Origin of the sequence: Mesorhizobium sp. M0751 (assembly GCF_040320265.1) — a bacterium.
Classification (GTDB): Bacteria; Pseudomonadota; Alphaproteobacteria; order Rhizobiales; family Rhizobiaceae; genus Mesorhizobium.
In genome coordinates, this window is record NZ_JAMYPH010000006.1 from 169320 (window position 1) to 282670 (window position 113351).

The window sequence follows — 113351 nt, forward strand, 5'->3', positions numbered from 1 at the left end:
AAAGAAATCACCACCGCCATTGTGGGTCACGACACCGCCGGCTCGCGCAGGCGGAAAAATCTTGACGGCTTCAACAGGCGTCAAGCTCATGTCGCTTGAAAGGCGGAAAGGCCGTCCACTCGGCAGCAGGAAGCAGTCTCCCGTCTCAAGGCGCACTGCGTCGGCAACGCCCTCCACAGATAGCCAGCACCGGCCGGAGACCACCGCTCCGGTCTTGATGCTTTGCTGCTGGTCGGGGAACTGGATCGACCATTCACCACCAGCATCGAAACCGGCCGACATATAGTTTCGCGGCTTCAGCAGCGAGAGCACATCTGAAAGGGGATCCACGGGTCATTCCGGACGATTGCGAAGATAATACGGACTTTACCGCATAGATCGTATTTTCTCAAGCGCCTATCACGACACAACTGGGCCGCGAGCATGGTCGCGGTCAGAAATGAACAGGGAGAAGTCGTGATGCGTGTTTTCGTTACCGGCGCGACCGGATTCGTCGGTTCTGCCGTCGTTCAAGAACTCATCGGCGCCGGCCATCGTGTGCTCGGCCTCGCCCGCTCTCAGGCGTCGGCCAAGTCGCTTGCAGCCACCGGAGCCGAGGTGCATCGAGGTGACCTCGAAGACCTCGAAAGCCTGCGCAGGGGCGCGGCAGCCGCCGACGCGGTAATCCATACCGGCTTCAACCATGACTTCTCGAAATTCGCGCAAAACTGCGAAATGGACCGGCGCGCCATCGAGGCGATGGGCGGAGCACTCAAAGGCTCCGAGCGGCCCCTGCTCGTCACCTCCGGAACCGCGCTCCAGGCCCGGGGCCGTATCGCGACCGAAGAAGATGCGCCTGTTCCCGCTTCCGCCTCGTATCCCCGCGCCTCCGAAGCGACAGCCGCCGCGCTGGCGGCACGCGGGGTGCGCGCGTCGGTTGTTCGCCTTCCTCCGTCGGTCCATGGCCAGGGCGATCACGCCTTTGTTCCTATTCTCATCGACCTTGCTCGGATGAAGGGGGTGTCGGCCTATGTCGGCGGAGGGCTCAATCGCTGGCCTGCCGTGCATCGGTTCGATGCCGCCCGCGTCTACCGGCTTGCGCTCGAGCATGGAGCCGGTGGCGGGCGATATCACGCGATCGCCGAAGAAGGCGTGCCGTTCAAGGACATCGCCGGCGTGATCGGCCGTCGCCTGAACGTGCCGGTCATCGCCAAGTCCGGGGAAGAAGCCGCCGATCATTTTGGCTGGTTCGCGATGTTCGCGGCGATGGATGTCCCGACCTCGAGCGAACGGACTCGCGCGTTGCTGGGGTGGGCGCCGAGCGGACCCGGGCTCATCGCCGATATCGACCAGCCGGACTATTTCGAAGGTTGAACGGACCACGTAGCTACTGTGCCTCGCGCCGCAGCTACGGCCTCGCGCTTCGGCCGGGCGGCAACCTATCCCAATTGCCCCAGCACCGGAAAATTCTCGAGCAGCCAGTATGACACGGTCTGCACGCCGCCGGTCAGGAAAAACACGCCGGCGACCACCAACAGCGCACCGATGGCTTTTTCGACGCGGCCGAGATGGACGCGGAATTTCCCGAGAAAGCGCATGAAGGCGCCTGAAAACAGCGCCGCAACGAGGAAGGGAATACCGAGGCCGAGCGAATAGGCGGCAAGCAGCAGCGCGCCCTCGCCCACCGTCTCGCGGCCGCCGGCAAGCGTCAGGATCGGCCCCAGCACCGGGCCGATACAGGGCGTCCAGCCAAAGGCGAAGGCCAAGCCCATGACATAAGCGGCGATCAGGCTGGCCGGCTTGCCTTGTGACTGGAAGCGCGCCTCGCGTGAAAGCAGCGGGATGCGCAGTACGCCGAGGAAATTCAGCCCCATCAGGATGATCAGCACGCCAGCCGCCATTGCCAGCGGCTCCTGCCAGACCCGCAGCAGATGGCCGATGGTCGAGGCGCCGGCGCCGAGCGCGACGAAGACGGTCGAAAAGCCGAGCACGAAGGCGATGGAGGAATTAACCAGCGCGCCGCGTGCACCGGCCTTTGCCGTAATGCCGGCCTCGCCGCGGAAATCGTCGACCGACACGCCGGCCATATAGCACAGGTAAGGCGGCACCAGCGGCAGCACGCAGGGTGACAGGAACGAAATCGCTCCCGCCCCGATCGCGCTGACATAGCCGACGTCCAATGCCATTTCCGTCTCCCGATGACTGCGCAGCCATATAGCTACGACAACGGCCGTCCGCCAATCACCATCGCGTGGCCCCATCACGTTGGATAGCAAGTCGTCGCCCTCGCCTGGATCGATGGAAAACAACTCGGGAAGAAAGGGCGGCCAGGCAGCGTTGATCAAACGAAGCTGCGTTGTTCCGCGCGCTTTTCGAATGATCCAGGGAGAAGTCCATGAAAACGATCCCAATTGGCATGGTCGCGCTTTTGCTCGGCACCACGGCGTCCTTCGCCGCCGAGGCGTGGAAGGAAGCGGAGGTCGGCGGCACCAAGATCTACACCGACGCCGGCGGCATGACGCTCTACACCTACGACAAGGACGAGGCCGGCAAGTCGAACTGCTACGACAAATGCGCCGCCAATTGGCCGCCGCTGAAGGCTGACGCCAACGCCAAGGCCGAGGGCGAATGGACGATCGTCGACCGCACCGACGGCACCAGGATGTGGGCCTACGAAGGCAAGCCGCTCTACACGTTCATCAAGGACAAGAAGGCCGGCGACGTCACCGGCGAGGGTGTCGGCGGCGTTTGGCATATCGCCAAGGCCGACTAAGCCTTGAGCTTCTGATCCGCTGTAACAGGCGGTAACACGGCTGGTCGCTGGGAACTCGACCCAACCGCCCCGGCGGCCAGCTTTTCAGCACGGTAATTCCTTGCGACTGTCCGAGCAAAATGCCGGGCTACCGATCACGCGCTTCACAGCATCTGTTCAAGCAGGGCTGGCGCGTGCTCGATGTTTCTCTTATATCCGCGGGAGAGTTTGTCCCGTTCTCCAGGATCAATTGCCGGGTTTGTCCAGCGATAGGCTGCCCATTTCCCTTGTCCAGGATTGCGGAAATCGCATGGCGCGCCGTTGGGTAGCGCATTCGGTACAGGGCCGCATTTTGACTGCTTGGCCTTGACCGGATGCAAAAGCGCGGCCATGTGAGCGACACATTGAACGAGATTTCGTCGCGCGCAGCGGAATTCTTCTGCCGCATCACAACTGATATGAGACCGTATGGACGTCGTCGTCGTCGAATCGCCGGCCAAGGCGAAGACAATCAACAAATACCTCGGCAAGAACTACAAGGTTCTGGCCTCGTTCGGCCATGTCCGCGATCTGCCGGCCAAGGATGGCTCGGTGCGTCCGGATGAAGACTTTGCCATGTCCTGGGCCGTCGACACCGCGTCTGGAAAGCGTCTCGCCGATATCGCCAAGGCGGTCAAGGACGCCGACGGGCTGATCCTCGCCACCGATCCGGACCGCGAGGGCGAAGCGATCTCCTGGCATGTCCTGGAAGTGTTGAAGCAAAAGCGCGCGTTGAAGGACAAGCCGGTCAGCCGCGTCGTCTTCAACGCCATTACCAAGGCGTCCGTGCTGGAGGCGATGGCCAATCCGCGCCAGATCGATGCGCCGCTGGTCGATGCCTATCTCGCCCGCCGCGCGCTCGACTATCTGGTCGGCTTCACGCTGTCGCCCGTGCTGTGGCGCAAGCTGCCCGGCGCCCGCTCCGCCGGCCGCGTCCAGTCGGTGGCGCTGCGTCTGGTCTGCGACCGCGAATCCGAGATCGAGCGCTTCATCCGCGAGGAATACTGGCAGGTCGCTGCCATTCTCGGTACGCCGCGCAAGGAAAATTTCGAGGCGCGGCTGACCGCCTTCGAGCGCAAGAAGCTGCAAAAGCTCGACATTTCCAACAAGGCGCAGGCCGACGACATCAAGGCGATGCTCGAAGGCGCCAGCTTCAAGGCGGCGTCGGTCGAAGCCAAGCCGACCAAGCGCAATCCCGGGCCGCCCTTCACCACCTCGACGCTGCAGCAGGCAGCCTCATCGGGTCTCGGCTTTTCGGCCAACCGCACCATGCAGGTGGCGCAGCGGCTCTATGAGGGCATGGAGATCGGCGGTGAGACCACCGGCCTGATCACCTATATGCGAACCGATGGCGTGCAGATGGCACCGGAGGCGATCTCTGCCGCACGCGATGCGATCGCCAAGGAATTCGGTGCCAAGTACCTGCCTGAAAAGCCGCGCGTCTATTCCGCCAAGGCCAAGAATGCCCAGGAGGCGCACGAAGCGATCCGTCCGACCGATTTCATGCGCACGCCGGCTTCCGTCAGGCAGTATCTCGACGCCGACCAGGCGCGGCTTTACGAGATGATCTGGAAACGCGCCATCGCCAGCCAGATGCAGCCGGCCGAGATCGAGCGCACCACGGTCGAGATCGAGGCCATCAACGGCCCGCGCACCGCCGAGCTTCGCGCTGTCGGCTCGGTTGTTCGCTTCGACGGCTTCCTTGCCGCTTACATCGAGCAGAAGGAAGAAGATTCGGAAGACGAGGAAAGCCGCCGCCTGCCCGAGATCCGTGCCGGCGAGCAGCTCACACGCGAGGCGATCAACGCTACCCAGCACACCACCGAGCCGCCGCCGCGTTATTCGGAAGCTTCGCTGATCAAGAAGCTGGAAGAGCTGGGCATCGGCCGGCCGTCGACCTATACGGCGATCCTGAAGACGCTCGAGGATCGCGATTACGTCACCATCGACAAGCGCAAGCTGGTGCCGCAGGCCAAGGGCCGGCTATTGTCAGCCTTCCTCGAAAGCTTCTTCGAGCGTTATGTCGAGTACGACTTCACCGCTTCGCTCGAGGAGAAACTCGACGAAATCTCCGACGGCAAGCTCGCCTGGAAGGACGTGCTGCGCGATTTCTGGAAGGATTTTTCCGGCGCCGTCGCCGACATCAAGGAGTTGCGCGTCACCGACGTTCTCGATGCGTTGAACGAGGAACTGGCGCCGCTGGTGTTTCCCGCGCGCGAAGACGGTTCGAACCCGCGCATCTGTCCGAAATGCGGCACCGGCAACCTGTCGCTGAAGCTCGGCAAGTTCGGCGCCTTCGTCGGCTGCTCGAACTATCCCGAATGCTCCTTCACCCGCCAGCTCGGCGACGCCGCCAATTCCAATGGCGAGAACGGCAATGGCGAAGACGGCACCAAAGTGCTCGGCAAGGACCCCTATACCGCCGAGGAGATCACGCTGCGCAACGGCCGGTTCGGCCCCTATATCCAGCGCGGCGACGGCAAGGATGCCAAGCGCTCCAGCCTGCCCAAGGGCTGGACTGTCGATTCGATCGATCATGAAAAGGCGCTCGCCCTGTTGTCGCTGCCGCGCGACGTCGGCAAGCATCCGGAATCCGGCAAGATGATTTCGGCCGGGCTGGGGCGTTACGGGCCGTTCGTGCTGCATGACGGCACCTACGCCAATCTCGACAGCATCGAGGACGTGTTCTCGATCGGCCTCAATCGCGCCGTCTCGGTGATCGCCGAGAAGCAATTGAAGGGCAAAGGCGGCCGCAATGGCGGCACAGCCGCTGCTCTGAAGGAGCTTGGCGAGCATCCTGCCGGCGGCGGCAAGATCGTCGTGCGCGACGGCAAATACGGGCCTTATGTGAATTTCGGCAAGGTCAATGCGACGCTGCCGAAGGGCAAGGATCCGCAATCGGTGACGGTCGAGGATGCGGTGGCGCTGATTGCGGAAAAGGAAGCCAAGGGCGGCAATGGCGGCAGAAAGCCGTTCCGCAAAGCGGCCGCGCCTGCGAAGAAACCGGCTGCGGCAAAAAAACCGGCGGCCAGGAAAAAGGGATAGGACGGGTTGGCGCGCAAAATCTCCGGAAGAAGCCACGGCGATCTGCGCACCGCCGATACCCGCGCCAAGGTCAGGGATAATTACCGGCCTTCGCGTGACGAGATACTGCGTTACATCGCCGAAAATCCGGACCGCGCCGGAAAACGCGACATCGCCAAGGCGTTTGCGCTGCGCGGCGAAGACCGTATCTGGCTGAAGGACGTCTTGCGCGACCTGCAGGATGAAGGCCTGCTGACCAAGGAGCGCAAGCGGCTTGCCCGTGTCGGCGCCCTGCCCCACGTCGCGGTGCTCGACATCTTCGGTCGTGACGCCGACGGTGTGCTGCTGGCGCACCCGACCGAAGCGATCGGCAATGGCGAACCTCCGGTCATAGCGATCCGCGTGTCGCGCGGCGGCAATGGCCCGACGCCGGGCATCGGCGACCGGGTGCTGGCCAAGACCTTTCCGACCGACGATCCGGCAGGCCCGGCCTATACCGGCCGGGTGATGAAGGTATTCGAGAAGCGCACCGATGCGGTTCTCGGCGTTTTCCGTGTGCTGAAGGACGGCACGTTCCGCATCGAGCCGGTTGAAAGGCGCCAGCCGGAGCTGGTCGTCGACAAGGAATTCCAGAACGGCGCCAAGAACGGCGACCTGGTCGAGGTCGAGCCGGCGCGGGCCTCGCGCTACGGGCTGCCGCGAGCCAAGGTTCTGGCGGTGTTGGGGTCGCTGACCAGCGAAAAGGCGGTCTCGATGATCGCCATCCATGCACACGACATTCCGCATATTTTCCCGGCCGACGTCATCGCCGAGGCGGAGGCGGTCAAGCCAGCGACGCTTGCCAGTCGCGAGGATTGGCGCGAGCTGCCACTGCTCACCATCGATCCGGCCGACGCCAAGGATCATGACGACGCGGTGTTCGCCATGCCCGACACCGACGAGAAGAACGCCGGTGGCGTGGTTGTCACCGTCGCCATTGCCGATGTCGCTGCATACGTGCGTTACGGCACGGCGCTCGATCGCGAAGCGCTAAAGCGCGGCAATTCGGTCTATTTCCCCGACCGCGTCGTGCCGATGCTGCCGGAGCGCATCTCGAACGACCTCTGTTCACTGCGCGAGGGCCAGGATCGTCCGGCGATAGCGGCGCGTATGACTTTCTCGGCCGATGGCCACAAACTCAGACACTCGTTCCATCGCGTCATGATGAAGTCTGCGGCGAAACTCGCCTATCAGCAGGCGCAAGCGGCGATCGACGGTGCACCGGACGACACGACTGGCCCGATCCTCGATGCGGTGCTGAAGCCGCTATGGGACGCCTACGCGATCCTGAAGCGCGGCCGCGACACGCGCCAGCCGCTCGAGCTCGATCTGCCGGAGCGCAAGATCCTGCTCAAGCAGGACGGCACCGTCGACAAGGTCGTCGTCCCGGAACGACTCGACGCGCACAAGCTGATCGAAGAGTTCATGATCCAGGCCAATGTCGCCGCCGCCGAGACACTCGAGGCGAAGCGGCAGGCGCTGGTCTACCGCATCCACGATGCGCCCTCGCTCGCCAAGCAGGAATCGCTGCGTGAATTCCTGCAGACGCTAGGCCTGTCGCTGGCGCGCGGCGCGCAGATGCGGCCGAACCAGTTCAACGGCATCCTCGCTCGCGTGCGCGGCGCCGACAATGAGGGGCTGGTCAACGAAGTGGTGCTGCGCTCGCAGAGCCAGGCCGAATATTCGCCCGCCAATATCGGCCATTTCGGCCTCAATCTTAAGCGCTATGCGCATTTCACCTCGCCGATCCGCAGATATGCCGACCTGATCGTGCATCGCGGGCTGATTGCCGCACTCGGCCTTGGTCCGGGGGGCCTGACGCAGGACGAGGCGGAGCGGCTGGAAGAGGTCTCGGCACTGATTTCCGCGACCGAGCGGCGCGCGATGGCCGCCGAGCGCGACACGGTCGACCGGCTGATCGCCGCCTATCTCGCCGAGCGCATCGACGACCGTTTCGACGCCCGCATCTCGGGCGTGACCAAATCGGGCCTGTTTGTCCAATTGCCGCAGTATGGCGCGGATGGCTTCATTCCGGTTTCAACCCTGGGCGGCGACTACTATATATACGACGAAACTGCTCGATCGCTTTTCGGAGAACGCACAGGCAAGGGGTATCAGCTTGCTGATCGCGTTGAGGTTCGCCTGATCGAGGTGGCGCCGATGGCCGGCGCGATGCGTTTCGAGATGCTGACCGAGCCAAAGCCGCTGCCCGGCTCCAAACGGTCATTCCACAAGGCCAAAGGCCGCGCCCGGGCGTCGCAATCGCGTCCAGGCTCGCGCGGCAGGAGACGGTAATGCCAACAGAACTGCAGGTGGAAGAACGGGTTTTCGGCGGCGAACATCACTCGGGCCGGACCGCCCGGCCGCTATGGGCGGCAATGAAGCGCGGCATGCTCGGCCGCTGCCCGCACTGTGGCGAGGGCAAGCTGTTTCGCGCCTTCGTCAAGACCGTCGACAAATGCGATCATTGCGGCGAGGAGCTCCACCACCATCGTGCCGACGACCTGCCGGCCTATCTCGTGGTGGTCATTGTCGGCCACATCGTGCTCGGCGCTTTCATGGGTGTCGAGGCGACCTCGACGCTGTCTACCTGGCAGCACATCGCCATCTGGGTGCCATTGACCATCATTCTCGCCATCGTCCTGCTGCAGCCGGTCAAGGGCGCTGTCATCGGCCTGCAATGGGCGTTTTATATGCACGGCTTTGGCGGTGAAGAAGATCTGATCGAGTCGCATCCCGAGGCTTGAAACCGAGGCTGGCGCAAATCGGCATGGCTGGACGCCACTTCCGCATCGGCGAAGATTCCGCTAGGTCGAGCGCATGGACGTTATGACCAAGGCGGAAATCGACAAGGTTGAGCGGATCGCGCTCGATGCCAAGCCTATACGCCCGCGCGACGCCGCGACGCTGATCCTGCTCGACCGCAAGGGCGACGAGTTCCTGGTGCTGATGGGCCGGCGCCACGCCCGTCATGCCTTCATGCCGGGAAAATTCGTGTTTCCGGGCGGCCGCACCGATCCGGCCGACAGCCGCATCCCGACAGCCACCGCACTTCATCCAGAGGAAGAAGCGAGATTGACCGCTGGCATCGGCCGCACCAGCCCGGCCCGCGCCCGCGCCATTGCCCTGTCGGCAATCCGCGAAACCTATGAGGAGGCCGGCTTGCTGATCGGCCAAAAAGGCGCCTTCGCGACCGCCAAGAGCGACTGGCAAGGCTTTGTCGAGCACGGCGTCATCCCATCACTGCAAGCGCTGCGCTTCGTCGCACGCGCCATCACCCCGCCCAACCGGGTGCGCCGCTTCGATACGCGCTTTCTCGCGGCATGGCGCGACGATGTCGCGGTGCAACTGCCGGATGGCGGTCCGACCGATGAGTTGGAAGACGTCGATTGGTTGCCATTGGCCAAGGCCAGGCAAGCCGATATTCCAGATATCACGCGCACGGTCCTGGAGGAGCTGGAAAAGCGGCTCGCCCGGGATCCGCTGCTGAGCCCCGGCGGTCCCGTGCCGTTCTACCGGCTTGTCCGCAATCGCTTCGTCCGCGAAATTCTCTAGAGCAGCCAGGCATTTCATGACAGTGGATACCCAGCGAGAGGTCGAGGAACGCGTACACTGGCTGCCGATGGTCGCGGCGATCTCGTCGATCAGCGTCGTCGGCATCGCCATCGGACTTGGTATGCCGCTGCTCAGCGTGATCCTGGAAACGCGTGGCCATTCCGCGTCGATGATCGGGCTCAACACCGCGGTCGCCGGTCTCGCCTCGATCGCCGGCGCGCCGCTCGCCACCCCGCTCGCCATGCGCTTCGGGGTCGCCTGGACGATGCTTGCCATGATCGCCGCCGGGGCGCTGGCCTTTGTCGGTTTCCATTTCGCGCCAGCTTTCTGGATGTGGTTTCCGCTGCGCGTGCTGCTGCATATCGCGCTGACGGTACTGTTCATCCTGTCGGAATTCTGGATCAGCACCTCGGCGCCGCCACACCGGCGCGGACTGGTCCTCGGCATCTATGCCACCGTGCTGTCTCTCGGCTTTGCCGCCGGGCCATGGCTGTTCGCCCATCTCGGCAGCAGTGGTTTTCTGCCCTTCGGCGTCACCATCGCGCTGGTAACGCTGGCTGCCATACCGGTCCTGGCGGCACGCAACGAGAGCCCGACGATCGTCTCGGACGGCGAAACCAGCAATTTTCTACGCTATATCTGGCTGGTGCCGACGGCGACCGCGGCCGTGTTGGTGTTCGGCGCGGTCGAGACCGGCGGCTTTGCCCTGTTCCCGGTCTACGGTAACCGCATCGGCTACTCGGAGGCGGACGCCGCCCTTTTGCTCACCATGATCGGGCTCGGCAACGTGCTGTTGCAGATCCCGATCGGCATGATCAGCGACCGCGTCAGCGACCGCCGCTATCTGCTGATGGCCTGTGCCACCGTCGGACTTGCCGGCACAATCTTCATGCCGTTCTTCGCGCAGAACTGGCATTTGATGGCAGCGCTTCTGTTCGTCTGGGGGGGTGTGGTCGCTGCCATGTACACAATCGGTCTGGCGCATCTCGGCTCGCAGCTTTCCGGCCACGAACTGGCCTCCGCCAACGCCGCCTTCGTGCTTTGCTACGGCGTCGGCATGGTGCTTGGCCCGCAGGCAATCGGCATCGGCATGGACGCTTTCGGGCCGTCGGGCTTCGGTTGGGCGCTCGGCCTGTTCTTCGCCTGCTATATCGTGCTGGTCGGCACCAGGCTGCTCCGTAAAATTCTCTGAGTCGGCCCCGCTGCCGACATCGCTCCCACTGCTGACCAACTCCTGACACAACCATGTCAGGAGGGCTCGAGTATATGCTCCCTCAAAGTGCATAAGCAGGGAGACCTCGGATGATCGACAGTGGCTTTGAAACGAAATCGCTGCGGATGGAATTGCTGCTGCTGGTGACCTTTCAGGCACCGGCAGCCGATGTCGACCGCATCATGGAGGCGGTGGTCGCGATTGCACCGCTCAGAATGGGCAAATATGACAGCAATGCCTTTCAGTCGGCGGACGGCATCGAACGTTACCGGCCGCTTGAAGGTGCCGCCGCCGGCGCCGAGACGGAATTGCGCAGGCGGCCTGGGACTGTCGAGGTGTCTTTCGAACTGCCCGATGACCAGAAACTCGCCGCTCGCGTCGTCGAAGCGATTTACCAGCTTCACAGCTATCAGGAGCCGGTGATCCGCATTCAGCCGCTGCTTGCCAGCCGCTCCAAGGGTCTCGACGACTGCGCCAATCCGAACCGCTGGTGGAACACGACGGGAGATTGGAAGAAGGTTGAGCTGGCCACAGCGGACGCATGAGTGTTGCGGTCAGCTCCTTTCTCCCCGTTTCCAGGGAAATCGGCAGCCTCATCGAGAACGCTCCGTCGCGACGCTGGTGATTGGCGAAATCCGAGGCGACGGCCAATCTCCCCCCAAGTGGGGGAGATGTCCGGCAGGACAGAGGGGGGCACTGTCCCGCCAGCCTTGCCGTGATGTCCGGCCTACGCGTGGCGCAGGTCGGTAAGGATTTACGATGCGCCAGCCAGACCAGCCTCGATGACGATGTGCTGGCAGACATTGCTAATATCGCGAATGACATCGTCGTTCCAGAAGCGCAGGATAATCCAGCCATCCTGTTGCAGACGTTTCGTCCTTACTTCGTCACCTGTGGCCGCATTCACGTCGGCATGCTGCGAGCCATCCACTTCGACTACCAGTTTCCTTTCCGGGCAAGCGAAGTCGACGATGTAGCCGGCGATCGGAAATTGTCTGCGGAACCCAAGCCCCATCAGCCGATGCGCGCGAATCTCGTTCCAAAGCTTCAGTTCCGCACCGGTCATGACTTTTCGCATCGACTTGGCGTTTGCGCGGTGTCGCGGAGGCAATGGCGTGTGCGGCATCGTCACTTCTCCGGAATGTTGAGAAACTCCCAAGCTGGAAGACTATAGAGGTAGGCACTCTACGTCGCCCCCCTCTGCCCTGCCGGGCATCTCCCCCAACAAGGGGGGAGATTAGCGGCTTCGCCGACGGCGCCTACACAGGCTGTCGGTAGCTGGGCTTGACTTTCCGGGCGCGTTCTTTATGTGTCGCGGCAAGTTTCCCGCGTCCGGGTGTTTCCCCGTGCTTCAGCGGCCAAAACTCCACGAACATTAACGGACGAACATCATGGCCAAAGCCGCAAACATCAAGATCAAGCTTCTGTCGACCGCCGACACCGGTTTCTTCTACGTGACCAGCAAGAACAGCCGCACCAAGACGGACAAGCTGTCGTTCCGCAAATACGATCCGGTCGCGAAGAAGCACGTCGAATTCAAGGAAACCAAGATCAAGTAATCGGGTTTTCTCTCGCAGTACCGAATCGCCGCCCTCCGGGCGGCGTTTTTCGTTTCGGGAATACAGGACTAGCCGATGCGACCGCTGCTAGCCGGATCGAACAGATGCAGCGATGCCGGATCAACCGACAGGCGCACGGCCTCACCCGGCTTCACGCTTACCCGGCCCATGGCAAACACGCAGACCTGCTGGCCGGCAAGCCTGGCATAGAACTGGGTCGACAGGCCGAGCGGCTCCACGACACCCACCTCGCCCTTCAGCGCGCCATTGTCGGCGAGCCGGATATGCTCGGGTCGCAAGCCGACGGTGATCGCATCACCATCCCTGAGCGGCAGGCCGTCCGGCAGCCTCAGCTTCTGGCCGTCGGCCAGGATGGCATCCGGCTTGGCGCCCTTTTCAACCACGGCAGGCAGAAAATTCATGCCGGGCGAGCCGATGAAACCGGCAACGAACGTGTTGACCGGCCGGTCATACAGATCGAGCGGCGCACCGACCTGCTGGACGAGGCCGTCATGCATGACGACGATGCGGTCGGCCATTGTCATCGCTTCGGTCTGGTCGTGGGTGACGTAGACCGAAGTGGTCTTCAGTTGCTGATGCAGTGCCTTGATCTCGGCGCGCATGTGGACGCGCAGCTTGGCGTCGAGGTTCGAAAGCGGCTCGTCGAAGAGAAAGACCTTCGGGTCGCGCACGATGGCCCGTCCCATGGCGACGCGCTGACGCTGGCCGCCAGACAATTGCCGCGGCAGGCGCTGCAGAAGCGCATCGAGCCCGAGCCGCTTGGCGGCACTGTCCACCCTTGCATCGATCGCCGGCTTGCCGGCCTTTCTCAGCATCAGGCTGAAACCCATGTTCTTCGACACGTCCATGTGCGGATAGAGCGCGTAGGACTGGAACACCATGGCAATGTCGCGGTCCTTTGGCGCAATGTCGTTGACCAGGCGCTCACCAATATGGATTTCACCGTCGGAGACCTCCTCCAGCCCGGCGATCATGCGCAGCAGGGTCGATTTCCCACAGCCGGACGGGCCGACCAGGACGACGAACTCGCCGTCGGCGATTTCGAGATCGACCGCGTGCAGGACGCGCACGGCTCCATAGTCTTTGCGAACTTTGTCGAGTGTGACGGAGGCCATCGATCTATCCCTTGACGGCACCGGCGGTAAGGCCGGTGACGAGGTAGCGTTGCAGGAAGGCAAAGAAGACGCAGACCGGGATCAGCGCCAGGATGGAAGCCGCCATCATCTGTCCCCAGTCGACCGCGAATTTGCCGATATAGGTGAGCAAGCCGACCGCGAAAGTCTTCTGGTCGTCGCTGGAAATCAACATCAGCGCAAACAGCAACTCGCTCCAGGCGGCGGTAAAGACGAAACCGAGCGTCGCCCCCATGCCGGGCAGCGTCAGCGGCACGATCACCTTGCGCATCGCCTGCAGGCGCGTGCAGCCGTCGATCATGGCCGCTTCTTCCAGGTCTCGCGGGATGCCGTCGAAGAAGGATTGCATCAGGAAGGTCGCGAAGGCCGTATTGAAGGCGGTGTAGATGACGACGAGGCCGGTCAGGCTGTTGATGAGGCCGATCTGTCCCATGATGCGGTAGATCGGCGGAATGACCATCACCAGCGGAAAAGTCTGGGTGAGCAAAAGCAGGATGGCCAAGGTCGCCTTGCCGCGGAAGGAAAAACGCGACATGGCGTAGCCGGCAAGCGTGGCAATGACCGTTACGAAGGCTGCCGTCGATACCGAAACGATAACGCTGTTCAGGAAGTAGCGCGGAAAATCGGTGGCTTCGAGCACGGTGATGAAGTTCTGCAGCGTCGTTTGCGACGGCCAGAAAGTGATGCCTTCGGAATAGAGCAGCCGCTCCGGCGTGACCGAGATCTTCAGCGTCCAGAAGATCGGGAACAGCGCGAAGGCCATGTAGGCGCCGATGGCGCCGTAAAGGCCGATACCGCCGAGAATGCGCGAGGAGACGGAGCGTCCGGCAATCATCAGACGTGCCTTACCAGCGAACGGCGGATGCCGATCAGCGCAATCGCATAGACGATGAGCAGCACAAGCAGCAGTACCGCCACCGCCGAGGCATAGCCCTTGTCCAGCGACTTGAACGCGCTGACATAGATGTAGACCGGCACTGTGGCCGTCGAACCGGCGGGCCCGCCTTCGGTCATGACGAAGATCAGGTCGGCGAAGGTGGCGATCCATATCGTGCGCAGCATGACGGTAATGACGATGGTCGGCGCCAGGAAGGGCAGCGTCACCTTGGTAAAGCGTTGCCACGGCGAGGCGCCGTCGATGGCCGCCGCCTCATGCAATTCCGACGGGATCGACTTCAGCGCCGCCAAAAGCGTAATGGCAAAAAAGGGAATGCCGAACCAGACATTGGCGACGATCGGTCCCCACATGGCTGTCGAGGGATCGGAGAGCACGTTGGTTGGCTCGGCTTTCAGCCCCACTGCGTAGAGCCAGTGCGGCAGCGGCCCGATGATCGGGTTGAACAGCCAGGCCCAGGTCAGGCCGGAGAGGAAGGACGGCACCGCCCAGGGCAGGAACACCATCGCCTGCACGATCTTTCTGCCCCGGAACGGCGTGTCGAGCAGCAGCGCCAGGCCAAGTCCAAGGAAGAATTGGAAGAACAGGCTGGCCGCCGTCCACCACAGCGTGTTGACGAGCGCCTGCCCCAGCACCGGATCCGACAGCATCGCCTGATACTGCCCAAGCCCGACATATTCGGATTTGAAAGCGGAGAATTTGCGGAAGGAGTAGCCGATGCCGATGATCAGCGGCACCAGCAGCACGACGACCAGCAGCACGATCGCCGGGCTGAGATAGAGCCAGGGCTCGATCGCGGCATGGGATAGCCGCTTCTTTCGCGGTCTGCCGGCGGATCGTATTTCGGACACGGCGTAGGTCATTGGTGCTGGATTGTCTCCTGGAGCAAGCATGGGCTGGCGACAGCGCCTTCCCCGTTTACGGGGAGATGCCGGCAAGCAGATGAGAAGCAGCGCGAGCCAAGTCGGGTTGCGCCGCCCCTCATCCGTCACTTCGCGACACCTTCTCCGCGTGAACGGGGAGAGGGGGGGAAGTTATTTCTTGTTCTTGGCCATCCAGTCCTGCTGTTCCTTGGTCAGGAACTTGGCCCATTCGTCAGCCACGTCCTTGGCCGCTTTCTGGCCAAGCAGCACTTCCTGAAAATTCTTGATCGCCACCTGGTCGACGAAATTGCCGAGATTTTCCAGATGCGTCGGCGGCGTCACCATCTCGTATTTGTCGCCGTTGTTCAGTTCCTCGAACCAGCCTTTGAACTGCTCGGTCCTGAAGTGGGCGTCCTGGTCGGCGCCGTTGTGAATCGGAATGACGCCGACTTCCTTTGCCCACTCCAGATTGTCCTTGGGCGACAACAGCGTCGCCATCAGCTTCCAGGCATCGTCCTTGTGCTGGGAATTGGCGAACATCGCCCAGCCGGCATAACCGAGCGTCGGATAGGATCTGCCGCTCGGCCCGACCGGCATCGGCGCCACGGCGAAGTCGTCGGCGCTCATCTTATCGGCGATGCCGAGGAGCGCGTCAGGATCCTGGTTCAGCATGGCGCAGGTGCCGCTGTAGAAGCCGGTGACGGTCTCGTTAAAGCCCCAGCTCACCGCATCTTTCGGCGCCAGGCCGTTCTTGTACATGTCGGCGAGCATCTGCAGGCCCTTGACCGAGCCTTCCTCGTTGATCGTCGAGGTGCCGTCCTCGTTGAAATAGCCGCCCTTGCCGGCGGCGATGTTCATGAACATATGCATGCCGTTGAAGGCGCCCGGGCCGCCGCGCAGGCAATAGCCATATTTGCCCGGTATCGCCGAGATCTTCTTGGAGTCCTCGACGAATTCATCGAGCGTCGCCGGCGGACCGTCCAAGCCGGCCTCCTTGAACAGCTTCTTGTTCCAGAACAGCGCGTTCAGGTAATAGCCGTAAGGGATCATGTACTGCTTGTTATCGACCGTCGAGCCGAACTGCTTGGCACGCTCGCCAAGGGTTTTGGCATCGTCCCATTTGGCCATGTATGGCCCGAGATCCTCGAGCTGGCCGTTGGTCGCATAGAGACCCATCCAACGTTCCGGCATCTCGACGATGTCGGGCGTGTCGCCGGCCTGCACCATGGTGAGGAACTTCTCGAACGCCTGACCCCAGGGCAGCGATACCAGCTCGACCTTGACACCCGGATTGGCCGCCTCGAATTCGGCGATCTGCTTCTTGAGGAATTCGGTACGTGGTGGACTGGTGATGACCTCGACCATCTTGATCGTGGAATCGGCCAGCACGCTGCCGGCGGAAATCGCCAGACCCGCGACGGCACCAAGAAGGATGCTCAGTTTCTTCATGTTCAGCACTCCCATTTTGAACGGCTCCTTTTATCTTTTTGCTCTGTCGAAGGCCTGGGCGACATCCGCCCACAGGTCTTCGACACTCTCCAATCCGACACTGAAGCGGATGGTTCGCGGGCTGACGCCGAAGCGCGCCATCGAATTCAGGCCCGGCGTCTGCTCGAGCGAGGCCTTTGCCGGAACGACCAGGCTCTCATGGCCGCCCCAGCTGACACCGATGCGAAAGAGTTTGAGCGCATCGACGAAAGCCGGGATGTCGACGTCTTTCGTCACTTCGAACGAGAACAGCCCGGCATAGCCGGCAAGCGTCGCCTTGCCTGGATGGTTGGAATAGGCCGGGTGGTTGACCCGCTCGACATGGTCATGCGCCTTCAGCCGTTCGGCGATGGTCAGCCCGCTCTTCATGTGATGCGGCAACCGCAGCGGCAATGTGCGCAGGCCACGCAGCAACAGCCAGGCCTCGAAAGGCGAAAGTTTGCCGCCGAGATAGGAATAGGTCTGCTCGTTGATGTGTCGGATATGGGCCGCCGAACCGGCCACCACACCGGCGACGGTATCGCTGTGGCCGCCGAGATATTTCGAGGCCGAATGCAGCACCAGGTCGACACCGTGCGAAATCGGTTTCTGGAACACCGGCGTCGCCCAGGAGTTGTCGATCGAGGTGATGATGCCCTGCTCTTTGGCCAGCCGCGCCAGATGGGTTATGTCCTGGAGCTCGAACATCATCGACGTCGGGCTTTCCAGGTAGAGCAGCTTGGCGCCGGGAAGTGCCCCGGCGACCGCGTCCGGATCGGACCCATCGACATAGTCGACCTTGATGTTGAGCCGTGGCAAAAGCCGCTCGAACAGCCGGTAGGCATCGCCGTAGCAATTGCGCACGACAACCATGCGCTCGCCGGCGCCGACGAAAGCAAGCACCGTGGCGCTGATCGCCGCCATGCCGCTGGAAAAGCCACGCGCGGCCTCTGCCCCTTCGAGAGCGGCGACACGCGCCTCGAACTCCATCACCGTCGGGTTGTCGCCGCGCGAATAGATCGGCTGGCGTCGCCTGCCGGCGAATGTGTCGGCCATCTCGGCATAGTTGGCGAAGGTGAAAAGTGAGGTCTGGTAGATCGGCGGCACCACCGCACCGCCGGGAAAAGGCCCGTCATGGGCGAGAAGCGTCGCCGCCTCGGCGAGATAATCGTTTTCGAAATCGGCGGAATGGTCGCTCATTTCTGGCCTGAAAGTTTGAGTTTGGCCGCGCCGCGCTTCAGATCGTCCTCGACGGTGGCGATCAGCTTGAGCGCCTCGGCCCGGGCCCCCTCCGGATCGTGCGCGGCGATGCGTTCGTAGATGCTGCGGTGGTAAGGGAAGCTGGCGTGGCCGAAGTCGCGCACGCCGAGCGGATGTTCCCAGAAACGATGGAACAGTTCGTGCATTGCGGCGATGATCTGCTCGAACAGCGGATTGCCGGAACTGCGGTAGATCGACTGGTGGAATTCCCAGTCCTCCTCCGCCGACATGCCGGCGCGCGTGTGAAAGGCCTGCTCCATAATGTCGAGCTTGCGTGCGATCTCGGCGATCTCGGCCTGGTCCGCGCGAACGGCGCACAGGGCGGCGGCCTCCGCTTCCAGTGCCCGGCGGATTTCCAGCGTCTGCATCAAGCTGGTGAAATCATTGCCGCCGGCCAGCGTCAGCGGCATGTGCAGCATGTCCAGCGAGACGACTCCCTTGAGATAGGTGCCGCTGCCTTGCCGCCGTTCGACCAGGCCGAGCCCTTCCCAGCGCGTCAGCGCCTCGCGCACGGTGTTGCGGCTCACCTTGAGGCGCTCGGCAAGGATACGTTCGGTCGGCAGTTTCTGGCCGGGCCCGAGAGCTTCCCGCATTACAAAGCCGGCCAGGGCCTTAAGCACCGCGTCGTCGCGAGCAGTTGCCTGTATGGGGGAAAGGCCGAGTTCGGTCATGCCAAGGTCACCAAATGGCTCAATGGTCCAACCAATTTCTGCTAGAAGACAGGCCCTGTCAACCGACTGCAGGCCGCATACGCTCTGCCCAGCCGGCTATTTCAAAGGACGCTGTCGCTGCCGCGGCAAAAACCCAGCGTCTTCCGGACCTTGGCGTAGAATCCTGCTGTGATTTGAAAATTGGGGGCCGGCCGGCGTTTGGCAGCGGTACGAGGAGGCCACTATGTGCCAGCGCCGGCCAGCCGACCCCACGGACCCAGGAGATGCGGCGGACCTGAGCATCATGGGGTATTCTTCGGGTCGAACCGGCGATCTAGCCTCGTGCCGGTTACGTCTAAGGGCTGCACATTTGCGCAACAACTTATGAAAATCAACAGTTTCTTAACCAAGCCTCGCAACTCGCTTGGATTAAGGTAAATTCGTAACCTTGTCGGGTTGACTGGCTAATTGGTGTCCGGGCTATGCCGCCTTGGCGACGACGCGATTGCGGCCGCCGCTCTTGGCCTCGTAGAGCGCGAGGTCGGCGCGTTTCATCAGCGCCGCGACCGTGTCCACGCCTTTCAGCACCGACGACACGCCGACGCTGACGGTGACTTCGATCGCTTTGCCCTCGCTGCCGACGGCAAACGGCAGTTGGGCGATTTCGGCGCGAATGCGCTCAGCGACCTTTTCGGCTACCGCGCCGTCGGTGTCCGGCATCACCACGACGAACTCCTCACCGCCGAAGCGGCAGGCCAGGTCGATGCCGCGCACATTCTTGCGCAGCCGCCGGGCGAATTCGCGCAGCACGTCGTCGCCTCCGTCATGTCCATGCGCGTCGTTGATGCTCTTGAAGCGGTCCAGATCGGTGATCATCACCGACAGCGGCCGGCGCCGTGCCACGGCGCGGTCGAACAGCGTCTGTAGATGGCTGTCGAGATAGCGCCGGTTGTGCAGGCCGGTCAGGGCATCGGTCACCGCCATCTCGATGGTCTGGGTGACGCTGGCGCGAAGCTGGTCGTTGTAGCGCTTGCGGCGCACCTGCGTACGCAGCCGCGCGGTCAGTTCCTGCTGGTCGATCGGCCGCATCAGATAGTCGTTGATGCCGAGTTCGAGGCCGCGGATGATGCGCCCCTCCTCGCCTTCGTCCGCCAGAAGGATGATCGGCAGGAAACGGGTGCGATCGAGCGAGCGCAATTGCGAGCAGAGCCTCAGCGGGTCGAAATCGGCGAAGGCCGTCGAGATCAGCACGCATTCATACGGCTGCTCGGCGGCCTGGAAGAAGCCGGCATGCGGATCGGTGGCGACGTCGAGATCGGCACTGACACGCAGCATCTTCTGGATGCGCTCGAAGGAGGATTTGCGCTCGTCGACCAGCAGCACCTTGGGCACCGCATCGTCGGTAGCGAAGTTGCGGCTCAAAAGCTCCTCGATGCCGATATTGCGTGTCGTCGAGGCGCGCAGCCGCAGCTCGTCGGTCAGCGATTTCAGCCTGACCAAGCTCTTGACGCGCGTCATCAATTGCAGATCGTTGACCGGCTTGGTCAAAAAATCGTCGGCGCCGGCCTCGAGGCCGCGCACCCGGTCCGAAACCTGGTCGAGCGCGGTGATCATCACGACCGGGATGTGCGATGTCGCCGGGTCGCCCTTCAGTCGCCGGCAAACCTCGAACCCGTCCATATCGGGCATCATCACGTCGAGCAGCACGACGTCGACCTTGCCGTTCTCGCAGATCTCGATCGCATCCGGGCCGTTGGTGGCGGTCAGGACCTCGAAATATTCGGCGAGCAGCCGAACCTCCAGCAGCCTGACATTTGCTGGGATGTCGTCGACGACGAGGATCCGCGCGGTCATTTTCACAAAGCTCCGGCTCGGCTGGAAAGATACATCAGGCATCGCCCAGGTAGGATTTGATGGTTTCGATGAAACGCGGCACCGAGATCGGCTTGGAGATATACGCTTCGCAGCCGCCCTGGCGGATGCGCTCCTCGTCACCCTTCATCGCGAAGGCGGTGACGGCAATGACCGGGATGACGTGGAGATCATCGTCCTCCTTCAGCCATTTGGTGACCTCGAGGCCCGACACTTCGGGCAGCTGGATGTCCATCAGGATGAGGTCCGGCCTGTGCTTCCGCGCCAGATCCAGCGCTTCCAGGCCGTTGCGTGTGCGCACCGTCTCGTAGCCGCTCGCTTCGATAAGGTCGCGAAAGAGCTTCATGTTGAGCTCGTTGTCTTCGACGATCATAACCTTCTTTGGCATCGATTTCCCGTCCCGGCTGACCTTCCACTCGAAGGGTGCCGTCATGCGCCCTTGTCGGCACGCACCAAACCTGTTCCCACTATACGGCAATATGATTGACGAAACGGAAACCGGCCGCCCGAAAAGCGTTCGGATTCCAGGTCGGCGAGCTTGCTGCCGGCGACACTTGCCACTACTGCGAAAACAGAACGATTCCGCCCATGAAGGAAGGTAGCGATGGCAAACGCAGCGTCAATGCGCGAGGAAGCGGAAACCATTGCCATAAAGGCGTTGGGCTTCGTCGCCGCCGATCCGGAACTCCTGCCCCGCTTCCTGGCGATCACCGGCATCGAAGCCCATTCCATCCGCCAGGCGGCGGGCGAGCCGGGATTCCTGGCCGGCGTGCTGCAGTTCATCCTTGCCCACGAGCCGACGCTGATGCGTTTTTCCGAGGAGACCGGAACGCCGCCCGCCGCAGTCGGCAAGGCATTGCGGGCGCTGCCGCTCGGCGACGACAATCATGAGCATTCGATATAAGGGGCGATCCCGAGACAGCGGACAGATCGAAGAACTTGCCGCCGACAACGGGCCAGTGCTGATGCTTTATGGCGTTGCCTCATCCCCACTGTCGTCCGTCCCAACGCGGTCGGCCGGTTTCAGCATGGCGCCGTTGACCGTGACCGAACCGTCGGCTTTGGTGTTGATCACCCATTCAAGCCGGCCGTCCGGCAGTGCCTTGCCGAATCCTTTGACGGCGAGTGCGAACGGAAAATACTGTGCCGCTTCCGGTTCGGTCTTGGCCGCCGTCTGCAGGGCCTCCACGATCTTGTCATAGCCCGCGACATCGATGGTCATGCTCGCCTCGGGCTTCTTGCCGGGGAACGTCATTTCACCTTCCATCGCGACTTCGACATTGCCGTTCTTCACGGTGCTGTGCCCTAGGACCAGCTTGGGGGTCTTGGCCAGGAAATCAGCGGAAATCTGGTCGCCGAAATCGCCCGGCAGCGGCGGATTCTTATTAAGATCAAGGGTTTCGATGGTCTTTTTCGCCATGCTGTCGAGATCGATGTTGGCGCCGCCGAAATTGAGGTCGATATCCGTCGGCAACAACGCGACGCTCCAGCTGGGCAGCATCTGCTGCGGCAGGGTCAGGCCGGCGGCCTTGATCGCATAGGTTATCTGACCGTTCTGCAAGATACCGTCCATCCCGACCGCCGTGCTCAACTGTGTCGCACCGAAATTGCCGAGCTGGGTCTCCACCACGAAATCCTTGAAGCTGTAGGTGCCGTCTATTCTTTCCCACAGCGGCAATGCGGCGAGCAGACGCGACTTGAACTCCGCTTGGTTCGCCTTGAGCTTGGCCTCATCCTCGTTGGCTACGGCGAAGGCAAGTAAATCGAGCAGCGGCTTTGTCCGCATGCCCTTGCCCGTCGCATCCACCGCCGCGTGCGGCGACTTGACATTGTATGAGAATTTCAGACCGCTCTTGGGATCGTCCAGTCTGACGGTTTCGGCAAACGCGGTCATTGTCTGTGAATACGCGAAATCTATGCCGCCATTCGCTGATTTCGTCGCGCTCATGCTGCCAGCGCCGCCATCCGCAGAGACTTCCACATTCTGCAGCGGGCTTTTTACACTCATCGTGACGCCCGAAGTGGAACCCGAGGCGTTCACAAAGGCCGCTAGATCAGGGTCATAGATACCGGCGAACTTGTTGTCCGACACGGAGAAGTCGATGTGCTGCGCCCCCTCCGGACCGACGAAATCAACAGATCCCTTCGGAGACACGTCCACCGAAACGTCCCACTGACCATCTCTGCGCGGCTTCGCCAGAACGAAGTAAGGCGTGGAGTCCAACTTGAAGGATTGCTGCTTTGCCAGCAAATCCGTGACCGGCTTGAAGTCGAAAGCGATCTTGTAGGCATCGCCCTCGACTGAAACTTTCACGAACCCAATGTCGAACGGCTTCTTGCCGAAATAGTGCGCCAGATCGTCGGAAAGCCGTTTTGCGCCTTGATTGTCGACGGTCTGGGCGAAGGCGGGCGCGCTGAGCGCGAGAGCGAAAACAACTGTCAAAACACGCTTCACGTTTGTTCTCCGTTGATCTCGGAAGGCGAAATTGCTTCATGCTTCTGGTAGGGAAATACCATCACAACCGCAAGACGAAGACGGTACGCCAGGCAATTGTCTTGCTAAAGCACCAATCGCATCAGCGGCCGGCCTGGTTTACGCTCGACCAGCCGCTGGAACCCGGCCTTTTCGAAGACCCGCGACGAGCCGACGAACAGCCCGATCGAGCGCGAATCCTTTGACAGGTCGATCGGGCAGGCCTCGAGCAGCCGCGCGCCATTTTCTCGTGCGAAGTCGATGCCGCCTTCGACCAGGCGGTGCGACAGGCCCCTGCCGCGTGCCTTGGCGCGGATGAAAAAGCAGGAGATCGCCCAGACGCCTGGATCGGTGGCATCGGCGGGGTCGAGCGGCGCCGACCCCCTGCCCTGGTTGTTCCATTCGGGCACGTCGGCGCGCGGGCCGATCTGCATCCAGCCGACCGCCTTGCCGTCCTCGAAGGCCAGCAGGCCAGGTGGTGGTCCGGCCTCGATCCGGGCTTTGATGTGGTCCTTGTTGCGCTCCCGGTTGCTCGCGCGGCGCGCTGCCGGCGACAGCCGGAAATGTGTGCACCAGCAGCCGTAGCAGGCGCCTTGCTTACCGAAAAGATCTTCGAAATCCGCCCAAAGCTCGGGCACTAGCGGCGCTATGGTCGTATTCATGAGCTCTCTCCCGGCCCACCGCCTTGTCGTGGCGTCCGTCCTGACGTACCATTGCATTTGTTCTCTTTATGTTCGCAGCGATGGCGGCCCCTGTCAACAATCCCGAACACGGTTTTTGCCGCGACTGCCTGAGTTTTCAGCGCAGCGAGGCACGCCGTTGCGAGCGCTGCGGCAGTCCACGGCTTGCCCGCCATCCGGAGCTCTACCGGCTGCATCTTGCCCATGTCGATTGCGACGCGTTCTACGCGGCGGTCGAAAAGCGCGACAACCCGGCGTTGAAGGATCGGCCGTTGATCATCGGAGGCGGCAAGCGTGGCGTCGTCTCCACGGCCTGCTACATCGCCCGCATCCATGGCGTGCGCTCGGCGATGCCGATGTTCAAGGCGCTCGAAGCCTGCCCGGAAGCGGTGGTCATCCCGCCGGACATGGAAAAATACGTCCGCGTCGGCCGCGAGGTGCGCGCCATGATGCAGGCACTGACGCCGCTGGTCGAGCCGCTCTCGATCGACGAGGCTTTTCTCGACCTCGCCGGCACCGAGCGCCTGCATGGCCTGCCGCCCGCGGTGGTGCTGGCGCGCTTCGCTCTCAGCGTCGAAAAAGAAATCGGCATCAGCGTTTCGGCCGGCCTTTCCTACTGCAAGTTCCTGGCCAAGGTGGCGTCGGACTTCCGCAAGCCGCGCGGCTTTTCGGTGATCGGCGAGGCCGAGGCTATCGGCTTCCTGGCCGTGCAGCCGGTGACGCTGATCTGGGGCGTCGGCAAGGCCTTTGCCGCCACGCTCGAGCGCGACGGCATCCGCACCATCGGCCAGCTGCAGCGCATGGAACGCGGCGACCTGATGCGCCGCTATGGCGTGATGGGCGACCGGCTCTACCGGCTTTCGCGCGGTGAGGACGACCGTCGCGTCGTTCCCGACCAGGACGCGAAAAGCGTCTCGGCGGAGACCACTTTCGACACCGACATCGCCTCCGTCGACGAACTGGTTTCGGTGCTGAGGGCGCTGTCGGAAAAGGTCTCGGCCCGGCTGAAAAAATCCGGCATTGCCGGACGCACCGTCGTCCTCAAGCTGAAGACCCAGGATTTCAAGATCCGCACGCGCAATCGCCAGCTCGGCGATCCGACCCGGCTGGCCGACCGCATTTTCTCGACCGGGCTCGAGCTGCTGCACAAGGAAGCGGATGGCACGAAATACCGGCTGCTCGGCATTGGCGTCAGCGATCTCTCCGACGATGACAGGGCGGACCCGCCCGACCTGGTCGACGTCCAGTCACGCAAGCGCGCCATGGCCGAAGGCGCTATCGACACGCTGCGCGGCAAGTTCGGCCGCAGGGCGGTGGAAACTGGCTATACCTTCGGCAAGGGCCGCGATGCGCACCCGCCCGAACCGATCGAGGACTAGTGGTCTGACGCTGCCGATATCAATACGCCGTCGTCATCCTGGGGCGAAGCAAGGAGCGAAGCGACGCGCAGACCCCAGGATCCATGCCGTGACATCAGCCGAAGAATGCAGCGGTCCAGGACGGCGCTTGTCTCCGCGACGGCGCCGGCTAAGGTTCAATGACCGGCTATGACCGCAAACCGAGACCGGGCTGATGGCATTCGGTCCGCCGGAGCACTGCCGCGAGGCAACGGCATGGATCCTGGGGTCTTCGCGACGGAGCTTCGCTCCTGCTCCGCCCCAGGATGACGAAGGGAGGGAGGAGAAGATCACGTGCGCCGCAGATCGATCCGGGTGGTCACCACACTCTTGCCGGTTTTCGGATCGGTATCGACGACGATCAGCCGCATGCCGTCCTCGCCGGTCTTCTCGACCGTCATTTGCGCCTTGCGATCGCCATTGACCTCCTTGGCCCAGCGGATGCCGAGATTGATCGCGTTGCCGGAGCGGCTGCCGCTCAATTGCGCCGGCCCGGTGCGCGATCCGACATAGGTGCCGCTGTATTTCGTCCCGCTGGACCTGAGATCCGCGCTGATGGCGCGCGTTACCACGATAAGACCGCGGCAACTGCCGTCGAGCGACAACGAGCTCGACGTCGCGTCGGAATTGAAGCGGCATGAGACATTCACCGTCGGCGCATCGGTGGTCACCTTGACGATGCCTTTACCGGCGAAATTCCCCTGGAATGAGCGAAGAAAATCCGGATCGTCGGCATGCGCTGCGCCAGCCCCGGTCGTCAGGCAGCCGGCAAGTACAAATCGTGCAAGTGATTTCATCGGACCGCTCCTCGTTGGTATCCAAAACACAGCACGCAAACACTGACGGACCAACGCTTCCAACAGCGGCGGGTTCCGGCTTCAACATCACCGCATGCAACGCTTCGCGGCTGGCCCAGCCGAATGCGCCGGCTAGCGGTTGCGGTGAGCGCTCCGGCTTGCGACATAGCCGCATGGCACCCGCACCTTCGATCCCCAAAGCCGCGTTCTGGATGGCGCTGTCGATCGCCTCGTTCCTGGCAATGTCGGTGGCCGGCCGGGCCACGACGGCCGAACTCAACGTCTTCCAGGTGCTCGAGCTGCGCTCGGTGATCGGCTTTTTCATCCTGCTGCCGCTGGTCATGATGTCAGGCGGGTTTGCGGCGATGCGCACCGGGCGCCCGCTCGCACATATCGCCCGCAACGTCGTCCACTATACCGGCCAGGCTGCCTGGCTCTACGCCTTGACGCTGATTCCGCTTGCGGTGCTGATCTCAATTGAATTCACGACGCCGATCTGGACCGCTTTGCTGGCCGTCGGTTTCCTCGGCGAAAGGCTCTCCCGGCCACGGCTCGCGGCGATCGTGCTGGGGCTGATCGGCGTTGTGATCATCGTGCGTCCGGGCGTCGGCGCGGTCAATCCGGGGCATGTCATGGTGCTGGGAGCCGCGGTCTGCTTCGGCGTCTCGGTGGTCCTCGTCAAGTCGCTGACGCGGACGGACAGCGTCGTGCGCATCATCTTCTGGATGCTGATCATCCAGTCGCTGCTTGGCCTCGTCCCGGCGCTGTACGAATGGCGCAACCCGCCGCTCGAGCTCTGGCCGTGGATCCTGCTCATCGCCTTCACCGGCATGTCGTCGCATTTCTGCATGGCCCGTGCACTTGTCTATGCCGATGCGACCGTCATCTCGCCAATGGACTTTTTGCGCGTGCCGCTGTCGGCGGTGATCGGATGGCTGCTCTATCACGAGCAGATCGACGCCTTCACCGCTGGTGGCGCCCTGCTGATCCTCATGGGCAATCTGCTCAACCTGCAGCGGAGAGCACCGCAACCGGCGGAGATCGCCGCGTCATAAGCGTGCGCTAACTCTTAGACCAGTTCCACTTCAACCACGCCCGGCACCGCGCGCATGGCCGACGCGATCTGCGGCGATATGCGGTAGCGGTTGGGCAACTCGATCTCGACCTCGCCCTCGCCGCCTTCCTTGATGACGATGATGCTCACCTGACTGTCGCCACGCTGGCCAAGCTGCGATTGGATTGTCGATGCCGGTGCGTCATTTCTGACGAAGATGCGCAACGCTTTCTGGATGCGGCTTGCCTCTTCCTCCAACGACTGCACGGTCTGGATGCGCAGATTGACGCCCTCAGGCCTGTCCTCGGCCGAAACGGTGATCACCACCGAGCGGCCGGGTTCGAGCAGGTCGCGGTATTGCGCCAGCCCCTCGGAAAACAGCACCGCTTCATACTGGCCTGACGTGTCGGAAAACTGCACGACGCCCATCTTGTTGCCGGTGCGCGTCTTGCGCTCCTGCTTGGTGGTGACGGTACCGGCGAGCCGGCCGGCGGCAGCACCGCGTTTGACGGCCGCCGAAAACTCGCCCCAGGTCTGCACCCGCATTTTCTGCAGCGCCGCCTTGTATTCGTCGAGCGGATGCGCCGAGAGATAGAACCCGACCACCTGGAATTCGCGGTGCAGGCGGTCGGCGGCCAGCCAGGGATCGGTCGCCGGCAGGTTGAGCGCCTGCGACTGTGCGCCGAGCGAGGCGCCAAAGATATCGTGCTGGCCGGTGACGGCATTCTGCTGCGCCAGCGAGGCCAGCCCCATCATCCGCTCGACGCCGGCCATCATCGCCGCGCGGTCATGACCGAAGCAGTCGAGCGCGCCGGCCATGATCAGGCTTTCGAAGACGCGCTTGCCGACGATCTTCGGATCGACCCTCTCGCAGAAATCGGCGAGGCTCTTGAACGGTTTTTCGCCGCGCGTGGCGACGATGTGCTCGACCGCCGCGTCGCCGACGCCCTTGAGCGCGGCCAGCGAATAGAAGATGCGGTTCTCGCCGACCTCGAAATCCCGGAACGACGTCATCACCGACGGCGCCACCACCTCGATGCCGAGGCGCAGCGCATCCTGGCGGAAATCGGCGAGCTTGTCTGTATTGCCCATGTCGAGCGTCATCGATGCGGCCAGGAATTCGACCGGGTAATGCGCCTTCAGATAGGCCGTCTGGTAGGAGACGACGGCATAGGCGGCGGCATGCGATTTGTTGAAACCGTAGTCGGCAAACTTTGCCAGAAGGTCGAAGATGAAGTCGGCTTGCGGCTTGCCGACGCCGCGCTCGACCGCACCCGAGACAAAGCGCTCGCGCTGCTTGTCCATCTCGGCGCGGATCTTCTTGCCCATGGCGCGGCGCAGCAGATCGGCTTCGCCCAGCGAATAGCCGGAGAGCTCCTGCGCAATCTGCATCACCTGTTCCTGGTAGACGATGACGCCTTGCGTCTCCTTGACGAGATGGTCGATCTTCGGGTGGATCGACGCCATCTCCTCCTCGCCGTGCTTTCTGGCGTTGTAGGTCGGGATGTTCTCCATCGGCCCCGGCCGGTAGAGCGCGACCAGCGCGATGATGTCCTCGATGCAGTCGGGCCGCATGCCGATCAGCGCCTTGCGCATGCCGGCGCTTTCCACCTGGAACACGCCGACGACCTCGCCGCGCGACAGCATGGCGTAGGTTTCCGGGTCGTCGAGCGGAATGTGGGCGAGATCGATCTCGATGCCGCGGCGGCGGATCAGCTTGACCGCCCTGTCCAGCACCGTCAGCGTCTTCAGGCCAAGGAAGTCGAATTTCACCAGCCCGGCCTGCTCGACATACTTCATGTTGAACTGCGTGACCGGCATGTCCGAGCGCGGATCGCGGTACATCGGCACCAGCTCCGACAGCGGCCGATCGCCGATGACGATGCCGGCGGCGTGCGTCGAGGCGTGGCGGTAGAGACCTTCCAGCTTCTGTGCCGTGTCGAGCAGCGTCTGCACGATCGGCTCGCGCTCCGCCTCTTCGGCAAAGCGCGGCTCGTTGGCGATGGCGTCGGCGAGCTTGACCGGATTGGCCGGGTTCGACGGCACCATCTTGCTCAGCTTGTCGACCTGCCCGTAAGGCATCTGCAGCACGCGGCCGACGTCGCGCAGCACCGCGCGCGCCTGCAGCGTGCCGAAGGTGATGATCTGGCCGACCTGGTCGCGGCCGTATTTCTGCTGGACGTAGCGGATGACCTCCTCGCGCCGGTCCTGGCAGAAGTCGATGTCGAAGTCGGGCATCGACACGCGGTCGGGATTGAGGAAGCGCTCGAACAGCAGCGAAAAGCGCAGCGGATCGATGTCGGTGATCGTCGTGGCATAGGCAACCAGCGAGCCGGCGCCCGAACCGCGGCCCGGGCCGACCGGAATGCCTTGGGCCTTTGCCCATTTGATGAAGTCGGCAACGATCAGGAAATAGCCGGGATATTTCATCTTCTCGATGACGCCGAGCTCGAAATCCAGCCTCTCGCGATATTGCTCGACGGTATAGCCGGGCGTCGGCCCGTGCGCCGCCAGCCGCGCCTCCAGCCCTTCATGCGCCTGCCTGGCAAGCTCCTGCGCCTCCGCCTTGACCGCAGCATCGGCGTCGGCGACATCGCGGCCGGCAAAGCGCGGCAGGATCGGATTGCGCGTCTTCGGGTAATACGAGCAGCGCAGCGCGATCTCGACGGTGTTGTCGATTGCTTCCGGCAGGTCGGCGAACAGCCTCGCCATGTCGGCCTGGCTTCTCAGGAAGTGGTCGGGCGAAAGGCGGCGGCGATTGTCGGCTGCAACCACGGAGCCTTCGGCGATGGCGATCAACGCATCATGCGCGTCATAGTCTTCACGAGAGAAGAAAAACGCCTCGTTGGTGGCAACCAACGGCAGATCATGGCGGTAGGCGAGATCGACCGACGACTGCTCGATCGCGCGGTCGTAGCCGGACACCCGCTCAAGCTCGACATAGAGCCGGTCGCCGAACAGGCCCTTGAGCGCCAGGAGCCGGGTCTCGGCGAGTTCGCGGCGATCCTCTTTCAAGGCAGTGCCGATCGGACCGCGCGGCCCGCCCGTAAGGCAGATCAGACCGTCGGCGTGGCCCTGCAGCATCTCGGTCGTCAGATGCACCGCTTCGCCGGGCGGTGTCTCGAGGTAGACGCGGCTGACCAGCCTGACCAGATTGCCGTAGCCGGCCTCGGTGGCGGCGATCAGGACGACCGGCCGCATCTCTGGCCCTTGCCGCCTGCGGTCGCGCTGGCTGTCGCTCGCCTCGCCGGAAAAGGCGAGGTCGATCTGGCAGCCGATGATCGGCTGGATGCCGTCCTTTACCGCCTTCTGGGCGAATTCCAGTGCGCCGAACAGATTGTTGGTGTCGGTGACGGCGATTGCCGGGCACTCGTCCTGCACCGCATGGCCGACGATCTTGCCGAGCTGCAAGGCGCCTTCGAGCAGCGAATAGGCCGAATGCACGCGCAGATGAATGAACCGACGCGCCGCCGCCTCCGCCCGCGACGCCTTTGCATAGGCCTCGCGCAGCAAGGGATCGCGTGGAAGTCTCTCATCCGCCATGGTTTTTTCGCGCCGCCTCACAAGGACTCAGTCGATGAAGATGTATTGTCCGGTACCGGGTAACACGAGTCCAGCGGTAGCGATCGGAACCTAGCGAGCTTGGAGCAATCGCTTTCGTCGGCAGAAAAGTGCTGCCGCCGAGCTGCCAATCTCCCCACTAGAGGGGGAGATGTCCGGCAGGACAGAGAGGGGCGCTGTCCCGCCAACCTCCGGCCAGGAAACACAAAACCCGCCTCAAAGGCGGGTCGTTGGAGCCAATTAGCACCATACCCAAATTAGTAGCATAGCTGCCGGCACAAAGCAAGAACAAAATACGTTGCATCGGCAAAAAAATGCGAACTCTGTCTCGTTGCCCAACGAATTGTCTGGTCGCGTTTCTTCGCGCCCCTCTCTGTCCTGCCGGACATCTCCCCCACGAGGGGGGAGATTGGCCGTCACCTCGGCTTTCGCTAATCTCCAACATCCCAGGCCAGCGTCGAAGCGGATTTTCCAGCCTCACGCGAATTCCATTATCACCGCGTCGACGGCAAGGCTGTCGCCGGGCTTGGCGTTGAGCTTCGAGACGATGAGGTCGCGCTCGGCGCGCAGCACGTTTTCCATCTTCATCGCTTCCACCACGGCAAGCGTCTCGCCGGCCTTGACCTCCTGCCCCTCGACAACGGCGATCGACACGACGAGCCCGGGCATTGGGCAGAGCAGCATCTTCGAAGTGTCCGGCGCGATTTTTTCAGGCATCAGCCTTTCGAGTTCGGCAGTGCGCGGCAGCATGGCGCGCGCCGTCACCGACATGCCTTTCCAGGCAATACGAAATCCGTTCAGCACCGGCCTGACCTGCGCCGCGACCTTGCGACCGCCGACCGTGCCGCGCCAGATGAGATCGCCCGGCCGCCAGTCGGATGCCACGGTCAGCGGTTTGCCGCCGTCGATTGTGAGATCGAGCTCCATCGGAACGGAAATCATGCCTTCGACGATGGCGAGCGAAAGATAATCCCGGCCGATCTTCACCACCCAATCGCGTTTCAAGGCGCCCGAATGCGGCGCCAGCCGCCCGCCCAGCCGGTCGAGCCGGTCGCGGCGAAGAAGTTCGACCGCTGTGGCAATCGCGGCCAGCACCGCTTTCTCATCGGCGTCTGGCACGATCGGCGCGAAGCCGTCGGGGTATTCCTCGGCGATGAAGCCGGTCGATATCAGCCCTTCGCGCCAGCGCGGATGCTGCATCAGCGCCGCCAGGAACGGGATGTTGTGCTCGATGCCGTCGACGACGAAACTGTCCAGCGCTTCCGACATCGCATCGATCGCTGCCAGCCGTGTCGGCGCCCAGGTGCACAGCTTGGCGACCATCGGGTCGTAGAATATCGAGATTTCCGAGCCTTCGGTGACGCCGGTATCGTTGCGGATGACGATTTCGCCGAATTTTCCCTCTTCCGGCGGCCGGTATTTCGTCAGCCTGCCGATCGAAGGCAGAAAGTTGCGATACGGGTCTTCGGCGTAGAGGCGGCTTTCCACCGCCCAGCCGTTCAGCTTGACGTCGCTCTGCTTGATGGCGAGCTTTTCGCCGGCTGCCACGCGGACCATCTGCTCGACCAGGTCGATGCCGGTGACGAGTTCGGTCACCGGATGCTCGACCTGCAGCCGCGTGTTCATTTCCAGGAAATAGAAGTTCTTGTCGCTGTCGACGATGAACTCGACCGTGCCGGCGCTCTGGTAATCGACGGCCTTGGCCAACGCCACCGACTGCTCGCCCATGGCTTTGCGGGTCTTGGCATCGAGGAACGGCGACGGCGCCTCCTCTACGACCTTCTGGTTGCGGCGCTGGATCGAGCATTCGCGCTCGCCGAGATAGAGCGTGTTGCCATGCGCGTCGGCGAGCACCTGGATTTCGATATGGCGCGGATCGACGATGAATTTTTCGATGAAGACGCGGTCATCGCCGAACGAGCTTTTGGCCTCCGAGCGCGCCCGGTCGAAGCCGCCGCGCACCTCGGCCTTGCTCCAGGCGATGCGCATGCCCTTGCCGCCGCCGCCGGCCGAGGCCTTGATCATCACGGGATAGCCGATTTCGCCGGCTATCCTCTCGGCATGGGCGGCGTTTTCGACGACGCCGAGCCAGCCGGGCACCGTCGACACCTTGGCCGCATTGGCGAACTTCTTCGATTCGATCTTGTCGCCCATCGCCTTGATGGCCTTGGGCTTCGGGCCGATGAAGACGATGCCTTCCTGCTCCAGCGCTTCGCAGAAGGATGCCCGCTCCGACAGGAAGCCATAGCCGGGATGCACGGCTTCGGCCCCTGTCGTCTTGCAGGCGGCGATGATCTTTTCCGGGACCAGATAGCTTTGCGCAGCAGGCGAAGGCCCGATATGCACCGCCTCGTCGGCCATTTCGACATGCACGGCGTCGCGGTCGGCATCGGAATAGACCGCGACGGTGGCGATGCCCATCTTGCGCGCCGTCTTGATCACGCGGCAGGCGATCTCGCCACGGTTGGCGACCAGGATCTTTGAAAACATGCAGGCCTCGTCCCTCGACTGCCCGTCTTTTACGGGCTTCCCGTTTTATGGGCTTCAGGGGGCCGGTCAAGGCAAGTCGGAGCCTATCCCGGATGCAAATCGGCCGGCGCTGACGAAAATCCGGAGTCAGAACGTCGCTTCGTGCATAGCGCAGAGCTGAATGGTAAGTTAAATCTAACCTGGATTGCAGACTGTCTTGGGAGGATTGCCTGATGAAAACGCGCGCCGCTGTCGCCGTTGCCGCCGGAAAGCCGCTGGAGATCATGGAGGTCGACCTCCAGGGCCCTCGCGATGGCGAGGTGCTGGTCGAGATCAAGGCAACCGGCATCTGCCACACCGACGAGTTCACGCTGTCGGGCGCCGACCCGGAAGGTCTGTTTCCGGCGATCCTCGGCCATGAGGGCGCCGGCATCGTCGTCGACGTCGGCAAGGGCGTCACCTCGGTCAAGAAGGGCGACCATGTCATCCCGCTCTATACGCCGGAATGCCGGCAGTGCCCGTCCTGCCTGTCGCGCAAGACCAATCTGTGCACCGCCATCCGCGCCACGCAGGGACAGGGTCTGATGCCCGACGGCACCTCGCGCTTCTCGATCGGCAAGGACAAGCTGTTCCACTATATGGGCTGCTCGACCTTTTCCAACTTCACCGTGCTGCCCGAGATCGCGGTGGCCAAGGTCAATGCCGACGCCCCGTTCGACAAGATCTGCTACATCGGCTGCGGCGTCACCACCGGCATCGGTGCTGTCATCAACACGGCCAAGGTCGAGCAAGGCGCGACCGCGGTCGTCTTCGGCCTCGGCGGCATCGGCCTCAACGTCATCCAGGGCCTGCGCCTTGCCGGCGCCGACATGATCATCGGCGTCGACCTGAACAACGACAAGAAGGAATGGGGCGAGAAATTCGGCATGACGCATTTCGTCAATCCGAAGGAGATCGACGGCGATGTCGTGGCGCATCTGGTCAACATGACCAAGCGCGGTGCCGACCAGATCGGCGGCGCCGACTACACGTTCGACTGCACCGGCAACACCAAAGTCATGCGGCAGGCGCTTGAATCGTCGCATCGCGGCTGGGGCAAGTCGGTCATCATCGGCGTTGCCGGCGCCGGCCAGGAGATCTCGACGCGGCCGTTCCAGCTGGTCACCGGCCGCACCTGGATGGGCACCGCCTTCGGCGGCGCGCGCGGCCGCACCGACGTGCCGAAGATCGTCGACTGGTACATGGCCGGCAAGATCGAGATCGATCCGATGATCACCCACACGCTGAAGCTCGAGGACATCAACAAGGGCTTTGACCTGATGCATGAAGGCAAGTCGATCAGGAGCGTGGTAATCTATTGAAGGAGGTACTGATCCGGGTTCGGATCCGATATCCGAATTTCAGCGAGTCGCTCAGTATGCAGAGCTGGCAATTCGGCGAACATCTTTGGGTAGCGCTTAGGAATAACAACCGCGTTCGCATCGACCTCGATGAGATCGACCGCGGCAGAGAAGAAATATCGTTTCTCGTGCGCGATACATATCTGAGTAAGGCGCTCAAGGTGGTAGAGCGCGTCAAGCAAGAACACCGTATGGAGAATGAAGCGGTAATCGAAACGGAACCAGCATAGAACCAAGGGAGGAGACAAAAATGCCGGAAAAACTGCATCCTAAAATCGACAATGGACTGCCACGGGAAAAGGCCGATTTTGCCGGCGGGACGCTGGTCTGCGCCTGCACCAGCAACCCGGTCAAGGTGAAGGTCAAGGGCCAGATCGCCCACAACCATGCCTGCGGCTGCACCAAATGCTGGAAGCCGGAAGGCGCGCTGTTCTCGGTCGTGGCGGTTGCCGCTACAAACGACGTGACGGTGACCGAAAACGGCGACAAGCTGAAGGTGGTCGATCCGGGCGCGCTGATCCTGCGCCATGCCTGCACGGGCTGCGGCGTCCACATGCACGGCCCGGTCGAGCGCGACCATGCGTTCAAGGGGCTGTCCTTCATTCATCCGGAACGCTTCCAGGAAGACGGCTGGTCGCCGCCGGGCTTCACCGCCTTTGTCTCGTCGATCATTGAATCCGGTGTCGATCCGAGCCGCATGGACGGTATCCGGTCACAGCTGAAGTCGATCGGGCTCGAACCTTATGATTGCCTCAATCCCGGCCTGATGGACTATATCGCCACCTGGACGGCCAAGAGATCCGGCGCGTTGCCGGCCTAGTAGCCGCTCGACTATCATCGATCGAGCCGGGCGACATCGCCCGGCTCTTTCACATTTGGAACAACGATGCCCGCACCCGCTATTCTCGTAGATGCCGACGCCTGCCCGGTGAAGGCCGAGGTCGAAAAAGTCGCCGAGCGGCACGGCATCGTCGTCACCTTCGTCTCCAATGGCGGTCTGCGTCCGTCGCGCGATCCGATGATCCGCAACGTCGTCGTCTCCAAGGGCGCCGACGCCGCCGACGACTGGATCGTCGACAATGCCCGGCCCAACGATATCGTGGTGACCGCCGACATCCCGCTTGCCGCCCGCGCCGTGGCGCTTGGCGCCCATGTACTCGGCCCGACGGGACGCCCGTTTACGCCGGAAACGATCGGCATGGCGGTGGCGATGCGCGACCTCAAGCAGCATCTGCGCGAAACCGGCGAAAGCAAGGGCTACAATTCGAGCTTCGCGCCGCAGGACCGCTCGCGGTTCCTTGGCGAGCTTGACCGCATCTTGCGGCGGGCGCTGAAATCCGCGTCAGCGGACTGAGAACCATGGCGACCGGTACCCCGACCAAGATGCCCATGCGACGCCATACACTGTTCGCGGTGTCGGCATGCGTCGGCGTGGCAGCCTTTGGCGCGGCGCTGATCTGGCGTGCGCCGCTTGCCTATTCGATCGGTGCCAATGTGTTCTTTGCCGCCTATCTCTGTCTTGTCGTCGCCCACATGCCGCGGCTTACCGGCAGCTATCTGCGCAAGAATGCAGGCGAGACGGACCTGCCGGTGCTGGCGATCTTCGCGGTCACGCTGGTTGTCGTCGCTATTGCCATCATCTCGTTGTTTCAATTGATCAACAGGGAGCAGAGCGCGGATCCCGTCGAGCTTACGGTCGCGTTATTGTCTATCCCGCTTGGCTGGTTGACCATCCATGCGATGGCGGCGCTTCACTACGCGCATCTCTATTGGTTGGACGGCGATGCGATGGATGGCGACACCAAAAAGAAAATTCCGGTCGGCGGCCTCGACTTCCCGGGCGGCAAACGGCCGGAAGGCTCGGATTTCCTCTATTTTGCGACAGTGATCGGCATGACGGCGCAAACCGCCGACACCAACATCACGACCTCGCAAATGCGCCGTGTCGTGCTTGTGCATTCGATCCTGTCGTTCTTCTTCAACACGGTCATCGTGGCAGCCGCGGTCAATCTCGCCGTCAGCCTCGGCAGTCCGTAATAAATCCGTGATCGGGTGAAACATCGCTTAAGCTGGCGACGTATTGGGAGGAGAAGAGATCTGACAGGCCGCGGCGAACACGCGGCCGGAGGGAACAACAGATGGAATCGCTTGCCAGAAACCAAGCCGCCGGAGCAGATACCGCCGCGCCGAGCGATGCGACGCTGATCTATCGCCAGTCGCGCTGGACGCGGCTGACGCATTGGCTGTGGGCGATCGCGCTGTTCTTCATGCTGCTTTCCGGCCTGCAGATCTTCAACGCCCGTCCGCAGCTCTATATCGGCAAGGAGTCGGGTTTTGGCTACAACAACACCATCTTCGCCATCGGCGCCGAGAACACCGCAAGCGGCCCGCGCGGCTATACCGAGATCTTCGGCAAGCGCTTCGATACCACCGGCGTGCTCGGCTGGTCGGGTCCGGCCGGCCAGGAGACCTCCCGCGCCTTCCCGTCCTGGGCGACGATCCCTTCCTACTACGATCTCGGCACCGCGCGCGTCGTTCATTTCTTCTTTGCCTGGGTGCTGACCACCACGCTGCTGGTCTGGCTGGTCGCCAGCCTGATCAACGGCCATTTGCGCCGCGATCTTGCTCCGCGCCTCGATGATTTCAGGCGCCTGCCGCGAGACATTGCCGAGCACGCCAAGCTCAGGTTCCATCACACGCGCGACTACAACACGTTGCAGAAGATGGCCTATGGCGGCGTGCTGTTCGTGCTGCTGCCGCTGATGATCATCACCGGCCTTGCCATGTCGCCGAGCATGGATTCGGTGCTGCCGTTCCTCAACGACCTGCTCGGCGGCCGGCAGACGGCGCGCACCATCCACTTCACGGTGATGCTGCTGCTCGTCGCCTTCTTCATTATCCACATCCTGATGATCCTGGCCGCCGGCCCGATCAACGAGCTGCGCTCCATCATCACCGGCTGGTACCGAACCGACCCGCCGGCTCATGGCGACAATGCGCCAGAGAGGAGTGCCTGACATGGCGAAATTCGAGATCAGCCCCGAGCTACAGATAAGCCGAAGGAAATTCCTGACTTCGGCCAGCCTCGGCCTTTCCGGCATCATGCTGTCGGGCTGCGACGCCTTCGACAGCCAGATTGGCGTCGGCGACGGCCTGCGCAGCTTCCTCGAAAGCGCCAATGGCCTGACCTGGCGGGCGCAGCGGCTGCTTGCCGGCCGTGATGCGCTGGCGCCGGAGTTCACCGAGGCCGACATTCGCCAGCCGCAGCGGCCGAACGGTGTCACCGCACCGGACGACGACTTCTACAAGGGCCTGCTCGCCAGCGATTTCGCCGACTGGCGGCTGGAGGTTTCAGGCCTCGTCGAAAAACCGCTGTCGCTGAGCCGCGAGCAGCTGATGAACATGCCGAGCCGCACCCAGATCACCCGCCACGACTGCGTCGAAGGCTGGAGCTGCATTGCCAAATGGACCGGCACGCCGCTGTCGCTGGTGCTCGACCAGGCCGTGGTCAAGCCGCAGGCGCGCTACGTCATGTTCCACTGCCTCGATACGATCGACCGCAGCCTTGCCGGCGATATCAAATATTACGGCTCGATCGACCTGGTCGATGCCCGTCATCCGCAGACGATCCTTGCCTATGGCCTCAACGGCAAGCCGTTGCCGGTCGAAAACGGCGCGCCGCTGCGCGTCCGCGTCGAGCGCCAACTCGGCTACAAGATGCCGAAATATCTCTACAAGATCGAGCTGGTCGACGGCTTCGCCAATATCGGCGGCGGCAGAGGCGGCTATTGGGAGGACAATGGCTACGACTGGTACGGCGGTATCTGACGACCGACGATTTAGTGCCTTTTGTTCAGGCGACCTTGTCGATCAGCGGTTTGAGCGCCGGATGGATTTCCGGCGAGGCATGCTTGATCAGCGTCAGCAACGCGCGCTCGTTCTCATGCAGCGGCCGGTCGCCGATGTGTTCAGCAAGCCATTTGGCCTCGCCGGCATCGACCGTCTCGGCGCGGCGGGCCAGAGCCTCGGCTGCCTTGTTCCTCGATTCCCATTCGGCCTCGACGTCGCCCGGTGAGCGATAGGCCTCCATAATGCCGGACAGGCCACCCGACACCATACGGCTGAAGAAACCGCCGATCTCCGGATCGGCCTGCTCGAAGAACGAATCCCGGCGCAGCGCCACGTCGCGCACCGGCGGTTCGTAGCCGGCCGAACACATGACGAAATTGGCGATCGCCTTTACAAACAGATCGTTCCAGGACGGATCGTTGTCGCCCGCCGCTGTCCGCTCGTTGATCTCGAACAGTACCTCGGCCTCGGCGCGGCTGATGGCGATGTTGCCATCGCCGCCATAGGCGTAAAGAATGCGGCGCGACAGCTCGACCTCAGCCTTGGCAATCGACCCAGGGATAAGCCTGCCGCCGGCCATTAGCGGCCCCTTGCCGCCCACGACCGCATGAGCGACCTGCTCCAGCGCATAGCCGGAAAGCCTGCTCGGCGATGATTTGGCAACTTCCAGCACATGCACCAGCAGCTCGAGTTCGGTCTGGCTGTCGACCATGCCGTCGCGCGAAATCGTCCGGATCAGCCAGTCGGCATTGTCCTGCGAAACATAGCCCGCCGGCTTTTCCTGGTGGACGATGAAGTCGGTGACGGCCTCGACGAAAAACTCGAGCCATTCCGCGCATTTGTCCCTCGCCGTTGCATCGAGCGCAAACAGCGCCTCGGCCTCGCCGCGCGTTACCACGCCGTCGCCGAACACTTCGCGGCGCAGCATGATCACGTCTTCCGCCGTGATCCGATTTTTCGAAGTCAGCCCGGCCACCGGCGCGCTCATGATCAATTCGCCCATTTTCTTCCCCGCCCCGCCGCCGGTAATTGCCGGCCCTTATCCGGTATATCGGCAAGGTCTTGAGAAACCGGCAAGCGGCGTGGTTAGCGAAGGCTTGCCTGTCTTGCCTGTAAAGAAGGCCCGCAGAAGACTGGCCAGTAAAAACGTCGCTGGCAGGTGACAAGGTGTCGTCCACGGGCTATGGATGACGAGTCGAGGGCTCCTGACCGAGTCCTACCTGTTTGCGGGAGAGAGCAGCGAGAGCTGCCGCCGAAGGGGAAATCGCCCGAAATCTCTCAGGCAAAAGAACCGTAGACGGGAAAGACACTCTGGAAAGTCGGGGCTTGCCCCCGCGCCGAAGGTGTAAGCGCTGCCGACAGAGTTACGGGGCGCGAGTCTCTCAGGCTTCAGACAGAGGGGCACGGACTGGTCGCCATTCGCGGCCGCTTGCGTGCGACTCTGGAGATGACATGACGGGCGACGACACCAAACACCTTCCCCTCGAGGATCTGCATGTGGCAGCCGGTGCGCGCTTTGGCGCCTTCGCCGGCTGGTCGATGCCGCTGACCTATCCGGCCGGCGTGATGAAAGAGCATCTGCACAGCCGCGAGCATGCCGGCCTGTTCGACATCTCGCATATGAAGCTGTTCGAAATCAGCGGTCCGGGGGCAGCAGCACTTCTGAACCGCGCCTGCCCGTTCGACGCCGGCGCGCTTGAGATTTCCCAGTCCAAATACACGTTCTTCCTCAATGAGGCCGCCGGAATACTCGACGATCTGATCGTCACCAGGCTCGGCGCCGAGCGCTTCATGATGGTCGCCAATGCCGGCAACGCCGCCACCGACGAAAAGCATCTGCGCGCACTGGCCGGGGATTTCGACGTGAAGGTGGACGCGCTCGACCGCGTCTTCCTGGCCATCCAGGGCCCCGAGGCGTGGGCCGCCCTCTCCCGCGCCGGCATCGAGACCGGTTCGCTGGTGTTCATGCACGGTATCGAGCCGCGCGAAAAATGGTTCATGAGCCGGTCTGGCTATACCGGTGAAGACGGCTTCGAGATCGGCCTGCCGGAAACGGATGCAAGAAACCTCGTCGCCAGGCTGCTCGAGGACGAGCGGGTGATGTGGATCGGCCTTGCCGCCCGCGACAGCCTGCGGCTCGAAGCCGGACTGTGCCTGCACGGGCTGGACATCACGCCGGAGATCGATCCGGCCAGCGCCGGGCTGATGTGGGCCATCCCCAAGGAGGTTCGCGCCTCTGGCGCCTTCATCGGCGCCGATGCGCTGCGCGCCATCCTGGAGCGCGGCCCGGCGCAAAAACGCGTCGGCCTGAAGCCGGAAGGCCGCCAGCCGGTGCGCGCCGGTGCTGCCCTTTTCGATGCCGACGGCAACCCTGCCGGCCACGTCACCTCCGGCGGCTTCGGCCCCTCGGCCGGTCATCCGGTCGCCATGGGCTACGTCCAGACGCCGCTTGCCAAATCCGGCGCAAAACTGTTCGCCGATGTCCGCGGGACGAAAATCCCGGTCGACATCCACCCCTTGCCCTTCACGCCCCATCGCTACCGCAAAGGATGATTTCAATGGCAAAGACCTATTTCACCGAAGATCACGAGTGGCTGCGCGTCGAGGGCGGCATCGCCACCGTCGGCATCACCGATTACGCACAGCAGCAGCTCGGCGATCTCGTCTTCGTCGAACTGCCGGAGCCGGGGAAAAAGCTGGCCAAGGGCGATACGGCCGTGGTGGTCGAATCGGTCAAGGCGGCATCGGACGTCTACGCACCGGTCGACGGCGAGATCACCGAGGCCAACACCTCGCTGTCATCGGATCCTTCGCTCGTCAATTCGGCGGCAACCGGCGACGGCTGGTTGTGGAAGATGAAGCTGGCCAATGAGAGCCAGCTCGACGGGCTCCTCGATGAAGCCGCCTACAAAGCCCATATTGGTTGATAGCAGGACCAGCAAGATGACCGCAGCACCCTACCCCTTCTCGGCTCGCCATATCGGCCCGGGCCTCCATGACGTCAGAGCCATGCTGGCGACGATCGGCGTTCCTTCGGTCGAGACGCTGATCAGCCAGGCAGTGCCGAAGTCGATCCGGCTCGACCGGCCGCTGGCCCTGCCCGCCCCCGCAAGCGAAGCGGAAGCGCTGACCGAGCTCGCGGCGACGATGGCAAAGAACACGGTGCTGAAGAGCTTCATCGGTGCCGGCTATCATGGCGTCCATGTGCCGCCGGTGATCCAGCGCAACCTGTTCGAGAACCCGGCCTGGTATACCGCTTACACGCCCTACCAAGCCGAGATCAGCCAGGGCCGGCTGGAAATGCTGTTCAACTTCCAGACGCTGGTGACAGAACTGACCGGCCTGCCGGTTGCATCGGCCTCGCTGCTCGACGAGGCGACGGCAGTGGCCGAAGCTGTCGGCATTGCGCTCCGCCATCATCGCGACAGGCGCACCAAGGTGGCACTGGCTGGCACGCCGCACCCGCAGACGCTGGACGTCGTGCGCACGCGCGCCGAGCCGCTTGACATCGAGGTCGACGGCGAGGTGATCGACGACAACACCGCCGCCCTGCTGGTCTCCTGGCCCGATACGTTCGGCGTCTACGGCAATCACAAGGCAGCAATCGACAAGGCCCGCGCGGCCGGCGCGCTGGTCGTCTTCATCGCCGACCCGCTCGGCCTGACGCTGACCGATGCGCCGGCCAGGCTTGGCGCCGACATCGCCGTCGGCCCGATGCAGCGTTTTGGCGTGCCGATGGGCTTTGGCGGGCCGCACGCCGCCTATTGCGCCGTCTCCGACAGGCTGACGCGGCTGATGCCCGGCCGGCTCGTTGGCCAGTCGACGGATAGCAAGGGCCGTCCCGGTTATCGCCTCGCTTTGCAGACACGCGAGCAGCATATCCGCCGCGACAAGGCGACCTCCAACATCTGCACCGCACAGGCGCTGCTCGCCAATATGGCGACGGCCTATGCGATCTGGCACGGCCCTGCCGGGCTGCAGGCGATTGCCGGCCGCGTCCACACGCTGGCCAACCGCCTGGCCGCCGGCCTCAAGGCAGCGGGCGTTTCGGTGGTCGGCGAAAGCCGCTTCGACACGGTGACCGTGGATGTGAGGGGCAGAGCCGGCGCGATTGCCGCCGCCGCAGAAAAGACCGGCCGGCTGCTGCGCGTCATCGACGCCGATCATGTCGGCATCAGCTTCGACGAGACCTCCACCGAAGCCGATCTGGAGGCAATCGCAACACTTTTCGGCGCCAAGGCCGGCGTTGCCGCCGGCAGTTCCATGCCAGGAAAACCGCGCGGCAAGGAGTTCCTCACCCAGCCCGTCTTCCGCGAAAACCACTCGGAAACCGACATGATGCGCTTCCTGCGCCGGCTGGCCGACAAGGACCTGGCGCTTGACCGCGCCATGATCCCGCTCGGCTCCTGCACCATGAAGCTCAACGCCGCCGCCGAAATGATGCCGGTGAGCTGGCCTGATGTCGCCAACCTGCATCCCTTCGCGCCGGCAAATCATTCGATAGGCTATCGCGCCATAATCGACGAGCTGGAAGGCTGGCTGGCTGAGATCACCGGCTTCGACGCGGTGACCCTGCAGCCCAATGCCGGCAGCCAGGGCGAATATGCCGGGCTGCTCGCCATTCGCGGCTATCATCTGTCACGCGGCGAAGCCCATCGCACCGTCTGCCTGATCCCGTCCTCGGCGCATGGCACCAATCCCGCAAGTGCGGCCATGGCCGGCATGAGCGTCGTCGTCGTGCGCTGCACCGAGGACGGCAATATCGACATGGACGACCTGCAGGCCAAGGCGGCCGAGCATGCGCATAATCTCGCGGCGCTGATGTTCACCTATCCTTCGACGCATGGCGTCTTCGAGGAAGGCGCGCGCGACCTCTGCGCCCTCGTCCACAGCCATGGCGGCCAGGTCTATTTCGACGGCGCCAATCTCAACGCGCTGGTCGGCCTCGCCCGTCCCGGCGATATCGGCGCCGATGTCTGCCACATGAACCTGCACAAGACCTTCTGCATCCCGCATGGCGGCGGCGGCCCCGGTGTCGGGCCGATTGGCGTCAAGGCGCACCTGAAGCCATATCTGCCCGGCCACGTCACCGAAGGCTCGGCCCATGCCGTGGCGGCGGCACCGTTCGGCAGTGCGTCCATTCTGCCGATCACCTGGATGTATATTCGCATGATGGGCGCTTCCGGCCTGAAGCAGGCGACCGAGACGGCGATCATCTCCGCCAACTATGTGGCGACGCGGCTTGGCGAGCATTTCCCCCTGCTTTACAAGGGGCGCAACGGACGCGTTGCGCATGAATGCATCCTCGACACCCGCGTGCTCAAGGACAGCGCCGGCATCAGCGTCGACGACATCGCCAAGCGGCTGATCGACTATGGCTTCCACGCGCCGACCATGTCGTTCCCCGTGGCCGGCACGCTGATGGTCGAGCCGACCGAATCCGAGCCCAAGCGCGAGCTGGATCGCTTCTGCGAAGCCATGATTGCCATAGCCGGCGAGGCAGCCAAGGTGGCCAGGGGTGAATGGCCGTTGGCCGACAATCCTCTGGTCAACGCGCCGCACACCGCCGCCGAGGCATTGGCCGGCCAGTGGACCCATCCCTATTCGCGTCTGGAGGCGGCCTACCCCGCCGGCGATGCCGATACGGCGGCAAAATACTGGCCGCCGGTGTCACGCATCGACAACGTCGCCGGCGACCGCAACCTTGTCTGCTCCTGTCCGCCGCTATCGGAATATCTTGGCGCGGCGGAGTAGACCAGATCCCGAAAAGCGGAACCCGGTTTTCGGACAAGATCGTGGTCTAACAAGAAGATAGAAATCTCATCAGGCAGAACGCAAGGCCGGCCCGTCGGCCTTGCTCGCCCGGTCCCGGACGACGACGCGATTTCGCCCGGCGCGCTTTGCCGCATAGAGTGCTGCGTCGGCTTCGGCCAGCACATCGTCGAGACCGGTGCCGCTTGTTCCGCCAAAGCCGATGCCGCCGCTGACTGTGCTTCGCAACGGACCAAGTTGGGTGGCTACGACTTCCGTGCCGAAGGCGACGCTGATCTTGCTCGCAACGTCATAGGCCTTCTCTTCCGTCATCCGCGACATGACGAGCACGAATTCCTCTCCGCCCAACCGGAAGGCGTCGACGCCGGTCCGGGCGTATTTCCTGATGACGGCGGCAAAGCGGCGCAGAACCTGGTCGCCGACCGGGTGACCGAATACGTCGTTCGTCCTCTTGAAATGGTCAAGGTCGAACATGGCGACGGACATGAACGGACCGAAGACCCGCTCGCCGTAGAGTGCCGTCAACGCCCGCCGGTTCATCAGCCCGGTCAGTGGATCGGTCATCGTCTCGGCCTTCAATTCGATCTGCGCCTGCAAATGGTGCAGGGAGAGCGTCAATGCGCCGAGCCCGGTCATGCAGGCGACGGCCACGACGGAATTCACCCGCTCGGCCCAATTGTCGGGCGCAACACCGAGCACCCATTGGCCCTTGACCAGCAGGACCGCGCCGCAAAGTCCGAACGACAGGGCACAGACGCCGCTCAGGAACGAGACGACCAGCAATATCCGGCGATCGTGACCACCCTCAATCCAGAACATCGCCCCGATGAGCGAGAGCAGCGCCGTTACCGTCGCGTAGGTGACGATAAAGCCGACACCATCAAACCCGAGATACGTCGCGCCCGCGCAAACAGCCATCGCAACCAAAGTCGGCAAGATGGCGCGCCTGTAATCGCGCATGCTGAGATATTGCATGGCCGACAGGCAGATAATCAGGAAGCCGAGGCTGAGAAGCACAAGCACGATCTGGCAAAGCCAGGCGCTTGGATCCCTGGTGTAATGCCAGAACAACACTACATGTGCGACAAGCACGAGAATGCCGCACGCCACCGTCAGCACAAAGCGTGCCTGTGGCGCGGTGAACCAGATCGCAAACATGGTGATGCTAAGGCACGTGCCCGACAGCGCCGCCGCGAGCAGGAGCGAACTGTAATCCAACATGCTTAAGCGACAGCCTCTTGAGGGTTCCGCTGCAATTCTAGGTCAGCGACAGTCCGCAAATACCGTTTTTTCAGCCAATCTTCCGGCGTAACGTTCGGACAGGGTTTACAAAACGTGGATGCTCCAGGCTCATTTCCGCCGCTTGGCTGTCGAATGGTTTTGCAGTAAGAGGCTCCATCCTCGAACGTAACAGGAACCTCCGTCGCCTGCCCGCGAAAAGCGTGGCAGTATCGGGTGGTGATTCGTAGCATCGGAATCCAGGATCGGCATGGACGACAATAACGATCTTTTCGCCAAATTGGACAAGCAGCCGCAACCGGCTCGCGCCGCCGCGCGCCCAGCCGACCCGCTGGTGCAGGCGGCGAAGCGGCCGGCGCCCCGTGACGCCAGCGAGAGCTACAGTGCCGCCGACATCGAGGTGCTGGAGGGCCTGGAGCCGGTGCGCCGCCGCCCGGGCATGTACATTGGCGGCACCGACGACAAGGCGATGCACCATCTGTTTGCCGAGGTCATCGACAATTCGATGGACGAGGCGGTCGCCGGCCATGCGACCTTCATCGATGTCGAGCTTTCCGCCGACGGATACCTGTCCGTCACCGACAATGGCCGCGGCATTCCGGTCGATCCGCACCCGAAATTCAAGAAGCCGGCGCTCGAACTCATCATGACGACGCTGCATTCAGGCGGCAAGTTCGACAGCAAGGTCTACGAAACTTCGGGAGGTCTGCACGGTGTCGGCGTTTCCGTGGTCAACGCGCTGTCCGACCATCTCGAGGTCGAGGTCGCGATCGGGCGCAAGCTCTATCGCCAGCGCTTCTCGCGAGGCGTTCCGGTGACCGGCCTTGAGCAGCTCGGCGAGGTGCACAATCGCCGCGGCACGAAGATCCGCTTCCATCCAGACGAGCAGATTTTCGGCAAGGGTGCTGCGTTCGAGCCGGCCCGGCTCTACCGCATGGCGCGGTCAAAGGCCTACCTGTTCGGCGGTGTCGAAATCCGCTGGACCTGCGATCCCTCGCTGATCAAGGAAAAGGACACGACGCCGGCCAAGGCAGAATTCCATTTTCCGGGCGGCCTCAAGGACTATCTGAAAGCCTCGCTCGGCGACGAATTCCAGGTCACCCGTGAAATGTTTGCCGGCAAGAGCGAGAAGCAGGGCGGCCATGGTTCGCTTGAATGGGCGGTGACCTGGTTCGGCGGCGACGGTTTTATCAATTCCTATTGCAACACCATTCCGACCGCCGAAGGCGGCACGCATGAGGCCGGCTTCCGCAACGTCCTGACGCGCGGCTTGCGCGCTTATGCCGACCTGGTCGGCAACAAGCGCGCTTCGATCGTCACATCCGAGGATGTGATGATCTCGGCGGCGGGCATGCTGTCGGTGTTCATCCGCGAACCGGAATTCGTCGGCCAGACCAAGGACAGGCTGGCGACGATCGAGGCGATCCGCATCGTCGAAAGTGCTATCCGCGACCCATTCGACCACTGGCTGGCCGACAATCCGCAGGAAGCGTCGAAACTGCTCGAATGGGTGATCGCGCGCGCCGACGAGCGGGTGCGCCGCCGCCAAGAAAAGGAAGTGTCGCGCAAGAGTGCGGTGCGCAAGCTGCGCCTGCCCGGAAAGCTCGCCGATTGCACGCAGAATGCTGCCGCCGGTGCCGAGCTCTTCATCGTCGAGGGCGATTCGGCCGGCGGTTCGGCAAAGCAGGCGCGCGACCGCGCCAGCCAGGCGGTGCTGCCGCTGCGCGGCAAGATCCTCAACGTCGCCAGCGCCGGCAGCGACAAGCTGGCCGGCAACCAGCAGATATCCGACCTCATCCAGGCGCTTGGCTGCGGTACGCGCTCGAGATACCGCGACGAGGACCTGCGTTACGACCGGGTCATCATCATGACCGATGCCGACGTCGACGGCGCCCATATCGCCTCGCTGCTGATCACCTTTTTCTACCAGGAGATGCCAAGCCTGGTCCGCGGCGGCCATCTCTATCTGGCGGTGCCGCCGCTTTATTCGATCCGGCAGGGCGGCAAGGTCGCCTATGCCCGCGACGACGCGCACAAGGACGAACTTTTGCGCACCGAATTCACCGGGCGCGGCAAGGTCGAAATCGGCCGCTTCAAGGGGCTGGGCGAAATGATGGCTGCTCAGCTCAAGGAAACCACCATGGACCCGAAAAAGCGCACGCTGCTCAGGGTCGATGTGATCGACGCCGAGGCGGCGACCAAGGATGCGGTCGACGCATTGATGGGGACCAAACCTGAGGCTCGCTTCCGCTTCATCCAGGAACGCGCGGAATTCGCCGAGACGGAAGTGCTGGATATCTGAGCTCCCGCCGCTAGCTTGGCCTTCTGAGCTGGAGACGAGCACTTGATCTGGGCGCGGCTGAAGGACGATATCGGCACGCGGATCGCTGGCCTGACGCGGCCGACGCGCTCGGACTGGATTTTTGCCCCGCGCACCGTTTCGGCCGGCCTCATCGCGCTTTTGGCCGCCTATGCGCTGAAGCTCGACCACCCGCAATGGGCGATGATGACGGTGTTCATCGTCGCACAGCCGGTCGCCGGCATGGTGCTGGCGAAGGGGTTTTATCGTCTCCTCGGCACGCTTGCCGGCGCGCTGGCGGCGATCGGCATTACCACTGTCTTCGGTGCCAACTCGTGGTTGCTGGTTGCACTTCTTGCCGTCTGGATCGGCATCTGCACGCTGGTCTCGTCGCTGCTACGCAATCCGGAGGCCTATGGCGCGGCGCTTGCCGGCTACACCGCGATGATCATCGGCCTGCCGGCTTTCGGCCAGCCGCACCTCGTCATCGATCTCGCCATGGCGCGCTGCGCGGAAATCGTGCTGGGTATCGCCTGCGCTGCGCTGACCAGCCGGCTGATCCTGCCGAAACTGGCCGCCGATGCCATCATCTCAAGACTGAAACGCAGCATTCTCGACCTGGCGGCCTATGCGGACGGCGCTTTTTCCGGCGGCGATACGGAAAAGCTTGCCGGGCTGCACAGCAAGCTGATCGGCGATGTCCAAACGCTCGGCGAGATGCGCACCTACGCAAGGCTGGAGGGGCCGAGCCTCGCCACCCGCGCCTATCCGGTCCGGCGTACCATCGGTCAGCTTCTGTCGGCCCTGTCAGCGGCGCGTGCGCTGCATGCCCATGCCGCTCCGAAGAACGCAGCCCTCATCCCCGCTCGAGCCGAGTTGCAGGCCGTTGTCAGCGAACTGGTAGCCAAGCCGGGCGCGCTGGACGATACGGCGCCCTGGGTGGCGCGGCTCGACGCAATCGCCGGCAACGCGCGGCAGATGCCTGACATCGCGGCCGGGCAAGACATTGACTGGGCTGGCACTGTCACCCGCCTAACCATTGCCGCCGACTTCGCCGAGGCCATGCGGCAAGTGCTGCGCGGCCTGGATGCGCTCCGCTCTCCCCCGTCGCGTGCCAGTCGCGAACGGCGGCAGCCGGCGCTGGTGGTGCACCGCGATTACCGTGCGGCATCGCGCAATGCCGTGCGTGCAGCAATCGCCACGCTCCTGGTCGCCGGCCTCTGGCTGGCGACGAAATGGTCGGACGCGACGGGCACGGTCATTCTGGTCGCCGTCGTCTCCAGCCTGTTCGCCGCTCGCCCCGATCCAATCCGGTCGGCATGGAACTTCTTCGAGGGCACGTTGCTCGCCCTGCCCTTTGCGTTTCTCATCGGCCAGTTGGCGCTTCCGGTTTTGCCAGGCTTCGGATGGTTCATGGTCTTTGTCGTCCCGATCCTGGTACCAGCGGCACTGGGCATGGCCAATCCGCGCTATGTCGGCGTGGCAACGGCCTTTGCCATCAATTTCCTCGCCTTCCTCAGCCCACATCAGGCGATGACCTACGATCCGTTTCCGTTCTTCGCCAATTCGGCATCGGTCCTGGTCGGCATTCTTCTGGCGATCGGCGTCTTCGCCATCGTGCTGCCCGCCGACCCCTGGGTCACCGTCAACCGCATCCTGCAAGCCATGCGCGAAGATCCTTGCCCGCCTCTGTCTACATGAGCGTATGCCGCGGCGGCTGGCTTTCGAGAGCCTTGCCTATGATCGGGTCAATCAGTTGATGCCGCTGCTGCAGAACGCCGGCGAGAAAGGCGACGCCGTTCTCGCCGGCGGCATTGCTGCCGTTACTGTCGGCCTCGAAATCCTGCGGCTGCGCAACGCGCAACAGAGTTCCGCGATCCGCCTGAAACAGCACTTTCCATCGCCAATTTCCTGCGCGGTCTGGCGCGCGAACTGCTGTTCAGGCGGCCCGGCGAGCCGCCGACGGCGACCGTCGCCGTCGCCAGGCAATATGCAGCAGGCATCGCGGAGCGAAGCGAAGCAGCCGAAATGCTGCAGATCGCCGCCTCGCTGCGCATCATTGCCGCCGCGATCGAGGATTTTCCGGATTTTTTCGCGAAGGACCGGGTTTAAGCAGCGGCGATCGCCAGCGCGTGCCCGCGTGCGTTCTCGCGCAGCGCGTCGAGGTGGATCGATTTGACCAGCCCGACGAGATCGCCTTCGGCGGACTGCCCGCCCAATTCCTTCAGCATCAGCCAGCTGACTTCCTGGACGCCGGCGAGGCGTTTGCCATTGGCGACCTCGCGCCAGACCTTCAGCGCGCGCAGGATGATGGCGTGGGTGGCGGCGGCAAGCCCGGCGCTGCGGAACAGTGCCTGCAACGCTATGTCATGCCCCCCGGCCAGCAGTGCGCTCACCCGTTGTTCGGACTGCTGGCTGAGCGCGACCAGGGCCGAACCAAAGAAGTCGACCTTGCCATGCGCGATAGTGCGGATGACGAAGCTTGCGGTCAGGTCGCCGCGCAGGCGCAGATGTTCGACCAGCGCTGTATGTTCCTCGGCACGCGTGCCTTCGATCAATGTCACGGAAGCTTTGACGCAGGCATCGCGGGTGACGCGCTCGGCCCTGGCGGCGCCCATCAGCGCCAGCACCAGCGGCGAACCTTTGAGCGTCTCGCCCACTTTGACCAGCAGCAAATGCCGGCAATCGGCGGGCAGGCGTGCGTCGGCAATCAGCGCCTCGCGCACCAGAGGCAGATGGCCGTGCCGCTCGGCCATGCGGCGAAAGCTGATCGATGCGATGTCGGCGCCGCTGTTGGCGAGCAGCGTGGCGCAGGCTTCCGGCTCGCCGATCTCGGCGATCGCCGCCGCAACGGACATCGAGACGCGTGGCCGGTTGGCGATCACCTTCTGCGTCGCCTTCTGGCCGCCGGCAACCCGGTCGATCAGGTCGGCGTCGGTAAGCAGCGGCGAGCGCGCCAGTACCAAAGCGGCCACCTCGGGCTGGTCCGAGGCCAGCGCGCTGACGATCTGCGGCGGCGCGTGGTGGCTCATGGAAAGCGCGTCGGCGATTGCCAGCCGCACCTTCGACGATGCGTCATCGAGCAGCAATGTCAGCGCCGCCTCGGCAGCGCAGCGGTCCTCGAAAGGCAAGTCCGAGTCGACATAGGCGCGAGCCAGCGCGCTTGCCGCCGCAGCGCGCTCCGACACCTTCGCCGTGTGGATCCATTTCAGGAAATGCGAAACGACCATGTCGCCTGCTTACGCCCTTTGCCAGAACGCTTCTGGCCCCTGTCGAGACCGTAGGCACAAATGGTTTACGAACGGTTCACCATGTTTGTTAACTGGCTTGCGAGCCCGGTATGCAACGCCTATCAACCCTTAAGCAGCGGAGGAGATCGACAATGGCCGGACTTTACCTTGAGGAGTTCGTTGTCGGCCATGTGTTCAAGCACACGCTGCGCAAAACCGTGACCGAAAGCGACAACATGCTGTTTTCGGTGATGACGCTGAACCCGCAGCCGCTGCACATTGACTTCGACTTCGCCGCCAAGAGCGAATGGGGCAAGCCCTTGGTCAATTCGCTGTTCACGCTTGGCCTGATGATCGGCATCTCGGTCAACGACATTACCGTCGGCACCACTATCGCCAATCTCGGCATGAGGGAGACGGTGTTTCCGCACCCCGTCTTCCATGGCGACACCATTCGCGTCGAGACCACGGTGGTTTCGGTACGCGATTCCAGGTCGAAACCGGACCGCGGCATCGTCGAGTTCGAGCATCGCGCCTATAACCAGAACGACGTGCTGGTTGCCAAATGCACGAGGCAAGCCATGATGATGAAAAAGGCATAGCCGATGCGTTCTCTGCTCTTCGTTCCCGGCGATTCGGAAAAGAAGCTGGAGAAGGGCTTTGACGTGGGCGCCGACGTGGTCATCGTCGACCTCGAGGATTCGATTGCCGCGCAGAACAAGGGTCTGGCGCGCGATACAGCGGCGCGTTTCATCGCCGCACCCAGGCACCGAACCAGCTCCTTGATTTATGTGCGCGTCAATGACCTTTCGACCGGACTGACCGACGACGATCTGGCGGCACTCGTGCCAGCAAAACCAGACGGCATCATGCTGCCTAAGTCGAACGGCGGACCGGATGTCCAGCATCTCTCGGCCAAGCTGAGGGTGCACGAAGCCGAAAGCGGCCTGCCGGATGGAGCGATAAGTATCCTGCCGATCATCACAGAAACGGCCGCCGGCGTTCTTGCCGCCGCGACCTATGCTAAGACAAGCGCCCGGCTTGTCGGCCTCACCTGGGGCGCGGAAGATCTGTCGGCGGCAATCGGCGCGCGCGCGACACGCGACGCGAATGGCCGCTACACGGATGTGTTCCGCGTCGCCCGCACCATGACCCTGCTTGCTGCAAGTGCGGCGGAAGTCGCGGCAATCGACACTGTCTTTCCGGACTTTCGCGACATGGCCGGCTTCGAGGCCGAATGCGCCGAGGCCGAGCGCGACGGTTTCACCGGCAAGATGGCGATCCATCCGGCGCAGGTGCCGGTCATCAACGCCACCTTCACGCCTTCGGCGCAAGCGGTGAAAAATTCGCTGGCGATCGTCGAGGCGTTCAAGGCGGCAGGAAACCCAGGCGTCGTCGGCATCGACGGCAAGATGTATGACCGGCCGCATCTCAAGCTCGCCGAGCGGCTCCTGGCGCGGGCCAGGGCAGCTGGGCTTGGCGCTTAGGATCTGTTCCGCGCGAGTTCATCCCACCCACGGCCCCGAGTAATCGGCATAGAGCTTTGCCGGATCGGGCCGCGGTCGTTCCGGCGCCGGCCCTTGATAGAAGCCGATATGGACGAAGCCGACGACCCGCTCATGCGGCGCCAGGCCGAGGATCGCCCTGCCCTCCGGCACGTCGGAATACCAGTTGCTGATCATGTTGGTGCCGTAGCCCAGCGCATTGGCGGCAAGCATCAGGTTCATCGCCGCCATGCCGCCGGACAGGAACATCTCCCATTGTGGGATCTTTGGATTTTCCCTGGGGATCGAGATCACGCCGATGACCAGCGGGGCGCGCGAAAAGCGCGCCAATTCCTGGTTGCGCCGGCCTTCCGGCAACGGCCCTTCGCGCTGTTCGGCAAGTTTTGCCAGCTTCTTGCCGATCTCGATGCGAGCCTCGCCGCGATAGACGATAAAACGCCAAGGCTCCAGCCGGCCGTGGTCCGGCACACGCGAGGCGGCGGCGATCATCGTCGCGATCTCCGCATCGCTCGGTGCCGGTTCTTTCAAATCCGGGATCGGCGCGGAATTTCGGGTCAGCAGAAAATCGATGATCGGCGACGTCATGGGCGCAGTCTCCTGGAATTTGAGCTGAAGCGCACCATCGGGACATCGGGCGGCTCGGGCATTGGCGCGGCGCGCCGGACAAAGAGCCCCTGTAGCAGAAGCCGACCGGACTCTTAAGCCTTGAAATTGCCACTGCCTTGGGCTTCAACGCAAGGCATGTTTGAGGGGACATTGCGTCTTTTCCTGATATCGCTCGCTGCCGCACTGTTGATGGTGCCGGTTTCGCTTGCCGTCGCCCAGGATGTGGACGGCCTCGGTGAGCTGAAACTTCCCGGAATTTCGGGCTATGCGCCTCCGAAAAGCGAGACATCGCTGGCATTGGGCAGCAGCGGGGCGATCACGCTGTCGGCGCAATTGACCGACAAGGGCGCCGACATTACGCGCGGCATCGTCTGGCGCGTCTTCAAGCCCGAATCGGCCAGCGACGGCAAGCTGCCGATGGTCGCCTCCGCTCATGGCGGTACCGCCGTGTTCCAGCTCGAGCCGGGTTCCTATCTGGTCCACGCCTCCTACGGGCGGGCCGGCGCCACCAAGCGCATCACCGTCGGCAAGGAAGCCAAGCGCGAGAGCCTCGTGCTCGATGCCGGCGGCCTCAAGCTTGATGCCGTGCTGTCGGGAGGGGTGCGCATACCGCCGACAAAGCTGCGCTTCTCGATTTATGAGAGCCACGCCGCGGCCGATGGCGACCGCGCCCTGATCATACCCGATGTCGAGCCGAACAGCGTCGTGCGGCTCAATGCCGGCACCTATCATGTCGTCTCGACCTACGGCGCGGTGAACGCGGTCATCCGCTCCGACATCCGCGTCGAGGCTGGCAAGCTCACCGAAGCGACCGTCGAGCACCGTGCGGCCGAGATGACCATGAAGCTGGTGCGCGAACCGGGCGGCGAGGCGATCGCCGACACCTCCTGGTCGCTGCTGAACGAATCCGGCGATCCGATCAAGGAAACCGTCGGCGCCTTTGCCTCGATGGTGCTGGCCGAGGGCGACTACACCATCATCGCCAAAAACCGCGACCGCATCTACCAGAAGGATTTTACCGTGGTGGCCGGGCACAACCAGGACATCGAAGTTCTGGCCACCGAGGCTTCCGCCATCGATTCCGAGGAAGGCGCCGACTGAGGCTCTGCCCCTCTAAGCTGCCTTGCGCATGCGTCGCGCCAGCAACTGCACGCGGCCACGCGGTACGGCCGGAGCCAGATCGACGACGCCACGCTGAAGGCGGTCGAGCAAGGCCTTGCGGTCGCGCAGCGGCTCCAGTTCGGCCCATTCCAGCACGCCACCGACGTGCACATCGATCGATTTGCCGGAGAGCCGCGCAAATTCACGGATGAGCAGCGATGTGCGCAGGGTCAGCGAAGCCTTGCCGACAAACTTCGCGACACGCCCGTCACGCGCGGCCATGTTCATCGGCCCGCTGACCAGATGGAACAGCCGACCGTTCTGGCCGGAAAAATGCATCGGGATGACCGATGCCTTGGCATCCTGAACGAGACGAGCCGGAAATATCTTCCACGGCAGATCGCGCGCCCGGCCAAATCCATTCGGCGCAGTGGCGACACCGCCCGCCGGGAAGACGACGATGATGACGCCCTCCTTGAGCAGGCGCACTGCCTCATGACGCACTTCCATGTTGTTCTTCAGCGCGTCCTTAGTCTCGGAAAAGTCGATCGGCAGCGAATAGGGTTCCATCTCGCGGATCTTGAGCAGGTCCTTATGGATCATGACGCGGAACGGCCGGCCGAGTTGCTCTGCCAGCGACAGCACGGCAATACCGTCGCCGATGCCGAACGGGTGGTTGGCAACGATCACCAGCGGCGTGTCGGGCAGGTTTGCCGGCGGCCATTGACCGGCTGTCCGCACCCGGACGTCGATCAGTTCCAGCATACGGCTGAACACGCACTATGAGCCGGCGCCAGAAATCATAGAGTGCCGCGAAGCGATCACGTCCCGACAGGCCTTCGACCGAATGGATGAACCAGCGCGTCAGCGCCGGCTGGTGCGGGCTGGCATAGGAAAGCTCGGGAATCGGTCCTTCGCGCATCTTCAGCTTGAGCATGAGGGCTCGTTACAAGCTGGCGTGACAGGCACATGAAAAATGGCGGTGGATTGCTCCACCGCCATTCATTGCAGGTCGGCAGGCTCAGGCTGCGCGGCGCTTGCGGTCGGGTGTCACCGCCTCGTCGGCAAGCAGCTTCACGGCGGCTGCGAGGCCGAGCGATTCCTGGTCGCGCGACCCGAGACGGCGGACATTGACCGTTTCTTCCTCGGCCTCGCGCTTGCCACAGACGAGGATGACCGGGACCTTGGCCAGCGAATGCTCGCGGACCTTGTAGTTGATCTTCTCGTTGCGCAGATCGGCTTCGGCGATCAGCCCGGCCGCCTTCAGCTGCGCAACGACCTTTCGCGCGTAATCGTCGGCATCGGAAGTGATCGTCGCCACCACCACCTGCAGCGGCGCAAACCAGAGCGGGAAATGGCCGGAATAATTCTCGATCAGGATGCCGAGAAAACGCTCCATCGAACCGCAGATGGCGCGATGCACCATCACCGGCTGCTTCTTTTCCGAATCCGAGCCGATATAAAAGGCGCCGAACCGTTCCGGCAGGTTGAAATCAACCTGCGTCGTGCCGCATTGCCAGTCGCGGCCGATGGCGTCCTTCAGCACATATTCGAACTTCGGCCCGTAGAACGTGCCCTCACCCGGATTGACGCCCGTCTTGATCCGGTTGCCCGACCGCGCCGCGATCTTGTCGAGCACGTCCTGCAGCACGCCCTCGGCATGATCCCACATCGCGTCGGTGCCGACCCGTTTTTCGGGACGGGTCGCCAGCTTGACGGTGATTTCGTCGAAGCCGAAATCGGCATAGGTCGACAGGATCAGGTCGTTGATCTTGATGCACTCGTCGGCGAGCTGTTCCTCGGTGCAGAAGATGTGGGCATCGTCCTGGGTAAAGCCGCGCACGCGCATCAGCCCGTGCAGTGCGCCGGACGGCTCATAGCGATGCACATTGCCGAATTCCGCAAGTTTTACCGGGAGATCGCGGTAGGACTTCAGCCCGTGCTTGAAGATTTGGACGTGGCCGGGGCAGTTCATCGGCTTCAGCGCAAACACCCGGTCGTCGTCGGTGTCGTCGCCGGCCACCGTCACCTTGAACATGTTGTCCCGGTACCAGCCCCAGTGGCCTGACGTCTCCCACAGGCTCTTGTCGAGCACCTGCGGCGCGTTGACCTCCTGATAGCCCTGCTCGTCGAGGCGGCGACGCATGTAATTGACCAGGTTCTGGAACATCCTCCAGCCCTTGGCGTGCCAGAACACGACCCCGGGGCCTTCCTCCTGGAAATGGAACAGGTCCATCTCACGGCCGAGCTTCCTGTGGTCGCGCTTCTCGGCTTCCTCCAGCATCGTCTGGTAGGCTTCGAGCTGCGCCTGATCGGCCCAGGCCGTGCCGTAGATGCGGGTCAGCATCGGGTTGTTGCTGTCGCCGCGCCAATAGGCGCCGGCGACCTTCATCAGCTTGAAGGCGTTGCCGATCTGGCCGGTCGAGGCCATATGCGGGCCGCGGCAAAGATCGAACCAGTCGCCCTGCGCATAGATCTTGAGGTCCTGATCTTCGGCGATGGCGTCGATCAGCTCGAGCTTGTAGCGTTCGCCCTTGTCGGCAAAGATCCTTTTCGCCTTCTCACGCGACCAGACCTCTTTGGTGAACGGCTTGTTGCGCGCAATGATCTCGCGCATCTTCTTCTCGATCACCGGGAAATCGTCGGGCGTGAACGGCTCGTTGCGGGCAAAATCGTAGTAGAATCCGTTCTCGATCACCGGTCCGATGGTCACCTGCGTTCCCGGCCAAAGTTCCTGCACGGCTTCGGCCAACACATGCGCCGCATCGTGGCGGATGAGCTCCAGCGCGCGCGGGTCCTCACGAGTGATGATCTCGACTTTGCCCGATCTGCCGATCGGGTCGGAAAGGTCGCGCAGCGTGCCGTCGATCGAATAGGCAACGGCCTTCTTGGCCAGCGACTTCGAGATCGATTCCGCCAGGCCAGCGCCGGTCATCGCCGCGTCGTAATCGCGGACGGAGCCATCGGGAAATGTCAGGGAAACGGAATTCAGCATAAATTCTCCTATCCAGTCCCGCAAACGAGCGCGGGTGGTGAAATGCATGTCGCCCAAAACTGCCTAGCGGTTTTGGGGCTACGACATGCATCAGTAAGAGCCGGATGCGTCCGGCGGCGAGCGGTCTTTTATGGACAGTTTTCGGCGCCGTAAAGCCGGATGTAGGTCACCTGAGGAGATTCGGCAGCTCTTTCAGGAACATCGTCCGCGTCTTGAGCCCCTTTGGCGTGTCGGAACGTTTCGTATCGACTACCAGGCGGGCAAAGACGATCTTGCGGGCGTCCGTCTGCGCCCAGCCGACAAACCAGCCAAGCGAGCGCTTGTCGGCGCTGTCGCCAAGCCTGGTCGTTCCAGTCTTGCCCTGCACCGTCCAGCCGCCTGCCCGGAAGGTCGGGACAATCGCACTGGTCATCGCATGGGCCTTGTCCGAGACCGGCAGTTTCCGCGCCAGCAGCTTGCGCAGGAAATCGACCTGCTCGATCGGCGATATCTCAAGCGAAGAGTTCACCCAGGAATGGGTGAGTCCGTCATTCCTGCCGGCAGTGCCGGAGACGTCGGTGTTGCCATAGTCCAATCTGGACACATAGCCGGCAAACTGTTTGCTGCCGAGCTGTTGCGTAATCTCGCGTGAGAACCAAAGGACCGAATCCCTTTCCCAAATCGTCGGGTCGACGGTCTTGTGGTCCCGTTTCGGCGCGTTGAACTCCGCCTTGTACTCCCAGCTCGGCGTGTGCTCGTCGCTCAGGATTCCGGCGTCATAGCCGATCAGCGCCAGCGGAACCTTGAATGTCGAGGCGGGGCTGAAGCGCTGGTTGCAGGTCCCTTGGCGATACAGCGTCTCGCCGCTTGCGGCGTCGACGATCAGCGTGCATTCGACGTCCGCGAGCGGCGCCGATTGCGCACGGATCGGAAAACCCAACAGCCACGCCAGGACATAGAGAACCACGGCGAAAACGAAGGGAAGACGATCTATCCGGCGCATTTGGTAATCTCTCCTGAAGGGGTGTCAGGAGCGGCTTAGCGAGGCGTCTTGTCTCGATTTTGTCTTAAATGCGCTATGTCCGCGCAAGCTTCGGTTAACCCTACCAGATCGTAAAGGCGGTCCGGTTGTGTACCGAACAGTTGCGTTCAGCTGTCCAGGTCGCCACTTTTTTTCCCGATCAGCCAGTACCGCCATGGCGTGAACCAGAGGTAGCGATCGCCCAGCACATCAGGCACGCGGTCGATGCCGTGCGTGCCAAACGGCCCGCAGCGCAGCACCCGGAAAAACCCCATCCAGCCACCGGCCCACAGCCCATGCCGGGCGATCGCCTCGTGCGTATATTCGGAACAGGTCGGCAGATGCCGGCAGGAATTGCCGACGAAGCCGGACAGCGTCAGCTGGTAGAGCCGGACGAGCGACGTGCCGAGGAGGCGGCCCGGCGTCTTGCGCCACGGGCCGGGCCAATTGCGTCCTTGTCGAATCGGCCCGGCGCCGTGCGCTTGCCGATGTTGGCCGACCACTGCAGTCTCCACATCGCGTTTCCCTACACGATAGATGTGCGCATCGGGCCAGGAACGCAATGCCGTCCGGCAATCCCATCATGGCCTGGTACGGCGAACCGGGCAGCGGTCGGGCGTCGGCTTCCGGCATACGGCGACGCCAGTCGGTGGCCTCTCCTCGCACCGATCCCTACGCGGTTTCTCGTCGTACCGTTGAAACGTCGCGATCCGCACGACATCGCCCAGAATATTGAGAAACTGGATCATAGCGGCACTCCTTGAGCACCGATTAGAGCGCCGCTGGCCTTGCTGTTCAAACGAGTATAACGTCCACGTCAGATAACTCTGAGTTATGCGAATGAAGCGCGGACACCTCCCCCTGACGGCTCTCAGAAGCTTCGAAGCAGCCGGTCGTCACCTGAGCTTCAGCCGTGCGGCCGAGGAGCTTTATGTTTCGCAGGCGGCGATCAGCCGCCAGATCCGCGAGCTCGAAGCCTTCCTGCGCCAACCTCTGTTCTTCCGCCATCATCGCCGCGTCGAGTTGACCGACACCGGCCGGCGGCTGCTCGACCAGTTGGTCAGAAGTTTCGAGGGCATCGACAGGCTGCTTTCGGAATTGACGGCGGCCCCGACGCAGTCCGTGGTCCGTGTCAGCGTCGAGCCGTCGCTTGCATCCGTATGGCTGGTGCCGCGGCTCAACCGCTTTCGCGAGTTGCGACCCGATATCGACGTTTCCCTTGAGGTCGACCCGAGGTTGATAGAGTTTCGCAGCGATCAGCCCGAACTTGCCCTACGCTTCAGTGCGCACGCCACCTCATGGCCACGCAGCGAAGCCGAACAGCTTGCCGCGGTCGTCGATTCACCAGTTCTGTCGCCGGCGCTTCTTGCATCCGGCCCAGCTCTGGAAAAGCCGATCGACCTTGGTCGCTATACATTGCTGCACGAAGAAAACCGTCAGGCTTGGGCGCGCTGGTTCGAAGCGGCGGGCGTCACGGCTGATACCGTGCCTGCGCGTGGTCCGATGCTGGCGGATGCTTCGCTTTCGAAGCAGGCAGCCTTGCTTGGACATGGTGTCGCGCTGGGCGATCTTTTGCAGATCGGCGAAGAACTTGCGTCCGGCGCGCTGGTCAAGCCTTTCGACATCGACGTCGCGTCCGGCGCCTATTGGCTGGTGGCCAGAAGGCTGAATGACCTTTCCGAGCCGGCCAGGGCTTTTGCCGACTGGGTCCGGGCGGAATTCGCCGAAAGCCGGCGTTTCCTTGCCGAGATCTAAGCCGCCTCTTCCGCCCGCTTCTTTTCGATCTGGCCGATCGCATCGACCACTGCGTCGAACGTCAGCATGGTCGAGGCGTGGCGCGCCTTGTAGTCGCGCACCGGTTCCAGGTATTTCAGGTCGGCGAAGCGGCCTTCGGGCGGCGGGCCATTTTCCTTCAGCATCTTCAGCATCGTCTCGCGCACGCTGCGCAATTCTTCGGCGCTGGCGCCGACGACATGCTGCGCCATGATCGAAGACGACGCCTGGCCAAGCGCACAGGCCTTCACGTCATGCGCGAAATCGCTGACGACGCCATCATCCATCTTCAGATCGACGGTCACCGTCGAGCCGCACAGCTTGGAATGTGCTCGTGCGGTTGCGTCGGGCCGCTCGAGCCGGCCGATCCGTGCGATGTTTCCGGCAAAACCCAGAATTTTCGCATTGTAGACATCGTCGATCATATTTTTCCAATCCGTCGCCGCCCAGCGAACAGTCATTGCCGCTCTGGCGTCTTCCTTTCGCTCGGCACGAACATATATAATGGCGGTAGTCGGGTATCGACAAGGCGACCACAAACCTCGTCGTGCCCAATTCTGTTCACGCCACTTACGGGCTGGAAACCGGGCGAGTTTCTGACACCCGAAAGGTCGTGGTCCGTTCAACTCGTTCCTCCTGAGAGAGGAACTACGGGAGACGCCTTTATGGACGCCGTTATCAAGAAACTCATGCCACGGTCCGCCTATATGGAAAAGCCGGTCACCGACCGGCCGAGCGAAGCCGAAGTCGAAGCCGCTGTGCGCACCTTGTTGCGCTGGACCGGCGACAATCCTGACCGCGAAGGCCTGATCGACACGCCGAAGCGCGTCACCAAGGCGTTCCGCGAAATGTTCAACGGCTATGATATGTGTCCAGCCGAGGAACTTGGCCGCACCTTCGAGGAAGTCGCCGGCTACGACGATCTCGTCCTCGTCAAGGACATATCTTTCCACTCGCATTGCGAGCATCACATGGTGCCGATCATCGGCAAGGCGCATGTCGGCTATCTGCCTGACGGCAAGGTTGTCGGCCTGTCCAAGATAGCCCGCGTCGTCGACATCTTCGCCCATCGCCTGCAGACCCAGGAAGCGATGACCGCGCAGATTGCCGGCGTCATCCAGGATGTGCTCAATCCGCGCGGCGTGGCCGTTATGCTTGAGGCAGAGCATATGTGCATGGCCATGCGCGGCATCCGCAAGCAGGGCTCCACCACGCTGACCTCGACCTTCACCGGCGTCTTCAAGGACACACCCGAAGAGCAGGTCCGCTTCGTCACCATGGTGCGCGGCGGCAGGATCTGATCGGCCTGCCGGCTTCGCTAGATAAGGACCGGCGAATGTCGGCATTGGAATTCCCGAAAGCTCCAACAGACAAGAAGGCACTCGAGGAAGGCACGGTCCTTTCACCGCGCTTCGATGCTGCCGGCCTCGTCACTGTCGTGGTCACCGATGCCGAAGACGGCATGCTGCTGATGGTCGCGCATATGAATGCCGAGGCGCTGGCGCTGACGCTCGAGACCGGCGTCGCGCACTACTGGTCGCGTTCGCGCAACGGGCTGTGGAAGAAGGGCGAAACCTCTGGCAATGTCCAGCAGGTCGTCGAGATGCTCACGGATTGTGACCAGGACGCGATATGGTTGCGCGTCAAAGTGCTGGGTCACGAAGCAACTTGTCACACCGGCCGACGTTCATGCTTTTATCGGACGGTGGGGCTGAGCGATGGCAAAGGGACGCTTGCCAGCGACGGCAGCAAGCCGCTGTTCGATGCGGAAAAAACCTATCGAAAGCCCAATACACCATCAATATGAACCATTCGCAGCACTCCAGCCACGTATATTCATGATTTCGATACGGCCCGCCAGTAGGATGACCGTGGGACAAGGGAGATTGTGATGCTCGACTGGGCGTCATTGCGCAACAGACCTGACGTTCGGGAGGCCAATGGCCTCTCCTCGGCCGTGGGCGCATCCGAAACCAAATCCCCGGGCAAAACAGGGATTTCGCTGGCATTGGGTGGCGGCTGTGCGCGCGGCTGGGCGCATATCGGCGTGCTGCGCGCGCTTGACGAAGCCGGCATCGAAGTGTCGATGATCGCCGGCACCTCGATCGGCGCACTGGTCGGCGGCTGCTATGTTGCCGGCAAGCTCGACGAGCTGGAAGAATTCGCGCGCAGCCTGACCAGGCGGCGCATTTTTGGCCTTCTCGACCTCAATCTACGCGGCAGCGGCCTGTTCGGTGGCATGAAGCTCGATGCGCGGCTGCGCGAGCACATAGCCGGCATCCGCTTCGAGGATCTGCCAAAACCATTCGTCTGCGTCGCTTCGGAAATCCGCACCGGCCATGAGATCTGGCTGTCGAGCGGCTCGTTGAGCACCGCCATGCGCGCCTCCTACGCGCTGCCCGGCGTGTTCGAGCCGGTCGCCTGCAATGGGCGTGTGCTGGTTGACGGCGCCCTGGTCAATCCGGTGCCGGTCTCGGTCTGCCGTGCCTACGAGCAGCCGCTCGTGGTTGCGGTGAACCTTCACTACGATCTGTTCGGCCGCGCCGCGGTGGTCAAGCACAGCGCTGGCGAGCTCGTCATCGAGAAAGACGCGCCGAGGGCGGGCCACGCCGACCCCGAACGCCAGTCGCGCGAGACGCGGCTCGGCATTACCGGCGTCATGGTCGAAGCCTTCAACATCATCCAGGACCGTATTTCGCGCGCCAGGCTGGCCGGCGACCCGCCGGACATATCGCTGCAGCCGAAGCTCAGCCATATCGGCCTGACCGAATTCCACCGCGCCGACGAAGCGATCCGTATCGGCTACCAGGCAACGATGGCGCAGATCGGCGACCTGACCCGGCTGCAGACCGTCCTCGCTTAGGCAGGGCGGTCCGCGAGCTCTCAGGCAAGCGCCGCGTCGACGATACGAAATTGCACCGTGCGGTTGCCGTTCCAGTGGTTGCCCGACAGCGAACCGGCGACATGTACCGGCTTGCCCCTGTTCTTGAACAGGAATTCGCCGAGCGCCGTGTCGACGGCGCGAAAGGCGATCGCCTGGATGCGGCCGCCGCTCTCCGACTGCAGGTCGGCGCGGATGTGGTTGCTGCCGACCGCCCGCGCATCGACAAGCCGGTGGCGCGGCAGCGCGAACACCGGCGCGACGTGCCCGGCGCCGAACGGCCCTGCCCTCTCAAGCGCATCGAGCAGCGCAAGCGTCGCGCCCTCGGCGGCAAGGGCGCCGTCGATCGCCAGGCTCTCCTCGCCTTGCAGCCGGAATACATCCACCGCCGCGCGCTCTTCGAAAAAAGCCCTGAGTTCGCCGAGCTTCGCCCGCTCGACGGTGATTCCTGCCGCCATTCCATGGCCGCCGCCCTTGACGATCAGCCCGGCATCGGCAGCCTCGCGCACCAGCCGGCCGAGGTCGAAGCCCGACACTGAACGGCCTGACCCCGTACCGACACCATTGGCGTTGAAGGCGATGGCAAAGGCCGGCCGTCTTGCATGGTCCTTGAGCCGCGAGGCAAGCAGGCCGACAATGCCCGGATGCCAGTTGCTGCTGGCTGTGACCACGATGGCCGGTCCATTGCCGCCGGCAAGCTCGGCGTCGGCCTCTGAGCGCGCCGCGGCCAGCATCTCCTGCTCCATCGACTGCCGCTCCTGGTTGAGCCGGTCCAGTGTCTCGGCGATGGTGCGCGCCTCGACCGGGTCGTCGGTTGCAAGCAGGCGGCTGCCAAGTGCTGCGTCGCCGATGCGCCCGCCGGCGTTGATGCGCGGACCGATCAGAAAGGCGAGATGGAATGTGCTGATCGGCTCGCCGATACGTGAGATCCGCGCCAGCGCCGCCAGCCCTTCGTTTCTCTGCTGCCGCGCCACCTGCAGCCCCTTGACCACGAAGGCGCGGTTGACGCCGGTGAGCGGCACCACGTCGCAGACTGTGCCCAGCGCCACCAGGTCGAGCAGAGCAAGCAGGTCCGGCGGTGCGGCATCCGGCAGGCGGCTGCGCAGGATCTTCGCCGTCTGCACCAGGCAAAGGAAGACGACGCCGGCGGCACAGAGATGGCCTTGCCCGGAAAGGTCATCCTCGCGATTTGGGTTGACGACCGCAGCAGCCGCCGGCAACGGCCCGCCGACCTGATGGTGATCGAGCACCACGACGTCGGCGCCGGCGGCCTTCGCGGCGTCGATGGAAGCAGCACTATTGGTGCCGCAATCAACGGTGACGATCAGCGTCGCGCCGCGCGAGACGAGTTCGCGCATCGCTTCCGGATTGGGGCCGTAACCCTCGAAGATGCGGTTCGGTATATAGATCTCCGACGGCACCGAGAAATGTGCCAGGAAGCGCTTGAGCAGCGCCGACGAGGCGGCGCCATCGACATCGTAGTCGCCAAAGATCGCCACCTTTTCCTTGGCAGTCACCGCCTGGGCGATGCGAGAGGCGGCCTTGTCCATGTCGGTCAGCGATGCCGGGTCGGGCAGCAGGTTGCGGATGGTCGGATCCAGGAACCGCTCAGTCTGCTCGGCGGTCACGCCGCGCCCGGCCAGCACGCGCGCCACGATGTCGGGCACGCCATAACCTTGCGCGATGGCGAGCGCGGCCATGTCCTGGCGCTCGGTCAGCCGGTGTTCCCAGGAAACGCCGGTGGCCGATTGCCTGACATCGAGGAAAAAGCGCCTTTCCCCCGTCACGTGACGCGCCGTCTGCAATTTGTCATTGCGCACAATATGCAACGGCTAACTGAGTCGAAATCAAAACTTTTCCAGATCCTGGTGCCTGGCCTTGATCTCGCGCACGGTTCGCGACGACGAGCGCAGCACGATCGTATGCGTGGTGATGAAATTGCGGCCGAACTTGACGCCGGCCAGCATGTTGCCGTCGGTGACGCCGGTCGCGGCAAACAGCACGTCGCCGCGTGCCATGTCTTGCGTGTGGTAGATCCGTTTAGGGTCGGAGATGCCCATCTTGGCGGCGCGCGCCAGCTTTTCCGGCGTATCGAGGATCAACCTACCCTGCATCTGGCCACCGGTGCAGCGCAAGGCGGCGGCTGCGAGTACGCCTTCGGGCGCGCCTCCGGTGCCGAGATAGATGTCGATGCCGGTCTCGTCCGGGTCGGTGGTATGGATGACGCCGGCGACATCACCGTCGCCGATCAGACGGATTGCGGCTCCGGTCGCCCGCACAGCTTCGATCAACGCGCCATGGCGTGGCCGGTCGAGAATACAGGCGGTGATCTCCGCCACCGGCACGCCTTTGGCCCTGGCGAGGCTGGCGATGTTTTCGGCCGGCGAGGTGTCGATGTCGATGATGCCGTCGGCATAGCCCGGGCCGATCGCGATCTTGTCCATATAGACGTCGGGCGCGAACAGAAGGCTGCCTTTTTCGGCAATGGCGATAACGGCCAATGCGTTGGGCAGGTTCTTGGCGCAGATCGTCGTGCCTTCGAGCGGATCGAGCGCTATGTCGACAGCCGGGCCTCTGCCGGTACCGACCTCCTCGCCGATATAGAGCATCGGCGCCTCGTCGCGCTCGCCTTCTCCGATCACCACCGTGCCGTTGATGGCAAGACGGTTGAGCTCCTGCCGCATGGCATCGACCGCGACCTGGTCGGCGGCTTTCTCGTCGCCGCGACCGCGCAATCGGGCGGCCGCGACCGCGGCGCGTTCGGTAACGCGCACCAATTCCATGGTCAGTATCCGGTCGAGGCCGGCGACAATGTTCTGGGCCACATTCATCTATGGACAATCCTCGTTGGCACTTTGTTTTTATGCATGTCGTTGTTCCAAAACCGCCGCACACTTTTGGGCGACATGCATTAGCCTCCCGCCGGAGGCGCGCTTCTTGTGTCAAAGCCTCGTGACAACAGCAAGACCTGCGCTGGGCCTTTTTGAAAGCGCAGCAATATCAATCGATTAAACGAAAAATATGAGACTACTATCCGGCCCGCTCGATGCGGATGACTTGCGGCTTATCGGTCAGAAGGCTGTCCCTGGTGATGCCGTCGACGGCCTTGCGCACCGCCGCCTCGGTCGTCTCGTGGGTCACCAGGATGACGGTCTTCTGTGCCTCGGTTTCCGGCCCGGCGGCATGCTGGACGATCGATTCCAGCGAAATGTCGTTGTCGGCCATGCGCTTGGCAATCGCGGCGAAGACGCCGAGGCGGTCGTGCACGGTCAGCCGGATGAAATATCCGCCGGCATGGCTGCGCATCTGCGCTTTCTTGTAAGGCTTCAATTCCTTCGTCGGCCGGCCGAAGACCGGACCGTGCTGGAAGCCAGGCCGGCTCTTGGCGATGTCGGCAATGTCGCCGATCACCGCCGACGCGGTGGCGTTGCCGCCGGCGCCAGGGCCGGAAAGCAGCAATTCGCCGAGGATATCGGTTTCTATCGCGACTGCGTTGGTGACGCCGTGCACCTGCGCGATGACCGAGGCCGTCGGCACCATGGTCGGGTGGACGCGCTGCTCGATGCCGCTTTCGGTGCGTTGGGCGACGCCAAGCAGCTTGATTCGGTAGCCGAGATCGCCGGCCGCGCGGATGTCGGCCTGGCTGATGTTGGAGATGCCTTCCATGTAGATATCATTGGCGGCGATCCGCGTGCCGAAGGCAAGGCTGGTCAGGATCGACAGCTTGTGGGCGGTGTCGTGGCCCTCGATGTCGAAGGTCGGGTCGGCTTCGGCATAGCCCAGCCGTTGCGCATCCTTCAGGCAGGCATCAAAGGACAGGCCCTCGGCTTCCATGCGCGTCAGAATATAGTTGCAGGTACCGTTGAGGATACCGAAAACGCGGGTCACCGAATTGCCGGCCATCGCCTCGCGCATTGTCTTTATAACCGGAATGCCGCCGGCCACTGCCGCCTCGTAATTGAGCAGCACGCCTTTCCTCTCGGCGATCTCGGCCAATGCCACCCCGTGCTTGGCAAGCAACGCCTTGTTTGCGGTGACGACATGTCGGCCGGCCTCGAGCGCCGCTTTGACGGATGACCATGCCGGCCCTTCGTCGCCGCCGATCAGCTCGACGAAGACGTCGATCTCGGCGGTCTGCGCCATCTTGACGGCGTCGTCGAACCACTGTGCTGTGCCAAGATCAACGCCGCGGTCGCGTTTGGGATCGCGGGCCGAAACCGCCGACACGACGATGTCGCGTCCGCACTGCCGCGTCAGTTCGGCCGCCTTGTCGCGCAGCACGCGGGCCACCGACGCACCGACGGTGCCGAGGCCGGCAATTCCAACACGCAACGCTTCAGCCATGTCCGGCGACGCCCCTCAACAATTCGGTCGATTGATGTGTAAGAAACTCAGCGATGCGCTGCGAGCGGTACGACGTTATTCGGCTGCTTGGCGCTGGATGCGAGGAAGCGCTTGATGTTGCGCGCCGCTTGCCGGATCCGGTGCTCGTTTTCGACCAGCGCGATGCGCACATGATCGTCGCCATGCTCGCCGAAGCCGACGCCCGGCGCTACCGCGACGTCGGCGTGCTCGATCAGGAGCTTGGAGAATTCAAGCGAGCCCAGGTGCTTGAACGGCTCCGGGATCGGCGCCCAGGCGAACATCGATGCCGCCGGTGCGGGAATGGTCCAGCCGGCACGGCTGAAGGCGTCGACCATGACATCGCGGCGTTTGCGGTAAACGTCGCGCACTTCGGCGATGTCGGCGCCGTCGCCGTTAAGTGCATGCGCCGCCGCCACCTGGATCGGCGTGAAGGCGCCGTAGTCGAGATAGGACTTCACCCGCGTCAGCGCGGAGATCAGCCGTTCATTGCCGACCGCAAAACCCATGCGCCAGCCCGGCATCGAAAAGGTCTTCGACATCGAGGTGAACTCGACCGCGACGTCTATGGCGCCCGGCACCTGCAGCACCGAAGGCGGCGGATTGCCGTCGAAATAGATCTCGGAATAGGCAAGGTCCGACAGGATGATGATGTCGTTCTTCCTGGCGAAGGCCACCACCTCCTTGTAGAAATCGAGCGAAGCGACCAGTGCCGTCGGGTTGGACGGATAATTGAGGATCAGTGCCAGCGGCTTCGGGATCGAATGGCGGATGCCGCGCTCCAGGGCCGGGATAAAGCCGTCGTCCGGCTCGACCTGCAGCGAGCGGATGACGCCGCCCGACATGATGAAGCCGAAGGCGTGGATCGGATAGGTCGGGTTGGGGCAGAGGATCACGTCGCCGGGGGCGGTGATCGCCTGCGCCATATTGGCAAAGCCCTCCTTCGAGCCGAGCGTCGCCACCACCTGGCTGTCCGGGTCGAGCTTCACGCCGAAGCGGCGGGCATAGTAGTTGGCCTGGGCACGGCGCAGACCCGGAATGCCGCGCGACGACGAATATCGGTGCGTGCGCGGATCGCGCACCACCTCGCATAATTTGTCGACGATGGCCTTGGGCGTCGGCAGGTCCGGATTGCCCATGCCAAGGTCGATGATGTCGGCGCCGCGCGAACGCGCGCTGGCCTTCAGCCTGTTGACCTGTTCGAAGACATAGGGCGGAAGCCGGCGGACCTTGTGAAATTCTTCCATGGCAGTTCCAGACAGTGAGGTTGCGGTCGCGCGTATAAGCTTATTTGCAATTAGGGTCGAGAGCGGGGTCGCATTTGCCTTCGATCTGCTTCAGCGTCTCGGCGCCGTGTTTTTTTGCCAGCTGGTCCAGCGCTGCCTGGTCCGCGACCTTGACGCCGCCGCCTTTGGCGGCCTGGCTCTGCTCCTCGGCCTTCAGTTGAGCGAGCTTGGCGTTCTTTTCCTCGTCGGTGAATTGCTCGGCCGCCACCTGCGGCCGGATGTTCAGGTTCGGGTAGGAACCGGTGTCCTTCGCGCCGACAAGGCCGGTGGCGGGCGCCGCACCTTCTATGTTGCTGCTCGTGCAGCCGGCCATCGCCAACAGGACGAGCGCCATGCGGCAAAAACGACCAGTGCCGGAAAAAACGTTCTTGCCAATATTAATCGTCATATTGTTTTCCTGGAGGCCGGGTTAGAGCACATTGGACCCTGTCCGATATCCCATGGTAATATGTCAACAAAACGCTTCGGGAGGAACCCCGCGAACCATGTCCAAAACACCCGATTCGGGCAAAGCGGAAGATGACCAACCTTCGACCGTCGAGCAATATCTGGTGAAGGACCCGGAACGCTTCGCTCTGAACATGGCCCGCATGATCGAGCAGGCCGGCAAGGCCGCCTCGGCATGGGCCGAGCCGCGGGAAAAAGGCGAGGTACGCGATCATGTCGCCGAGCCGTTCGTCGACATGGTGAAAACCTTCTCCAAGCTCAGCGAATACTGGCTTTCCGACCCGCAGCGCGCGCTGGAGGCGCAGACGCGGCTGTTTTCCGGCTACATGACCGTCTGGGCCAATGCCGTCCAGCGCATCGGCGCCGGCGCCGAGGACGCCGAGGACGCGGTCAAGCCCGAGCGCGGCGACAAGCGTTTCCAGGACCCGGAATGGGGCCGCAACGCCTTCTTCGATTTCCTCAAACAGGCCTATCTGGTCACCTCGCGCTGGGCGGCCGAACTGGTCGAGCACGCCGACGGCCTGGACGAGCACACCCGCCACAAGGCCGGCTTTTATGTCAAGCAGGTGTCCAATGCCATCTCGCCGTCGAATTTCATCCTGACCAATCCGGAATTGTTTCGCGAGACCGTCGCCTCGAACGGCGAAAACCTGGTGCGCGGCATGAAAATGCTGGCCGAGGACATTGCTGCCGGCAAGGGCGACCTGAAGCTGCGGCAGGCCGATTATTCACCCTTCGAGATCGGCAAGAATCTCGCCAACACGCCCGGCAAGGTGGTCGGCCGCAGCGACGTCGCCGAAATCCTGCAATATGAGCCGGCGACCGAGACCGTGCTCAAGCGGCCGCTGCTGATCTGCCCGCCATGGATCAACAAATACTACATCCTCGACCTCAACCCGCAAAAATCCTTCATTCGTTGGGCAGTCGAGCAAGGCCACACCGTCTTCGTCATCTCCTGGATCAACCCGGACGAGCGGCACGGCGCCAAGAGCTGGGAGGCCTATATCAGGGAGGGCCTGCAATACGGCCTCGACACAATCGAAAAGGCCACCGGCGAAAGGCAAGTCAACGCCATCGGCTATTGCGTCGGCGGCACGCTTCTGGCGGCGGCCCTGGCGCTGATGGCGCAGGAACGCGACCACCGCATCAAATCCGCCACCTTCTTCACCACCCAGGTCGATTTCACCTATGCCGGCGATCTAAAAGTGTTCGTCGACGAGGAGCAGGTTGCGGCCGTCGAAAAGGCGATGAACGAAAAAGGCTATCTCGACGGCACCAAGATGGCGACCGCCTTCAACATGCTGCGCTCGGGCGACCTGATCTGGCCCTATGTCGTCAACAACTACATGCGCGGCAAGGATCCCCTGCCCTTCGACCTGCTCTACTGGAATGCCGATTCGACCCGAATGGGCGCTGCCAATCATTCTTTCTACTTGCGCAATTGCTACCTCGAGAACAGGCTTTCGCAAGGCATGATGGAACTGGCGGGCCGCACGGTTTCGCTGAAGGACGTTACCATTCCGGTCTACAACCTCGCCTCTAAGGAGGACCATATCGCGCCGGCGCTGTCGGTATTCCTCGGCTCGAAATATTTCGGCGGCGAGGTCGATTACGTCATGGCCGGCTCCGGCCATATCGCCGGGGTCGTCAATCCGCCGGCGGCGCAGAAATATCACTACTGGACCGGCGGCAAGCCGGCCGGCGACTTCGACCAATGGCTCGCCGAAGCCACCGACCATCCCGGTTCCTGGTGGCCGCACTGGCAACGCTGGATCGAAGCCAAGGACAATACCCGCGTACCGGCCCGCAAACCGGGCGAGCATATGCAAGTTCTAGGCGAAGCCCCCGGCACCTATGTCAAGGTGCGCGTGTAACCATCTGTAATGTGTGGTGAGTTGACGCGCCGCCAAAAGCGGGCGAAATGGTGCCGTCAACCCTGAGCAGCCTTGATTCATCCTCTAGCCGCCAAATTACTTTGAGGCTTGCAGATTTGACACAGGTCTCGTTTCCGGTTCGGGGAACAAGAGTCATTTCGACGAGACGTTTCGACGCCGCGCCAATGACGAACCGGTCGGATATCGAGGGGGAATTTTGTTTTGAGATCAGCAGGATCGCGCCTCGCGAAGGGAGAAAGCCGCGCCATTGTGGCGGCGCTTTTCTCGGTGCTCCTGGCGTCCTGCACCTCGGCCGGCGACCCGACCATGTCGGTCGGCATGCCAGGCTATAATACCTCGGCTACCGAAATCAGCACGGCCGCCGGTGCGCCCCAGGCCAGCACGGCCGCATCATCGTCGCAGATGACAAGCGCACAAATGACGATGAATGCCGACGGCGACGCCAACCTTCCCGAGCAGGTGGCCTATGTGCCAATGGCCAAGCCAGGGGCCAAGTCCGATGCCGGCTTCCCCATTGGCATTCCCACGGCAGCCGAGACGATCGCGGGACAGACGCCGCAGCCGCTGCAACCAAACGCCCAGACGGCCGAACAGGCCGTGGCACAGAACAGTGCTGATGCATCGAAGCCCGACGCCAAGGCCGTCGCGCCGGCGATGAACAACCCGGTCTATGTGACCGCCGGCGAGATGCCGCAGCCACAGGCCTACGCACCGAAGAAAAACTTCCTGGCCTCACTGTTCAGCGCCACGCCCGCTTCGGCGGCACCTTCTTCGCCGGCCAACAGCAGATCGGGCGGGCAGGCAACCGTCGTGCAGGCCAAGGCGACGCCTGCGGCAAAACCCACCGTTATCCTGGCCTCGGCCAACCCGGCCGAAAGGCCGGTGCAGTTGGCGTCGACAGGCGATACCAGCCACTTCACGGCCGATGCGCTGCCCGGCGTGCGTCAGACGGCGCTGTTCGAGATCAAGCGCAAATCCGGCCTCGACGATGAGAGCGACGTCGATCTCAACGAAGACGAAGGTTCGGGTGGCGCCTACCAGGTCGCCTCCGCCGCCGGCCTCGCCCGGCTGGCGCCCAACGGCCTCCTGAAACAGAACGAAAGCGTCGATGTCGCCTGCTTGAAGCCGTCGCTGGTTCGCGTGCTGAAGACGATCGAAGGCCACTACGGCCGCAAGATGACGGTCACCTCCGGCTATCGCGATCCGGCCCGCAACCGCCGCGCCAACGGCGCCAAGAATTCGCTGCATATGTACTGCGCCGCCGCCGACATTCAGGTCCCCGGCGTCTCGAAATGGGAACTGGCGAGCTACATCCGCACCATGCCGGGCCGCGGCGGCGTCGGCACCTACTGCCACACCGAATCCGTTCACGTCGATGTCGGCCCGGAGCGCGACTGGAACTGGCGTTGCCGCAGGCGCGGCTAGGGCGAAGTTTCTTCCGCCACTGCGAAGGCCCTTCGGCGGCGTTGCATCATGCCGAAAAAACCAGCTTGGCTGTCGGAAAGACGCGGTTTGGAGCCAAAGGAAAAAAGTTGTCGCAGCCGACGGCAGACGGGTTGCCGGTTTGTCGCGACGCAACTATAAGCGCTCACATCTGAGCGCGCCCATCGTCTAGCGGTCAGGACACCGCCCTTTCACGGCGGTAACAGGGGTTCGATTCCCCTTGGGCGTACCAGCACACAATCAACACTTACGGTCTTTGTGTTCGGATACGTCAAATATCCGTCGAATATACGCCCGCGAACAGCAGCGAACAAAGATAGGCTGATTCTGGGCCTTTGCAGCGCCACCCCTCCTCGAAACCGTTCCATCGAAAGGACCGTCACATTGTCTTGGGCGATCTTCTGCTTTTCGCCCCTGGCATCATTGGCGTCGGCGCGCCGTGATCTTGGGCAAGGTGCCGACATTCTCGATGTTATCACCGGGGACGATCAGGCATCGTTCGGTCGCTTCTATTCAGATGCCAGGAAGCGCGGTCTCGACTACGCCGGCAAGAATGGGATGTCCCCACGGTCTTTGCCCAGACGCGCAAGGTCTCGTGCATGGTCATGTCGTAAGCGCGTCCCACTCTTTAGATACCCATTGACACATGTGTAGAAGCTGCGAAGCGCGGCTTTGGGATCGCTCACGAACCTCGTGACGTCACCGATCAGGCCTTCTCTCCACCTCGCCAGCATTTCCCGTGATGGGCGATGGCGGCCTCGATCTCTTCATCGGTGCCACCACGCAATGCGACCAGCTTGGCGGCCAGTTCGATGGCACGTTCGACGTGTGCATCGGCAAGCTGTTCGGCGGCCGAGATGGCCTGTTCCCGGGTTCATCTTCATGACTGCACCTTCGATCCAACTGGCACTCTGACATGCGGCTTCTGGGCCTTGGTCAGACCCGCCTCCGGTCAAGCCGGGCTGATCGGCCGCGTGAAAGCACCTGCGCGGCGAGGAAGATTTAAGGCATGCATCATTACAGGACTTCAAACAGGATTGAGCTTGTCCACAAAAGAACTGTTCGTCCGTCGGTTTGAGGGGGCCGCAACTGACCTTTGGTAGCAACGCCCGCTGGCACCGGCTGGCGGCCCTTTTGAACCTCAGGCTAAGCTATGATAACGGGTGATGGTAAGATGAGCTGGGAAGAGGGGAAAACGTTTGAGCCGCATTTTGGTAACGGTCATCGCAGGAATCTGCTTCACAATATCGACCGCTTCGGCCGGGCAAGGAGAACAGCAAAACATCAATTACTTGGCACGTATGGCAGATGGCAAATTGCATCGGGCTGCAGCAATTTCAGGTAACATCTATGGCGTATTGAAAAGGTGCCCGGCGCTGAGACCGAGCGAAAGCGGAAAAGCTATGATGGCTGTCTCCATCCTTTTGTACGACGGGCTAGATAAACACTTGGCGCCCAATCCGGCTAAATTCAAGAGGGCTATCAGCGTGTTTGAAGGCGCTTACCGTAAAGCTGTTCTGAGTAAGGTTAATTGCCAGACCGAGAAGGCCAAGGACCCAGATAGTTACCGGTAGATGTCCGCTTGGGGCCAATCCATTCGCGGGAAGTATTATGGCCGTAGCCAAGCGGGATCAGCAGCGATCGCCCAAGGCGGCCAGTGTCGACGGCATGGAGCGCCTGGTCAACTTCAGGGCGGAACGCCGCAGAAATCGGCCTGGCCGGACTACGCCCTCAACCCCCTCGCCTCGCCGCCGCGTTTGCGCGGAACCATCATGTCCCTGGCAAGCAGGCCGCTCACCCGGCAAAACGCCATGAAGGCCCGCCATGCGTCTTCGGTCTCGACGATGTCCACCGTGGCGCCAAAACAGGCATTGAACGCGGCCTGGTAGGTTGGTCCCTTCCGGCGAACCGGCCACGTTTGCAGGAAATCGAGCGCCTGCTCGACACTGTAGATTTCCTCGACCGGCTGGCCGGGCACAGGCGCGATCCGCACCGGCACCTCGAATTGCAGTCTGTCCATTCGATCTCTCCCGAACCGACGCCCCCGCAGCAACGCCGTTCGTCGCAAAAAATTGCCGTGGCGGCTTAATGCTTGGGCCGCTTCTCGCCTAGAAATGTGTCGTCACTACGGTAGCCAATGAACCCGGCGAAGCGTGGGCCGCAACAGGCAAGGAGAATGCCTCACGCGTGAATATCGCCGGTCTTCGGCTGTCGCCGGCAGTTCGTCCTTGAACCTTGCGCTTTCCAGTGCCAAATCTGAGGGGATTTCTCTCGCGGGGCCCATCCAGGCCTCGCATCCCTGCAAGACGGATAAAAATGGTCACCTATCTCGACGCCGCCACGGCACCGCTCAGAAACACCGGCCAGATCCGTCTTTACGACGAGGAAGGCTTTGTCGGCATGCGCAAAGCTTGCGATCTCACCGCGCGCTGCCTAGACGAACTGGTGACGATGGTGGCGCCCGGCGTCACCACCGAAGCGATCGATCGCTTCGTCTTCGAGTTCGGCATGGACCATGGCGCGCTTCCGGCAACGCTCAACTACCGTGGCTACACGAAATCATCCTGCACCTCGATAAACCACGTCGTCTGTCACGGCATACCCGACAGCAAGCCGTTGAAGGATGGCGACATCGTCAATATCGACGTCACCTATATCCTCGACGGCTGGCATGGCGACTCTTCGCGCATGTATCCGGTGGGCACGATCAAGCGTGCCGCGGAGCGGCTGCTCGAAGTCACGTATGAGTGCCTGATGCGCGGCATCGCGGCAATCAAGCCGGGCGCCCGCACCGGCGCCATCGGCGCCGCCATCCAGACCTACGCCGAAGCCGAGCGTTGCTCGGTGGTGCGCGATTTCTGCGGCCATGGGGTCGGCCGGCTGTTTCACGACGCGCCGAATATCCTGCATTACGGTAGCGCCAGCGAAGGCGTCGAGATGCGGCCGGGCATGATCTTCACCGTCGAGCCGATGATCAATCTCGGCCGGCCGCATGTGAAAGTGCTGTCGGACGGCTGGACCGCGGTGACGCGCGACCGTTCGCTGTCGGCGCAGTACGAGCACACGATCGGCGTCATCGAAACCGGCTGCGAGATCTTCACGCTGTCGCCAAAAAACCTCGACCGCCCCGGCCTGCGGGCCTAGTGTCTGGCAGATCGGGCGTTACCTTGCCCGGCAAATGCTGGGTGGGGCAGCCATGAACGGTGACGACGACGAGCGGGCCTTCTTTCCCGAAAGGCCGGTGCGATCGCCCGCCAAGGCGGTGGCCGCCGACAAGCCGCATTATCTCGGCCATCGCGACCGCTTGCGCGAGCGCTTCGCCGCCGGTCCCAACACCCTCCCCGACTATGAACTGCTCGAGCTTTTATTGTTTCGGCTGATCCCGCGCGCCGACACCAAGCCGGTCGCCAAGGCATTGCTGGCACGCTTCGGTACATTGGCCGAGGTCCTCGGCGCGCCCGTCGAGCGCCTGCAGGAGGTGAAGGGCATCGGCCCGGCGGTGGCGCTCGACCTTAAGGTGGTTGCGGCAACGGCGCAGCGCATCGCGCGCGGCGAGATCGCCGGCCGCGAGCTGTTGTCGACCTGGACGCAGGTTCTCGAATACTGCCGGTCGGTGATGGCCTTCGAGGAGCGCGAGCAGTTCCGCATCCTGTTCCTCGACAAGAAAAACGCGCTGATCGCCGACGAAGTGCAGCAGGTCGGCACCGTCGACCACACACCGGTCTATCCGCGCGAGGTGGTCAGGCGCGCCTTGGAGCTCTCTGCCACGGCGATCATTCTGGCGCACAACCATCCATTTTGGCTTCTAAACGTCACGAATAATCCCGCTCAATCATTTTGAATCATTGATCTTTTTGGCCTTGCGTATTGGGGGCGATATTTGGCATATTGAAGGCGGTCTTCGGCGAGTGAACGCCTTACCGTCACCAATTAACGAGCCCATACCGCCCCCAAATCTGCAAGAGTTCAACTATGCCCAGCCTCACTGATGGAGCCATTCGGCGAGCGATCAAACAGGTCGAGAAATCAGGAAAGCAGGCAGACCTCGCCGATGGTGAAGGTCGCGGCACGGGTCGGCTGGTGCTGGTTCTGAAGGCGATGCCGACGCGGGTGACAGCCGAGTGGATGGCTCAGCAGTGGCGCGATGGGAAACGGACGAAAAAGAAGATCGGTTCCTATCCGTCGACCTCACTGGCCGGAGCGCGTGATCTCTTTCAGCGCGACTTCGCCAATCTGATCCAGAAGGGCCGCAGCATCAAGATCGCCACGGATACCCGGCCAGGAACCGTCGGCGATCTGTTCGAGGCCTATGTCGAGAACCTCAAGGAGAACGGCAAGTCCTCCTGGAAGGAAGCCGAGAAGGGGCTGGACAAGGTTGCCGACATCCTCGGGCGCAATCGATTAGCGCGTGAGATCGAACCCGATGAAGTCGCCAACGTCATCCGCCCTATCTACGAGCGCGGGTCCCGGGCCATGGCGGATCATGTCCGCAGCTACGTCCGTTCCGCCTATAGTTGGGGCATGAAGTCCGAGCATGACTATCGGAACAGTTCCCCTCGCCGCTTCCGGCTTGCTTACAATCCGGCGGCGGGCATCCCGACCGAGCCAAAGAAAGTCGGCACTCGCTGGCTGGATGAGGATGAGTATGTGCGGCTATATCGCTGGCTCGAATGCCCCGATACTCCCGTGCATCCGCCCTACCCGCGCGCCATCCGCATCCTGATGCTGACGGGACAACGCGTCGAGGAGATTGCCCGACTACACATCGATCAGTGGGACGCAGCCGAAGCAATCATCGACTGGTCAAAGACGAAGAACAGCCGGCCGCACGCCATACCGGTTCCCGCGCTGGCCGCCGAGTTGATCAATTCCATCAAGCCCAACAAATATGGATGGTTCTTTCCATCAGCGAACGACCCGTCCGTACCGGTCAGCCACAACACCCTTTACAGCTTTATCTGGAGGCAGCGGGAGCGTGGCGTCATCCCGGCGGTCACCAATCGCGATCTGCGGCGCACCTGGAAGACACTCGCTGGCAAAGCCGGGGTGACAAAGGAAATCCGCGACCGCATCCAGAACCATGCCCTGCATGATGTGAGCTCGAAGAACTACGACAGGTGGAACTACATGCCGGAAAAGCGAGCCGGCATGAAAAAGTGGGACAAGTTCGTCACCGCATTACTGGGCAAGGGGCAGAACCGCAAAGCCGCATGATCCCATTTGTGCAACAGCCCGTTGCATCAAATGGCTGCTTCGCGCCTCAATGTCGGCCATTGAGATCAACTTTGTCGGTGCCCGATAGCAGACACAGTGTCAAACGGCGACGGGCCTCATCCAAGTGGGGTTGGAAGCGGTCGCGCTGTCAACGACTGCGTCGATGAAGGCGACGCCCTTCAGGCCATCGTAGGCAGTTGGGATATCGCGACCTATGGCCATGGGCTCGCGCCTTTCGCGCTTGGCATGGATCGCCTCCGCAAACCCGGCGTAGAGGTTGGAGAACGCTTCCAAGTATCCCTCGGGATGGCCCGGCGGCGTCCGGGTTCGCACCTTGGCGGCTTCGCTGAGATCGTCGCCGCCCCGTTTGATAATCTCGGTTCGCCCGCCAAGGCGCGCGTGGACGAGCTCATTCGGCTGTTCTTGGAACCAGGAGAGGGACGCTTTTTCCCCGAACACGCGCAGCCGCACACCATTTGACGATCCCAACGCCACCTGGGAAGACCATAGAAGACCACGGGCGCCACCTTGATAGCGAAGCATTACATGAGCATTGTCATCGAGCGCACGCCCTTGCACGAACGTGGCGAGATCCGCAGTCAGAGACTCGAGCTTCAGGCCAGAGACAAAACCAGCAAGGTGATAGGCATGGGTGCCGATGTCGCCGATCGAGCCACCTCTGCCGTTTTTCTTGGGATCGGTACGCCAAGCCGCCTGGGCGTTGCCCTCTGTCTCGATGGCGGTCGCCATCCACTCCAGCGGGTACTCGACCTGGACGGTCCGAATCTTTCCGAGCTGGCCGCTGGCGACCATGTGCCGTGCTTCGTGCACCATCGGATAGCCCGAATATGTGTAGGTCACGCCCATGAACTTGCCGCTGTCGCGCACCTGCTTCTCAAGCGAAATGGCGTCTTCGAGGGTAGCTGTCAGCGGCTTTTCGCAGATTACGTCAAAGCCAGCTTCCAGGAACGCCTTGCTTATGGGGAAGTGGGTGAAGTTCGGCGTACAGATGGCGACGGCGTCTATTCTGTCCTCGCGAGACAACTCCCCGCTGATCATCGCCTTGTAGTCGTCATAGGAACGGTCGGAGTCGAGGCCTTCGCGAGCCGCAAAGGCGTGGCCGCGGGCCGCGTCGACATCGAACGCGCCGGCGACGAGTTGCCATGCGCCGTCCTGCCTCGCGGCGATGCGGTGAATGTTGCCGATATAGGCTCCCTGACCACCGCCCACCATGCCCAGTCGGAGGGTCTTTTTCGTCATCGTATCGGACATTCGTCTATGCCTCAGTCAAGCCAAGCATCGCGCGGTTGGCGGCTTTGTTGGCGCCAGATTTCACAAAATCGTCAAATGCGCGGTCGGCGACGCGGATGATGTGTTCGCGAATAAATTTGGCGCCTTCCGCTGCACCGTCCTCAGGGTTCTTGATGAAACATTCCCACTCGAGAGTGGCCCAGCCATCGAAGCCATAGGTGGATAGCTTCGTGAAGATCGTCCCGAAATCCACCTGGCCATCGCCGAGCGACCGGAACCGCCCCGCGCGCTTGGACCATGGCTGGAAGCCGCCATATGCACCTGTCTTGCCGTCAGGCCGGAACTCCGCGTCCTTGACGTGGAACATCTTGATGCGCTCGTGGTAGTGATCGATGAAGGCGAGGTAATCCAGGGCCTGCAGCACAAAGTGGCTGGGGTCGTAGAGGATGTTGCAGCGCGAATGGTTTCCGACCCGCTCGAGGAACATCTCGAAGGTCAGCCCGTCATGAACATCCTCACAGGGATGGATTTCGAAGCAGAGATCCACACCCTGCTCGTCGAAGTCGTTGAGGATCGGCAGCCAGCGACGGGCAAGTTCGTCGAAGGCATCATCGACCAAGCCTTCCGGCCATTGCGGATAGGGGTAGAGGTATGGCCAGAGAAGGCTGCCCGTGAAACTCACATGGCGATCGATGCCAAGGTTGCGCGAAGCCCGTGCGGCGAACCCCATCTGTTCCTCCGCCCAGGCGCGCCGGGCGCTCGGGTTGTTGTGGACGGCCGCCGGAGCAAAACTATCCATGATGCGGTCATGCGCGGGATGCACCGCCACCAGCTGACCGGTGATATGTGATCCGAGCTCGGGCAGTTCGAGGCCCTTTTCTGCGACGACGCCTTTGAGGTCATCGCAGTATGTCTTGCTTTCGGCCGCAAGCTTCATATCGATAAGGCGCGTGTCCCAGGTCGGTATCTGGACGCCGGCAAAGCCCTTGTCCGCGACCCATCCGGCCAGGCCAGGCAGCGTGTTGAACGGTGCATCGTCGGTCGCGAATTGCGCCAGATAGATGCCTGGTCCTTTTATGGTTTTCATCATTGCCTCCTCATGCGGATAAGGCCAGCGCGGGTGCCGGGGGACCACCATCATAGGCGCCCCAGACCGATTGATCGAAATGGACAACCGCACCCGTCATCATGCCGGAATCGTCCGATGCCAGGAAGAGAACCGCGCGGGCAACCTCCTCGGGCGCGAGCAGCCGGCCAAAAGGTTGAGCCGCCGCGGCTTTAGCCAGCCAGTCAGCCTCGGCGTGATGGTGTTCTCGCTGTACGCGGTCCTCACCGTCAGACGCCATCCAACCGATATCGAGCTGGTTCACGCGGATCTGGTTGCGCATAAGCGCGTAGCCGGAATTCCGGGTCAGCGTGGCGAGCGCCCCTTTCGATGCCGAATACGAGGACAGGAAGGGTTGGCCGGCTCTCTCCGACGTCGAGCCGATGTTGACGATGCTTCCCTTTATGCCCTGGCTGATCATCAAGCTCGCGGCTTCCTGCATCAGGAAGAACGGCGCCCGGACATTGATCGCGAACATGCGGTCGAACAATTCAGGACTCGTGTTGAGCAGGTTTCCGCGATCGGTGAGGCCGGCCGCATTCACGAGGATGTCGACGCGCCCATATGTGGCTTCGGCCTGCGCCAAGACGGCCCGGCAATGATCGACGTTCCCAAGATCGGCGACCACGAAAGTGACCGGGACATCCGTATCTGAGGTAATCGCTTTGGCGACAGCTTCGCCTTTATTTCGGTCGCGACCGCAGGTGATGATGCCTGCCGCGCCCGCCTGGGCGAAAAGCCTGGCAACGGCCGCGCCGAGGCCCTGCGTGCCGCCGGTAACGACTGCTATTTTCCCATCTATCCGGTTCACGTCAAACTCCGACCCGCTGCTTGCTGCGGATTTCGAGTTGCTGGGCGCGCGCCTTCTGCACGGACTCTCGCTCGGAGACCTCTGGCACACCCACATCCCAGTCGGCGTCTCCGGGCACCCATGCAAAGGCATCGGTGACGATGGTGAGCACGGTGGTGCGGTCGGTCTCCTGCGCCCATTCCATGGCGGCCTTGAGATCGGCGAGACTTTCGCAACGTCGCGCGAGAGCTCCCATCGATTCTGCGTGCTTCACGAAGTCGACTGGGAACGGGTCCTTGACGCGGCAATCCCTCAGGAGATTGTTGAAGCCGGGAACACCCTTGAATTGCTGCAGCCGGTTGATGACGGCGAAACCACCATTGTCGCAAACCACCACGATCATCTTATGGCCGGAGAGCACGGTCGAGTAGATATCAGAATTCATCATCATGTAGGTGCCGTCGCCGATCATCACGATTGGCGTGCCGTCACCGTTCTTCGCCATGGCATGACCCCAGCCAGCGGCTATCTCATAGCCCATGCAACTGAACCCGAATTCGCAATCGAAGGTGTTGCTCTGCTTCACCCGCCAGCCCTTGGTGACTTCGCCTGGCGTGCCGCCGGCGGCAGCAATCAGGGTGTCATTCGGTTTGGCGACTTCATTCACCACCGCGACGACTTGGGCATAGGTGGGAACAGGCCCGTTTGTAGGTGCCTGATATTTGTCCAGCAGCTTGTTCCACTCCGCGAACAGCGTTTTCGCGCGCTTCATGTGGTCGGGACTGATCTTCCAGTCGCCTAGCGCCGCGTCCAGTTCGGCAACCGTTTCGAACGCATCGCCGACGACCGCGACCGCACGATGCTTGTTCGCGTCATAGCGGGCGGCGTTGATCGAAATGAACCTGGCGTCTCGCCGGAATGCAGTCCAGGATCCAGTCGTGAAATCCTGCAGGCGTGTCCCGATCGCCAGGATGACATCTGCGTCCTGCGCCAGCGCATTAGCGGAGGTGGAACCGATGATGCCAATGGGTCCGGCATGCGCGGGATGGTCGTGTGTGAGAGCGCTTTTGCCGGCTATGGTCTCTACGATCGGAATGCCGCGCCGAATCGCGAAATCAGCGACCAGGTCCTCGGCCATCGAGTATCGAACGCCACCGCCCGAGATGATGAGCGGCTTCTTTGCCTTCTTTAGAAGCTCTACAGCCTCTGACAGTTTTTTGCGGTCCGGCCTTGGACGCGGCACTGCCCAAGTCGTCGGTTCAAAGAACGCAAGCGGATAATCATACGCCACTTCTTGCGCATCCTGTGCAAGGCCGAGGAAGGCTGGCCCACAATCGGCCGGGTCGAGCATGGCAGCGACGGCTTGGGGCAGCGACGAAATGATCTGCTCGGGCAGCAGAATACGATCCCAATACCGGGTCACTGCCTTGAAGGCGTCATTGACGGATATGGTCGGATCGTTGAAGTGCTCAACCTGCTGCATAACCGGGTCCGGCACGCGATTGGCGAAAATATCGCCCGCAAGGAGAAGTACCGGCAGGCGATTGGCATGTGCCGTTCCGGCAGCGGTTATCATGTTGGTCGCGCCTGGTCCGATCGATGTCGCTGCGACCATGAGCCGGCGACGTCGATATGCCTTTGCAAAGGCAACCGCGGCGAGCGCCATCGACTGCTCGTTCTGGCCGCGCCAAGTCGGCAATTTCTCCTGCACCGCCTCCAGCGCTTCGGAAAGGCAGGTGACGTTGCCGTGACCGAAGATACCGAAAACACCGGCGAAGAGTGACACCTTTTGGCCATCTATCTCCGTGAATTGATTGCACAAATAGCGCACTAGCGCCTGCGCCATCGTCAGGCGCACGGTCTCGCGGGACATCGCATCTCCTCCCATGCATCAGGTTTCGAGATACCTACGAAATATTTATTGACAATGCAAGAGTTTCGCAACAAACATTGCAAAAATGTGCGGAACGGGAGGAATTCTTGTTGAAGATCGCAGTGCTGGGCTGCGGCAGGATCGGCCGTATGCATGCGGCTAATATTGCCGCACACCCCCGTGCATCGCTGGCTGGCGTGCTCGACGTTTATCGTGCCGCGGCTGACGAGGTAGGCGCCAAACTTGGAGCGCCGGTTTTTGATTCTGTCGATGATCTGATCGGGAGCCAGCATGTCGACGCGGTGCTGATCGCGACATCCACGCCAACTCACGCCGATCTGCTCGAGAAGGCGGTCGCCGCCGGCAAGCCCGTTCTTTGCGAAAAGCCAATCGATCTCGACCTTGGCCGCGTGCAAAAGTGTGCACAGGCGATCCGGTCCAAGAGCGATGTCCCCATCATGTTGGGCTTCGTAAGGCGTTTCGACGCCGGCCACCGCGCGGTCCGCGATGGGGTTCGTGCGGGCGACATCGGCGATCTCCACCAGGTGGTTATCACATCCCGCGATCCTGGAATGCCCCCGGTCGCCTACGCTGAGGCTTCCGGCGGTATTTTCCGCGACATGACCATTCACGACTTCGATATGGCGCGGTTCGTTCTGGGCGAGGAGGTCACCGAAGTGTTCGCTGCCGGAAGTCGACTGGTCGACAAGCCGTTGATGGACCGGCTCGACGACTACGACACCGTTTCGGTCGTCCTGAAGACGGCTACTGGCAAGCAATGCATCATCAACAATTCGAGGCAGGCAACTTACGGCTATGACCAGCGTGTCGAGGCCTTGGGTTCCGGGGGCATGCTGGTGTCGGAAAATCGCCGGCCGCATATGGCCAGCCTCCATCGGGCAGACTTCACGGGCAAGGCCGCGCCACTGCTCAACTTTTTCATAGATCGATACGCCGAGGCTTTCATGGCCGAAATCGGCGCTTTCGTGGACGCTATCGAAACGGGAAAAAAGCCGGAAGTCGGATTCGAGGACGGCTATGCCGCCCTCGTCCTGGCCGAGGCGGCGATCAGGTCGGCCGCCGAGCGCTGCACCGTCAGCATCAGTGAGATTGGGTGATCCATGTATCAGAACTATGGTCTCTTCATCGATGGCCAGTGGATGGCCTCATCGGACAAGACTCAAGCCGAAGTCGTGAGCCCCGTCAGCGACCAACCAATGGGCGCTGTGCCCGTTGCGACCGTGGCTGATACCGAGGCCGCGCTTGCCGCGGCCGCTAAAGGGTTGCGGGAATGGGGATCCACGGGCGGATTCGCCCGTGCGGATGCCCTTCACAAGATCGCGGACGAGATGATCCGGCGTACCGAAGAAGCCAGACGCATGATCTCGCTCGAGACGGGCAAACCCGTCGCGCAGGCGGAGAGAGAGTGGACATTGGCGATCGACCAATTCAGGTGGTTCGCTGAAGAGGCGCGGCGGATCTACGGCAGGATTATCGAATCGCGAGTTCCTGGCGGCCGTTTCGAAGTATTCCGCGAGCCGGTTGGCATCGTCGGCGCCTTCACCGCCTGGAACTTTCCCGCTGCGCTTGTCGCTCGAAAAGTCGCGCCGGCGCTGGCTGCCGGATGCTCCGTCCTCGTGCGTCCGTCAAGCCAAACGCCTGGCGTCGCCATGGTCATGGTCGACTGCATGCGTGTCGCCAATCTTCCCAAGGGCACGGTCAATCTGGTGGTGGGACCGACTGCCACGACCTATGCCCCGATCATGGCCGACAAGGCAGTGCGAAAAGTGTCCTTGACCGGTTCGACCCGCGTCGGCCAGCAGATGATCCGGGATGCGGCGGACACCGTTAAAAAAGTGTCGATGGAGCTTGGCGGCAACGCCCCCCTGATCGTCTACGACGACGCGGATCTCGAGCTCGCGCTTAACGTGTCGGTGCCGACGAAATTTGCGAATGCCGGTCAGGTGTGCGTGACGCCCGATCGGTTCTTCATCCATGACAGCCTTCACGATCAGTTCGTCGACGGCTTCGTCAAGAGGGCCAAGGCACTCAAGCTAGGCGATGGGCTTGATCCATCGACCCAGATGGGCCCGCTAATAAACGCGGCTCGGTTCAGAGAGATCGACGCCATCGTCGCCGATGCGGTGAGCGCAGGCGCGACATTGGTTGCGGGCGGCGGTCGGGCGTCGGATCTCAATTCGGGCCATTTCTTCGTGCCGACCGTCCTGACCGATGTCACGGACGATATGAAGGTCTTCGACCAGGAGAACTTCGGTCCCATCGCGGCGATCACGCGCTTCACTGAGGAAGAGGAAGCACTCTCACGCGCAAATGCCTCGGACATGGGCCTGTCCGCTTATGCATTTACCCGTTCGCCTGGACGAGCGCGTCGCACTGTTTCCGCGCTGAAGGCCGGGATGGTCGGCATCAACAGCTTCGCCTTGGCGGCATCCGAAGCTCCATTCGGCGGCACCAACCACTCCGGCATGGGACGTGAAGGCGGGACCGAAGGCATTAACGACTACCTCGATACCAAGCTCACACAGATCGTGTTCTAGGAGGCTCGAATGATAAAGAACAAGCTGAAGCAGATTTGGGCCGAGGGTCGACCGACGATCAACGGCTGGCTTTCGATCGGAAATGCCTTCACGGCCGAGATCATGGCGGCGCAGGGCTATGACTCCGTTTCGATCGATATTCAGCACGGCGCTTTGGACTATGCCGCGGTGTTGCCCATGTTTCAGGCAATGCGGGCTTCCGGGGTCGTACCCATGGCTCGTGTTCCCTGGCTCGAACCCGGTATCATCATGAAAGCGCTGGATGCGGGCGCATATGGCATTGTCTGCCCGATGGTAAACACTGGCGCGCAGGCTGCGGAGTTCGTCAGCTACCTGCGTTATCCGCCGTTAGGGCAGCGTAGTTTCGGGCCAACCAGGGTCAGCTTTGCAGCCGGCTCTAATTACGCAGGCGAAGCCAACGACGAAATCCTGGCTTTTGCGATGGTCGAAACCAAGCATGCGATGGACAACCTCGACGAGATCGCTGCTACGCCGGGTCTGGACGGTATCTACGTCGGACCTGCGGATCTGACGCTCAGCCTGACGCAGGGTAGACTGCCTCCCGGCTTCGATCGCGAAGAGCCCGAGATGATCGACGCCCTGCGCCGGATCGTGGCGGCCTGCAAAGCCAACGGCATCAAAGCGGCCCTGCACTGCGGCACCGCCGACTACGCAGCCCGCGCCATCGAATGGGGATTCAACATGACCACCGTCGCGGGGGACTCTCGCCTCCTGGCCGCAGCCGCGGCGGCAAGTGTCGGTCGCTTTCGGGAACTAACAGGACGGGTCGCCGCCGCCGGAGAGAAGGGGGCCCACTGATGCCGCATATCCTTATTGCCGGGAAACTGCATTCCTCCGGCGTAGCCCTCCTGAACAGCCTGCCGGACATCACGTTCGACTATGTTGAAGAAGTGTCCGAGCAGTCATATGCACCTCTGATCGGCAAGGCGGACGCACTTGTCCTTCGGACTCAACCCTTGTCTGCCGAGACTGTTGCGAAAGCCGATCGCCTGAGGGTCGTTTCCCGGCATGGGGTTGGATATGACGCCGTGCATTTGCAGTCGTTGAACGAACGCGGCATCGCGCTCACGATCGTCGGAGACGTAAATTCAGTCTCGGTCGCTGAGCACGCCATGATGCTCATCCTTGCCGCGTCCAAACGTGCGCTTCGTGCCGATCGCTCGGTACGGCAACCCAAGGAGTGGGGATGGCGCAACAATCTGGAGTCGCAGGAGATTTCGGGCAAGAATCTCCTCATCGTCGGGTTTGGCCGAATTGGGCGCCATCTGGCGCGCATGGCTTCCGGCTTTGGCATGGACGTCAAAGCCTTCGACCCTTATTTGCGAGAGCAAGGCTGGCCCGAAGGCCCGGTCAGTGCGGTAGCTACGCTGCGAGACGGTTTGTCATGGGCCGACATCGTTTCGATCAACATACCCAAGGCCGACCAGCCGCTGATAGGCCGCGCGGAATTTGCTGTCATGAGGCGTGGCGCCATCCTGGTGAATACGGCCAGAGGAGGCATTGTCGAGGAGCAAGCTCTCGTTGACGCTTTGCGCTCTGGCCAGGTCGGCGCTGCGGGCCTTGATGTCTTCGACCGTGAGCCGCCGGCCGAAGGCAACCCACTGGTCAATCTGCATCAGGTCATCCTCTCACCTCACATCGCTGGGCTGACAAGAGAGTGCGGAGAACGAATGGCCGTGGCTTCAGTCCGAAACGTGATCGATTTTTTTTCGGGGAAGATCGACCCGGCTTTGGTCGTGAACCGCTCCGCAGGCAAGGCCGCTTGACGAGTGGGTTGCGTTCGAGGTGGTGCTTGTATGCAATGCTTTTTGCGGTTTTATGGATCAGTCACGTATCGTTGCATTTTTCCTTTGACTCATCGTGTTTTGCGGAATACATAATTGTGCAATGAGCATTGCAAGCGTCAATGTTCAGGCCGGGGAGGAGAAGGCGAGGAGAGAGATCTCAAGCCCGCAGCTCCGGGTAACCATTGTTCCACGGGAGGTCTGAATGGAACGACTGATTTCTACCCTTTTCGCGTCAACCGTCATTTCCGCGGCCCTGCTTGGCGGTGCCGCCGCAGCGGACAAGGCGAAGGTTTTCTTTCTCCTTCCCAACGAAACGACGATCCGCTTTGAAAGCCGTGATGCTCCTTTTTTCGTTGCGGCCATGAAGGAGAAAGCCCCGGACGTTGAAGTCGTCGTCGCCAACGCCCAAGGCGACCCGTCCAAGCAGCAGTCTCAGGTCGAGGACGCCATTGCCCAAGGAGCGAAGGTCATCCTCCTCACTTCCGCCGACGCCAATCTCGCCGCCGGCGAACTGGCAGCGGCGGCCAAGGCGAATGTGCCTGTCGTGCTCTACGATCACGATGCCGTTGGCGGAAAGGCCGAGGCTCATGTGGTGTTTGATTCACTTGCCGTTGGCCGCGAGCAGGGCAAGCGTGCCGCCGAACTGATCAAGGCGATGTCGAAAACCCCGGTAAAGGTCGCCCGAGTGAAGGGCAACCAGGGCGAATATGGCACCAAGCAGTATGAAGCGGGCCAGGATGAATTCCTTAAGCCGCTGATCGATTCCGGCAAGGTACAGGTCGTCTGTGAGCAGTACACGCAGAACTGGGATCCGACGATCGCTCAAAGCTTCGCCGAAGACTGCCTCACCAAGAATGGCGGCGACGTCGACGCTTTCATCGGCATGAACGACGGCACGACCGGCGGCTCGGTTGCGGCCCTCATTTCCCAGGGCTTCAAGCCAGGCGACAAGCTGGTGACTGGTGGACAGGATGCAACCGTCGAAGCGCTGCGCTACGTCGCGCAGGGCTGGCAGGACAACTCCGTGCTTAAGGATCTCAAGGTTCAGGCGAACTATGCGGCCGATGTGGTCGCATCGATCGTGGCCGGCAAAGGTGTTCCGCAGAACCTGATCAACGGCAAGGTCAACAACACCTTCATGGACGTGCCGGCTGTCTTCCTTCCTGTCTCGAACATCACCAAGGACAACCTCGGCGACGTGGTGAAGGCCGGTGTCTGGACTTGGCCGGAGATCTGCAAGGGCATTGAGACGACCGATATCTGCAAGAAGAACCTGTAGAGCCACGAAGGGGGGCCACCGACGATGGCCCCCCACCAAGCCTGGGGAGGAGAAAACAATGACCGTACCAGCAGATGAGCCTTCCATGCGGCAGGCGTCGGCCAGGAACTCGTCCGTGCCGCTCCTTTCCCTCCGCAATATCCAGAAGTCGTTTGGGTCAGTGCACGCGCTACGCGGCGCGTCCGTGGACGTTCACGCCGGCGAGATTGTTGCCCTTGTCGGCGACAACGGAGCCGGCAAGTCGACGCTCGTCAAAGTCATGGCAGGCGTTCATGCCGCTGACTCCGGCGAATACGAGATCGAGGGCAGGCCGGCGCTCGTTCGCACCCCATCTGATGCCACCAAGCATGGCATTGCCACCGTCTACCAGGACCTCGCCCTGTGCAACAATCTGGACGCGGTGCAGAACCTGTTTTTGGGACGCGAGCTTACCGGCTCGCGCCTGTTCGGTAGCCGCATAAGACGAGCGGAGTGCGAAGTGCGGGCACGCGAGGTCATGTCCCGGATGCGGCTCAGCAATCTCTCGCTAACCCGACCCGTCGGTGCGATGTCGGGAGGACAGCGCCAGAACATCGCCATCGCCCGGTCGGTCCTGTGGAAGCCCAAGGTTGTAATTTTGGACGAGCCCACCGCGGCTCTGAGCCACTCGGCCGCGCAGCAGGTCGCGGACCTCATACGCAGCCTCGCTGATGACGGGCTTGGTGTGGTCGTTGTCAGCCATGATATCCATCACTTCGTAGTCAACTCGACAGACAGGATCGAGGTTATGCGCCTTGGCGCGAACGCCGCCAGTTTCCGGTCGAAGGACGTGACCGGAGAGACAGTCGTGAATGCGATGGTGGGCGGCAACGAAGGTGTAAATCTGGCCGGCTGATCCGCCGCCGAAATTCACCTCAGGGAGGAAAGTCATGGTCTCGATCTCGGCAAGCGCGGCTCCGAAACGCCGCACCTTTGGCGAGTTGCTTGGAAGCGACCTTCGGGCGTTGCCAGTGATAATTGGACTTGTTGCGCTTTGGGTCTTCTTCGCTCTTCAAAGCGACGTGTTTCTCACGCCTCGCAATCTTTCTAACTTGCTGCTGCAGTCGACCGTCGTCGGCATCATGGCGCTCGGCCTGATGTTTGTGCTTCTGGTTCGAGAGATAGATCTCTCGATTGCGGCTATCCATGGCGTCACGGCGGTGATGAGCGCCAAAATGATTGTCGACTACGGTATCTCCCCGTGGCTTGCCCTTCCGCTGTCTGTCTTGCTTGGTGCTGCAATCGGCTCGGGCTCAGCCCGCTGGGTAAACTGGATCGGTGTGCCTTCGTTCGTGGTTACGCTTGGGCTCGGCCTCGCATTGAACGGCATACAGCTGCTTTTATTGCCTGCCACGGCACGGTTCGGGCTCATGGGTACGGGCGTCGAATTGATTGCACAAACGACGATCGAAGGAATTTACGCCTGGCTTGCCTGGGCGGCCGGCATCGTAGTGCTGGCGCTTCTCATTCTCTCCAGCGTCCGGCGCAGACGCAAAGTTGGCCTGGAAGTCTCTGTCATGCATGCGGTCGTTATACCGTTGACTGTATCGGCACTCATTGGCGCCGCGGTGGTCGTGGTCCTCAATGCCAATCAGGGAATTCCGCTACCAGTGCTCATATTTGCCGTTCTGCTTGGGCTGGGCGGGTACATTCTCAACGAAACGCAGTTCGGCCTCTACCTCTACGCGATCGGCAACAATGCCGAGGCCGCCAGGCGTTCCGGCATCAAGGTCCCGCGCATTCGGACCGCGGCGTTTGCCATCGCAGGCGGCGTCGCGGCTATTGCGGGCATCATTGCGTCCTCACGAACGCTGGGTGTGGGGGTATTTTCCGGCGGTGGCGTCGGCGGCGGTACCCTTCTGCTGGAATCCATAGCAGCGGCGGTCATCGGGGGCGTCAGCCTGTTCGGTGGGCGCGGCGCCATCCATGCGGCACTGCTTGGGGCATTGGTCATCGGAACCGTTCAAAACGGCCTCAATCTCATGGGCGTCAAGAACGAAGTCAGGCTCATCGTCACCGGGTTGCTGCTCGTCCTGGCGGTCTCGATCGACAAGATCATCGAAAAGCTGACCGGCCAGCAAGCCTATTGAACGATGGGAAATGGTCCACATTGAAAGATGCGGATCATTTCGCCAATCCATTGGCAATTCCAACGAGTTCGGGGCACACTGCAACGAATTTTGCAGGAATCTTGAATATGAATGTTGCCGAACCACCGAAGAACTACGAAGAACTCATCCGCCTCGTGCATGATCGTTTCGAGGGCATGAGTAAATCGTATCAGGCGATCTCGGTTTACCTGACCCAGAACCCGAACGACGTAGCGGTTCTCTCGGTAAGCGCGATCGCCGAGCGCTGTGGAATCCACGCGTCCAGTTTTGTTCGGTTCGCGCAGTCACTCGGCTATGAGGGCTTCAAAGAGCTTCAGGGCTTGTTTCAAAAGCGCCTTTCCACTGCCGCACCAGGCTTCGAGGCGAGGATGCGGGCGCTCGAGGCGGAGCTGGGTAGTCGGGAAGATCGAAGCGAACTTGGATTTCTGCGGGATCTGGTTGTGCGGGATATCGCATCGCTGCAGGATTTGCTGGCGGACGTTTCGGCTGACAAGATCGTCGAGGCCGTCGATCTGTTGCAGAAGTGTGAGACAGTCTACCTGATAGGACAGCTGCGCTCGGCCCCGGTTGTCGACCTGTTGCGCTACGTCCTGACTATGCTTGGCAAACGTTGCGTCCTCCTGGATCCCAGCGGTGGCCTCGCAACCTACATGGCGCGCACGATCACTCAGCGTGATCTCCTGTTTGCGGTATCCTTCCGGTTCTACGCGACCGAAGTCGTCAATGTGGTTGAACAGGTGGCTGCGGCCAAGGTGCCGATCATCGCCATTTCGGACAGCACCTTGTCTCCACTCGCGAAATCGGCCTCGGTGCTTTTTGCCGTTCCGGAACATGAATACACCTTCTCGCGCTCGCTGGCGGCCCCGATGTGCCTCGCACAAGCTCTCACGGTGGCATTAGCGAGCCGGCTCCAGCAGAGCCCGGATAGTCCTCGAATACCAACAGTTACCAGTCCCCAGGGCCGGCAGCAGCAGCCTGTTTCCTGAACTTTGGCTTCGAGGAGATTAGCTAACTGCTCGAGAAACCGGCCTCAGCAGCAATCGTATTCGGGAACGTGCGAAAGCGTCCAATGCGGCGCGGCCACCTTGCGCAAGCTGACCTTGGGGGACCCGTAAACGGACAGTCCGTTTACGGCCCCAAATGCTGCCGAGCAGCAATGCGCCTAATGTCGGTCATTCAGACCCGCACTATTGTGTCTCGAAAGCGGCCATTTATCCTGGGGTAAATAGTGACTGGCAATGTTGGGAAGCGGACCGGCGGCTTTCGAAGCGTGCCCTACGAAATCAGACGTCCGTTAGGCGTCGCTCTGCGCCTGCTCCAACCTACGTGCGGCGGGGATTAGAGTGGCCTACGCGGCAAGTCGACATGCCTAAAGTCCATCAAGGGGCCGATTCGCGTGACGGTCTACAGCTAGTGCTAGCTTTCGATCCGCCCGAGAGCCTTCAATGTCATGCTCAATCTCAATCCGAAAATTCATATGCGGCAATCGTTTGCGGGAGCTACATGCCAGCATTGTCGCAAACGGATGCGTAGAACAATTCCGTCCAAGCGCTCATTGGATCGAGAACGCCCTTCTTTCATTCATCGGGAACTTGAACCGACTTCTGATGACCCCTGACTAATTTCATGAACGCGTCTATGGGGCGAAGGGTCTGACGCGCCTTCAGGCACGCGGCGAAGGATTGCGTGAAGGGTTTGTGATCGGAAATTGAAAGTGCCGTCAGGCGATCGTCCGGGAGAAATTCGGTTTTGGAAACGATGCCGGCGCCTAGACCTACGGCGACAGCTTCACGAACCCCGTCGCGTGGGATTTCCATCACTACGTTCGGCTTCACCCGATGCTGGTCGAGCAACTCCTCCAGCGCGCGACGGGTCATCGAACCCGGCTCGCGGACGATCAAGCGCTGCCCGTCCAGTTCCTCAAGATCGATCTGCCGGCGCCCGCCCCATGGGTGGTCGCGATGGACGAAGACGATCACCTCATGGCGACCGAGTTGAATGAGATCGAGACGCGGATCGTCGTAGTCGCGGCCGATGATTGCGACATCCACCTCGTAGTTCAGAAGCTTGTTGTAGATTGCGTCCGAATTGCCGCTTTCCAGGAAAACCTGCATCAGCGGGTATTTTGCGTGGAAGGCGCTGAGCAGTTCCATAACGAAAAACGGTCCGACGGTACCGACGCGCAGCTTGCCCGATATCTGGTTGCCCTCGGCCTGCAGAATTCCGACCGCCTGCTCCTCCAGCGAGAATATCTGGCGAGCGACGGTAAGCAGCGCCTCACCGGCATCGGTGAGCTTCAGGCCGCGCGGCGAGCGCAGGAAAAGCTGGACGTCGTACGTCTCCTCCAGCGCCTTGATCTGCGTCGTCACCGTCGGTTGGCCGACGCACAGCAGGTCCGCCGCCTTCGTGAAGCTCAGTTCACGCCCGACCGCATAAAAGGACCGCAGCTGGCTGAAATTGACGAAATGCAGCTTGTTAGCGCCAGTCAATCCTTTTCTCCTCCCGGCGAAAGGCTTTCGCCGCCCGCGTGATCCCTTCGGCGATTTCCGAATGCTCCTCCAGCAGATCGCAAAGGACCGTGTAGTGGTTTTTGTCCCGGAGCGAAACCAGTTCGGCAGGTTGGCCGCTCGCATGCCAATGCGCTACGAACCGCTCGGACTGGCTTATGAACTCGGACGTTTCGCTTGCCCCGGCAAAAGCCGTCAGTGGACAGCAAGGCGGCGGGCGACGCATGGGGCTGAGCGCCGCGGCGCGCTCGACGTCCAGGCCGAGGGCTGCATTCAGCGATGTTTCCACCAGCGGCTCGACGTCGAAGATGCCGCTGATCGGCGCGCACGCCGCCAGCGGCACATTGCAAGCTTTGGCATTCATGGCCAGCATTGCGGCGAGATGTCCCCCGGCCGAGTGGCCGGTCGCGATCCAGAGCGGCGGCGGCGCTTCGAGCATGTCCAGGATTGCGGGCAGGCAACCACTGACACTGCCAACGATGGCTTTCATGTCGGCGTCGGGCGCCAGCGGGTAGTTCGGCAGGGCAACCGAGAACCCTCGAGAAAGCAGCGACGAAGCGACGAAAGAATAACGGTCTTTGTCGAGGCTCTGCCAGTAGCCGCCATGGACGAAGACCACTAACGGCGCGCCGTTGCCTGCGGGAAAAAGATCGAAGACCTGGCGTGGATGCCCGCCATACGCCAAGTTGCGTTTGCAGGGAAGCGTCGCGCGCGCCGCGGCACTTGCTTCGTCGAACCTGCGGTAGACATCCATCCGCTCCGGATATCGGTCGCGGAAGACGTACCCGGCTTCGGTGCGGCGTCCCATGTCGTTCACTCGAAATGGACAACGCCGCGAACGGACTTTCCCGCCCGCATCAAGTCGAAGCCGTGATTGACCTCGCCGAGCGTAAGCCTGTGGGTGATCTGCCGGTCGAGGTCGAGCTTGTCATCCATGTAGAAATCGATCAGGCGACCGAGCCCGCTGCGGCCCTTGACGCCACCGAAATAGCTCCCCCGGATAGTTCGGCCATAACGCACCCCGACTGGCGGAAAGCCCATTTCAGCGCCTGGAGGTTCAACCCCGAGCAGCACCGCTGTTCCCCACGCCGGATGGCAGCAATCGAAGGCCTGGCGCATGACAGGCACGATTCCGGTACACTCGAACGCGACATCGGCGCCACCCTCGGTGATGTCACGGATAGCCTGCACTACTTTCGGGCCATCACGCCCCGCATCGATGAAATCGGTCATGCCATAGGCTTTGGCGAGTTCGGTTTTTCGGTCGGTGACATCGACGCCGATGATCGTCCTTGCACCGGCCAGCCGTGCCCCCTGGATGACATTGATACCGATGCCTCCCAGTCCGAACACGACGGTCGCATCGCCCTCGCGGATATCGGAAAGCGCGGCACCGACGCCGGTGGTGACGCCACAGCCGAACAGACAAACCTTGTCCAGCGGGGCATCCTCCCGGATCTTGGCCAGAGCGATTTCGGGAACGACCGTATAGCGGGACAGCGTCGAGGTGCCCATGAAGTGATGCACAGGCACGGCGTCCAGCGAGAAACGTGGCGTGCCGTCCGGCATCACGCCCTTGTCGCGTGTCGGTTTGATCGTCCAGCACAGATTGGTGCGGCCGCTCCTGCACATGCGGCAATGCATGCACTCCGGCCCGTAGAGCGGAATGACGTGATCGCCGGGCCGCAATCCGATGACGCCTGCGCCGGTCTCGACGACGCGCCCGGCACCCTCATGTCCGGGAATCAGCGGATAGACGCTGGTCGCATTGACGCCGTCCAGCGCCGTAAGGTCGGTATGGCAGAGACCGGAAGCGACGATCTCGACCAGCACTTCGCCGTGGCCTGGCGGCGCCACCCGCACGGTTTCGACCGCCAGGGGCCGGTTCGGCTCAAAACAGATCGCAGCAGGCGAGCGGATCACGACACGCGCCTTGCAAGCGAGGCGGGAAACGGCGCGAGTCCTTTGCGAACGAGGTCCGCTGCATCCAGTTTGCCGCCTGCCTTGATGATTTCGCGCGCAATGCGGATATCGCGGCCACAGCCGACGCCGACAGCGCCGATCAGCCGTTCGCCTTCGGTGAAATAGGCCAGATATGCGCGTTCGCCAGGCTTGCCCCGCTCGTAGGTTGGCTCATCTTGGCAGGGCAGGCCGGCCACTTGGATGTTCAGGTCGTATTGATCGGTCCAGAACCACGGCACCTCGCCGTAAGCCGCCGGTTGGCCGCAAAGATAGCTGGCGACTATGCCCGCCTGGTCCTCGGCGTTCTTCCAGGATTCCAGTCGCCAGCGGCGACTGAAGAATGGATTTTCGTGAGCGGCGACGTCGCCGACGGCGAAAATGTCGGGATCGCTGGTCTGGCCGAATGCGTTGACGACGATGCCGTTGTCGATATCGAGCCCGGCTTCGCGAGCCAGGCGGTCGTTGGGGGTACCGCCGATGCCGACCAGCACGAGATCAGCCTGCAGTTGCGAGCCGTCGTCGATGTGCAGGCATGCGGTCTGGCCTAGCGATTCCGAGGCGGCGATTTGCCGGCCACAGAGGATGCGAACCCCTGCCCGCTCGTGCACCTGCGCGATCCATCGCGACAGATAGCTGGGGAGCAGCCGGCTCAGCGGCCGATCCGAGGCCTCAAGCACGGTGACGTGGGCGCCTCGCTGGACGGCGCTCGCGGCAACTTCAAGGCCGATCAGTCCCGCTCCGACCAGCACGATCGACATACCGGGGACGATCCGGCTGCGCAGCGACAGCGCATCCTCGAAGGAGCGGAGATAAGCGATCCGGTCGGCAATTGGTTTCAGACTGGCGATCCTGCGTGGCGACAGTCCCGTCGCCAACACCAGTTTGCGATAGGCGAGCGGGCTACGGCCCTCCAGCGCAACCGACTTCGCATGCCTGTTGATGCCTGTCGCCTCGGCGCCTAAATGAAAGGTTACGCCGATCTCCTTCCATTTCGCCGACGGCAGCAGATAGGCGTTCGCCGGCGCTTCAGCAGACGTCAGCACGCTTTTCGACAGCGGCGGCCGCTCGTAGGGCAGTTCCTTTTCGATCCCGATCACGTCGATCGATCCGGCGAAGCCGCCGTGCCGAAGCCGCTCCGCCGTGCGGCCGCCCGCATGTCCGCCGCCGATTATGACGACGCCGGCTGTTCTCCCGATGTTTGCCACTGCCGCTCACGCTCCCTGGCCGGCGGGCGTATTGCCGGCGCGGCTGCTCTTCCGCACCTCGCGAAGGATCTCGCGATGCACCCGGAAGTAGCCTTTGCTCACGCACTGAAGATGCGGCGAGACTTCGGCGTGGAGCTTGCCGAGCGCGTGGAACGGAACGGACGAGGCAAGGTGGTGCTCGGCATGGAACGGCATGTTCCAGTAGAGCAATCGCAATACGGGGTTCGCCAAGGTCGTGCGGGTGTTGGCGAGAAGGTTCGGGCTCTCCTCGGCCCCGGTATGTTCGGCCATGCGAATGGCGCGCAGTACAGGTTCGCCCATGAACCGGGGCAGCAACCAGTAGACCAGCGCGACAGCGCTGCCAAAGTAGATCGAGACGGCTGCGATGGCGATGTAGGCCAGGATCAGCAGGCGGATTTCCAGCATCACCTGTTTGAAAACAGATTCCGGCAGGAACTCGCGCTCGTCCTCCGTGAAATGTCCTGTCGACCCGCGCCACAACGTGCCGACGAGTTTCGGCCAGAAAGAGAGGCCCAGGATCTGCCCGAAATAGTCGCGCAGCGACGTTGGGAAAGGCACGATGTCCGGGTCATGGTCCTCGTGCTGGGTGAACGTGTGGTGCGCAGCATGGCGGTATTTGAAGTAGAGAAACGGGCGGAACGTAAAGGCGGCGACGGCGAAGCCGACGAGATGGTTGATCCATCGCGAATGGAAGGCGGTACCGTGCGAGCACTCGTGCAGGGGCGCGAAGAGCAGCACGATGACAATGCCATAGGCAAACATCGCGGGAATTTGCAGCCAAAGCGTTCCGGCCGACAGATAGATCGCGAGAATGCCCAATGCCAATGCCGACAGATGAACAGCCAGCCTGATCAGCCCCGGCCCATTGGTGCGCGCGCGAAGCGTCTTCAGCTTGTCGCGTGAAATGATTTCCGGTCCCGTCAGCGGCCAGATCTTGCTGCCGATGCCGCCGATCCCGGCATAGCTTGCAGAATTATCTCCCTGCATGCTGATCCTCCTTCAGATTGCTCGTTGTCACGGAAGATCTACCCAGGCGTTCGGCGAAAGAAAAATTCATTGTTCCCATGGCGCTATCGCTTCGGCCTCACACGACGAAGCAATGAGCGATGGCCTCCGCCGAAAACTCCTCGCGGTGAAAGTGTCCGGTCACCCGGCCGCGGCTCATCACCAGGATTCGATCGCAGGCATCCATCATCTCCTGCAGTTCGGTGGTCAGCAGCAGGATGGCCTTGCCCTCCTTCGCGAGATCCTGGATTGCGCGCCATATCTCGAACTTGGCGCCGACATCGACGCCCCGAGTCGGATCTTCGGCAATCACGATGTCGCCGCCGTGGGCGATCCATTTGCCGATGACGATCTTCTGCTGGTTGCCGCCGGACAATTGCGAGGCCGGCTGCGACAGCCCACTGGTTTTGATCGCCAGCTTTTGCATGAGATCATTGGCTGTTGCATTTCTTTGCCGGCGTTTCAGGAAGCCCAAACGGCCGAGCCGGCGCAGGATAGTCATGCCGAGATTGTCGCCGACATTCATCGGCAGGATCAGCCCCTCCCTCTTGCGGTCGGCGGGCATGAAACCGATGCCCGCCGCGATAGCGTCCCGAGGCGAGCGCAACGCCACCGGCCTGCCTCGCACCCGGATTTCGCCGCGGTCGATCGACATCGCGCCGAAGATGGCGCGAACAACCGCTTCGCGCTGGCAGCCAAGCAGGCCGGCAATGCCGACGACTTCGCCCGCCCGGACTTCAAGCGACACGTCGTCGAAGACCGTTGCCTTGCCGATGGCCCTGGCCTCCAGCGCAACGGCGCCGTGCCGTCTTTCCCTGTAGGCCGTCTGGCCAGGCTTGTGTTCGCGCCCAACCATCAACGAGACAAGCGCTGCCTCGTCCAGCTCCGCCATGGCGCGCGTGCCAACCACGCGGCCGTCGCGCAGCACGGTGACGCGATCCGATATCTCAAGAACCTCACTCAGCCGGTGAGAGACGTAGATGATGCCGAGGCCGCTCGCCTTGAGCTTGCGGATTATGTCCAGCAGGTGACGAACTTGGTCGTCATTCAGCGAGGCGGTCGGCTCGTCGAACACCAACACGCGCGGCCGACTTGCAAGGGCCCGGCAGATTTCGACAATCTGCTGCTCATTCAAGCTGAGTTCGCCGACCGGCCGCGAAGGGTCGAGGCTGACGTGGATTTCGTCGAGCAGTTCCTTCGCCATCCGATTGAGCGCCGCACGATTGTTCCCGCCCATGCGACCCGCGGGCTCGCGGCCGAGAAAGATGTTTTCTGCGACACTGAGATTCGGGCACAGCACCAGTTCCTGATGGACCAGCGCCAGCCGCTTCGCCAGCGCCGCCGTCGGGTCGCCGAGGACCACCGGGTTGCCTTCGATCAGGATTTCGCCGCTGTCGGCTGCGGTCAGGCCGTTCATTACCGAAAGCAGCGTCGATTTGCCGGCGCCGTTCTCGCCGACCAATGCATGCACTTCGCCGGCGTTAAGATCGAATGTCACGTCGGCGAGCGCCAGCACGCCCGGAAACGTCTTTCGAATGGCTTTGAGTTCGAGTAGCGGGGCGCCCATCGCGGTCATCCCGAATGGTACTTGTTGAGCAGCATCCGGTGGCGATCCATGTCGCCGCGCAGGTTCTGATAGACCGACGACCAGACCTCGAAGAATTCGTGGTAGCGCTCGTGCAATTTCGGATCGGGATCGATCGTCTCCTTGATGCGCACGATGCTTCCGAGCGGCTCGGTCGGCGATTTGTAGAGGCCCGCCGCGACGCCAGCGAGGATTGCGTCGCCGATCGGGGCGGCTTCGCCGATGTCGGGCACCTTCAGCGGCAGGTTGACCACGCTGGCGGTGATCTGGTTCCAGAACCGGCTCTTCGTCGGGCCCCCATTGAGGATGAGCCCGTCGACATTCACGCCCGCCTCATTGGCGATACGGACATTTGAGTAGAGATCGAAGGCGACACCTTCGATCAGCGCTCGAATGAAATGCGCTCGTGTCGTCGTTGGCCGCACACCGAAAAAGACCCCGGCGGCGCTGCTGTTCCAGTTGGGCGACAGCGTGTTGCCGAGATATGGCAGGTAGAGCAGGCCATCGGAGCAGGCCGGCACTTGCTTGGCCTGCTCCGTGAACAGGTCAAAGACATTATGGCCCATGCGCTCGGCCAGCCGGAACTCGGAATCGCCAAACTGATCGCGAAACCATTTCAGCGATGCGCCGGTGAAGGCCATCGGCCCGTCGAACATGGTCAGGCCGGGCAGCACGTGCGGCCATTTCAGGATGCGATATTCGTGAACATCCTGCTCGGTCGGGATCATGATGCCGAGATTTGATCCTGTCCCCATGGAATAGTAGGCCTCGCCCGCCGTGGTGACGCCAACGCCGAGCGCCGCCGAACTGATGTCGGTGCCGCCGGCCGCAACTATGGTGCCGGGACGCAGCCCGGTTTCCTCGGCCGCCTGCTTGGTCACCTCGCCGACCACTTCATGCGACTGATAAAGACGCGGGAATTTCTCCAGCGGGATGCCGATCGCCTTGGCGATGGATTCGTTCCAGCACCCCTTCTGGTATTCGTAGGCGTAGGCCAGTCCGGCGTCGCCGGTGTTCATCGTGAAGTTGCCGCACATGCGGTAAGTGCAATAGCCGGACGGCGACAGGAACTTATGTGTTGCGTTGAAGATATGCGGCTCGTGCTTCTTGATCCACAGCGCCTTGGGATCGATGAACCATGGCGCGACGCGGTTGCCGTTATTCTTGTTGATCGTCGCTTCGCCGACACTGCGGCGGATGTCGTCGCACTCCTCTTCCGAGCGGGAATCCATCCAGATCATGGCAGCGCGCAGCGGCTTGCCCTGGTCGCTCACTGGCAGCGTGACGCCAACCAGGCCGGACAACGCCACCGCGGCGATATCGTCGGCGAATCGGCCTTGTTCGAGGCACTGCCTGACGGCGGATACGACGGCGCTCCAGTAGTTCGACGCCTCCTGTTCCGCCCAGCCCGGAAACGGATGGAACAGCGGATGCTCCTGCGAGCCGAAAGCCACCACCTTTCCGGTATTGGTGTCGAGGATTGCCGCCTTGACGTTGGTCGTGCCGATATCGATGCCGAGCGTAAGATGTCCGCCCATGTGATCGCTCTCCCTTGAATGGCTATGAATGCGTCTTCTTGCGGCTCGTCCTCGACAAGCCGACCGATGCGATAAGGACAATGCCGATCGCCAGGTTCTGATACCAGTTGCCGACGCCCCAGATGGCGAGCAGGTTCAGGCCGGCGGCGAAGGCGACGCTGCCGAGCAGCGTGCGCCAGGGCGAGCCGACGCCGCCTGCCAATGCGGTGCCACCAATGACGGCAATGGCGATCGCGGTCAATTCGTAGCCGGCGGCGAGCGGCGCATCGACGGATTTCAGCCGCGCCGTGAAGACGATGCCCGCGACGGCGGCGCAGAACCCGCTGATGAGATAGGCCAGCACCACGTAACGCTGTGTTTTGATACCCGCATAGAGCGCGGCCTTCTCATTGCCGCCAATGGCGTAGAAACGGCCGCCGCGGACCGTGCCGTTGACGAAGGCGATCAGCGCAAGAAGCACGAGAAGGAAGATCAGGAAGCTGACCGGAATGCCCGCCACCTTGCTGTCGCCGATCCAGCCGTAGAGCGGCGCCTTGAGATAGTAGGGATGACCGTTGGTGAGCACGTAATTGAAACCGCGCAGCGCCGTCAGCGACACGAGCGTCATGATGAAGGAGGGTACCTTCAAATAGGCGATGCCGATGCCGTTGACCGCGCCGACCATGGTGCCCGTCGCCAGCGCGATCAGGATCACCGGGATGATCGGCCCGGCATAGGTATTGCCGCGCACCAGCCAGCGACCGCCCAGCATCGGGCCGATCTCGGTCATGACGATGACACCGACGACGACCGAAAAGATCATCAGGGCGGCGACGGAAAGGTCGATGCGGCCTGTGAGCAGCACGACAGTCATACCCAGCGACAGGAGCCCGATGACGGCGACGTTGCGCATCAGGTTCTCCAGGTTCAGCGCGGTGAGATAGTACTCGGATGTCAACGCGCCGACGGCGAAAATCATTACGATCAGCCAGACGATCGGCTCGCGCGCCAATCCTTGCAGGAAGGGAGCAACGCGCGACGTGGAAACTCCTGAAACACCGACGACGCTCATTTCGCTATCCCGCGCTGCCACATGCCCGGCAAGACCACTGCAAGAATGACCGCTGCTGTGACCACCTGTTGCAGGTAGATGCTGACGCCGAGCTGGTTGAGAAGGTTGTTGACGATGCCAATGATCATGGTCGCTACGAAGGTTCCGCTGATCGACCCAACGCCGCCCGCCAGCGCCGCGCCTCCGAGAACGGTCACCGCGAGCACCGATAGTTCCATGCCTTCGAAGCCGGCGGGATTAATATAAGACAGGCGCGCGCTTTCAAGCATGCCGGCAAGTGCGGCGCAGACGCCTGAGATCACGAATACAGTGACGCGAACGGCAACGATGTTGATGCCTGACAGCGCCGCGGCGGTTGCATTGCCTCCGGTTGCGAAAAGCGCACGGCCGAAGATCGAATACTTGGTCAGAGCGATCGCCGCCGCACCCAGCACGAGAAGCAGCCATACAGGAACGGGAATGCCGGCGAAGGCTCCGCGGCCAAGCCATAGATACGTTAGGAGGCCTTCCGGATAGAGCGCCTGCCCACCCGAGGCAATGTTGGCGACGGCGCGACTGATGCCCAGCATTCCAAGTGTCGCGATCAGCGAAGGAATGCCGAAAGCGGCGACCAGGACGCCGTTGGCCAAGCCTGCACCGAAGCCGACGAGCAAGGTCGCGCCGATCACAAGAGTTGCCGATCCGGTCGGGATCAGCAGGCCGCCGACGACGCAGGAAAGGACGGCGACGCCCGCGACCGACAGGTCGATCTCTCCCGTGATGACCACCAGCGTCATGCCATAGGCCATGATGCCGATCCCCGCCACGGCGAGCAGTATGACGTGGATGTTGGCAAGGGAAAGGAACGAGGGCGCGATCGCCTGACCCGCAATAAGCAGAGCGACCAGCACCGCGACGCGGCTCATATCGCCGGCGCCCGGGTGCCGCCGGGCGCCGGCCGGTCGCGCGGGGGAAACCGGCTCGGCGACCTTGTTTTCGAGAATGCTCATATTGTGTCGCACCATGCCTGCCTGATTGGGTCAAGGCCTGCCGGATCCCGACGCGTCAGGATTCCGGCAGGCGGCTTGGGAGCGGCCGTCAGCCCGAGATTTCCGGACCGTAGGCGTAGGGCCATTCGTCCGGAGTCAGTGTCTCGATGCCTTCGATGTTCATCTTCTCCTTGGTGATCATCGGCAGGTTCGGCGTCATGATAAGTTTGGGCGGCGCTTCGTTGAGACCCGCCTTGGCGCCGATATGCATGACGACGGCGCGGATGCCGATGTCGCCGATCAGTGGCGTGTAGGGCGACACCATCTCGATGTTGCCGGCCTTGATCTCCTTCAGCACCTCGCGGGCGTCGTCGTTGGCGAGAATGATGATCTTCTTGCCACCCGGCGCGCTGTTCAGCCGGTTGGCTTCGCGGATCGCGTCGAGAGCGCCCATGGCTTCCTCGCCGCCGGTGTTGAACGACACCGAAATATCCTTGAATGCCTGGAGGGCATCCGCCGTCGCTTTGAAGGCTTGCGTACGCTGGCTGTTGGTATGGTAATTGGCCAGCACTTTGTAGCCCGGCGTATTGCCGATCGCTTCAAGAAAGGCGCCGGTGCGGATCGAATCCGCGGTGCTGCCGAGATCCTTGCGGTTGAAAACGATATTGCCGTCCGGCGCGGCATGCCTGAGGTAAAGGCCTTGTTGCAGTCCGTTGGCATAGAAGTTGCCGAGCACCTCCGAGCTGATCTGCTCGGATGAGGTGCGGCGATCGAGGCTGACCACCGGGATACCGGCCGCGATGGCGCGGTCGACCGGCGGCCCCATGGGCGCCTCGCGGTTCGGCCACAGCACGATGCCGTCATACTGCTTGGCGATCCAGGTATCGATCACCTGGCCCATCTTGTTGTCGTCGAACTCGGCATCGATGACTTCGAGTTCGATGTTGGGATGGCGCGCCGCTTCCCAAGCCGCGGTGTCCGCGAGGCTGATCAGCCAGGGATGATTGAACCCGTGAAAGACGAGGCCGATCCGGTATTTCTTGTTCGCATCGAGCACCGGCCCTTCCGGCAGCGGCAGGTAATCGGTGAAGGGCGATTTGATCTTGAGCTTGCTGTAGGGACCGGTGAAGCTGGCGCCCATGCCGGGTTTCCAGACGAACCCGCCGGCGAGATCGCCCACCGGGTAGACGTCGAGATAATCCCGGAAACCGTCCTTCTCGAACAATGCGCTGACTTCGCCATTCGACATGCCGGCCTTGGCTTCGTCGGAGTATTTCTTGATCAGGCCGTTGAGGACAGTGTGAACAGAGTCTCCCGCGAACGCCGGTGCGATTCCCACAGGTGCCGCGGCAAGCACGGAAAGTGCGGCGGCTGTCTTCAACAGATGACGTCGTGATAGCTTTAGCATTTAAGGTTCTCCTCCCATATTTTGGTTTCAGCCCGGGACATGTCCCGAAGAAGTCGTGGTCATTCTCCTCCTTCCACCAGGACGTGGACGTAACCGTCCTTCACCTTGGTTTCGTAGGTCCTCAGCCGCTCGGTTACGGGCGGTGAAAGCGGTGTGCCGGTCGGGATATGAAACAGTCCCTGATGCAGTGGGCATTCGATGGTCTGCCCATCGATATAGCCCTCCGAGAGGAAAGCGTGTGCATGCGTGCAAACGCCGGCGGTTGCGTAGAACTTGCCCGCCAGATTGAAGATCGCGATGCAGGACCCGTTGTGCTCGATACGCGTCGCGTCATCGACGGGCAGGCTGTCGGCCCGGATCGCTTGGAGCCATTGTTTGCCCGTCGTACTCGCTTCTGCCGTCATTCGTCTCCTCGCATTCATCAATTGTGTTCGCTTATTTTCGTTTTCTTTCCTCGGGCAGCAAATTCATTGTAGGAATGCGGGTATTGATGGGTCCCGCGGAAAGCATGCGGGACAGAACCGCCAGCGGCGCGGCTTCAACTGGCCATCGCCAGCGCCGCTGCAACCGCAATCATCGCTGCGGATTTTATCGAAGGGTCTGGTCGAACCGGTCGCGCAGCCAATCGCCGACAAGACTGATCGCGAGCGTCGTCACGACGATCGCGATGCCGGGGAACGCGGCGATCCACCAGGCATTGCCAAGATAGTCGCGCCGCGCGCCAACCATGTTGCCCAGCGACGTCATCGGTGGCCGAATGCCCAGCCCGAGAAAACTCAAGCCCCACCTATCCAGAGCAGCGACCTTGTTCCGCTTCAGCCGTGGCAGGGAGAAACGCCGCATGCCAATGCCAGAGGCGATAGGGAGGATACTGAACAGCATTCCGCAGTGGCGCCGTCCAAGTTGGCATTGGGGGCAGCCGCACTGAACATCCCTTATCGGGACCGAACGGCAGCAATCTAACCGTTGCTGCCCGTGGAACGAACCCGCTGCGCGGGATGGGCGCGTGGGGACGAGGTAGAGATCACGAACCGGACGTCGCGCCTGCGTTGAGCGGGGTTCGGCAGCGGCAGAGCATCACAGGCTTCTTCAACAAGGAGCCTGACCATGCCTCATCCAGTTCTCGAAGCTTCGATCAGCCCGTTGCGCCAGCGACTGATCGACGACATGAACATGCGGCGTTTCTCGGGGGAGACGCAACGCAACTATCTCCGCGACATCGGACGTCTGGCGACATTCCTTGGGCGCTCACCAGACACAGCAACCACCGACGACTTGCGCCGGTTCCAGATCGAGCAGCAGGACGGCGGCGTTCCCGTGCCGACCATGAACAGCATCGTGTCGGCGCTGCGCTTCTTCTTCACGCATACGGTCGATCGTCCCGATCTGGCGCGCAAGCTCGTCCGGCTGGCGCATCCGCGCAAGCTGCCCGTGGTCCTGAGCCGCGACGAGGTTGCCCGGCTGCTCAACGCCACCACCTGCCTCAAGCACCAGGCCGCGCTCTCGGTCGCCTATGGCTCAGGGCTGCGCGTCGCCGAGGTGTCGATGCTGAAGGTCGCTGACGTCGACAGCGAGCGCATGCTATTGCGCGTCGAGCGCGGCAAAGGCGGGCGATATCGCAACGCCATGTTGTCAGAGGACCTGCTCGCGCTGCTGCGCCAATGGTGGAAGGTCGGGCGGCAGCAGGGCGTGATGCACCGCGACGGCTGGCTGTTTCCGGGGCAGCATCCGATGAAGCCGATCAGCACGCGGCAGCTCTATCGCGTGGTCGTCGAGGCGGCCCAGGCCGCCGACATCGCCAAGCGGGTCGGGCCGCACACGCTGCGCCACAGCTTCGCCACCCACCTGCTGGAGGACGGCACCGACATCCGGATCATCCAGGTCCTGCTCGGGCACGCCAAGCTGAACAACACCGCCTTCTATACCAAGGTGGCGACCCGCACGGTGCGAACGGTGACGAGCCCGCTCGACAAGCTCGGTCTGTTCAAGCCGGGAGAGATCTCGCCCGACGGCTGAGCCGTGCGCGCCTCTGTCGAGGTCGCCGATGTCTTCCGTGCCGCCGGGCCCGCCTATCGGGCCGTCTATGCAGGTCATCTGAGCCTGCAGCAACTCAAGGTCATGTCTGCGATCGAGCAATGTCGCACCGCAGCCCTCGGCGGGCATGTCGAAGCCTGCGAGGACTGCGGCCGGTGGCGCATCGCCTACAATTCCTGCCGCAACCGGCATTGTCCCAAGTGCCAGGGCGCGGCCGCGCGGACATGGCTCGCCGAGCGAGTAGCCGACCTGCTGCCGGTCGGCTACTTCCACGTCGTATTCACGCTCCCCGCCGAGGTCGCCGCCATCGCATTCCAGAACAAGGCGGCGGTCTACAACCTACTGTTCAAGGCGGCATCGGAGACGATGCTGACGATCGCGGCGGATCCAAAGCATCTCGGCGCGCGCATCGGCATCACCGCCGTCCTTCACACTTGGGGCTCGGCGATGACGCATCATCCGCACGCGCACATGATCGTGCCGGGCGGCGGCATCGCGCCGGACGGAAGCCGGTGGATATCGTCGCGCCCGGCCTTCCTGCTCCCGGTGAGGGTTCTCGGCAAGCTGTTCCGTCGGTTGTTCCTCAACAGGCTGATCGCGCTGCACGACGCCGGGCGGCTAGCCTTCGTCGGAACAATAGCGCACCTGGCGGATCGCCGGGCCTTCCTGCGCCATCTTGCTCCCGTCCTGAAGAAGCGCTGGGTGGTCTATGCCAAGGCGCCGTTCGCAGGACCGGAGGCGGTGCTCGCCTACTTGTCGCGCTACACCCACCGGGTCGCGATCTCGAACAGCCGTCTGATCGCCTTCGACAAGAACAGCGTCACCTTCCGCTACAAGGACTACCGCCGTGACGGCGCCGACCGGCAGCAGGTCATGGTGCTCGCGACCGACGAGTTCATCCGCCGCTTCCTGCTCCATGTCCTGCCACACGGCTCCATCGCATCCGGCACTACGGCTTACTCGCCGGCGGCTCCCGCAAGGCCAGCCTCGCGCTCGCGCGCGAACTGCTGAGCGTCGCGCCGCCGCCCGATGACAACATTCCGGAAGAACCGACTGACTTCCGCCCGCCATGCCCGTGCTGCGGCGGACGCATGATCGTCATCGAGGTGTTCGAACGGTGGAGGCAACCGCGCGGACCCCCACACGATTCCCCATCGACCGGGAGCCACACGCCATGACCCGGCATGGCATGATCCAGCCTCCAGCCGCAGGCGCTCAGCCTCCGGCATCGGATCCACACGCGCTCGCGATGTTCATCGACGCCGCAGGGCGCGCATCCGGCTGCGCGACGAGCCGACAACGCCACGTGGCCGGAAGGCGAAGCGGCCCGTCCGCATCCATCCCGGCGCTTCCCCGCGGCAATCGCGCCCTCGCCGACATCCGCCGAAATCCGAAATCTCCATAGCCGTCACCTGTGGCCCGCGGGTTCCTTCCTCGGGGACTTTCGTACGCCTGCCGGCGCCCGAAACTCTTCACGATAGCGGCCTGTCCGCAAACCGCCCTTTCTGGACATTAGTAACCGCCGTCATAAGAAGCGCCCATCGCCGACGGGCCTTCACCGAAGGAGCTGGCTTCCCCAGCCTTTCGCCAGCGACGGATTCTTTGCCAATCGCGCATTTGAAGCCTATGCTCGCTGTATCGGCCGCCAGATCCTTCGGATGCAGCCGACAGTAAGAGGTAAGTGCTCTTGCCCGTCAGGGAGAGAGCCATGCCCCGATCCCTTCTTCGCAACCATGTATTGAAAACCCTCTCCCCAGAGGATTTCGCGCTATTGCAGCCCGCACTGCATCACGTCGAACTGGACATCAAAGCCCGTCTTGAAGACTCATATCAGCCGATCGAACGTGTGTATTTCCCGGAGATGGGCATCGCGTCGGTGGTCGCCACTATGACCGGTGGGCGGCAAAGCGAAGTCGGCATCGTCGGCCACGACGGCATGACAGGGGTTGCCGTTATCCTCGGCCAGGACAGGTCTCCCAATGAAACTTATATCCAGGTCGCAGGCAATGGCTGGATCGTCCCGGTTGAAGCTCTTCGCTCTGCGATTGCGGCAAGCCAGTCCCTTCGCGAGTCACTGCTTCGCTATGCCCACGCGTTCCTCGTCCAGTCGTCCCGAACGGGCACTGGTCAACGGCCATTCGAAAATCGAGGAGCGGTTAGCCCGCTGGTTGCTGATGGTCCAAGACCGCGTCGAAGGCAACAAGATCTACCTGACGCATGAATTCCTGGCGACCATGCTTGGCGCCCGGCGACCCGGTGTCACCACCGCCCTCCAAATGCTTGAATATCGGGGGCTGGTTCACGCCAAGCGCGGCGAGATCACGATTGTCGACCGCGTTGGAATGATCCAACTCACACATGGTGCTTACGGAGAGGAGGAGCAAAGTCACTTCGGCCTAGCATCCGCCTGATTGTCCGGGATCGGACAAACCCTTGCAGGCTGCCGAATTCGTGCCGTAAATCGTGTTGAGGGTTTTAGGGAGGCATTCTCGATGACCAGCACTTTTCACACAGTCACGGTTGAAAAGGCGGCAGAGGCCTATGTCCGTTCCAGAGGCAAGGCCCAGTTCCTGTCCATCGCACAGGCGATCCGCGCTATCAGAACTCTCATGCCCGCATGCAAGGCTACCGACCACGAGTTGGAGGAGTTGCTGGCAGCGGCATCCATCATTCACGGTGTGCCCGTCGCTTTCGATGCAAAAACAGCCGATGGCGTAGAGCCACGGCTCCATTCGTAGGCCATATATGCCCGCGCTCGCGCAGAGGCCTACCTTGTCGGACGTTCGCCAAGTGATTGTCCGCTACCTGATCGACGGTGTCGTCAGGCCGTGCATTTCGATATCCGAGGTTAGTCACGCCGTAAGGGGAGTATTTCCGCTTTGCGAACTCACGGATTGGGAACTTGGCGATCTCATTGCGCGAAGCGCGATCGATGCGGGATTTGCGATTGAATTCGACGCCGCGGGTCCGTAGGACGCTTGTCGAGGCTCAATAGCGGAACAGCAGCGTCGCCATGTGGCTCCCAATCACGGACGGTCAGGTTGCGGCCCAAATCAAGACGCCATTGCGTCGGTGAAAGCGTCCACAAGCGGTGCAAGTTCTTGTTCGAGAATGACATGCTGCATGTCAAATAGGATGAGCACGAGTCATCCCATCTGGCCGCCTCTAATGCAAACACCAATCCCCTGCCCCAGCTCAATGCCCGCCTTTGGCTTGCAGTATCCGCCCACGGTACCTTGCTCCATCGTGTATCACCGTGATCCAGCGTGACTGAGCGTGATGCACAACCATCCGTCGGGCGACCCGACACCGTCGCGCCGACATTGAGATGACCAAGCTGATTATCGAGACGGCCAAACCGCTTGGCATTGCCGTTCACGACCACATCATCATCGGCAGGAAAGGCCACTCCAGCATGAAGGGCCTGCTGCTGGTTTGAGGTTTGTTGTTTCAGCTTTGGCCGCTGTGCGCACATATACCGCAACGGTCGAGGCGGGTCGGGTCGGTAAACTCCGGCGCCGAGGCTCAGCTGGCCGTGCGCAGGCGCCGCGATCGGACAAAGGTCTTAAGTCCCTCGGAATCGAACGCGTGGCCGAAGGCATAACCCTGCAATATGTCGCAGCCGAGGCCTTTGAGTAGCCGTGCGTGCTGCATCGTCTCGACACCTTCCGCCACGACCTCGATACCCAGCGACTTGCCGATTTCGATGATCGACGAGACAACCTGTCTTCTCTGCGGCGATTTGACGATTGGGGTAACCAGCTGCCGATCTATCTTCAGCCGGCGAGGCTGCAACTTCAGCAAACTGACCATCGAAGCGTAGCCGGTACCAAAATCGTCTATTTCGACGTCAATCCCCAATTCTTTTATCTGCTCGATGTTCCAGGTGACAAGATCGTCGTTCTCGTCCAGGAAAATCGACTCAACGAGCTCGAACGAAACTGTTCCTTTCTTGATATTTTGTTCTCGCAGGCTCTTGATGAGCTCTTCGTCTTGAAGGCGCCTCGCCGAGACATTGACCGACACCCGTGGAATGTTAAGTTTTGCCGCGGACCACTGTTCGAAATCCGAAAGCGATTGCTTCAATATGGCTTGATCGATGATCGAGACGACGTTCAGTTCTTCTGCAATCCTCAGGAAGACGTCGGGCGCCAAAATACCCTTTACTGGATGTCGCCATCTCGCCAGCGCCTCAACCCCAACGATTTCGAGCGTCTTTGCGTCAAATTGGGGCTGGTAGAAGGGGATGAACTCGTTGCGCTCGAGGCCGCCGAGAATTTCGTCGGCAATCCGCTTTGTATCGACGATTTCGCTTTGCATCGCGTCGGTGAAGAATTCGTATCGATTGCGCCCACGCCTCTTTGCTCGGTAAAGCGCAATATCGGCGTTCACCAGCAGGTGTTTGGCTTCGACATCTTTTCCGTTGTCGACAGCTATTCCCACGCTGACGCCAAAACGGCACCGATGGCCCTGATAATAGACCGGTTCGCGCATCTGGCTGATGACCCGATCGGCAAGCAGCGCCAGTTGCTTGGTATCGTCGCGTACCACGCACAGAACGATGAATTCGTCTCCTCCGATGCGGGCGACGAATCCTTCGTCGCCGACCTTCGATCTGAGGACTGTCGACGCGTGAACCAACATCGCATCACCGGCGGCGTGGCCCAGCGTATCGTTGATGTGCTTGAACCGATCCAGATCGATGTGAAGCAGTGCCGCACGCCCGCCTGAGCGCCTGGCGTTTGCCGCGTAGTCTTCCAGTACCTGGTCGAGGTAACGCCGGTTGGGCAAGCCGGTCAGCGAGTCATGAAGCGCGATGTGCTCTATACGCGCCTTGGCCGACTCGAGTTCTGCATTTTTCGACTCGGACAGCTGTTTTGCGCGAACCAGATCCTTGTTCAGCAGGACGTCGGCAGTCACGTCCCATTCCGCGCCGATCATTTTTGGGGTGTCGTTTGCGGCCCGGTAAAGGATCGCCTTGGACCGGACATGACGGACCTCGCCATTGGGGCGCACAATCCGGTACTCCGACAAATATGGTCGTCCGCTGGCCACCGCCCTATCGAAATCTGCGTTGGCGCCAGCCAGATCATCTGGATGGATTGCTCCCGCCCAGTCCGTGTAGCCCCGGTGCTCCCCCGCTGGTTTGCCATATATTTCATTGACGCGTTCATCCCATGTAAGCTCGTTGGTCGCGAGATCGTGTTCCCAAACTCCAATAGCCGAAGCTTCCAGAGCGAGTTCAAGGCGTCGTGACAATCGGCGCAATTCCGCATAATTGCGCTGTCTTTCGCCTATCAGACGACCGGTGACCAGGAAGGGGAACACAACCAAGGCTCCGGCCGTCGCCATGATCGCGCGCAGCAACCATGCATTACTTGGCGTCGAAGGCCAGCCGTTCTTGGGAATGGCAGCGAGCTGCCACGAGCCGGAAGGAAGCAAAACGTCAGCCGTCACCGGATCGCTTTTGCTGATCTCCTCATTGCCGTAGAATTGACCACCACGGTGACCGAGGGCGTCCCTGCCAATCAGGGCGACGTCGATCCCGAGATCGTCGTCAAGCATGCCGCTCGCTCTGTAAAGGCGCTGCACGTCGACAACGGCGGAAATGATGCCCCAGAACCTTTCCGTGTTGCCCGCGCTCGGCACGAAAACCGGAAAGCGGCCGATGAAGCCTTGTCCTCCCTGCTTCAGCTCGACGGGACCGGCAAGCACCAGCTTGCGTTCATCTCGCGCCCTTAGCGCAGCCGCACGTTGCCGCTCGTTCTTGCGGTAGTCCAGGCCCATCGCCTGCTCGTTACCCTCCATCGGGTACATCAGGGAAACGACCAGATCGGGCGCGCCGGCAATATTGTTCAATTGCGAGTCGGCGCCAAACAGATTGCTCGCCAGCGAGGCGAAGCGTTGCTGTCCCATATAGGGCTCGGTCACGACCGCGGCGACCAATCCACGCACGAGTTGAAGGTTTCCGTTGATATTGCCTTCGAGCTTGGCGCGGATGAGATTGACCTTGGTCAGTACGTCCGCACGGACGGCCTGGTCCGAGACGACTTTGTTCTGGTGCTCCGCGAACGCTGCGCTGATAAGTATGACGACAAGCGCGATCGCCGCCGGAATATTTGCCGACGAAAAGACGACCTCCTTGATGCCGCCGAACCTAGCGCGGAAAAAAGCCAATAGGCGATTCCTCAAGTGCCATTTCAGGTTCCCGGGTCGACCCGATGAGGAACATTAGCGTTCAATGTTTAATTTGACCTTCACGCTCCTTAGAGCTTTTGCACTTTCCGACCGTTGCTGATGTTGCAGACCCGAGCGGTTGGAGCCAGCTGCCGATTTCCTCTGACATGGTCCCACCGGTTGAGATGCGCTGGCGCCGGCGATCCAGCGTCTGTCAATTATTCGCGAGGAGATCTGATGGGAGCAGGAAACGGCGGCCGGCCGCCGTTTCTGCGCATCTCAAGGCGCTCGTCTGTGGAAGCGGAGCGACAGAGAGGCCAGCTGGACCAGGCTTGCTCGGAAGATCGAGAGCGCGAGCGCGATTGCACACGTCGACGCTCCGACCCCGAGTACTTAAGAGCGTCGACCTGGACTAGTGCCCCTCAGTCGACTTGGGAGACACAAGGTATGGTATCTTGCCGACGCTGCGCTTCGTCGCGCCAATGGAATAGGCCATCGGTATCTTGGGAGAGTTCTCGGGCAGGCCGTACATATCCTTGCCGGCCCGCACGGCAAATGAAAAGTGCTGCCACGAAACCGTGTCATGCTCATTGAGAAAATCGAGCGTCAGACCAGCTGAAATCAGCGCATTCACCACGTCACTGATCGGGTGAATCCACTCATAATAGCGAGGATGCTTCAAGATGCGATCATCGCCGGTGTAGGTCAGTTCCTCGTTCCAGGCGAGCGGCCGAGCTATCGGCGTTCGCCAGTCGTGCTTCAATTCCAGGGCCGCGGCCTTTCGATCGCACTGAAACATCAATGGATGGCCCTCGGCCATGTAGAGGCGGCCGCCTGGTCTCAGAAGGTCGGCAACCACCCGCGCCCAACGGAACACGTCGTCCAGCCAGTTTACCGAGCCCCATGTAACGTATGCGATGTCAAAGGTCCGACCGAGCGCTTCCACCGCCTCGAACAGTGGCGCTTCCACGAAGCGTACGTCGGTGCCTGCCTTCGCAGCAAAATCCCGCGCCGCCACGATCGCCGTCGGTGAAAAGTCGAGCCCGGTCACGCTGCCTGCGCCGAGATTCTTTAGGCTGATCGTGTCGAGGCCGATGTGACACTGCAGGTGGACGATATCCTTGCCGGCGATATCGCCGAGCTCGCGCGTTTCCAGCTCATAGAGATTGGATCCGCCGGCCAGCACATTCTCGATGTGGTAGCTGCCCGTTGTGTCGGTCGAGTGCAGTTCGGCCCGATCATCCCAATTAAGGCGGTTCGCGCCCAGAAACCGTTCCAAATTCCCCCACCCCTGACCGACGCATGGTAAACAAGTCGTTAAAGCACCTTTGCAGCGAAAGTATCGCGCGTCAATCCGGACTGGGCGGCAGTGCGCCAGCGCTCGCAAAAGCCATGGCCCCGGAAGGCTTGCTGCTGATCAAAGGCTTCTGGCGCGATCGCCGCGCCCGGCGACAAGACCTACAGACAATCCCGGACTCCACCGTCGTGGTTTGCATGTGGATCAGTCGGTTCCTCAGCCCGGCACAGCCACCATCGCGATATTTCTGGAGAGCTCGTTTGTGGGGGCAGCTGTGTCTGCCGTGGCGCTCGTGAGTGCCCGGTAGAGTGCCACATAATCGCTGCACATGCGCTCGACCGTGAACCGCTTCTCGAACGTCTGCCGCACTCGTGCGCGATCGAGGCTGTCTATGCGCCGGAGCGCGCCCACAGCTTCCTCCACCGTATCCACGATCCATCCAGACACACCGTCATCGATGATCTCCGGGACGGCGCCACGCCGGAACGCAACCACCGGCGTACCGCAGGCCATTGCTTCGATCGTTACGAGCCCGAAGGGTTCCGGCCAGTCGATCGGAAACAAAAGCGCTATCGCATTGCCCAGAAAATCCGCCTTTTGCCGCTCATCGATCTCGCCAATGAACTCCACGTTCGAATGCCGCAGCACTTGCGGCTCGACCCTTTCCTTCCAGAACGACTGGTCCACCTTGTCGATCTTGGCGGCGATTTTCAGAGGAAACCCGGCCCGCGCTGCTATTTCTATGGCCGCT

Annotated in this window: 98 protein-coding genes, 1 tRNA gene, 5 pseudogenes and 1 riboswitch (1 of these 105 only partly in view); of the genes and pseudogenes, 53 read left to right on the forward strand and 51 right to left on the reverse strand. The window is 62.2% G+C overall.

Annotated features, from left to right (window positions below; translation table 11 throughout):
• Positions 1-330 carry the 5' end (the start) of an AraC family transcriptional regulator gene (locus NKI19_RS12675; protein WP_352493142.1) on the reverse strand. It extends 618 nt beyond the left edge of the window, so the window shows 330 of its 948 coding nt (coding positions 1-330); it begins with the start codon at positions 328-330; its stop codon lies off the left edge, out of view.
• Positions 331-459: 129 nt separating this feature from the next.
• Here NKI19_RS12675 and NKI19_RS12680 point away from each other — a divergent pair, with 129 nt between their 5' ends.
• Positions 460-1353 (forward strand): SDR family oxidoreductase, encoded by an 894-nt coding sequence (locus NKI19_RS12680; protein ID WP_352493141.1) that lies wholly within the window; start codon positions 460-462, stop codon positions 1351-1353.
• 65 nt (positions 1354-1418) lie between these two features.
• On the opposite strand, the gene NKI19_RS12685 is transcribed toward NKI19_RS12680, so the two are convergent.
• Positions 1419-2165 carry a cytochrome c biogenesis CcdA family protein gene (locus NKI19_RS12685; RefSeq protein WP_352493140.1) on the reverse strand — a complete coding sequence of 249 codons (747 nt, stop codon included), beginning with the start codon at positions 2163-2165 and terminating at the stop codon, positions 1419-1421.
• A gap of 209 nt (positions 2166-2374) precedes the next feature.
• On the opposite strand from NKI19_RS12685, the gene NKI19_RS12690 reads away from it, so the two are divergent.
• Positions 2375-2752 carry a COG4315 family predicted lipoprotein gene (locus NKI19_RS12690; RefSeq protein ID WP_352493139.1) on the forward strand — a complete coding sequence of 126 codons (378 nt, stop codon included), beginning with the start codon at positions 2375-2377 and terminating at the stop codon, positions 2750-2752.
• 143 nt (positions 2753-2895) lie between these two features.
• Here NKI19_RS12690 and NKI19_RS12695 read toward each other — a convergent pair whose 3' ends face one another.
• A complete protein-coding gene (locus NKI19_RS12695) occupies positions 2896-3123 on the reverse strand; it encodes a hypothetical protein (protein ID WP_352493138.1) in 228 nt (75 codons plus the stop codon).
• A 76-nt stretch (positions 3124-3199) separates the two neighbouring features.
• Between NKI19_RS12695 and topA the strand changes: the two genes are divergently transcribed.
• The 6 genes from topA to NKI19_RS12725 all read left to right on the forward strand — a co-directional run bounded on the left by topA (position 3200) and on the right by NKI19_RS12725 (position 11146).
• Positions 3200-5815 carry a type I DNA topoisomerase gene (topA, locus tag NKI19_RS12700; protein ID WP_352493137.1) on the forward strand — a complete coding sequence of 872 codons (2616 nt, stop codon included), beginning with the start codon at positions 3200-3202 and terminating at the stop codon, positions 5813-5815.
• 6 nt (positions 5816-5821) lie between these two features.
• A complete protein-coding gene (gene rnr / locus NKI19_RS12705; protein ID WP_502899274.1) occupies positions 5822-8128 on the forward strand; it encodes a ribonuclease R in 2307 nt (768 codons plus the stop codon).
• Positions 8128-8580, forward strand: coding sequence for a DUF983 domain-containing protein (locus tag NKI19_RS12710; RefSeq protein ID WP_352493136.1), 453 nt, complete (start codon positions 8128-8130; stop codon positions 8578-8580). The genes rnr and NKI19_RS12710 overlap by 1 nt, the downstream gene beginning before the upstream one ends.
• A 73-nt stretch (positions 8581-8653) precedes the next feature.
• Positions 8654-9388, forward strand: a complete 735-nt coding sequence (locus tag NKI19_RS12715) for an NUDIX hydrolase (RefSeq protein WP_352493135.1) — start codon at positions 8654-8656, stop codon at positions 9386-9388.
• A gap of 16 nt (positions 9389-9404) precedes the next feature.
• Positions 9405-10580 carry an MFS transporter gene (locus tag NKI19_RS12720; RefSeq protein ID WP_352493134.1) on the forward strand — a complete coding sequence of 392 codons (1176 nt, stop codon included), beginning with the start codon at positions 9405-9407 and terminating at the stop codon, positions 10578-10580.
• Between the two features lie 110 nt (positions 10581-10690).
• Positions 10691-11146 carry a YqfO family protein gene (locus tag NKI19_RS12725; protein WP_352493133.1) on the forward strand — a complete coding sequence of 152 codons (456 nt, stop codon included), beginning with the start codon at positions 10691-10693 and terminating at the stop codon, positions 11144-11146.
• Positions 11147-11355: 209 nt separating this feature from the next.
• Here the strand turns inward: NKI19_RS12725 and NKI19_RS12730 are convergent, their stop codons facing one another.
• Positions 11356-11727 carry an endonuclease domain-containing protein gene (locus NKI19_RS12730; RefSeq protein WP_352493132.1) on the reverse strand — a complete coding sequence of 124 codons (372 nt, stop codon included), beginning with the start codon at positions 11725-11727 and terminating at the stop codon, positions 11356-11358.
• Between the two features lie 265 nt (positions 11728-11992).
• On the opposite strand from NKI19_RS12730, the gene rpmG reads away from it, so the two are divergent.
• On the forward strand, positions 11993-12160 hold the full coding sequence (gene rpmG, locus NKI19_RS12735) for a 50S ribosomal protein L33 (RefSeq protein ID WP_006201775.1): 168 nt from the start codon (positions 11993-11995) through the stop codon (positions 12158-12160).
• Between the two features lie 68 nt (positions 12161-12228).
• Here rpmG and NKI19_RS12740 read toward each other — a convergent pair whose 3' ends face one another.
• The 8 genes from NKI19_RS12740 to NKI19_RS12775 form a co-directional block, all read right to left on the reverse strand.
• Positions 12229-13296, reverse strand: coding sequence for an ABC transporter ATP-binding protein (locus NKI19_RS12740; protein ID WP_352493131.1), 1068 nt, complete (start codon positions 13294-13296; stop codon positions 12229-12231).
• A gap of 4 nt (positions 13297-13300) precedes the next feature.
• A complete protein-coding gene (locus tag NKI19_RS12745; protein WP_292657796.1) occupies positions 13301-14149 on the reverse strand; it encodes a carbohydrate ABC transporter permease in 849 nt (282 codons plus the stop codon).
• Positions 14149-15072, reverse strand: coding sequence for a carbohydrate ABC transporter permease (locus NKI19_RS12750; RefSeq protein ID WP_352493130.1), 924 nt, complete (start codon positions 15070-15072; stop codon positions 14149-14151). Before NKI19_RS12750 ends, NKI19_RS12745 begins: the two co-directional genes overlap by 1 nt.
• A gap of 171 nt (positions 15073-15243) precedes the next feature.
• Positions 15244-16521: an ABC transporter substrate-binding protein gene (locus NKI19_RS12755; protein WP_352493129.1), complete on the reverse strand. Its 1278-nt coding sequence runs from the start codon at positions 16519-16521 to the stop codon at positions 15244-15246.
• 30 nt (positions 16522-16551) lie between these two features.
• Positions 16552-17739, reverse strand: coding sequence for a PLP-dependent transferase (locus NKI19_RS12760; protein ID WP_352493128.1), 1188 nt, complete (start codon positions 17737-17739; stop codon positions 16552-16554).
• Positions 17736-18470, reverse strand: coding sequence for a FadR/GntR family transcriptional regulator (locus NKI19_RS12765; RefSeq protein WP_352493127.1), 735 nt, complete (start codon positions 18468-18470; stop codon positions 17736-17738). The genes NKI19_RS12760 and NKI19_RS12765 overlap by 4 nt, the downstream gene beginning before the upstream one ends.
• Positions 18471-18929: 459 nt before the next feature.
• On the reverse strand, positions 18930-20303 hold the full coding sequence (locus NKI19_RS12770) for a PleD family two-component system response regulator (RefSeq protein WP_352493126.1): 1374 nt from the start codon (positions 20301-20303) through the stop codon (positions 18930-18932).
• Between the two features lie 34 nt (positions 20304-20337).
• Positions 20338-20754: a response regulator gene (locus tag NKI19_RS12775; RefSeq protein WP_352493125.1), complete on the reverse strand. Its 417-nt coding sequence runs from the start codon at positions 20752-20754 to the stop codon at positions 20338-20340.
• A gap of 171 nt (positions 20755-20925) precedes the next feature.
• Between NKI19_RS12775 and NKI19_RS12780 the strand changes: the two genes are divergently transcribed.
• Positions 20926-21225 carry a DUF3572 domain-containing protein gene (locus tag NKI19_RS12780; protein WP_352493124.1) on the forward strand — a complete coding sequence of 100 codons (300 nt, stop codon included), beginning with the start codon at positions 20926-20928 and terminating at the stop codon, positions 21223-21225.
• Between the two features lie 66 nt (positions 21226-21291).
• On the opposite strand, the gene NKI19_RS12785 is transcribed toward NKI19_RS12780, so the two are convergent.
• Together NKI19_RS12785 and NKI19_RS12790 are read right to left on the reverse strand one after the other, a co-directional pair.
• Positions 21292-22776 carry a hypothetical protein gene (locus tag NKI19_RS12785; protein ID WP_352493123.1) on the reverse strand — a complete coding sequence of 495 codons (1485 nt, stop codon included), beginning with the start codon at positions 22774-22776 and terminating at the stop codon, positions 21292-21294.
• Between the two features lie 104 nt (positions 22777-22880).
• Positions 22881-23456, reverse strand: coding sequence for a GNAT family N-acetyltransferase (locus NKI19_RS12790; RefSeq protein ID WP_352493122.1), 576 nt, complete (start codon positions 23454-23456; stop codon positions 22881-22883).
• 68 nt (positions 23457-23524) lie between these two features.
• Between NKI19_RS12790 and NKI19_RS12795 the strand changes: the two genes are divergently transcribed.
• Positions 23525-24853: a DNA polymerase IV gene (locus NKI19_RS12795; RefSeq protein WP_352493121.1), complete on the forward strand. Its 1329-nt coding sequence runs from the start codon at positions 23525-23527 to the stop codon at positions 24851-24853.
• Between the two features lie 308 nt (positions 24854-25161).
• Here NKI19_RS12795 and NKI19_RS12800 read toward each other — a convergent pair whose 3' ends face one another.
• Positions 25162-25668 (reverse strand): hypothetical protein, encoded by a 507-nt coding sequence (locus NKI19_RS12800; protein WP_352565327.1) that lies wholly within the window; start codon positions 25666-25668, stop codon positions 25162-25164.
• 173 nt (positions 25669-25841) lie between these two features.
• Here NKI19_RS12800 and NKI19_RS12805 point away from each other — a divergent pair, with 173 nt between their 5' ends.
• Positions 25842-26723 carry a DMT family transporter gene (locus tag NKI19_RS12805; RefSeq protein WP_352493119.1) on the forward strand — a complete coding sequence of 294 codons (882 nt, stop codon included), beginning with the start codon at positions 25842-25844 and terminating at the stop codon, positions 26721-26723.
• A 14-nt stretch (positions 26724-26737) separates the two neighbouring features.
• On the opposite strand, the gene dnaE is transcribed toward NKI19_RS12805, so the two are convergent.
• Positions 26738-30265: a DNA polymerase III subunit alpha gene (dnaE, locus tag NKI19_RS12810; protein WP_352493118.1), complete on the reverse strand. Its 3528-nt coding sequence runs from the start codon at positions 30263-30265 to the stop codon at positions 26738-26740.
• Positions 30266-30760: 495 nt separating this feature from the next.
• Positions 30761-32773 (reverse strand): acetyl-CoA carboxylase biotin carboxylase subunit, encoded by a 2013-nt coding sequence (locus NKI19_RS12815; protein WP_352493117.1) that lies wholly within the window; start codon positions 32771-32773, stop codon positions 30761-30763.
• Positions 32774-32985: 212 nt separating this feature from the next.
• On the opposite strand from NKI19_RS12815, the gene NKI19_RS12820 reads away from it, so the two are divergent.
• The 7 genes from NKI19_RS12820 to NKI19_RS12850 all read left to right on the forward strand — a co-directional run bounded on the left by NKI19_RS12820 (position 32986) and on the right by NKI19_RS12850 (position 37980).
• Positions 32986-34113 (forward strand): S-(hydroxymethyl)glutathione dehydrogenase/class III alcohol dehydrogenase, encoded by a 1128-nt coding sequence (locus NKI19_RS12820; protein WP_352565325.1) that lies wholly within the window; start codon positions 32986-32988, stop codon positions 34111-34113.
• Complete coding sequence (locus tag NKI19_RS12825) at positions 34110-34382, forward strand: hypothetical protein (protein ID WP_352451332.1); 273 nt, start codon at positions 34110-34112, stop codon at positions 34380-34382. Before NKI19_RS12820 ends, NKI19_RS12825 begins: the two co-directional genes overlap by 4 nt.
• 20 nt (positions 34383-34402) lie before the next feature.
• Positions 34403-34972: an S-(hydroxymethyl)glutathione synthase gene (gene gfa, locus NKI19_RS12830; protein WP_352492736.1), complete on the forward strand. Its 570-nt coding sequence runs from the start codon at positions 34403-34405 to the stop codon at positions 34970-34972.
• A 66-nt stretch (positions 34973-35038) separates the two neighbouring features.
• Positions 35039-35506: a YaiI/YqxD family protein gene (locus tag NKI19_RS12835; protein ID WP_352492737.1), complete on the forward strand. Its 468-nt coding sequence runs from the start codon at positions 35039-35041 to the stop codon at positions 35504-35506.
• 5 nt (positions 35507-35511) lie between these two features.
• On the forward strand, positions 35512-36189 hold the full coding sequence (locus NKI19_RS12840) for a DUF1345 domain-containing protein (RefSeq protein ID WP_352492738.1): 678 nt from the start codon (positions 35512-35514) through the stop codon (positions 36187-36189).
• A 101-nt stretch (positions 36190-36290) separates the two neighbouring features.
• The gene (locus NKI19_RS12845; RefSeq protein WP_352492739.1) at positions 36291-37169 is read left to right on the forward strand and encodes a cytochrome b/b6 domain-containing protein; all 879 of its coding nucleotides are present in this window, start codon (positions 36291-36293) and stop codon (positions 37167-37169) included.
• A 1-nt stretch (position 37170) separates the two neighbouring features.
• Positions 37171-37980 (forward strand): molybdopterin-binding protein, encoded by an 810-nt coding sequence (locus NKI19_RS12850; protein ID WP_352492740.1) that lies wholly within the window; start codon positions 37171-37173, stop codon positions 37978-37980.
• Between the two features lie 25 nt (positions 37981-38005).
• Here the strand turns inward: NKI19_RS12850 and NKI19_RS12855 are convergent, their stop codons facing one another.
• The gene (locus NKI19_RS12855) at positions 38006-39004 is read right to left on the reverse strand and encodes a hypothetical protein (protein WP_352492741.1); all 999 of its coding nucleotides are present in this window, start codon (positions 39002-39004) and stop codon (positions 38006-38008) included.
• 214 nt (positions 39005-39218) lie between these two features.
• Positions 39219-39305: riboswitch (glycine riboswitch) on the forward strand.
• A gap of 148 nt (positions 39306-39453) precedes the next feature.
• On the opposite strand from NKI19_RS12855, the gene gcvT reads away from it, so the two are divergent.
• Genes gcvT through gcvP form a run of 3 tightly spaced genes read left to right on the forward strand, consistent with a single transcriptional unit; the run spans position 39454 to position 43755 of the window.
• Positions 39454-40554: a glycine cleavage system aminomethyltransferase GcvT gene (gene gcvT, locus NKI19_RS12860; protein WP_352492742.1), complete on the forward strand. Its 1101-nt coding sequence runs from the start codon at positions 39454-39456 to the stop codon at positions 40552-40554.
• Between the two features lie 5 nt (positions 40555-40559).
• On the forward strand, positions 40560-40928 hold the full coding sequence (gene gcvH, locus NKI19_RS12865; protein WP_352492743.1) for a glycine cleavage system protein GcvH: 369 nt from the start codon (positions 40560-40562) through the stop codon (positions 40926-40928).
• A 16-nt stretch (positions 40929-40944) separates the two neighbouring features.
• Positions 40945-43755 (forward strand): aminomethyl-transferring glycine dehydrogenase, encoded by a 2811-nt coding sequence (gene gcvP, locus NKI19_RS12870; RefSeq protein WP_352492744.1) that lies wholly within the window; start codon positions 40945-40947, stop codon positions 43753-43755.
• A 69-nt stretch (positions 43756-43824) separates the two neighbouring features.
• On the opposite strand, the gene NKI19_RS12875 is transcribed toward gcvP, so the two are convergent.
• The gene (locus NKI19_RS12875; RefSeq protein ID WP_352565324.1) at positions 43825-44994 is read right to left on the reverse strand and encodes a GGDEF domain-containing protein; all 1170 of its coding nucleotides are present in this window, start codon (positions 44992-44994) and stop codon (positions 43825-43827) included.
• Positions 44995-45262: 268 nt separating this feature from the next.
• Between NKI19_RS12875 and parE the strand changes: the two genes are divergently transcribed.
• Positions 45263-47314, forward strand: a complete 2052-nt coding sequence (gene parE, locus NKI19_RS12880; protein WP_352492746.1) for a DNA topoisomerase IV subunit B — start codon at positions 45263-45265, stop codon at positions 47312-47314.
• A gap of 42 nt (positions 47315-47356) precedes the next feature.
• Positions 47357-49423: pseudogene (locus NKI19_RS12885) on the forward strand (FUSC family protein).
• Here NKI19_RS12885 and NKI19_RS12895 read toward each other — a convergent pair.
• Complete coding sequence (locus NKI19_RS12895; RefSeq protein WP_352492749.1) at positions 49420-50541, reverse strand: DUF2336 domain-containing protein; 1122 nt, start codon at positions 50539-50541, stop codon at positions 49420-49422. The pseudogene NKI19_RS12885 and the gene NKI19_RS12895 sit on opposite strands and share 4 nt — an antisense overlap.
• 110 nt (positions 50542-50651) lie before the next feature.
• On the opposite strand from NKI19_RS12895, the gene NKI19_RS12900 reads away from it, so the two are divergent.
• Entirely contained in the window at positions 50652-51143 is a 492-nt protein-coding gene (locus tag NKI19_RS12900) for a MaoC family dehydratase (RefSeq protein WP_473561234.1), read from the forward strand.
• Between the two features lie 3 nt (positions 51144-51146).
• Positions 51147-52028: an HpcH/HpaI aldolase/citrate lyase family protein gene (locus tag NKI19_RS12905; RefSeq protein WP_352565322.1), complete on the forward strand. Its 882-nt coding sequence runs from the start codon at positions 51147-51149 to the stop codon at positions 52026-52028.
• Positions 52029-52046: 18 nt separating this feature from the next.
• Here NKI19_RS12905 and NKI19_RS12910 read toward each other — a convergent pair whose 3' ends face one another.
• Positions 52047-52631 carry a nitroreductase family protein gene (locus NKI19_RS12910; RefSeq protein WP_352492752.1) on the reverse strand — a complete coding sequence of 195 codons (585 nt, stop codon included), beginning with the start codon at positions 52629-52631 and terminating at the stop codon, positions 52047-52049.
• Positions 52632-52787: 156 nt separating this feature from the next.
• On the opposite strand from NKI19_RS12910, the gene NKI19_RS12915 reads away from it, so the two are divergent.
• Positions 52788-53753: an RgsD C-terminal domain-containing protein gene (locus NKI19_RS12915; RefSeq protein ID WP_352492780.1), complete on the forward strand. Its 966-nt coding sequence runs from the start codon at positions 52788-52790 to the stop codon at positions 53751-53753.
• 12 nt (positions 53754-53765) lie between these two features.
• Here the strand turns inward: NKI19_RS12915 and NKI19_RS12920 are convergent.
• The 4 genes and pseudogenes from NKI19_RS12920 to yidD form a co-directional block, all read right to left on the reverse strand.
• A pseudogene (locus NKI19_RS12920) lies at positions 53766-54690 on the reverse strand (lysophospholipid acyltransferase family protein).
• Positions 54691-54774: 84 nt separating this feature from the next.
• Positions 54775-56748, reverse strand: a complete 1974-nt coding sequence (gene thrS / locus NKI19_RS12925; RefSeq protein ID WP_352492753.1) for a threonine--tRNA ligase — start codon at positions 56746-56748, stop codon at positions 54775-54777.
• A gap of 166 nt (positions 56749-56914) precedes the next feature.
• Complete coding sequence (gene blaOXA / locus NKI19_RS12930) at positions 56915-57730, reverse strand: class D beta-lactamase (protein ID WP_352565320.1); 816 nt, start codon at positions 57728-57730, stop codon at positions 56915-56917.
• A gap of 146 nt (positions 57731-57876) precedes the next feature.
• Complete coding sequence (gene yidD, locus NKI19_RS12935; protein ID WP_352492755.1) at positions 57877-58251, reverse strand: membrane protein insertion efficiency factor YidD; 375 nt, start codon at positions 58249-58251, stop codon at positions 57877-57879.
• 337 nt (positions 58252-58588) lie between these two features.
• Here yidD and NKI19_RS12940 point away from each other — a divergent pair, with 337 nt between their 5' ends.
• Entirely contained in the window at positions 58589-59503 is a 915-nt protein-coding gene (locus NKI19_RS12940) for a LysR substrate-binding domain-containing protein (RefSeq protein ID WP_352492756.1), read from the forward strand.
• Here NKI19_RS12940 and NKI19_RS12945 read toward each other — a convergent pair.
• Positions 59500-59946: an iron-sulfur cluster assembly scaffold protein gene (locus NKI19_RS12945; RefSeq protein ID WP_352492757.1), complete on the reverse strand. Its 447-nt coding sequence runs from the start codon at positions 59944-59946 to the stop codon at positions 59500-59502. The two genes, NKI19_RS12940 and NKI19_RS12945, sit on opposite strands and share 4 nt — an antisense overlap.
• A 240-nt stretch (positions 59947-60186) precedes the next feature.
• On the opposite strand from NKI19_RS12945, the gene folE reads away from it, so the two are divergent.
• From folE to NKI19_RS12960, 3 genes are all read left to right on the forward strand, one after another.
• Positions 60187-60822, forward strand: a complete 636-nt coding sequence (folE, locus tag NKI19_RS12950) for a GTP cyclohydrolase I FolE (protein WP_292660173.1) — start codon at positions 60187-60189, stop codon at positions 60820-60822.
• 35 nt (positions 60823-60857) lie between these two features.
• Positions 60858-61328 (forward strand): phosphoribosyl-AMP cyclohydrolase, encoded by a 471-nt coding sequence (hisI, locus tag NKI19_RS12955; RefSeq protein WP_352492758.1) that lies wholly within the window; start codon positions 60858-60860, stop codon positions 61326-61328.
• Positions 61329-61412: 84 nt separating this feature from the next.
• Complete coding sequence (locus tag NKI19_RS12960; protein ID WP_352492759.1) at positions 61413-62384, forward strand: patatin family protein; 972 nt, start codon at positions 61413-61415, stop codon at positions 62382-62384.
• 20 nt (positions 62385-62404) lie between these two features.
• Here the strand turns inward: NKI19_RS12960 and recJ are convergent, their stop codons facing one another.
• The 5 genes from recJ to NKI19_RS12985 form a co-directional block, all read right to left on the reverse strand.
• Positions 62405-64189 carry a single-stranded-DNA-specific exonuclease RecJ gene (gene recJ / locus NKI19_RS12965; RefSeq protein WP_352565318.1) on the reverse strand — a complete coding sequence of 595 codons (1785 nt, stop codon included), beginning with the start codon at positions 64187-64189 and terminating at the stop codon, positions 62405-62407.
• A 60-nt stretch (positions 64190-64249) separates the two neighbouring features.
• Positions 64250-65233 (reverse strand): class II fructose-bisphosphatase, encoded by a 984-nt coding sequence (gene glpX / locus NKI19_RS12970; protein WP_352492761.1) that lies wholly within the window; start codon positions 65231-65233, stop codon positions 64250-64252.
• A gap of 199 nt (positions 65234-65432) precedes the next feature.
• Positions 65433-66746 (reverse strand): homoserine dehydrogenase, encoded by a 1314-nt coding sequence (locus NKI19_RS12975; protein WP_352492762.1) that lies wholly within the window; start codon positions 66744-66746, stop codon positions 65433-65435.
• A 47-nt stretch (positions 66747-66793) separates the two neighbouring features.
• A complete protein-coding gene (locus tag NKI19_RS12980) occupies positions 66794-68011 on the reverse strand; it encodes an LL-diaminopimelate aminotransferase (protein WP_023678886.1) in 1218 nt (405 codons plus the stop codon).
• Between the two features lie 40 nt (positions 68012-68051).
• Positions 68052-68438: a hypothetical protein gene (locus NKI19_RS12985; RefSeq protein ID WP_352492763.1), complete on the reverse strand. Its 387-nt coding sequence runs from the start codon at positions 68436-68438 to the stop codon at positions 68052-68054.
• Between the two features lie 97 nt (positions 68439-68535).
• Here NKI19_RS12985 and phaC point away from each other — a divergent pair, with 97 nt between their 5' ends.
• The 5 genes from phaC (at position 68536) to NKI19_RS13010 (ending at position 73409) form a co-directional block, all read left to right on the forward strand.
• Positions 68536-70371, forward strand: coding sequence for a class I poly(R)-hydroxyalkanoic acid synthase (gene phaC, locus NKI19_RS12990; protein ID WP_352492764.1), 1836 nt, complete (start codon positions 68536-68538; stop codon positions 70369-70371).
• A gap of 270 nt (positions 70372-70641) precedes the next feature.
• Positions 70642-71817, forward strand: a complete 1176-nt coding sequence (locus NKI19_RS12995) for a D-Ala-D-Ala carboxypeptidase family metallohydrolase (RefSeq protein ID WP_352565316.1) — start codon at positions 70642-70644, stop codon at positions 71815-71817.
• Between the two features lie 175 nt (positions 71818-71992).
• Positions 71993-72067: transfer RNA gene (locus NKI19_RS13000), tRNA-Glu, on the forward strand.
• A gap of 510 nt (positions 72068-72577) precedes the next feature.
• Positions 72578-72721 (forward strand): hypothetical protein, encoded by a 144-nt coding sequence (locus NKI19_RS13005; RefSeq protein ID WP_352492765.1) that lies wholly within the window; start codon positions 72578-72580, stop codon positions 72719-72721.
• A gap of 313 nt (positions 72722-73034) precedes the next feature.
• Entirely contained in the window at positions 73035-73409 is a 375-nt protein-coding gene (locus NKI19_RS13010; RefSeq protein WP_352492766.1) for a hypothetical protein, read from the forward strand.
• A gap of 149 nt (positions 73410-73558) precedes the next feature.
• On the opposite strand, the gene NKI19_RS13015 is transcribed toward NKI19_RS13010, so the two are convergent.
• Positions 73559-73855, reverse strand: coding sequence for a DUF982 domain-containing protein (locus NKI19_RS13015; RefSeq protein ID WP_023678889.1), 297 nt, complete (start codon positions 73853-73855; stop codon positions 73559-73561).
• Between the two features lie 296 nt (positions 73856-74151).
• Here NKI19_RS13015 and map point away from each other — a divergent pair, with 296 nt between their 5' ends.
• The 3 genes from map (at position 74152) to NKI19_RS13030 (ending at position 77049) form a co-directional block, all read left to right on the forward strand.
• Positions 74152-74979 (forward strand): type I methionyl aminopeptidase, encoded by an 828-nt coding sequence (gene map / locus NKI19_RS13020; protein ID WP_352492768.1) that lies wholly within the window; start codon positions 74152-74154, stop codon positions 74977-74979.
• A gap of 52 nt (positions 74980-75031) precedes the next feature.
• Complete coding sequence (locus NKI19_RS13025; RefSeq protein WP_352565315.1) at positions 75032-75676, forward strand: JAB domain-containing protein; 645 nt, start codon at positions 75032-75034, stop codon at positions 75674-75676.
• 131 nt (positions 75677-75807) lie between these two features.
• A complete protein-coding gene (locus NKI19_RS13030; protein WP_352565313.1) occupies positions 75808-77049 on the forward strand; it encodes a tyrosine-type recombinase/integrase in 1242 nt (413 codons plus the stop codon).
• A gap of 99 nt (positions 77050-77148) precedes the next feature.
• Here the strand turns inward: NKI19_RS13030 and NKI19_RS13035 are convergent, their stop codons facing one another.
• The 4 genes from NKI19_RS13035 to iolD are packed head-to-tail and all read right to left on the reverse strand — an operon-like array spanning position 77149 to position 82068.
• Positions 77149-78282 (reverse strand): Gfo/Idh/MocA family protein, encoded by a 1134-nt coding sequence (locus tag NKI19_RS13035; protein WP_502899276.1) that lies wholly within the window; start codon positions 78280-78282, stop codon positions 77149-77151.
• Positions 78283-78325: 43 nt separating this feature from the next.
• Positions 78326-79387, reverse strand: coding sequence for a sugar phosphate isomerase/epimerase family protein (locus NKI19_RS13040; protein ID WP_352565309.1), 1062 nt, complete (start codon positions 79385-79387; stop codon positions 78326-78328).
• Positions 79388-79397: 10 nt separating this feature from the next.
• Entirely contained in the window at positions 79398-80216 is an 819-nt protein-coding gene (locus tag NKI19_RS13045) for an SDR family oxidoreductase (RefSeq protein WP_352565307.1), read from the reverse strand.
• A 1-nt stretch (position 80217) separates the two neighbouring features.
• Positions 80218-82068 (reverse strand): 3D-(3,5/4)-trihydroxycyclohexane-1,2-dione acylhydrolase (decyclizing), encoded by a 1851-nt coding sequence (iolD, locus tag NKI19_RS13050; protein WP_352565306.1) that lies wholly within the window; start codon positions 82066-82068, stop codon positions 80218-80220.
• A gap of 107 nt (positions 82069-82175) precedes the next feature.
• Here iolD and iolG point away from each other — a divergent pair, with 107 nt between their 5' ends.
• From iolG to NKI19_RS13090, 8 genes are all read left to right on the forward strand, one after another.
• Positions 82176-83186 carry an inositol 2-dehydrogenase gene (iolG, locus tag NKI19_RS13055; protein WP_352565304.1) on the forward strand — a complete coding sequence of 337 codons (1011 nt, stop codon included), beginning with the start codon at positions 82176-82178 and terminating at the stop codon, positions 83184-83186.
• A gap of 3 nt (positions 83187-83189) precedes the next feature.
• Positions 83190-84626, forward strand: coding sequence for an NAD-dependent succinate-semialdehyde dehydrogenase (locus NKI19_RS13060; RefSeq protein WP_352565302.1), 1437 nt, complete (start codon positions 83190-83192; stop codon positions 84624-84626).
• Positions 84627-84635: 9 nt separating this feature from the next.
• Positions 84636-85445 carry an HpcH/HpaI aldolase family protein gene (locus NKI19_RS13065; protein ID WP_352565301.1) on the forward strand — a complete coding sequence of 270 codons (810 nt, stop codon included), beginning with the start codon at positions 84636-84638 and terminating at the stop codon, positions 85443-85445.
• Positions 85445-86413, forward strand: coding sequence for a hydroxyacid dehydrogenase (locus NKI19_RS13070; RefSeq protein ID WP_352565299.1), 969 nt, complete (start codon positions 85445-85447; stop codon positions 86411-86413). The genes NKI19_RS13065 and NKI19_RS13070 overlap by 1 nt, the downstream gene beginning before the upstream one ends.
• A gap of 223 nt (positions 86414-86636) precedes the next feature.
• Entirely contained in the window at positions 86637-87713 is a 1077-nt protein-coding gene (locus NKI19_RS13075) for an ABC transporter substrate-binding protein (protein ID WP_352565297.1), read from the forward strand.
• Between the two features lie 58 nt (positions 87714-87771).
• The gene (locus tag NKI19_RS13080; RefSeq protein ID WP_352565295.1) at positions 87772-88587 is read left to right on the forward strand and encodes an ATP-binding cassette domain-containing protein; all 816 of its coding nucleotides are present in this window, start codon (positions 87772-87774) and stop codon (positions 88585-88587) included.
• A gap of 34 nt (positions 88588-88621) precedes the next feature.
• Positions 88622-89821, forward strand: coding sequence for a sugar ABC transporter permease (locus tag NKI19_RS13085; protein ID WP_352565294.1), 1200 nt, complete (start codon positions 88622-88624; stop codon positions 89819-89821).
• Positions 89822-89841: 20 nt separating this feature from the next.
• Positions 89842-90828: a MurR/RpiR family transcriptional regulator gene (locus NKI19_RS13090; RefSeq protein ID WP_352565292.1), complete on the forward strand. Its 987-nt coding sequence runs from the start codon at positions 89842-89844 to the stop codon at positions 90826-90828.
• 591 nt (positions 90829-91419) lie between these two features.
• On the opposite strand, the gene NKI19_RS13095 is transcribed toward NKI19_RS13090, so the two are convergent.
• From NKI19_RS13095 to NKI19_RS13150, 12 genes and pseudogenes are all read right to left on the reverse strand, one after another.
• Positions 91420-92331 carry a LysR substrate-binding domain-containing protein gene (locus NKI19_RS13095; RefSeq protein WP_352565290.1) on the reverse strand — a complete coding sequence of 304 codons (912 nt, stop codon included), beginning with the start codon at positions 92329-92331 and terminating at the stop codon, positions 91420-91422.
• Entirely contained in the window at positions 92318-93157 is an 840-nt protein-coding gene (locus NKI19_RS13100) for an alpha/beta hydrolase (protein ID WP_352565288.1), read from the reverse strand. Before NKI19_RS13100 ends, NKI19_RS13095 begins: the two co-directional genes overlap by 14 nt.
• Positions 93158-93162: 5 nt before the next feature.
• Positions 93163-94269: a zinc-binding dehydrogenase gene (locus NKI19_RS13105; protein ID WP_352565359.1), complete on the reverse strand. Its 1107-nt coding sequence runs from the start codon at positions 94267-94269 to the stop codon at positions 93163-93165.
• Positions 94269-95516 carry an NAD(P)/FAD-dependent oxidoreductase gene (locus tag NKI19_RS13110; RefSeq protein WP_352565286.1) on the reverse strand — a complete coding sequence of 416 codons (1248 nt, stop codon included), beginning with the start codon at positions 95514-95516 and terminating at the stop codon, positions 94269-94271. The genes NKI19_RS13105 and NKI19_RS13110 overlap by 1 nt, the downstream gene beginning before the upstream one ends.
• Before the next feature lie 6 nt (positions 95517-95522).
• Entirely contained in the window at positions 95523-96524 is a 1002-nt protein-coding gene (locus NKI19_RS13115; protein WP_352565284.1) for a fatty acid desaturase, read from the reverse strand.
• 97 nt (positions 96525-96621) lie between these two features.
• Entirely contained in the window at positions 96622-98109 is a 1488-nt protein-coding gene (locus NKI19_RS13120) for a sugar ABC transporter ATP-binding protein (RefSeq protein WP_352951140.1), read from the reverse strand.
• A 5-nt stretch (positions 98110-98114) separates the two neighbouring features.
• Positions 98115-99665 (reverse strand): xylulokinase, encoded by a 1551-nt coding sequence (locus tag NKI19_RS13125; protein ID WP_352565281.1) that lies wholly within the window; start codon positions 99663-99665, stop codon positions 98115-98117.
• Positions 99666-99687: 22 nt separating this feature from the next.
• Positions 99688-100716 carry an ABC transporter permease gene (locus NKI19_RS13130; protein WP_352565279.1) on the reverse strand — a complete coding sequence of 343 codons (1029 nt, stop codon included), beginning with the start codon at positions 100714-100716 and terminating at the stop codon, positions 99688-99690.
• Positions 100713-101705, reverse strand: coding sequence for an ABC transporter permease subunit (locus tag NKI19_RS13135; protein ID WP_352565278.1), 993 nt, complete (start codon positions 101703-101705; stop codon positions 100713-100715). The genes NKI19_RS13130 and NKI19_RS13135 overlap by 4 nt, the downstream gene beginning before the upstream one ends.
• A gap of 88 nt (positions 101706-101793) precedes the next feature.
• Complete coding sequence (locus tag NKI19_RS13140; RefSeq protein WP_352565276.1) at positions 101794-103092, reverse strand: sugar ABC transporter substrate-binding protein; 1299 nt, start codon at positions 103090-103092, stop codon at positions 101794-101796.
• A 59-nt stretch (positions 103093-103151) separates the two neighbouring features.
• The gene (locus tag NKI19_RS13145; RefSeq protein ID WP_352565274.1) at positions 103152-103496 is read right to left on the reverse strand and encodes a non-heme iron oxygenase ferredoxin subunit; all 345 of its coding nucleotides are present in this window, start codon (positions 103494-103496) and stop codon (positions 103152-103154) included.
• 184 nt (positions 103497-103680) lie between these two features.
• A pseudogene (locus tag NKI19_RS13150) lies at positions 103681-103875 on the reverse strand (ABC transporter permease); the annotation flags it as partial.
• A 324-nt stretch (positions 103876-104199) separates the two neighbouring features.
• Between NKI19_RS13150 and NKI19_RS13155 the strand changes: the two are divergent.
• The 6 genes and pseudogenes from NKI19_RS13155 to NKI19_RS13180 all read left to right on the forward strand — a co-directional run.
• A complete protein-coding gene (locus NKI19_RS13155; RefSeq protein WP_352565272.1) occupies positions 104200-105108 on the forward strand; it encodes a tyrosine-type recombinase/integrase in 909 nt (302 codons plus the stop codon).
• Positions 105109-105111: 3 nt separating this feature from the next.
• Positions 105112-106304: pseudogene (locus NKI19_RS13160) on the forward strand (IS91 family transposase).
• Between the two features lie 530 nt (positions 106305-106834).
• On the forward strand, positions 106835-107347 hold the full coding sequence (locus tag NKI19_RS13165) for a Crp/Fnr family transcriptional regulator (RefSeq protein WP_352565270.1): 513 nt from the start codon (positions 106835-106837) through the stop codon (positions 107345-107347).
• On the forward strand, positions 107301-107537 hold the full coding sequence (locus NKI19_RS13170; RefSeq protein ID WP_352565268.1) for a helix-turn-helix domain-containing protein: 237 nt from the start codon (positions 107301-107303) through the stop codon (positions 107535-107537). Before NKI19_RS13165 ends, NKI19_RS13170 begins: the two co-directional genes overlap by 47 nt.
• An 81-nt stretch (positions 107538-107618) precedes the next feature.
• Positions 107619-107864 carry a hypothetical protein gene (locus NKI19_RS13175; protein ID WP_352565266.1) on the forward strand — a complete coding sequence of 82 codons (246 nt, stop codon included), beginning with the start codon at positions 107619-107621 and terminating at the stop codon, positions 107862-107864.
• Positions 107865-108402: 538 nt separating this feature from the next.
• Positions 108403-108565: pseudogene (locus tag NKI19_RS13180) on the forward strand (JAB domain-containing protein); the annotation flags it as partial.
• A gap of 86 nt (positions 108566-108651) precedes the next feature.
• On the opposite strand, the gene NKI19_RS13185 reads toward NKI19_RS13180, so the two are convergent.
• From NKI19_RS13185 to NKI19_RS13195, 3 genes are all read right to left on the reverse strand, one after another.
• The gene (locus NKI19_RS13185; protein WP_352492782.1) at positions 108652-111231 is read right to left on the reverse strand and encodes a bifunctional diguanylate cyclase/phosphodiesterase; all 2580 of its coding nucleotides are present in this window, start codon (positions 111229-111231) and stop codon (positions 108652-108654) included.
• Positions 111232-111715: 484 nt separating this feature from the next.
• Positions 111716-112582, reverse strand: coding sequence for a class I SAM-dependent methyltransferase (locus NKI19_RS13190; protein ID WP_352492772.1), 867 nt, complete (start codon positions 112580-112582; stop codon positions 111716-111718).
• 234 nt (positions 112583-112816) lie between these two features.
• Positions 112817-113351 (reverse strand): glycosyltransferase (locus NKI19_RS13195; RefSeq protein WP_352951141.1); only part of this gene is annotated, 535 nt, incomplete at its 5' end.

Bases quoted from the DNA above. Each gene is read 5' to 3' on its own strand.
- NKI19_RS12680 (WP_352493141.1), top strand. From the start codon at position 460: ATGCGTGTTTTCGTTACCGGCGCGACCGGATTCGTCGGTTCTGCCGTC.
- NKI19_RS12685 (WP_352493140.1), bottom strand. From the start codon at position 2,165: ATGGCATTGGACGTCGGCTATGTCAGCGCGATCGGGGCGGGAGCGATT.
- NKI19_RS12690 (WP_352493139.1), top strand. From the start codon at position 2,375: ATGAAAACGATCCCAATTGGCATGGTCGCGCTTTTGCTCGGCACCACG.
- NKI19_RS12695 (WP_352493138.1), bottom strand. From the start codon at position 3,123: ATGGCCGCGCTTTTGCATCCGGTCAAGGCCAAGCAGTCAAAATGCGGC.
- topA (WP_352493137.1), top strand. From the start codon at position 3,200: ATGGACGTCGTCGTCGTCGAATCGCCGGCCAAGGCGAAGACAATCAAC.
- NKI19_RS12710 (WP_352493136.1), top strand. From the start codon at position 8,128: ATGCCAACAGAACTGCAGGTGGAAGAACGGGTTTTCGGCGGCGAACAT.
- NKI19_RS12715 (WP_352493135.1), top strand. From the start codon at position 8,654: ATGGACGTTATGACCAAGGCGGAAATCGACAAGGTTGAGCGGATCGCG.
- NKI19_RS12720 (WP_352493134.1), top strand. From the start codon at position 9,405: ATGACAGTGGATACCCAGCGAGAGGTCGAGGAACGCGTACACTGGCTG.
- NKI19_RS12725 (WP_352493133.1), top strand. From the start codon at position 10,691: ATGATCGACAGTGGCTTTGAAACGAAATCGCTGCGGATGGAATTGCTG.
- NKI19_RS12730 (WP_352493132.1), bottom strand. From the start codon at position 11,727: ATGCCGCACACGCCATTGCCTCCGCGACACCGCGCAAACGCCAAGTCG.
- rpmG (WP_006201775.1), top strand. From the start codon at position 11,993: ATGGCCAAAGCCGCAAACATCAAGATCAAGCTTCTGTCGACCGCCGAC.
- NKI19_RS12740 (WP_352493131.1), bottom strand. From the start codon at position 13,296: ATGGCCTCCGTCACACTCGACAAAGTTCGCAAAGACTATGGAGCCGTG.
- NKI19_RS12745 (WP_292657796.1), bottom strand. From the start codon at position 14,149: ATGATTGCCGGACGCTCCGTCTCCTCGCGCATTCTCGGCGGTATCGGC.
- NKI19_RS12750 (WP_352493130.1), bottom strand. From the start codon at position 15,072: ATGACCTACGCCGTGTCCGAAATACGATCCGCCGGCAGACCGCGAAAG.
- NKI19_RS12755 (WP_352493129.1), bottom strand. From the start codon at position 16,521: ATGAAGAAACTGAGCATCCTTCTTGGTGCCGTCGCGGGTCTGGCGATT.
- NKI19_RS12760 (WP_352493128.1), bottom strand. From the start codon at position 17,739: ATGAGCGACCATTCCGCCGATTTCGAAAACGATTATCTCGCCGAGGCG.
- NKI19_RS12765 (WP_352493127.1), bottom strand. From the start codon at position 18,470: ATGACCGAACTCGGCCTTTCCCCCATACAGGCAACTGCTCGCGACGAC.
- NKI19_RS12770 (WP_352493126.1), bottom strand. From the start codon at position 20,303: ATGACCGCGCGGATCCTCGTCGTCGACGACATCCCAGCAAATGTCAGG.
- NKI19_RS12775 (WP_352493125.1), bottom strand. From the start codon at position 20,754: ATGACGGCACCCTTCGAGTGGAAGGTCAGCCGGGACGGGAAATCGATG.
- NKI19_RS12780 (WP_352493124.1), top strand. From the start codon at position 20,926: ATGGCAAACGCAGCGTCAATGCGCGAGGAAGCGGAAACCATTGCCATA.
- NKI19_RS12790 (WP_352493122.1), bottom strand. From the start codon at position 23,456: ATGAATACGACCATAGCGCCGCTAGTGCCCGAGCTTTGGGCGGATTTC.
- NKI19_RS12795 (WP_352493121.1), top strand. From the start codon at position 23,525: ATGTTCGCAGCGATGGCGGCCCCTGTCAACAATCCCGAACACGGTTTT.
- NKI19_RS12800 (WP_352565327.1), bottom strand. From the start codon at position 25,668: ATGAAATCACTTGCACGATTTGTACTTGCCGGCTGCCTGACGACCGGG.
- NKI19_RS12805 (WP_352493119.1), top strand. From the start codon at position 25,842: ATGGCACCCGCACCTTCGATCCCCAAAGCCGCGTTCTGGATGGCGCTG.
- dnaE (WP_352493118.1), bottom strand. From the start codon at position 30,265: ATGGCGGATGAGAGACTTCCACGCGATCCCTTGCTGCGCGAGGCCTAT.
- NKI19_RS12815 (WP_352493117.1), bottom strand. From the start codon at position 32,773: ATGTTTTCAAAGATCCTGGTCGCCAACCGTGGCGAGATCGCCTGCCGC.
- NKI19_RS12820 (WP_352565325.1), top strand. From the start codon at position 32,986: ATGAAAACGCGCGCCGCTGTCGCCGTTGCCGCCGGAAAGCCGCTGGAG.
- gfa (WP_352492736.1), top strand. From the start codon at position 34,403: ATGCCGGAAAAACTGCATCCTAAAATCGACAATGGACTGCCACGGGAA.
- NKI19_RS12835 (WP_352492737.1), top strand. From the start codon at position 35,039: ATGCCCGCACCCGCTATTCTCGTAGATGCCGACGCCTGCCCGGTGAAG.
- NKI19_RS12840 (WP_352492738.1), top strand. From the start codon at position 35,512: ATGGCGACCGGTACCCCGACCAAGATGCCCATGCGACGCCATACACTG.
- NKI19_RS12845 (WP_352492739.1), top strand. From the start codon at position 36,291: ATGGAATCGCTTGCCAGAAACCAAGCCGCCGGAGCAGATACCGCCGCG.
- NKI19_RS12850 (WP_352492740.1), top strand. From the start codon at position 37,171: ATGGCGAAATTCGAGATCAGCCCCGAGCTACAGATAAGCCGAAGGAAA.
- NKI19_RS12855 (WP_352492741.1), bottom strand. From the start codon at position 39,004: ATGGGCGAATTGATCATGAGCGCGCCGGTGGCCGGGCTGACTTCGAAA.
- gcvT (WP_352492742.1), top strand. From the start codon at position 39,454: ATGACGGGCGACGACACCAAACACCTTCCCCTCGAGGATCTGCATGTG.
- gcvH (WP_352492743.1), top strand. From the start codon at position 40,560: ATGGCAAAGACCTATTTCACCGAAGATCACGAGTGGCTGCGCGTCGAG.
- gcvP (WP_352492744.1), top strand. From the start codon at position 40,945: ATGACCGCAGCACCCTACCCCTTCTCGGCTCGCCATATCGGCCCGGGC.
- NKI19_RS12875 (WP_352565324.1), bottom strand. From the start codon at position 44,994: ATGTTGGATTACAGTTCGCTCCTGCTCGCGGCGGCGCTGTCGGGCACG.
- parE (WP_352492746.1), top strand. From the start codon at position 45,263: ATGGACGACAATAACGATCTTTTCGCCAAATTGGACAAGCAGCCGCAA.
- NKI19_RS12895 (WP_352492749.1), bottom strand. From the start codon at position 50,541: ATGGTCGTTTCGCATTTCCTGAAATGGATCCACACGGCGAAGGTGTCG.
- NKI19_RS12900 (WP_473561234.1), top strand. From the start codon at position 50,652: ATGCAACGCCTATCAACCCTTAAGCAGCGGAGGAGATCGACAATGGCC.
- NKI19_RS12905 (WP_352565322.1), top strand. From the start codon at position 51,147: ATGCGTTCTCTGCTCTTCGTTCCCGGCGATTCGGAAAAGAAGCTGGAG.
- NKI19_RS12910 (WP_352492752.1), bottom strand. From the start codon at position 52,631: ATGACGTCGCCGATCATCGATTTTCTGCTGACCCGAAATTCCGCGCCG.
- NKI19_RS12915 (WP_352492780.1), top strand. From the start codon at position 52,788: ATGTTTGAGGGGACATTGCGTCTTTTCCTGATATCGCTCGCTGCCGCA.
- thrS (WP_352492753.1), bottom strand. From the start codon at position 56,748: ATGCTGAATTCCGTTTCCCTGACATTTCCCGATGGCTCCGTCCGCGAT.
- blaOXA (WP_352565320.1), bottom strand. From the start codon at position 57,730: ATGCGCCGGATAGATCGTCTTCCCTTCGTTTTCGCCGTGGTTCTCTAT.
- NKI19_RS12940 (WP_352492756.1), top strand. From the start codon at position 58,589: ATGAAGCGCGGACACCTCCCCCTGACGGCTCTCAGAAGCTTCGAAGCA.
- NKI19_RS12945 (WP_352492757.1), bottom strand. From the start codon at position 59,946: ATGATCGACGATGTCTACAATGCGAAAATTCTGGGTTTTGCCGGAAAC.
- folE (WP_292660173.1), top strand. From the start codon at position 60,187: ATGGACGCCGTTATCAAGAAACTCATGCCACGGTCCGCCTATATGGAA.
- hisI (WP_352492758.1), top strand. From the start codon at position 60,858: ATGTCGGCATTGGAATTCCCGAAAGCTCCAACAGACAAGAAGGCACTC.
- NKI19_RS12960 (WP_352492759.1), top strand. From the start codon at position 61,413: ATGCTCGACTGGGCGTCATTGCGCAACAGACCTGACGTTCGGGAGGCC.
- glpX (WP_352492761.1), bottom strand. From the start codon at position 65,233: ATGAATGTGGCCCAGAACATTGTCGCCGGCCTCGACCGGATACTGACC.
- NKI19_RS12975 (WP_352492762.1), bottom strand. From the start codon at position 66,746: ATGGCTGAAGCGTTGCGTGTTGGAATTGCCGGCCTCGGCACCGTCGGT.
- NKI19_RS12980 (WP_023678886.1), bottom strand. From the start codon at position 68,011: ATGGAAGAATTTCACAAGGTCCGCCGGCTTCCGCCCTATGTCTTCGAA.
- NKI19_RS12985 (WP_352492763.1), bottom strand. From the start codon at position 68,438: ATGACGATTAATATTGGCAAGAACGTTTTTTCCGGCACTGGTCGTTTT.
- phaC (WP_352492764.1), top strand. From the start codon at position 68,536: ATGTCCAAAACACCCGATTCGGGCAAAGCGGAAGATGACCAACCTTCG.
- NKI19_RS13005 (WP_352492765.1), top strand. From the start codon at position 72,578: ATGGGCGATGGCGGCCTCGATCTCTTCATCGGTGCCACCACGCAATGC.
- NKI19_RS13015 (WP_023678889.1), bottom strand. From the start codon at position 73,855: ATGGACAGACTGCAATTCGAGGTGCCGGTGCGGATCGCGCCTGTGCCC.
- map (WP_352492768.1), top strand. From the start codon at position 74,152: ATGGTCACCTATCTCGACGCCGCCACGGCACCGCTCAGAAACACCGGC.
- NKI19_RS13025 (WP_352565315.1), top strand. From the start codon at position 75,032: ATGAACGGTGACGACGACGAGCGGGCCTTCTTTCCCGAAAGGCCGGTG.
- NKI19_RS13030 (WP_352565313.1), top strand. From the start codon at position 75,808: ATGCCCAGCCTCACTGATGGAGCCATTCGGCGAGCGATCAAACAGGTC.
- NKI19_RS13035 (WP_502899276.1), bottom strand. From the start codon at position 78,282: ATGGTGGGCGGTGGTCAGGGAGCCTATATCGGCAACATTCACCGCATC.
- NKI19_RS13040 (WP_352565309.1), bottom strand. From the start codon at position 79,387: ATGAAAACCATAAAAGGACCAGGCATCTATCTGGCGCAATTCGCGACC.
- iolD (WP_352565306.1), bottom strand. From the start codon at position 82,068: ATGTCCCGCGAGACCGTGCGCCTGACGATGGCGCAGGCGCTAGTGCGC.
- NKI19_RS13060 (WP_352565302.1), top strand. From the start codon at position 83,190: ATGTATCAGAACTATGGTCTCTTCATCGATGGCCAGTGGATGGCCTCA.
- NKI19_RS13065 (WP_352565301.1), top strand. From the start codon at position 84,636: ATGATAAAGAACAAGCTGAAGCAGATTTGGGCCGAGGGTCGACCGACG.
- NKI19_RS13070 (WP_352565299.1), top strand. From the start codon at position 85,445: ATGCCGCATATCCTTATTGCCGGGAAACTGCATTCCTCCGGCGTAGCC.
- NKI19_RS13075 (WP_352565297.1), top strand. From the start codon at position 86,637: ATGGAACGACTGATTTCTACCCTTTTCGCGTCAACCGTCATTTCCGCG.
- NKI19_RS13080 (WP_352565295.1), top strand. From the start codon at position 87,772: ATGACCGTACCAGCAGATGAGCCTTCCATGCGGCAGGCGTCGGCCAGG.
- NKI19_RS13085 (WP_352565294.1), top strand. From the start codon at position 88,622: ATGGTCTCGATCTCGGCAAGCGCGGCTCCGAAACGCCGCACCTTTGGC.
- NKI19_RS13100 (WP_352565288.1), bottom strand. From the start codon at position 93,157: ATGGGACGCCGCACCGAAGCCGGGTACGTCTTCCGCGACCGATATCCG.
- NKI19_RS13115 (WP_352565284.1), bottom strand. From the start codon at position 96,524: ATGCAGGGAGATAATTCTGCAAGCTATGCCGGGATCGGCGGCATCGGC.
- NKI19_RS13120 (WP_352951140.1), bottom strand. From the start codon at position 98,109: ATGGGCGCCCCGCTACTCGAACTCAAAGCCATTCGAAAGACGTTTCCG.
- NKI19_RS13125 (WP_352565281.1), bottom strand. From the start codon at position 99,665: ATGGGCGGACATCTTACGCTCGGCATCGATATCGGCACGACCAACGTC.
- NKI19_RS13130 (WP_352565279.1), bottom strand. From the start codon at position 100,716: ATGAGCGTCGTCGGTGTTTCAGGAGTTTCCACGTCGCGCGTTGCTCCC.
- NKI19_RS13135 (WP_352565278.1), bottom strand. From the start codon at position 101,705: ATGAGCATTCTCGAAAACAAGGTCGCCGAGCCGGTTTCCCCCGCGCGA.
- NKI19_RS13140 (WP_352565276.1), bottom strand. From the start codon at position 103,092: ATGCTAAAGCTATCACGACGTCATCTGTTGAAGACAGCCGCCGCACTT.
- NKI19_RS13145 (WP_352565274.1), bottom strand. From the start codon at position 103,496: ATGACGGCAGAAGCGAGTACGACGGGCAAACAATGGCTCCAAGCGATC.
- NKI19_RS13155 (WP_352565272.1), top strand. From the start codon at position 104,200: ATGCCTCATCCAGTTCTCGAAGCTTCGATCAGCCCGTTGCGCCAGCGA.
- NKI19_RS13165 (WP_352565270.1), top strand. From the start codon at position 106,835: ATGCCCCGATCCCTTCTTCGCAACCATGTATTGAAAACCCTCTCCCCA.
- NKI19_RS13170 (WP_352565268.1), top strand. From the start codon at position 107,301: ATGGTCCAAGACCGCGTCGAAGGCAACAAGATCTACCTGACGCATGAA.
- NKI19_RS13175 (WP_352565266.1), top strand. From the start codon at position 107,619: ATGACCAGCACTTTTCACACAGTCACGGTTGAAAAGGCGGCAGAGGCC.